A 113,090-nucleotide genomic window follows, 5' to 3' on the forward strand; every position below is an offset into this window, starting at 1 on the left:
GATTATGATTATTTAAAAACAAAGCTTTTCGGTGAAACGAGGATTGAAAAGAACACCAGGGCTAATCAGGCTGTCAACAATTTTCTCCTTTCGCTTATTCCCTTCTATGATGGTATTAAAGATGCGATCGACGGCAATGTTGCCGGCGCAGCTTTTAATATCGGGTTCGATTTTTTAGGGTTTTTTCTCCCTGGGGCAAGTGCCGCGAATAGGGCCTTGAAGCTTGGTAAGTCAGCAGGCAAGGTGCTCAAGCGGTCTTTTTTTGCAGGCGTCGGTGCTTCTGTGGGGGTTACCGATATCGTTGATCTGCCGAAAAACTTTAAACGGGGGATAGTCGCCTTAGGTAAGGATTTAAAGACGGTACGCAAACATTCAGATGAGGTGCTTGCTCGACTGAAAGGGAATTACAGATTTTATGAGGTGACAGGAAATTACAAGGAGGGTGATATTGTCAAGGGCTTCTATCAGGTGGAGTCGGACGGTGTAAGCAGGCCAGTAGTTGCGCTATTTAAAAAGGGCGCTTGGTATGCATACAGTACTGTTACCAATACACCCTTTGGCCCTCAGTTAGCACAGTTTGGAGTGCTGAATGCACTGACGCCTTCGGATAAACCATAATGGTTTTAACGGGCGCGGCTTAGCGAAAAAAGTCGCCGCGCCCGTCTGAGTTGTTAATAAGTTCGCGTTTGGTTGAGTCGTCGGGCTGCGATTTTTAGTATCCGTGCGGCTGACGCACTGTGCCTGTGTGCCTGGATCGTTTTTGCCGACGTTGTTGTAGGTCAGTGGCGAGTGTGTATTTTTTTATAGCCTGGAACTGTATGAGGTATTTGTGTCACCTAATGGCTGAAGGAAATGGATGGCTTTCTAATTAAAACTAATTATTAGGCAGAACGTTATGATATTTGCAAATGCAGTTGAACGGCCATTGGTATGCTCAAGAATTTCGAATTTTTTCAGTGGCGGATGGACCAGAAGCGAGCCGCCTAGCCCTGTAAGAACACCTGATGCTCCCAAGATAGAGGGCGCGGCAGCGGCCAAACCCGCAGACGGTAGCAATAACGGTTTTGATCAGGGGTTCATTGATAAACAAGTGACATCCCTCGAAGGTCCGGGGCACGCCAGTGGCCAACGACAGCCGGGGGAGGCCCCTGATACAAATGCCACTGCTTCGCAAGTGGCTGACTATAGAGAAGCGAACAGGAAAAAGTGGCAAACGCAAAAAGATGCTGAAGCCCGTGACAAGTTGTTCGGTCAGCCCACACCGGGTCGAGTCGATGGGCAAGAGGTTCCACCGTTCTCTTCTCGAGCGCTTGAGGAAAATGCAGCGGATTTAAGCAAAGCCTCAGGGGCGGAGTCCAAGTTTGAGCTGGGTAAGGCATATAAAAATGCACTGGTGACTTCATCGATTACTTTGCCAGTTACGATAGTTGCTTTTGTGACCATCGGAACTATCAATGAAACTATTAAACCTCACCTCAGTGCAACCCCCGCTGCTGAGGGTGCCACCGCTGCTGAGGGTGTCACCGTTGCTGAGGGCGCCCCCGTTGATGAAGGAAAGCTCGTCGATCGTAAGCAGACAAGTGTATTTCAAGTGGCCAATACCTTAGCCAATCTGCGGGGCGAAGGGCATGTTGGGCCATCGGACAAATGGGCAGCGCAAACCGATGAGGAACGTTTGGATTCTCTCGATGCAATACTTGACTATTGCGAGCCCGAACTGGTTAAGGATGCACAAAAGTACGGCGTTAAGTTTCAACCTGCTACCTCGGGCGGTGATAGCGACGATATAAAGACCCGCACAGCTGTCATCGATTCCAGGCTGGCGGCCCTGACGGCACTGTTCGGTGTCTTAAAGGGGAAAGTATCGGGCAGTGCCAACTAGTAGGCCGGCGCGTGTCACGGGTCAGGCGATTGGCGGGAACGAGGTCGACGCTGCGCTGAACGCCTGCACTCTGATTGACCTGCACTCTGATTGAAGAGTGCGGGCTTTTCTTGCGGGTGAAGTAATTTTTTATGGCGTGCTTATGTGAGTGCTTCCGGTTTCTGCTGATCTTGCGCATAGCGCTATCGGCGCTGATTGATTGGCATAGAGAAGTGCTGGGCCGGGATGAACACGTTCATCGCGTACGAAAGTGCGCTGCAGCGCCGGCCTGAGCGGCTGTGCAAGTCTAAAAAGATAGCTCGAACAGCAAGGTAGGTGGGAACGCTTAAAGTGTCGAGTTTAACGCTGTGCTTCATCCGTGAGAGGGCGTTGTCTTACAGGGCGTGTTGGCAGGCTCTGGCTGGAACTGTACTGGGTGGGGTGCCCACTCATTCAGGGCAACTGCTTAGAGTGTTTTCATACAATAACAATCATGCTGGTGAACACTATGAACATTATTCCTTCAATGGCCACTTTCATTGCTTCACACCCTGTATCCGTCGACCAGCCTGCTGCGCAGCTCGAGTCGTATAAAGCTGATCCTGCTGATTGGCCTTTGTCGCAAACCAAGGGGGCCATCGAGAGCAAAAACCTCAAGTGGGGAGGTGGAAGGGGGCCGAGGCCTCCATCTCCACCACCTGCTCCAGCTCCTGTGCCGCCGCCGCTACCACCGCGCCCGCGTCCGCCCGTGCCGCCCAAGCCGAAACCAGATCCTAAACCCGCGCCGCCGAGCAAGCCCGGGCCTGCACCCAAGCCCCAGGGCGGTGGGTTCAAGGACGCGGGGAGCACTGTCATGCAGATCAATAAAATCAAGGCCAATGACGAGTTGATGATGGCCAATTTGCGCAAGCAGGCGCCTATCAGTGTGGCGGAGGCTGCCAAGCGAGTTTTTGATGCCGACAAACTGGTCAAGGCCGGTGTGATTGATACCGGGCCAAGCGCCCTGCGCGTTGCTCGTGATGCGGCTATCAGTGCCGGTATCACCGGGATGGTCAGCGCGCCGATCAACGTAGCAGCCTATGCAGGCTCCGTGGCCGCCGGAGAGCGGATCAAGTCTTCTTACGCCCCTGGTGTATTGCCGCCACCGTTTTTGCCCGGCGCCAGCAGCCCGCCCAAAAAGGGTGACGCTGCCGAGCACATTGATTCGACGCCCGATTCGACAGCCGATTCGTCAGGCACGATTGACCAGCGCCTGGATGATTTCGAGATAAAGCTGTTGGGCATGGGCTCCACCGTCATGATTCTGTTGGGCGAGAACAACCGTGTATTTACCAAGAGTGAAAGTTGGCCAACCGATAACGACGCACGCTTAAGCAACCTGGAAAAGATACTCAGGTTCTCTGAGCAACAATTGAAGAAGATCACTCGGCAGAACGGAATTATTTTTAAACCATATAAACCCGGCGAACCCATACCTGCCGATGCAGAAGGGCGTCTTGACCTGATCGACAAGAAGTTCAAGCGCATGGACGAGGCCTATGAAAACCTGCGTTTGCTCGCTGCTTTGAAAGCCAGTCAGCGCAACACTCAAGCACCCGCCATCGCTTGAGGATGGCACTATCGAGCGAAATGCCAGACGCATTTCGCTCGCCCGCTGACCGTTTAAAAGGTGCGATTTCCTACTCCCTGCGCTAACCTGCCTCGATGTTTACGAGGTCAACTATGCACATTCATATTCTGGGTATCTGCGGCACATTCATGGGTTCGATGGCGGTCCTGGCCAAAGAGTTGGGCCATCACGTTACTGGCTCCGACGCCAACGTTTATCCGCCCATGAGCACGCAGCTTCAGGCCCAGGGTATTGAGCTGACCCAAGGTTACGACCCCTCACAGTTCGACCCGGTCCCGGATCTGGTGGTGATCGGTAACGCCATGTCACGTGGTAACCCGGCGGTCGAATATGTACTCAACAAGGGCTTGCCCTATGTTTCCGGCCCGCAATGGCTGGCCGACCATGTGCTGCAAGGCCGCTGGGTTCTTGCTGTGGCGGGCACCCATGGCAAGACCACCACCAGCAGCATGCTGGCCTGGGTGCTTGAGCATGCGGGCATGAGCCCGGGTTTCCTGATCGGCGGTGTGCCGCAGAACTTCTCGGTGTCGGCGCGTTTGGGCGATACGCCGTTTTTCGTGATTGAGGCCGATGAATACGACAGTGCTTTCTTCGACAAGCGCTCCAAGTTCGTCCATTACCGCCCGCGCACCGCGATCCTCAACAATCTTGAGTTCGACCACGCGGACATTTTCCCTGATCTGGCCGCCATTGAGCGCCAGTTCCATCATTTGGTGCGCACCATCCCCAGCGAAGGCCTGGTGATCCACCCGACCACCGAGCCGGCCCTGCAGCGCGTGATCGACATGGGCTGCTGGACGCCGGTGCAAACCACCGGCGCGGGCGGGCAGTGGCAGGTCAAGTTGCTCAGCGAAGACGGCTCGCGCTTTGAAGTGCTGTTCGAGGGTGAGGCCCAAGGCGTCGTCGAATGGGACATGACCGGTCAACATAACGTCGCCAATGCCTTGGTCACCCTGGCGGCCGCACGGCATGTGGGCGTGGTGCCTTCCATGGGCATCGCCGCCTTGAGCGCGTTCAAGAGCGTGAAACGCCGTATGGAAAAAGTCGCAGATGTGAACGGGATTACCATCTACGACGACTTTGCCCACCACCCAACAGCCATTGCGACCACGCTGGATGGCCTGCGCAAGCGCGTCGGTGATGCCAATATCATTGCCATTATTGAGCCGCGCTCCAATTCCATGAAACTCGGCGCGCACCGCGATGGTTTGCCGGAAAGCGTCAACGACGCCGACCAGGTGGTTTGGTACGCCCCGACTAACCTCGGCTGGGACCTGCCGGCGATTGCGGCGCTGTGCACGGTGCCTTCCATCGTGTGCGACTCCATTGAAGCGATCATCGAACACGTCAAACATCAAGCCAAGCCCGGCACCCATGTGGTGGTCATGAGCAACGGCGGTTTCGGTGGCCTGCACGGCAAGCTGGCCGAGGCGCTCAAATGAGTGGCCCGGAACGCATTACCCTGGCGATGACCGGCGCGTCCGGTGCGCCTTACGGCCTGCGCTTGCTGGACTGCCTGGTGCGCGAAGACCGCGAGGTGCACTTCCTGATTTCCAAGGCCGCGCAACTGGTGCTGGCCACCGAGACGGATGTGCAACTGCCGGCCAAGGTGCAGATGATGCAAGCCTTCCTCACCGAGTACACCGGCGCGGCTGCCGGGCAGATCAAGGTGTACGGTAAAGAAGACTGGATGTCGCCGGTAGCGTCCGGCTCCGGTGCGCCGGCGGCGATGGTGGTAGTGCCGTGCTCCACCGGCACCTTGTCGGCGATTGCCACGGGCGCCTGCAACAATCTGATCGAGCGGGCGGCTGACGTGACCTTGAAGGAGCGCCGCCAGTTGATCCTGGTGCCGCGCGAGGCGCCGTATTCGAGTATTCACCTGGAGCACATGCTCAAGTTGTCGAACATGGGCGTGACCATCTTGCCGGCTTCGCCAGGGTTTTATCACCAGCCGCAAACCATCGATGACCTGGTGGACTTTGTGGTGGCGCGCATTCTCAACCTGCTGAACATTCCCCAGGACATGCTGCCACGTTGGGGCGAGCACCATTTGAGCAGCGATGAATAAGGCGCTGCTGGTAATGTTGGCGCTGCAACTGACAGGCTGCGCCACGGCGCGCACGCTGGATGCCGCGCAACCCGGGGCGCCGGTGGTGTATGCAGGCACGCGGCTGGATGTGTATGCGATCAATGGCGGCTGTTGCGCCAAGGATCGATTTGGCGCTGAGGCGCCGAGCTATCCGCATGTGGATCTGCCGGCCAGCGCGTTGCTCGACACCTTGCTGTTGCCGCTGTCGTTATTGACGGTGTTGGGTGTGGGGTTTAACGCAACAGGCGGGCTTTAGTGTTGCGTTGAGTGTGCGGGCCTCATCGCGGGCAAGCCCGGCTCCCACAGGGGAATGCCTTCCAAAGGTGGGAGCTGGCTTGCCTGCGATGGGGCCCGCACAGGCGCTGCTAGATCATTTGCCGAGCTTGCGCAACTCATCCGACTCCACCACCCGCACGCCATCCTGCTCTTCCAGCGCCAGGCGCCACATGGCGCGGGCCAGTTCGCAGACTTCGATACCGTGGTATTTGCCCGGAATCAACCGCGACAACGGCCCGGCGATTTTCTCGGCCAGGCGCGATTCCAAGCGTTCCCCCAGCAGCAACGAAGGCCGCACGATGGTCAGTTGCGGCCAGTCCTGAGCCTTGAGCGCTTGCTCCATTTCGCCTTTGACGCGGTTGTAGAAAATCGAGGACTTCGGGTCGGCGCCAATCGCGCTGATCACGATCAGGTGCCGAGCGCCCATCTCCCGTGCGCGCTTGGCGAAGGCCACCACCATGTCCAGGTCGACCGCACGGAAGGCTTCTTCTGAACCGGCTTTTTTAATCGTGGTGCCCAGGCAGCAGAAGGCGATATCAACCTGGCCGCTCAGTTGCGGCAGGAACACCGCCGGGTCACCCACCGGGTTTTCCAGGTGTGGGTGTTCGGCCAACGGCTTGCGGCTAGGTGCCAGTACGCGGGTCACCGTGGGTTCGTTGAGCAGGCGGTCGAGCAGGTGTTCGCCGGTCAGGCCGGAGGCGCCGGCGAGCAGGATATGCTGAGGTGTCAGGTACATGGTGTTTCCCCCTTGTTACACGTTACAGCTTAGTTGCCTTTGGCTTCCTTGCTATTCATTGAGACGCTTTCGAGCGCCTTTCGTGCCTGCTGTTTACGTAACAATTGCCAGTGGGCGATCACGCCTTTGGGCGCCCAGATCTGCGGTTCAGAGGCTTCGAAGTTGTCCGCCTGTTCACGCTCGGCCACGTGCAGCTGCGCCAGTTTGAAGGCTTGTTGCAAATCGTCGGTCTGGTTGAAGGCCTGGGCGAACAGGGCGTCGCCGAAGTAGGTGAAGTCCGCTTCCTCGGAGCAACCGAAAGACACGCGATCCGCGCGCGAGGCGGTCATGATCAGCGTGTGCTCGTCCTTCAGGGCCGGGATAAACCCACCGGAGTAGCAGGCGGAAATCACGATGATCTTGTCGCGGTCCTTGAGCGGCGCAAGCACGGCGGCCAGCTCATCGGCGGGCAGGTCGGCCAGCTCCATGCGCGGCTGGTCGAGCACCAGTTCATGTTCGTGGGTGCCGTGGCTGGTCATGTAGATAAACACCAGGTCTTGCGGCCCGGTGCGTTCGGCCAGGGTTTGTACAGCGCGGCGCAGGCTTTCGCGGGTGGCCAGCGGGCGGTCGGCGATGTGGTCGCGGTGGTTGACCAGACGAATCTGCCCGCGCGCACCGAAGCGCGTGGCGAGCATGTTGCTGACGTAATCGGCTTCGCGCAGGAACACGCTTTGTTTGCCATCGCCGGCCAATACCAGGGTGTACAGCTCGACGGCAGGCGTGGAGGGTGGCACGGCGGCAAGGGCGGCATCGAGCAAGCGGCCTTGGGCCAGTATGCCGACCTCCAGTGGGTCGGGCAGCAACTTGCCGTCGGCATCGCGCACGCGCATGCCGTTGACCCAAGTGCCGGCCTGCACGGTGCCGTCGGTGAGTACCAGGGTGCCTTTGCCCTGGTAGCTGTCGCTGTCGAAACCGCCGACATAGAAACTGCCGTCGGTGAGGTTCAGACGGCCTTCGCCGCTGAAGCGCCATTCGCTGAACTGGCCCACGTAGTGGCTGCCGTCCACACCGATCAACTCGCCTTTGCCGCTGAGCGCGCCTTCCTTGAACTGGCCGATCCACACGTCGCCGTCGGCGTTTTCATAACGGCCCTTGCCGTTGAGCTGGTTCTGTTTGAACTGGCCGACATAGATATCGCCGTCGGCACTGTTGAAGGTGCCATTGCCTTCAAGCTGGCCATCGACAAAACGACCACTGAACTGGTTGCCACTGTCGTCGTTGCGCTGGCCTTCGCCATTGGGTTTGCCGTGCACGAACTGGCCCTGGTACTGGCTGCCGTCGGCCAATTCCAGGCGGCCAAGGCCGGAATATTGATCGTTTTTGAATTCGCCGCGATAGGTCATCTGCCCCTCTTTGAGGGTGCCTTCGCCGTTGCGTCGCCCATTCTTGAAACCGCCGACGTAGCTGCTGCCCGCCGTGGTCAGGCTGCCTTGGCCATCGAACAGGCCTTGCTGGAACTGGCCTTTATAGACCTCGCCGTTGCTGCCATGCCATTCGCCCTGGCCGTGCCACTGGCCTTTGTCGAACTGGCCGGCGTACCAACTGCCATTGGGGTAGTCCACGCGGCCCTGGCCTTGCAGCAAACCGTTGACCACATCACCCCGGTAACGGCCGCCGTCGGGCAGGCGCGCATCGGGCGGCAACAGCGATTCGCCGTCTCCGCAAGCGGTGAGCAACAGGGCAAGGGCAAGGGGAGCGAGTGGGCGCATAGCGGGATCCGGATAATTGAGCGCCGAGTATGCCGCAGCTGCGAGATTCATACATAAATTTACATACACTGTGGCAAGGTTTATTGCCTCGCCACAGGCCCGGCCTTACACGAAGCAGAGTGACAGCGACTCGGCGATGTAAGCAGGTTTTTCCTGGCCTTCGATTTCCAGGGTGGCGGTGGCCTTAAATAGCCATTGGCCAGGTTTTTTCTCGGTCACGTCGGTGAGGGTGACGTTCAGGCGGACTTTGGAATTAACCTTTACCGGCTGGATAAAACGCACGCTGTCCAGCCCATAGTTGACCGCCATCTTCAGGCCTTCGGGCATGATCAGGATGTCTTCCATCAGCTTGGGCATCAACGACAGCGACAGGAAACCGTGGGCGATGGTGCTGCCGAACGGGGTCTTGGCGGCCTTGATCGGGTCGACGTGGATGAACTGATGATCGCCGGTGGCTTCTGCGAACAGGTTGATACGCGCCTGGTCGATGGTGAGCCATTCGGAACGTCCCAGTTCCTTGCCGACATAATCTTTGAGCTGCGCTACAGGTACATAGGGCATTGCGACTCTCCTTGGTTCATCGATTCTGTTTTTTATGAGTTACAGAGAACCAATGTAGATCATCATGGGCAACCCACTCGGTCAACCCACCATGCTTTTGGCGAATGCCGAAGCATATGGCGGGCGTGCTTATAATGCGTCCCAGCTTTAGAGGGGGGAGAGAGCGATGCTGTTACGGGGCCTGACCTGGCTGGTGCTGTTTCAATTGATCGGCACCGCGATCAACCATTTGCTGTTGCCGGTGCTGCCGGGGCCGATTATTGGCTTGCTGCTGATGCTGGGTTTTTTGATCTGGCGCGGTGAAGTCGGCGAGCCCCTGAGCCTGGCCGCCAGCAGCCTGTTACGTTACTTGCCGTTGCTGCTGGTGCCGCCGGCGGTGGGCGTGATGGTCTACGCCAAGGACATTGCCGCCGATTTCTGGGCCATCATCGGCGCGCTCGTTTTGTCGCTGGTGATCGCCATGGGTTTTGTCGGCGTGCTGATGCAGCGCATGGTCAAGCGCAAGGAGCGCGATCAATGATCGGCGACTGGCAGGGCGCGTGGGCTGCGGTTATTCATCATCCGTTGTTCGGCATCGGCATCACCCTCGGCGCCTATCAACTGGTGCTGGCGGCATTCGAGAAAACCCGCTGGGTCTTCCTGCAGCCGGTGCTGGTGTCGATGCTGCTGGTGATCGGCGTGCTGCTCAGTTGCGGCCTGACCTACGTCGAGTACCGCAAGAGCACCGAGATCATGGGCATCCTGCTCGGCCCGGCGACGGTGGCTTTGGCGGTGCCGCTGTTCTTGAACCTGCGACGGATTCGTCAATTGTTCTGGCCGATTTTTACTACGCTGGTGATAGGCGGGGTGGTGGCCACCGGCTTGTGTGTGTTGCTGGGCTGGTGGTTCGGCGCCGAACATATGATGCTGATGACCATGGCGCCCAAGTCGGTGACCTCGCCGATTGCCATGCTGGTGGCTGAGCAGATCGGCGGGGTGGCCGCGCTGGCGGCGGTGTTTGTGCTGATCACCGGGGTGATCGGCGCGATGATCGGCCCGGCGTACCTGTCGCGCCTCGGTGTGCACAGCCCCGAGGCGCGTGGCATGGCGCTGGGCATGACCGCCCACGCCGTCGGCACCTCGGTGGCCTTGCAGGAAAGTGAAGAGTGCGGCGCCTTCGCGGCGTTGGCCATGAGTCTGATGGGCGTGGGCACGGCGGTTTTCCTGCCGTTGGCCGTGTCGGTGATCGTTTAAACCAGGTTTAAGGAAACCTTTATGAGTCTGGCGCTGTTCCCGCTCAATACCGTGCTGTTCCCTGGCTGCACCCTCGACTTGCAACTGTTCGAGGCGCGCTACCTGGACATGATCAGCCGCTGCATGAAAAAGGGCGAAAGCTTTGGTGTGGTGTGCATCCTCGACGGCAAGGAAGTCGGCATGGCCCCGGACGGCTACGCGCTGATCGGTTGTGAAGCGCTGATCCGCGATTTTAAACAGCAGGACAACGGCCTGCTGGGGATTCGCGTCGAAGGTGGCCGCCGCTTCCGCGTGCGCGACGCCGGCGTGCAGAAGGATCAGTTGCTGGTGGCCGAGGTGCAATGGCTCGAAGAGCTGCCCGACCAGCCTTTGGAAGAAGAGGACGCCGACCTGCTGGCGTTGCTCCAGGCCCTGGCCGAGCACCCGATGGTGGCTTCGCTGGACATGGACGCGCATGCCGAGGGTCAGCAAGCCTTGGGCAATCAGCTGGCGTATCTGCTGCCGTTCACCGAGGCCGACAAGATCGACCTGCTGCAACTCGATGACCCGCAGCAACGCCTGGATGCGATCCAGATGCTGCTCGACGAGTTGCAGGGCGAACTGTTCACTCAGTAGGCGTAGCGCAACAGGGCGTGGGGTGTGCCGGTGAGGGCGATAAAGCTCAGCACCGCCACCAGCACCGGGAGCAGCAGCCACCAGGTTTTCTGCGGCATGGCCGGCAGCGGGCTTCGATACTGGATGACGGCCAGGCTGAAGGCGCACACCGTCATCGCCAGCAGCGTGCCGGCCAGTATGTCCGTGGGCCAATGCGCGCCCAGGTAAACCCGTGACAGCGCAATAAAAGCGGCGGGAATACAGCCCAGCAACATCCAGGTCAGGCGCAGGCGCGTGGGTTGCCCGCGCCCGGCCAGCACCGCCAGTGCGAGAAAGAACGCAAAGGCGCCGGAGGCGTGGCCGCTGGGCATGCTGAAACTGGTCAGTGGTTCTGTGAGGATTTCCGGGCGGCCACGGGCGAAAAACAGCTTGGTGCCCGTGTTGATCACCGCCGCCCCCGCCAACGTAGCACCGACGAACACGGCATGCCGCCATTGCCGCGCCACCAGTAGCAGGCCAGTGAAAATCGCGCTGGCGATAAACATCTTCCTGAATTCACCCAGTTGGGTAATCCGCACCATCACCTCGTCCAGCCACGGGCTGCGATGCTCCTGGACCAAAGCACTGAGGCCCTGATCGAAGTGATTGAGGTGGGGATAGCCGATAAACAGGGCGATCAACAAAGTCAGGCTGGCGCAACCGACCCACAAGGTGGCACGACGATGGCCGCGCAGGCTGCTGTTCAAGCTCAGCCCCAGCAACACCGCGATACACCCGGCGACAATCCCGGCTTCCAGCCAGAAACCTTCCGGCAGCGGCAGGCGGAAGGCGGCGCCAGTGGCCCAGCCTGGCAGCAGGTAGGCCACCGACCAGCCGGCGGCGGCCACAATGCTTACGGCGGCAAAACGCGGGAACGGCATGTCGCACATGCCCGCCACCATCGGCAGCATGGGGCGCAGCGGGCCGATGAAACGCCCGACCAGCAGGCTGGCGATGCCGTACTTGTGGAAGTAGGTTTCGGCGCCGTTCATCCATTCCGGATGGTGGCGTAAACCGGGCAGGCGGCGGATGTTCTGATGGAAGTGTCGGCCCAGGTAGTAGGAAACGCCGTCGCCCAGCAAGCCGCCGAGAAAGCCCAGCAGCAAGGTTTCACTCAACGACAGCGCACCGCTGCCGGCCAGGGCCGCAATGGCAAACAGCAAGACGGTGCCTGGCACGATCAGACCGGCGATGGCCAGGCATTCAACGCACGCGACGATAAATACCGCCACCGCCAGCCATTCGGGGTTCAGTGTGAGCCAGCCAGTAATGCTATCGAGCCATTGGCCCATAAAACTTCACTCCATTTATGTCGGCAGTGGCGATCAACTGTGGGAGCTGGCAAGCCAGCTCCCACATTCGATCTGCTGGGCTGCTTCTGTCTGTTCAAATCAAAAAATAATCACGGCCTTCGACCTGGCCCCGGCGCAGCGGGTTCCGGGTGCAATACGGTGCATAACCCGCATCCACGAAGCGGTACATCAGGTGTTCATCGCGCCCGCTGGGGATGCCCAGGCGGGTGGTCTGGATGATTTGCGTCGGGGTTTGGCCCACGTCTTCAACAAACAGCAGTTCCTGATCGAAGCGCTTGGCGTCCCACATCGGCACTTTCAAGCCCAGGGCTTTGCACAGCAGCGTTTGGCCGGCGCAGAGTTTTTGCGAGGGGCGTGGGTGGCCATTGGCGTCCGGGTTGTTGAGCAGCATCTGCGCCAGGCTCGCCGGGCCGGACAGCTCATCGACCCACGGATAAGCCGATTTGATCAGCACCGCATTGCCGGGGCCGTGAGCGCTGAAGTTCAGTGAATCGCCGCCACGGGCGTAGTACATGTAGATGTGGCCACCATCCAGAAACAAAGCCTTACGCTTTTCTGTGTAACCGAGTGAGGCATGGCTGCCTTTTTCGGCCACGTAATAGGCTTCGGTTTCGATAATTCGCGCCGAAAGCCAGGTTTCACCGACGCGGTGGCGGATGACTTTGCCGAGCAATTCGCGCGCAAGAATTTGCGCGTCACGGTCGAAGAAGCTATCGGGCAGGGCGCTGGCGGGCAGTTGGGGGGCAAAACTGGACATGGCGGTAGGGTTAATACGGCTAAATGTGACCGAATAATAACAACTCCCACCTTAATTACCGCTGAACCCCAAGTTTTTACAGTTCATTTCGACCATCCGCCCCTCACCGCTGTCAGTCGGGCGGCGTCACAGCTATAATCTGCCGCTTTCCTCTTTGCCAAGACTCCCTGACCATGACTGAGTCCGTTCTTGACTACATGACCCGCCTGGGTCGCGCTGCCCGGCAGGCCTCGCGGTTGATCGCCCGTGCGAGCACTGCGCAGAAGAACCGCGCCTTGCTGGCCGCCGCCGATGCTCTGGATGCTTCGCGCTCCGAGCTGGCCGCCGCCAACGAACTGGACCTGGCCAACGGCCGCGCCAATGGCCTGGAACCGGCCCTGCTGGACCGTCTGGCGCTGACCCCGGCACGTATCGACGACATGATCGAAGGCCTGCGTCAGGTGGCCAAGCTGCCTGACCCCATCGGTGAAATCCGCGATATGCGCTACCTGCCCTCCGGCATTCAGGTCGGCAAGATGCGCGTGCCGCTGGGCGTGATCGGCATCATCTATGAGTCGCGCCCGAACGTGACCATCGACGCCGCGAGCCTGTGCCTCAAGTCGGGCAACGCCACCATCCTGCGTGGCGGTTCCGAGGCCATTCATTCCAACCGCGCCATTGCTGTGTGCATCCAGCAAGGCCTGGCCGTGGCCGAGCTGCCGGCCGAAGTGGTGCAGGTGGTGGAAACCACCGACCGCGCCGCCGTAGGCGCGTTGATCACCATGCCGGAATTCGTCGACGTGATCGTGCCGCGTGGTGGCAAGAGCCTGATCGAACGCGTCAGCCGTGATGCCAAGGTGCCGGTAATCAAGCACCTGGACGGCGTGTGCCATGTGTACATCGACATCGCGGCCGACCTCGACAAGGCGATCCGCATCGCCGACAACGCCAAGACCCACCGCTACGCGCCATGCAACACCATGGAAACCCTGCTGGTACACGCTGGCATTGCCGAGCGCGTGTTGCCGCCGCTGGCTGCCATCTACCGTGACAAGGGCGTGGAACTGCGTGGCTGCGAACGCACCCGTGCACTGCTGGGCGCGGACGTGATCGAAGCGACTGAAGACGACTGGTACACCGAGTACACGGCGCCGATCCTGTCGATCCGCATCGTTGATGGCCTGGACCAGGCCATCGAACACATCAATAAATACGGCTCCAAGCACACCGACGCTATTGTTTCCGAGCATTTCAGCGATGCCCGGCGTTTCCTCACCGAAGTGGATTCCGCCTCGGTGATGATCAACGCCTCGACGCGTTTTGCCGACGGCTTCGAGTATGGCCTGGGGGCGGAGATCGGCATTTCCACCGACAAGCTCCACGCACGCGGCCCGGTTGGCCTGGAAGGCCTGACCAGCGAGAAGTACGTGGTGTTCGGCGACGGTCATGTGCGCACTTGATGGGTAAACGCATCGGGCTGCTCGGTGGCACCTTCGACCCCGTGCACATTGGCCATTTGCGCAGTGCCCTGGAAGTCGCGGATGCCCTCGCGCTGGATGAGTTACGCGTGATGCCTAACGCGCGGCCACCCCATCGCGATATGCCGCAGGTGTCTGCGCAGCAACGCCTGGAGATGGTGCGCCTGGCTGTAGAAGGTATACCGCCGCTGGTGGTGGACGACCGCGAACTCAAACGCGATAAACCGTCCTACACTGTCGACACCCTGGAACTGATGCGCGCCGAGTTGGCCGCAGATGACCAGTTGTTTCTGCTTTTGGGCTGGGACGCATTTTGCGGCCTGCCCTCTTGGCATCGCTGGGAGGAACTCCTCCAGCATTGCCACATCCTGGTTTTGCAACGCCCGGATGCCGACAGCGAACCGCCGGATGCCTTGCGCAACCTGCTGGCCGCGCGGTCGGTAAGTGACCCCTTGGCCCTGACCGGGCCGAACGGGAATATTGCATTCGTCTGGCAGACCCCGCTTGCGGTGTCCGCCACCCAGATCCGTCAACTGCTGGCCAGCGGGAAGTCGGTACGTTTCCTGGTGCCTGACGCGGTCCTGGCCTACATCGATGCGCACGGGCTTTACCGTGCGTCGAACTAAAAGGCGCGCTTGATCGCACGAACATTCGTGCAGCGGGCGCCCGAACATACGAGCAAAACGAGTTTTATATGACGAACAAAGACGTAAGCAAAGTTAAGCGCAAAGGCACTTTCAAAAGCGCCCCGCTGCCAGTAGAAGCGCACACCGGCCCTGAGCTGGCTGGCGAAGAGCTGGTAAAAGTCGCCGTGGCTGCCCTGGAAGACGTTAAAGCCCAGGACATCCAGGTGCTGGACGTGCGCGACAAGCAAAGCATCACCGACTTCATGATCATTGCTACCGGTACTTCCAACCGCCAGATCGGCGCGATGCTCGACAAGGTTCGCGAAGCCGTCAAAGCCCAAGGCGTCAAGCCACTGGGTGAAGAAGGCAAGGGCGACAGCGACTGGGTACTGCTGGACATGGACGACGTGATCGTTCACATGATGACCAGCAACGCCCGCCAGTTCTACGACCTGGAGCGTCTGTGGAAAGGCGCCGAGCAGAGCCGTGCGGCTGATGGCAAGCACCACAGCCCGGAAGTGGGCCATGCGCACTTCGACAAGCTCAACAAAGACCAGGAATAAGGAACGGCTGTGCGCCTGCGTCTGATCGCTGTCGGTTCACGCATGCCCAAGTGGGTGGAAGAAGGCTGGCACGAGTATGCCAAGCGTCTGCCCGCTGAGCTGTCGCTGGAGCTGGTGGAAATACCGCTCAACACCCGGGGCAAGAATGCCGATGTGGCGCGCTTTATCCGTCAGGAAGGCGAAGCCATGCTGGCCAAGGTCGGCCCCAACGAGCGCATCGTCACCCTCGAGGTGCACGGCAAGCCCTGGAGCACCGAGCAGTTGGCGGTGGAGCTGGATCGCTGGCGCCTGGACTCGCGTACCGTCAACTTCATGGTCGGCGGCCCGGAAGGGCTGGCGCCGGAAGTCTGCGCGCGGGCGGACCAGCGCTGGTCGCTGTCGGCACTCACGTTGCCGCACCCGTTGGTAAGGATTCTGATCGGTGAACAGCTGTATCGCGCCTGGACAGTTCTGTCCGGGCACCCTTACCACAAATAATCTGCGCCATTGCCGATGACCCAGCCGATCCGCATCAAGGACCACGAGAAAGACGCACGTCTGGTACGTTCGCGCGTGGTGTTTGGCGCTTTTTTGGTGGTGGGCTTGATTGCGGTGCTGATTGCGCGCCTGTATTACCTGCAGGTGATCCAGTACGACTATCACTCCACGTTGTCGGAAAACAACCGGGTGCATGTGCAGCCGATCCCGCCGACCCGCGGGCTGATTTTCGACCGCAATGGCGTGGTGGTGGCGGACAACCGGCCCAGCTTCAGCCTGAGCATGACCCGCGAGCGTTCCGGCGACTGGCAGCAGGTCCTCGACGTAATCGTCGAGGTACTGCAACTGACGCCGGAAGACCGCGTGATCTTCGAAAAACGCATGAAGCAGGGGCGTCGGCCGTTCGAGCCGGTGCCGATTCTGTTCGAGCTCAACGAAGAGCAGATCGCGCGCATTGCGGTGAACCAGTTCCGTTTGCCAGGTGTGGAAGTGGTGGCGCAGTTGGTGCGGCATTACCCGCAAGGGGCACACTTTGCGCACTCCGTCGGCTACATGGGGCGCATCAACGAGAAAGAGCTGAAAAGCCTCGATCCGGTGAATTACAGCGGCACCCACCATATTGGCAAAACCGGCATCGAGCGCTTCTACGAGCCGGAGCTGCACGGCCAGGTGGGTTACGAAGAAGTTGAGACCAACGCCCGTGGCCGCGTGCTGCGTGTGCTCAAGCGCACCGACCCGATCCCTGGCAAAGACATTGTGCTGAGCCTGGACATCAAATTGCAGGAAGCGGCGGAGATGGCCCTGGGCGGTCGTCGTGGCGCCGTCGTCGCGCTCAACCCGGCCACCGGCGAAGTGCTGGCGATGGTCAGCCAGCCGAGTTTCGACCCGAACCTGTTTGTGACCGGTATCAGCTTCAAGGCCTATGCCGAGTTGCGTGATTCCATCGACCGGCCGTTGTTCAACCGTGTGCTGCGCGGGCTGTACCCGCCGGGTTCGACCATCAAGCCGGCGGTGGCGATTGCCGGTCTGGATTCGGGTGTGGTCACGGCATCGAGCCGCGTGTACGACCCTGGCTACTACATGCTGCCCAACTACGATCACAAATACCGTAACTGGAACCGCACCGGTGACGGCTATGTCGACTTGGACACCGCAATCATGCGCTCCAACGACACCTATTTTTATGACCTGGCCCACAAGCTGGGGATTGATCGGCTGTCTGCCTATATGGGCAAGTTCGGCCTCGGTCAGAAAGTCTCCCTGGATATGTTCGAAGAGTCCCCTGGCTTGATGCCGTCGCGGGAGTGGAAACGCGCGACCCGTCGTCAGGCATGGTTCCCGGGCGAAACCCTGATCCTCGGCATCGGTCAGGGCTACATGCAGGCCACACCGCTGCAACTGGCCCAGGCCACCGCGCTGGTGGCCAACAAAGGCGTGTGGAACCGCCCGCACTTGGCCAAGACCATCGAAGGCCAGAAGCCTGTGGATGAAAACCCGATTCCGGACATCGTGCTGCGCGACCCGTCCGACTGGGCCAAGGTCAACCACGGCATGCAGCAAGTGATGCACGGTGCCCGTGGCACGGCGCGCAAGGCCGCGGCGGGCGCGCAATACCGCATTGCCGGCAAAAGCGGTACGGCCCAAGTGGTCGCGATCAAGCAGGGTGAGAAATACGACCGCTCCAAGGTTCAGGAGCGTCACCGCGACCACGCCTTGTTTGTCGGCTTTGCGCCGGCCGACGACCCGAAAATCGTGGTGGCGGTGATGGTCGAGAACGGCGAGTCCGGCTCTGGCGTCGCGGCGCCTGTGGTGCGTCAGATCATGGACGCTTGGCTGTTGGCCGACGACGGCAGACTCAAATCCGAATATGGTGGCCCCCCTTCAAGCACCGAGGTTACGGCCCGTGAAGAGTAATTTTGACCGCATCCTCTCCAGTGAGGATGTGATGCGTCGGCGTGCGACGTTGCTGCAGCGCCTGCACATTGATGGCCCGTTGCTGATCCTGCTGTTGACCTTGGCGGCCGGCAGCCTGTTCGTGCTGTATTCGGCCAGCGGCAAGAACTGGGACCTGCTGATCAAGCAAGCGTCCTCGTTCGGCCTGGGCCTGCTGTCGATGGTGGTGATCGCCCAGTTGGAGCCGCGGTTCATGGCGCGCTGGGTGCCCTTGGGGTATGTCGCCGGTGTTTTGCTGCTGGTGGTGGTGGACGTAATGGGCCACAACGCCATGGGCGCGACCCGCTGGATCAACATTCCCGGGGTAATTCGCTTCCAGCCGTCGGAATTCATGAAGATCCTGATGCCGGCGACCATCGCCTGGTATTTGTCCAAGCGCACCTTGCCGCCGCAGCTCAAGCACGTGGGCATCAGCCTGATATTGATCGGCGTGCCGTTCATTTTGATTGTGCGCCAGCCCGACCTCGGCACCTCGCTGCTGATCCTGGCGGGCGGGGCGTTCGTGTTGTTCATGGGCGGCCTGCGCTGGCGCTGGATCCTCAGCGTGCTGGCGGCGGCGATCCCGGTGGCGGTGGCCATGTGGTTCTTCTTTATGCATGACTACCAGAAGCAGCGGATCCTGACCTTCCTGGATCCGGAAAGTGACCCGCTGGGCACCGGCTGGAACATCATCCAGTCCAAGGCGGCGATTGGTTCCGGCGGCGTATTTGGCAAAGGTTGGTTGCTGGGCACCCAGTCACATCTGGACTTTTTGCCCGAAAGCCACACCGACTTCATTATTGCGGTAATGGGCGAAGAGTTCGGCCTGGTGGGCATTTGCGCGCTGTTGCTGATCTATTTGCTGCTGATTGGTCGCGGCCTGGTGATTACCGCCCAGGCGCAGACGCTGTTCGGCAAATTGCTCGCCGGCAGCCTGACCATGACTTTTTTTGTTTACGTTTTCGTCAACATCGGTATGGTCAGTGGCCTGTTGCCGGTGGTTGGGGTGCCGTTGCCGTTCATTAGCTACGGCGGAACTTCGCTGGTGACATTGATGTCAGCGTTTGGGGTTTTGATGTCGATTCACACGCATCGCAAGTGGATCGCGCAGGTTTGAATAAGGTGAAGATGTCAATGCAAGTAATGCGCGGCTGGGCGACTCGGCACGCGTCCTGGATGGGCCTGATTGGGCTGCTGGGCGCGACGCAAGAGGTGCAGGCCGGTGACTACGATGGTTCACCCCAGGTCGCCGAATTTGTCGGTGAAATGACCCGCGACTACGGTTTTGCCGGTGAACAACTGATGGGCGTGTTCCGTGAAGCCCAGCGCAAGCAGGCGATCCTCGACGCGATCTCGCGTCCCGCCGAGCGCGTCAAACAGTGGAAAGACTACCGCCCGATGTTCCTCACCGACGCCCGTGTGGCGCGGGGCGTGGACTTCTGGCGCCAGCACGAAGCGGTGCTGGCCCGCGCCGAGCAGGAATACGGCGTGCCGGCCCAGGTGATCGTCGCCATCATCGGCATCGAAACCTTCTACGGGCGCAACACCGGCAGTTACCGGGTGATCGACGCCTTGTCGACCCTGGGCTTCGATTACCCGCCACGTGCCGAGTTTTTCCGCAAGGAGCTGCGTGAGTTCCTGCTGCTGGCCCGTGAAGAACAGGTCGACCCGTTGACCCTCAAGGGCTCCTACGCTGGTGCGATGGGCCTGCCGCAGTTCATGCCGAGCAGTTTCCGGGCGTATGCGGTGGATTTCGACGGCGACGGCCACATCAATATCTGGAGCAACCCGGACGATGCCATCGGCAGCGTGGCCAGCTACTTCAAGCGCCATGGCTGGGTGGCTGGCGAACCGGTGGTGATCCGCGCCGATGTCACCGGCGAGCGCGCCGACGAAGGTTTGACCCAAGGTATTGAGCCGGTCAAGACCGTCGGGGAGTTGCGAGCGCTGGGCTGGTCGAGTCAGAATGCGCCACGCGATGATATGCCGGTGACGGCGTTCCGTCTCGAAGGCGCAAACGGCCCGGAATACTGGATGGGCCTGAAGAATTTTTACGCAATCACGCGTTATAACCGCAGTGTGATGTACGCCATGGCCGTGCATCAGCTGTCAGACATGCTGGTCCAAGCACGGGGCAACAAGTAATGCGGGTATCGCCGTTCCAAAAACCGCTCAAGCTGGTGGCGTTCGCCGCGTTGTCCTTGCTGGTTGTCAGTTGCTCCTCCACCACCAGCCGTGCTCCGGCGCCGAAGGGCGGCGCTGTCGTTCGCGCCCAGCCGGGCCTGGACATCAACCGCGCGCACAAAGACGGCGCGCCGTGGTGGGATGTCGACGTATCAAAGATCCCGGATGCCACGCCGACCCTGCACACCGGGCCTTATAAAGCCAACCCGTATACCGTGCTGGGCAAGAATTACTTCCCGCTGCAGGAATCCAGGACCTACTCGCAAACGGGCACGGCGTCCTGGTACGGCACCAAATTCCATGGCCAGAACACCGCCAACGGCGAAGTGTATGACCTGTACGGCATGAGCGCGGCCCACAAGACTTTGCCGCTGCCCAGCTATGTACGCGTGACCAACCTGGACAACCACCGCACGGTGATCCTGCGGGTCAACGACCGTGGGCCGTTCTATTCGGACCGGATCATCGACTTGTCCTACGCCGCCGCGAAGAAACTCGGTTATGCCGAAACTGGCACCGCGCGTGTGAAAGTCGAAGGTATCGACCCGGCGCAGTATTGGGCTCAGCGTGGCAAACCGGCGCCATTGATGCTCAACGAGCCGCAAACCCCGCAACCGCAAGTGACCGCCTCGGCGGGCAAGATCGAGCAGTGGACACCGCCACCGGCGCAGCACGCACCCGATACGGTCGTGGTGCCGCATGCAGCGCCAGGCGCATCTACAGTCGGCGGCCAGTACCTGCAGGTCGGCGCTTTCGCCAACCCGGATGCGGCAGAACTGTTAAGGTCCAAGCTCAGCGGTATGGTCAGCGCGCCAGTGTTTATCAGCTCCATCGTGCGTAACCAGCAAACTCTGCACCGTGTGCGCATGGGCCCGATTGGTTCGCCAAGTGAAGTGGCGCACGTGCAGAACAGTGTGCGCCTGGCCAACCTGGGGCAACCCAGCGTCGTCACGGCTGAATAAGTAAAAGGATTGATGGTTCAGGTTCGCCTGAACCCAGGTTGTTGGCTCGTGAACAATAAAAACCCAGGGGCAAGGGGTGAGCGGGCAACCGAACACGCGACAGTCTGGCAGCGGGCTGTCTGAATAGTTTTGCCCGCGAGGGCAAGTTTCCATAAGCAATTTCGAGAGACGGATGAACATCACCACCTTAGCCAAACGCACGTGCCTGCTTCTTTCGCTGATTATCACCCCGGCCGCCTGGGCGGTTGAAATGGTGCCAGCTTCCCCGCAATTGGCCGCCAAGGCCTGGGTCCTCATGGATGCCGCCAGCGGCAACGTGCTGGTCGAGAACAACGGTGACCAGCGCCTGCCCCCGGCCAGCCTGACCAAGCTGATGACAGCCTACATCGCGACCCTGGAAATCCGTCGCGGCCAGATCGGCGAGAATGACCCGGTTACCGTCAGCGAAAACGCATGGCGCACCGGCGGTTCGCGGATGTTCATCAAGGTCGGTTCGCAGGTTACCGTCAGCGACCTGCTGCACGGCATCATCATCCAGTCCGGTAACGACGCCAGCGTGGCCCTGTCCGAGCACATCGCCGGCAGCGAAGACGCGTTCGCCGACTTGATGAACAAGACCGCCGGCGACCTGGGCATGACCAACAGCCACTTCATGAACCCGACCGGCCTGCCGAACCCGGAGCACTACTCGTCGGCTCACGACATGGCCGTGCTGGCTCGCGCGATCATCCGTGTCGACCCGGTGCACTACGCGATCTACTCCCAGAAGGAATTCTTCTGGAACAACATCAAGCAGCCTAACCGTAACCTGCTGCTGTGGCGTGACAAGACCGTCGACGGTCTGAAAACCGGCCACACCGACGAAGCCGGCTACTGCATGGTGTCGTCCGCCGTACGTGACGGCCAGCGCCTGATCGCCGTGGTATTCGGCACCAACAGCGAGCAGGCCCGTGCGGCCGAGACGCAAAAACTGCTGACTTACGGCTTCCGCTTCTTCGAAACCCAGACCTTCTACCAGAAGGGTGCCGAGCTGGCCCAAGCCCCGGTATGGAAAGGCGCGACCCACCAAGTCAAGGCCGGCCTGGCCGATGACCTGACCCTGACCATGCCTAAAGGCCAGCTGAAAAAGCTCGCGGCCAGCATGACCATGAACCCGCAATTGGTCGCTCCAATCGCCAAGGGTGACGTGATCGGTAAAGTCGAAGTGAAGCTCGATGACAAGGTGGTGCATAGCGCCGACCTGATCGCGCTGGACGCCGTCGACGAAGGTGGTATCTTCCGCCGCGTGTGGGATAGCATCCGTCTATTCTTCTACGGCTTGTTCAACTGATTGTGCGCACCTGCAAAGCCCCGCGTTGATCCAGCGCGGGGCTTTGCCCGTCGCCACGGCTTAGCGCTTACGAGGCTGTTCTGCCATGACCGATAAAGAAGTAGAAGTAAAGGCGCCAAAGATCGAATTCCCCAACGTGGATTATCCCGTCAAGGTGATCAGCGATACCGGTGTGGGCAACAAAGACAAGATTCTCGAGATCGTGCGTAAACACGCGACGATCAACGACAACCGGGTTGACGAGCGTTTGAGCTCCAACGGTAAGTACACCACGATCCAGTTGCACATCGTGGCAACCGGTCAAGACCAGCTCTACGACATCAACAGTGAACTGCGGGCCACCGGCTTCGTGCACATGGTGTTGTGATGTCACAGGTTTTGGGCTTTCGCGAGCTCGGCCAGATGGCCTATGAGCCGGTCTGGCATGCCATGCAGCGCTTCACCAACGAGCGCGGCACCTCGGCCCCGGATGAAATCTGGCTGGTGGAACACCCGCCGGTCTTCACCCAGGGCCAGGCCGGCAAGGCTGAGCATCTGCTGCTGCCGGGTGATATTCCGGTGGTGCAGGTCGACCGAGGTGGCCAAGTGACTTACCATGGCCCTGGTCAGCTTGTCGCTTATCTATTGCTGGACGTACGCAAGCTGGGCTATGGCGTACGTGACCTGGTAAGCCGCATGGAGGCTTGCCTGATCGAGCTGTTGGCCAGTTACGGCGTGACTGCCGCGGCCAAGCCCGATGCACCCGGTGTATACGTGGACGGCGCGAAAATCGCCTCCCTCGGTTTGCGCATTCGCCATGGTTGTTCCTTTCATGGCCTGGCCCTGAATGTGGACATGGACCTGGCGCCGTTTCGGCGCATCAACCCGTGCGGTTACGCCGGGCTGGCGATGACTCAACTGAGCGACCACGCCACACCGATTAAATTTGCCGAGGTAAGTGCCCGGCTGCGTGCGCAGCTCGTCAAACACCTCGACTATGCTGAGCAGACGACCCTTACGGGCGGAATCGACTGATTATGACTACTGATGCAGTGCAAACCATGATCCCGACGCTGGACATCACCGAGCGTCCGGCCCCGGCCCCGCGTGCCAAGGTCGAAGCCGGCGTCAAGCTGCGCGGCGCCGAGAAGGTTGCACGCATCCCGGTGAAAATCATCCCGACCACCGAACTGCCGAAGAAGCCTGACTGGATCCGCGTGCGCATCCCGGTTTCGCCGGAAGTCGACCGTATCAAGGCCCTGCTGCGCAAGCACAAACTGCACAGCGTGTGCGAAGAAGCTTCCTGCCCGAACCTGGGCGAATGCTTCTCCGGCGGCACCGCCACCTTCATGATCATGGGTGACATCTGCACCCGTCGTTGCCCGTTCTGCGACGTTGGCCACGGCCGGCCGAAGCCATTGGACGTCAACGAGCCGGAAAGCCTGGCCATCGCCATTGCCGACCTGAAACTCAAATACGTGGTCATCACTTCCGTAGACCGCGACGACCTGCGTGACGGCGGTGCCCAGCACTTTGCCGACTGCATCCGCGAGATCCGCAAGCTGTCGCCGAACGTGATGCTCGAAACCCTGGTGCCGGACTACCGTGGCCGCATGGACGTCGCGCTGGAAATCACCGCGGCCGAGCCACCGGATGTGTTCAACCACAACCTGGAAACCGTGCCACGTCTGTACAAAGCTGCGCGCCCAGGTTCGGACTACCAGTGGTCGCTGACCCTGCTGCAAAAATTCAAGCAGATGATGCCGCACATCCCGACCAAATCCGGGCTGATGCTGGGCCTGGGCGAGACCGACGAAGAAGTCATCGAAGTCATGAAGCGCATGCGCGAACACGACATCGACATGCTGACCCTGGGCCAGTACCTGCAGCCGTCGCGCAGCCACTTGCCGGTGCAGCGTTTTGTGCACCCGGACACCTTCGCCTGGTTCGCCGAGGAAGGTTACAAGATGGGCTTCAAGAACGTGGCTTCGGGCCCGCTGGTACGTTCCTCGTACCACGCCGATGAGCAAGCCAAGCTGGTCAAGGCGAGCCTGGTTTCGTAAGCGTTTCCCCTCTGTAGGAGCAGCCGAACTGCTCCTACAGAGTTTCCCTCCTTTTCTCCCTTCTGTTTGCAACCATCACTGGCTAGAGTGCCTGGGTATCCAACCACGGAGAACCATGGATGACGACTCAACTCGCGGCTGCCGTGCCTGCCCTGCGCACCGAAGGCGTAATTGGCCTGATTGCCCCCGCCGGCCCTGCCGCACTGGATGTTGAAAAAGCCGGCCAGTGGATGCGCGCCCGTGGCCATGAGCTGCGCATATTCCCCGGTGTGTATGAGCGCGATGGCTACCTGGCCGGCAGTGACGAGGTGCGCCTGCGCGATTTGCATGCGGCGTTTGCCGATCCCGAAATCGATGCCATCTTCTGCCTGCGTGGCGGCTATGGCACCCCGCGACTATTGGATCGGCTCGATTTTGACCTGATTAGAGCCAACCCCAAGCCATTTGTGGGGTACAGCGACATCACCGCGTTGCACCTGGCCATCAACCGCTACGCGGGTTTTGTGACCTTTCACGGGCCGATGCTTAATGCCGATCTGCTCGGTGACAAGCAGCAGCCCACAGAGTCGTCGTTGTTCAGCATGTTGCGTGGGCAACTGAGCGAGTGCAGCGTGCTGGCACACCCGGTTGCTTACCCACTGACCACGATTGAGCCGGGTGTCGCCTGCGGGCGTTTGCTCGGCGGCAACCTGTCGATGATTGCCGCGGTAATGGGCACGGCGTTTGGGATCGACTCCGAAGGCATCATTCTGTTTATCGAAGACGTCAACGAGCCACTCTACCGAATTGACCGGCTGCTGACGCACTTGCGCCTGGCGGGCAAACTGGCTCAGGTGGCCGGCGTGTTGGTCGGGGATGTATCGGGGGTGGATAAGGCGGCGTTGGAGCGGCTGCTCAAGCAGACCTTCGAGCCGCTGTGCATTCCTGTGTTGTCCGGCTGGCGCAGCGGGCACTGCGATCCGAACCTGACGCTGCCGCTGGGCGCGCTGGTGCGTCTGGATGCGGGGGAGCAGCAGTTGGTGTTGGAGCAGGATGTAGTGTTCAAGCCCTGAGCGTCGATCGTTCCCACGCTCTGCGTGGGAATGCATCCCGTGACGCTCCGCGTCACCCCCTCAAGAGCAGACGCAGAGCGTCCAAGGCGGCATTCCCACGCGGAGCGTGGGAACGATCGTGGTCTCAGCGGCTCTGCAACGACTCCAGCAGCTTCACTGTCGCAAACCCATCCGCCGGCCAACCCAACGACTGCTGCGCCGCCCGGATCGCCTTGCGCGTGTTGGCGCCGATAATCCCGTCCGGGTTGCCCGCGTCATAGCCCTTGGCACTCAGCACCGTCTGCAGGTCGATACGCTGGGAGCGACTCAGCGGCAGTTCATCCTTGGGCCAATCGCCACGAATCACTCCGCCGCCAGCAAACCGCTCCGACAACAGGCCTACGGCCAGCGCGTAGGACGACGAGTTGTTGTACTTGAGGATCGCGCGGAAGTTATCCAGCACCAGGAACGCTGGGCCACGGTAGCCGGCCGGCAGCAGCAGGGCAGCTGACAGGTGCTCGACGTTCGGTGGCATGCTCGCGCCAGGTGGCAGCTGGATACCGAGTCTCATCCACTCGCCAACGGTCTTGCGTATGCCGCCGTCGGCCAGGGCGTAATCGAAGTTCGTCGGCAGTTGTTTCACCTCAAAGCCCCACGGCTGGCCGCGTTGCCAGCCGGAGCTTTGCAGGTAGTGCGCAGTGGAGGCCAGGGCGTCGCCCGGGCTGTTCCAGATATCGCGGCGACCGTCGCCATCGAAATCCACGGCATGGGTGTTGTAGGTGGTCGGGATGAACTGGGTCTGGCCCATGGCCCCGGCCCACGAACCTTTCATCTGGTCGGCAGAGATATCGCCATGCTGGATGATCTGCAACGCCGCCAGCAGTTGCGCCTGGGCGAATGCCGGGCGGCGGCCTTCATAGGCCAGGGTCGCGAGCGAACGGATCACCGAGTTATTGCCCTGGAACTGGCCAAAGTTGCTTTCCATGCCCCACACCGAAACCAGCGCCTGGCGATCAACGCCATAACGCTCTTCGATGCGCTGCAGGATATCGGCGTATTTGATCAGCAACGCTTGGCCATTACGCACGCGTACTGGCGACAGGGCACCATCGAGGTATTCCCACACCGGGCGGGAAAATTCCGGTTGGCTGCGATCGGCGCGAATCACCGCCATATCGGGCGTCACGCCAGCAAAGGCGTTATCGAAGACGGCGGGTGTGATCCCCGCGCTCAGGGCTTGCGCACGAAAGCCAGCCTGCCATTCGGCAAAGGTCTGGGTCGGCTGGATATCAAGATTGTCCACGGCCAAAGGGGGGACCACGGCAGGCGCGACGGCAGGCACGGTCTGGAGCTTTGGCAGGGGTTGCGCGTCCGCGGCGGTGGGTTTTTCGGCGCAGGCGACAAGCAGAATGAGGCTGGAGGCAGCAATCAATTGGCGAAGGTGCCAACGACGGGAAAGGCTAGAGGGCATGCACAGGTCCAGGGATTACAAATCAAGTACAGACCTTATCATGCCGGAGGGGCGCTTGCCTTCAGGCAGCCAGAAAGTAAGAAGCCTCCCAGCTATTAGACTGGAAGGCTTCGCGGCGGTAGCTGCCTTTGCCCTTGCCGGCGCGTTCCTGACGGCTGCGGAACAGTGGCTGGGCGATGATGGATTTGGCCTTGTTGGGGCCATGCTTGGATGGCTTTTTGCTCATGGTCGGTACTCTCTCGAGGTGGGGGGCTTGAGGTGGGGTGAAGCGGTGCAAATCATCTGCCGAAGTGGCGCGGCTGTAAAGCCCGGCGATGTGTAGGTGGTTTCACCTATTCAAGTGGGCACGGTCAATGTGGGAGCTGGCTTGCCTGCGATAGCGGTCCATCAGCAAAAATGTAGTGGCTGACACACCGCTATCGCAGGCAAGCCAGCTCCCACAAGGGGACAGTGGGGTTATTCGGCGGGGAGTGTCAGGCGTTGGCCAGACATCAACAGTGACAAACGGCTCAGGCTCATCCACGGCGAACCTGCCGCTTGGCCTTTGATCTGCGCGTCGATGCGTTGCGCTTCCAACAACAGCTGCGCCCAGCGTTGCGCCGAGTGGCGTTGCAGGGCTTTGCTCATCAGGGGTTTGCGCTTGTCCCACACCGGCGGCCTGGCCTGGCTGAAGCATTTGTCCAGCGGCGTGCCTTGGCTGTATTGCAGGGCAATATTGGCCAGCACTCGCAACTCTCGAGCCAGCGCCCACAGAATCACCGGCGGTTCCACACCTTCACCGCGCAAGCCTTCGAGCATGCGCAGGGCGTGGGCGGGTTCGCCATTGAGAATCGCGTCCACCAACCCGAACACATCAAAGCGCGCGCTATCAGCCACCGCGCCCTGGACGGTTTCGACGGTGATCTGCCCGTCTTCGGCCATCAGCTTGAGCTTTTCGATTTCCTGGGCGGCGGCAAGCAGGTTGCCCTCGACCCTGGCGGCGATGAGCTCGACGGCATCTTGCGTTGCCGACAGCCCTGATTGCGACAGGCGCTGACGTATCCATTGCGGCAACTGGTTGCTGTCTACTGGCCAGATCTGGATGAACTGGGTTTGCGGGCCTTCTACCAGCGCCTTGCCCCACTTGGTTTTCTGCGCGCTGCCATCAAGCTTGGGCAAGCTGATCAGCAGTACCGTGTCCTCAGCGGGGCGTGAGCAGTATTCCATCAACGCCGCCGCGCCCTTGTCACCCGGCTTGCCTGAAGGCAGGCGCAGTTCCAGCAGGCGTTTCTCGGCGAACAACGACATGCTCGCACCGGCTTGCAGCAGCGTGCCCCAGTCGAAACTGGCGTCGGCGCTGAACACCTGGCGTTCATCGAAGCCTTGCTGGCGTGCGGCGGTGCGAATCGCGTCGGCCGCTTCCTGGCACAGCAGCGGGTCATCACCGCTGACGATATAGACAGGCGCAAGGCCACCTTGCAGGTGCTTGGCGAGTTGGGCGGGGGCAAGTTTCATAGGCGGGGCAAACGGGGCGCCAGGGGCGCCCCGTCTGGCTTACTCGACAGGGACTTCGGCAGGCGATTGTTTCGGCGTGTTGTCTTCGTATTCTTGCGCAGCTTTCAGGGCATCGGCGTCAGCCTTGGCCTTGTTGTCGGCGGTCAGTTGCAAGGCGGCCAGTTTCTCTGGCGTCAGCTGTTGCAGACGAATCATCAGACGCTGGATCACCTCACGGCGCATTTCCTTGCGAACCTGGATGATCTCCGAGTCCGAGCCCACCAGGTTGTTACCGTCGTGGCTCACGACTTTCTGCACTTCAACCTTGTCACCCATCAATGGCAGGTGGTCGCGGCCTTGCAGTTCATAGACGACCAGGGTGCTCAGCTCAATGTCCGACGCACGGCCTGCACTGGCGTAGCTGAGGTTACGCTGGGTTTCTTTCTCGTCCACCAGATTCAGTTTGTAAGTCGCGCCGGAACCGACGCGTACACCGCTGCTTTCCAGGGCCTGGCGCAGCTGGGTCACGGTCTCGCCGTAGGCGTTGCGTGCGCTGACGTCCAGTTCCTTGATGCTCAGTTCATTGGTGGCGGTGCCACGCAGCTGGAAGCCGCAAGCGCTCAGCAGCACAGCGAGGCCCATCACCAGCAAATTGCGTTTGATCATTTTGTTGCTCCCCTTGAAACCATGTGGGCCTTATCGAGGCCTTAAAGGTTTAGTTCGGCGCAGGGCTCAAGCCCTGCGCCCGATCCGATTAGCTGGCGACGATGTTGACCAGTTTGCCCGGCACTACGATCACTTTGCGGATCGTCAGGCCTTCGGTAAAGCGCAGCACATTTTCGTTGATGCGCGCTGCGGCTTCCACGTCTTCACGGCTGGCGCTGGCAGGCATGTCGATCTGGCCGCGCAGTTTACCGTTAACCTGGATAACCAGTTGCAATGTGTCCTGTACCAGCGCGCTGTCATCCTGCACCGGCCAGCGCGCATCGATGACCGCGTCGCTGTGGCCCAGGCGGCTCCACAGTTCATGGCTGATGTGCGGCGTGATTGGCGCCAGCAGCAGCACCACAGCTTCCAGGCCTTCCTGTACCAGCGCGCGGTCCTGTTCGGTGGCTTGCGGGGCTTTTTCCAGCACGTTCATCAGTGTCATCACCTGAGCGATGGCGGTGTTGAACTTGTGGTTCTGGCCCACGTCCTGGCTGGCCTGGCGGATGGCCAGGTGGGTGCTGCGGCGAATGGCTTTTTGCTCATCGCTCAACGACGCCACGTCCAGTTTGCCCGGTAAACCCTGGCTGACATGGGCGTGCGCCAGGCGCCAGACGCGCTTGAGGAAGCGGTGCGAGCCTTCAACGCCGGAGTCGGACCATTCGGCGCTCATGTCGGGCGGCGAGGCGAACATCATGAACAGGCGGCAGGTATCGGCGCCGAACTGATCGATCATCGACTGTGGGTCGACGCCGTTGTTCTTGGACTTGGCCATCTTCTCGGTGCCACCGATTTCCACCGGCAGGCCGTCGGATTTCAGCGTGGCGCTGATGACCTTGGCTTTGCTGTCACGCTCAAGCTCGACGTCCGCCGGGTTGAACCAGGTGTAGGCGCCATTGGCTTCGCGGCGATAGTAAGTCTCGGCGATCACCATGCCTTGGGTCAGCAGGTTCTTGAACGGCTCATCGGAGCTCACCAGGCCTTCGTCGCGCATCAGCTTGTGGAAGAAGCGCGCGTAGAGCAGGTGAAGAATCGCGTGTTCGATGCCGCCGATGTATTGATCCACCGGCAACCAGTGGTCGGCTGCGGATTTTTCTACCAGGCCGCCTTCATAGTGTGGCGAGGCGTAGCGGGCGTAGTACCACGAGGACTCGACGAAGGTGTCCATGGTGTCGGTTTCACGCTTGGCAGGTGCGCCGCATTTAGGGCAGGTGCACTCGTAGAACTCAGGCATGCGCGCCAATGGCGAACCGGCGCCATCCGGCACCACGTCTTCGGGCAGTACCACCGGCAACTGGTCTTCCGGCACCGGCACGTCACCGCAGGTTTCGCAGTGGATGATCGGGATCGGGCAGCCCCAGTAGCGCTGGCGGCTGATGCCCCAGTCGCGCAGGCGGAACTGGGTACGCGAGGCACCGAGGTTCTTTTTGATCAAGGCAACTTCGATGGCGTCGAAGGCACCCTGGAAGTCCAGGCCGTCGAACTCTCCGGAGTTGATCAGCGTACCGTGTTCGCCGTAGGCGTCTTGCCACGGGGCCGGGTTGGTATCACCCGAGCTGGTACGCACGACCGACTTGATCGGCAGGCTGTACTTGGTGGCGAACTCGAAATCGCGCTCGTCGTGGGCCGGCACAGCCATGACTGCGCCATCGCCGTAGTGCATCAGCACGTAGTTGGCGACCCACACCGGCAGTTTTTCGCCCGTCAGTGGGTGCTCGACGAACAGGCCGGTTGGCAGGCCTTTTTTCTCTTGGGTGGCAACGTCGGCTTCGGCCACGCTGCCGCCTTTGCATTCAGCGATGAACGCCGAAAGCTCTGGGTTGTTCTGTGCAGCCTGGGTGGCCAGCGGGTGCTCGGCGGCCACGGCGACGTAAGTCGCGCCCATCAGGGTATCGGGGCGGGTGGTGAAGACTTTGAGTGCGCCCGTTTCGCCGATCGAGTCGACGTTGTACGGGAACTGCACTTCCATGCCCTTGGATTTGCCGATCCAGTTGCGCTGCATGGTCTTGACCTGCTCAGGCCAGCCCGGCATGTCATCGAGGCTCGACAAGAGTTCATCGGCGTAGGCCGTGATCTTGAAGTAGTACATCGGGATCTGGCGCTTTTCGATCACCGCGCCGGAGCGCCAGCCGCGACCGTCGATGACCTGCTCGTTGGCCAGTACGGTCTGGTCGATCGGGTCCCAGTTCACGGTGCCGTTTTTACGGTAGATCACGCCTTTTTCGAACAGGCGCGTGAACAGCCACTGTTCCCAGCGGTAGTAATCGGGCTTGCAGGTGGTCACTTCGCGGGACCAGTCCACCGCCAGGCCCAGGCTGCGCAGCTGGGTTTTCATGTAGGCGATGTTTTCGTAGGTCCACTTGGCGGGCGCCACGTTGTTTTTCATCGCGGCGTTTTCCGCCGGCATGCCGAAGGCGTCCCAACCCATAGGTTGCAGGACGTTTTTGCCGAGCATGCGCTGGTAGCGGGAAATTACGTCGCCGATGGTGTAGTTACGCACGTGCCCCATGTGTAGCTTGCCGCTGGGGTAAGGGAACATCGATAGGCAGTAGTAAGTCTCCTTGCCTGGCTGTTCACTGACTTCAAAGGACTTTTGCTCGTCCCAGAAGGTTTGGGCGGCATTTTCTATTTCACGGGGCTGATATTGTTCGTGCATGGCTACTTTTGAACTGAATAGGGGTGGCCTAATCCTCTTCGGTACAACATTCAGGTTGATCGACACCAAAAAGCGGCGCGTCCGTGCCCAAACCCTGCGGGAAGTGGAGTTACAGGAAGCGCCGTAGCATACATGACCCCACTCTATCGAGGGAAACCCTGATTGCGCGGCGAGGGCCGTCTGTCGCGGCGCGAGGCAGGCGCAGCCATGGGGACTACGCTGTTTATTGGGGAGTGAGTCTTATCTTCAATGAGGTGAGGGGATGGTTGAATCGCAGCGAACTTTAATGAAACCGCAATTGTATGAAGGACTGATCGACCGTTTGGGTCGGGCATTGGATGCCGCAAGAACCGCAGGCCGATTGCGTGATGAGCGGCCTCTGGAGCTGGAGTTGCGAGGCTTGAGCCAGGCAGAACTTGAATTGATCAAGTGCTACCTGGAATTGAATCACCACCGTGCCTCTCAGGAACGGGCTGCCCCGCCCGCCCAAGAGCCTTTGCGTTCGGCCAAGGTGATCTGGCTGAAAGATGTGTCTGCTGGTCGCGGTCCCGATAAGCGTCGGGTCGCACGGTAAACGTGGAGCACCGCGTTATCCTTTGAGTCGTTCTCGAAACAGGTTGGTAAAGATTGTCGCTAAACCCCGTTGCATCTAGGCTTCGGGCATCTTTGGAGATGCCCGATGCCTTTTCGTTATTTCATTAAACAATTGCTCTTGCCGCCCGGCCTCTTTTTGCTGCTGCTGGCGCTTGCCTGGTGGTTGCGTAAAAGTCGCCCGCGCCTGGCCGGATGCTGCTTTGCCGTGGGGTTCGGGGGGCTGTGGTTGATCAGCCTGCCGGTGATGGTGCAGTGGGGCGCGCATGCCCTGGAGACCGAGCCGCCGTTGGCCCGTGAAGAATGGGCGACGCTGGCCCAGCGCGCTGACGCGATTGTGGTGCTGGGGTCGGGGCGTGAGCGCGGTGACCCCGCGTGGGGCTCCGATCAACCCACCGGTACTGGGCTTGAGCGCCAGCGTTATGCTGCGCGTCTGGCCAAGGCCTCCGGCTTGCCGGTGCTGACCAGCGGCGGCTTGCACTACGGCACGCCACCCAGTGAGGCTGAGCTGATGGCGGTGTCGATGCAGGATGACTTTGGCGTCACCGTGCGTTGGAAAGAAGAGCGCAGCCGCACCACCTGGGAAAACGCGCAGATGAGCGCCGAAATCCTGTTGCCGCAAGGCATCAAGCGCGTGGTGGTGGTCACCCAGGCCTGGCATATGCCGCGTGCGGTATGGAGCTTCGAGAAGGCCGGTTTTACGGTAGTGCCAGGGCCGGTGGGCTTTTTGGGCGTAGACAATGCGCGACCGCTGGGCGGCTGGATGCCCGAGTTTGTGTCAGTGTGGCGCAGCGGGCAGTTGATCAATGAGGCGGTGGGGCAGGTGGGGTATCGGGTGTTTTACCGATAACGCCGCAATTTCAAATGTGGAAAGCGGTTCATGTGGGGCTTGCTCGCGAAAGCGGTGTGTCAGTTGACGATATGTTGACTGACACACCGCTTTCGCGAGCAAGCCCGCTCCCACACAAGCCAGCTCCCACATTGGTTTTATGCCGTTCGTTAGACGGTTTTCGACATCCGGGCCGCCAGCAGCGCCCAGCCGAACAAGCCCAGGCACACAATGATCAACGGCCACGAGCGCCATTGCAGGTACGGCGTCAGGTTGTGCATCGGCACCACTTCGCCGTAGAGAATCCCACGCTCGAACTGCGGGATCTGCGCGGTAATCTGCCCAAATGGGTTGATCAAACCAGTCACCCCATTGTTAGTGGCGCGGATCATCCAACGGCCAGCCTCCAATGCACGCATCTGCGCCATTTGCAGGTGTTGCAGCGGGCCGATGGAGCGGCCGAACCAGGTGTCGTTGCTGATGGTCAGCAGCAAATCGCTCTGGGCCGACAGGCCTGCGGCGAATTCCGGGTACACCACTTCATAGCAAATGAACGGCGCAATCTGATAGCCCTTGGCCTGCAGCATCGCCTGATCGGACGGGCCGCGGGCGAAGTCCGACATTGGCAAATCGAAGAAGGCGATCAGCCCGCGCAGCATGTCTTGCAACGGCACGTATTCACCAAAAGGCACCAGTTTTTGCTTGAGGTAAGTGCCATCACCTTCACCCACCACCGTGATGCCGTTGAAGTAGCGCTTCTGGTGGTGCACTTCCTGGCGAATCGGTACGCCGGTGATCAGCGCGGAGTGCCGGTCGGCGGCAAACTTGCCCATCATGCCCAGGTAGCCTTCGACTGACTCTTTGAGCACCGGCACCGCGGTTTCCGGCCATACCAGCAGGTCTACCGGCTTGGAGCTGAAACTCATGTCGCGGTACAGCGCCAACTGCGCGTCGATCTGCGCGGGGTCCCATTTCATGCTCTGTTCGACATTACCCTGGATCGCCGCCACCGTCAGTGGGGCGCCCGAGGGCGAGGTCCAGGCATGATGCTTGAGCGCCAGGCCGATGGCCCAGGGTGCAACCAACAACACCAAGCCTGCGCCGATGAAGCCGTTGCGCTTGCTTGCCAGCAGGCGCGGCAGGTTGCACAGCACGGCCGCCGTCAGCGCCAGGGCAAAGGAGATCAGCCACATGCCGCCCAGTGGCGCAAGGCCGGTGAGCGGGCCATCGAGTTGGCTGTAACCGGAGTACAACCAAGGGAAACCGGTCAGGAACCAACCACGGAACGCTTCCTGGCCAACCCACAGCGCCGCAAAGGTCAGCGCATCGGCCAGCGGCGCCTCATTGCGACGCAGCCAGCGTGCCCACAGCCAAGCGGGCAGGGCGAAGAACCAGGCAATCGCGGCGGTAAACAGCAGCATCAAAAAGCCAGCCAGCAACACCGAAGCGCCGCCGAAGTGGTGGATGCTGTAGTAGATCCAACTGGTGCCGGCGCCAAACAGGCCAAAACCGAAAAACCAGCCACGGCCCAGGGCCTGACGTGGCGTCAGCTCGCGCAGTCCCACATAGAACAGCCCGACGGCCAGTAGCGCAAATGGCCACAGATCGAAGGGCGCCAGCGCCAGAGTAGTGATGGCGCCGGCCACCACGGCCAGCAGGTTACCGGGCCAGCCGGGTGCAATCAGACGGCGCATGTAGGGGTGGGTCATCAGCTATTTCCTGTGTCGCGCCGGGCCTGCTGCGGCACAGGGCAAGGCGCGAGGAGTGTGGTTTGGTTTTTCCAAATGAACGACGAGTAACGCAGCCCTGTGCCGCAGCAGGCCCGGCCCTTCGGGTTGCCCCTGAGAGCGGGCCATGCTGCGTTGCAGGCCTTGAAAAGGGAACGCCATTCCCTGCGGCCTGCGCCTTGCCTGGCCCGCTCTCAGGGGCAACGCGACACAGGAAATAGCTGATGCCCCACCCCTTCCTTAGCGGGCAATCGGAGTCAGGCGGATCAAGTGGATACGACGGCTATCCGCATTCAGAATGCGAAAGCGATAAGCGCCAATCTCAGTGGTTTCGTTACGTTTTGGCAGGTGCCCGAACGCACTCATCACCAAACCACCCACGGTGTCGAACTCATCGTCGGAAAATTCGCTGTCGAAGAACTCGTTGAAGTTCTCGATCGGCGTGAGCGCCTTGATCAGGAAATCACCGCTGGGCAGCGGCTTGATGTAGCTGTCTTCTTCGACGTCGTGCTCGTCTTCGATGTCGCCGACGATTTGCTCGAGCACGTCTTCGATGGTCACAAGACCAGCCACGCCGCCGTATTCGTCGATCACAATGGCCATGTGATTGTGGTTGGCGCGGAACTCGCGCAGCAGCACATTCAGGCGCTTGGATTCAGGCACGAAGGTGGCCGGGCGCAGCAGGTCCTTGATGTTGAAGCTGTCGCCGTTCTCCTTGAGGATCAGCGGCAGCAGGTCCTTGGCCAGCAGGACGCCCATGACGTCGTCATGGCTTTCACCGATCACCGGGTAGCGCGAGTGCGCCGAGTCGATCACGGCCGGGAGGAATTCCCGTGGGGTCTGGGTCGCCTTGATGCTGATCATCTGCGAACGCGGGACCATGATGTCCCGAACCTGCAGGTCAGCCACCTGGATGGCGCCTTCGACGATGGCCAGCGCTTCGCTGTCCAGCAACTTGTTCTGATGGGCCTCGCGCAGCAGCTCCAGCAGCTCCTGGCGGTTTTTCGGCTCGTGGGCAAAAGCCTGGGTCAGTTTACCCAGCCATGACTTCTGCCCGTTGCTCGATCGGTCTTCGCTCATAGCGATTACTCTAAATCCTTTGTTGTGTCAGTTATGTGTAGTTTCAGTTTTCGTCGTCTGCATACGGATCAGGGTGACCCAGTTCAGCAAGCAACGTTTGTTCCAGTGTTTCCATTTCGCAGGCTTCGTCATCGTCTATATGGTCGTAACCCAAGAGATGCAAGCAGCCGTGGATGACTAGATGGGCCCAGTGGGCCTCAAGTTCCTTGCCTTGTTCCTTCGCCTCGCGCTCTACCACTTCGACGCAGATCACCAGGTCGCCCAGTAACGGGATATCCAGTAACTCATCCGGCACGTCGGCGGGAAAGGACAGCACGTTGGTCGCGTAATCCTTTTGGCGCCAGGTGTGATTCAGTTCACGGCCTTCGGGCTCGTCCACCAGGCGGATGGTCAGTTCCGAGTCGGCGGTGCGCTGGCGCAGGGCCAGGGCGCACCATTGACGGAACTGCGCTTCGCTGGGGGCGGGCGCTTCGGTGGCCAGTTGCAGGTCTAGCTCAAGCATCGCGGCGCACGTCTTTGGCGGGCGCGTCATCGCGGTGCTCAAAGCGCTCGTAGGCTTCGACAATGCGCTGCACCAACGGGTGGCGAACCACGTCTTTGGGCATGAAATGCGTGAAGCTGATGCCTGGCACGTCCTTGAGCACGTCGATCACCTGGGCCAGGCCGGACTTGGTGCCCTTGGGCAGGTCGACCTGGGTGACGTCGCCGGTGATCACGGCGGTGGAGCCGAAACCGATACGGGTGAGGAACATTTTCATCTGCTCGACGGTGGTGTTCTGGCTCTCGTCGAGGATGATGAAGCTGTTGTTCAAGGTGCGACCACGCATGTAGGCCAGCGGGGCGATCTCGATCACTTGGCGCTCGATCAACTTGGCCACGTATTCAAAGCCGAGCATCTCGTACAGCGCGTCGTAGAGCGGGCGCAGGTACGGGTCGATCTTCTGGGCCAGGTCGCCGGGCAGGAAGCCAAGCTTCTCGCCGGCCTCGACCGCCGGGCGTACCAGCAGGATGCGTCGCACCTGCTCGCGCTCCAGGGCGTCGACCGCGCAGGCCACGGCCAGGTAGGTCTTGCCGGTACCGGCGGGGCCGATGCCGAAGTTGATATCGTTACCGAGGATTTCCTTGACGTAGCGCTGCTGATTCAAGCCGCGAGGGCGAATCATGCCTTTTTTGGTGCGCAGGGCCACGCTGGCTTCGGCCACCGGGTTGTTGGCCAAGTCTTCCACGGCGGATTCCTGCAGATACAGGTGCACGGTCTCCGGCGACAGCTCACTACCCTTGGTTTCGCGGTAGAGGCGGCGCAGCAGGTTTTCTGCAGACGTGGTGTGCTGGGGTTCACCAATAAGCTCGAACTGATTGCCGCGGTTGCGGATCTCGATGCTCAGGCGTTGTTCGATCAGGCGCAGGTGCTCGTCGAACTGTCCGCACAGGTTGGCGAAACGGCGAGCCTCAAACGGCTCGAGGAGAAAACGATGGGGTTCTGCTATGGGTGCGTTCAAGGTTGCTTTTAGCCGCCCTATGGCTGTTTAGGTGAAAGAGAGGATAACGCCAGCGCTCGGCGTGCGAAAGCACTTATATAGGCTGGCTCAATCTCAAGAACCATGAAGATCCACTGTGGGAGCTGGTAAGCCAGCTCCCACATTTGATCCTCATATGTCTTGAGGTCAGTTGATCAGCGACCCACGCAGCGAGTGCGGTTGGGCCGCATCGATGTGCACATCGGCAAACTGGCCGATCAGAGTCGGGTTGTCGCAGCGGAAGTTGACGATCCGGTTGTTCTCGGTACGCCCTTGCAATTCGCCCGGGTCTTTTTTCGAGTAGTCGGTTACCAGGATGCGCTGGATCGAACCGACCATTTGTCGGCTGATCTCGAAACCTTGCTGGTTCAGGCGATGTTGCAGCGCGTTCAAGCGCTCTTTTTTCAGCGATTCCGGCGTGTCATCCGCCAAGTCCGCTGCCGGCGTGCCTGGACGCTGGCTGTAGACGAACGAATACGAGAAGTCGAAGCCGACGTCTTCGATCAGCTTCATGGTCTGCTCGAAATCTTTCTCGGTCTCGCCAGGGAAGCCGACGATGAAGTCCGAACTGATGCAGATGCCCGGCACGGCGGCGCGCAATTTACGCAGCTTGGATTTGTACTCCAGGGCGGTGTGGTTGCGCTTCATCGCCGCCAGAATGCGGTCCGAACCCGACTGCACCGGCAAATGCAGGTGCTTGACCAGCTCCGGCACCTCGGCGTGCGCCTGGATCAGGCTGTCGGAGAACTCCAGCGGGTGCGAGGTGGTGTAGCGAATACGCTCGATGCCGTCCACCGCTGCCACCACGCGGATCAACTCCGCGAGGTCGGCCAGGCGCCCGTCGTGGGTCTGGCCGCGATAGCCGTTGACGTTCTGGCCCAGCAAGGTCACTTCGCGCACGCCGTTTTCGGCCAAGTGGATAATTTCCGACAGCACGTCGTCAAACGGCCGGCTGACTTCTTCGCCACGGGTGTAGGGCACCACGCAGAAGGTGCAGTACTTGCTGCAGCCTTCCATGACCGACACATAGGCACTCGGCCCGTCGATGCGCGGTTCGGGCAAATGGTCGAATTTTTCGATTTCGGGGAACGACACGTCCACCTGCGGCAGCTTGGTGATGCGTGCGGCGTCGATCATTTCCGGCAGGCGGTGCAGGGTTTGCGGGCCGAAAACTACGTCGACATAGGGGGCGCGGTCGCGGATCGCGGCGCCTTCCTGGCTGGCCACGCAGCCGCCGACGGCGATCACCATCTCCGGGTTGGCCAGTTTCAATTCACGCCAGCGGCCCAGCTGGGAGTACACACGGTCCTGGGCACGCTCGCGGATCGAGCAGGTATTGAGCAGGATTACGTCGGCATCTTCGGCGCGGGCGGTGACTTCCAGGGCCTGGTGTTCGCCCAGCAGATCGACCATGCGCGAGCTGTCGTACTCGTTCATCTGGCAACCGTGGGTTTCGATGTAAAGCTTCTTGGCCATGGGAATCGTCAACTGGTGGTAAAGAACCGCGCATTATAGGGGGCATGCCCATTGGTTCCTAGCGCTGTGCATCGGGTGCCATGCTATAGTTCGCGCCCTCTTTTATATCCCCGATGTGTTGTTCGCCCACCATGACCAAACGTGAAGCTCCAATCTACAAGGTGATTTTCCTCAACCAGGGCCAGGTGTTCGAAATGTACGCCAAACAGATCTATCAAAGTGATCTGTGGGGCTTCCTGGAAGTGGAAGAGTTCGTCTTTGGCGAGCGCACCCAATTGGTCGTCGACCCGGGCGAAGAAAAACTCAAGGCGCAGTTTGAAGGCGTGGTGCGCAGCTTTGTGCCGATGCATTCGATTGTGCGCATTGATGAAGTCGAGCGCCTGGGCACGCCGAAGATCAGCGAAGCGCGTGGCACCAGCAATGTGATGCCGTTTCCGATGCCGATGCCTGAGAAGTAAGGCGTTAGACCGAGTCAAGCTATCGCAGGCAAGCCAGCTCCCACATTTGGAATGCATTTCCTTGTGGGAGCTGGCTTGCCTGCGATAGCGATAGGGGGGCTTAGCTGAAATCAGGGCAGGGGCGAAAAGGGCGAACGCCCGTCGGCACTCTGCAATTCCTGCAGGTAATTGCGGAAAATCTGGCCCAGCACCTGGGTGGCCACTTCCAGTTCATCACGCTGCATGTGCTCGGCGACTTCGTCGGCCGTGTCCAGCGCGTCTTCGGCACCGTTGACCGCTGCCATTTTCAGCACGATGTAGGCCTGGACGTTATTGGCCGGTACGCCTTCACCTTTGAAGAACATGTTACCCAGTTGGAATTGCGCCTGGGCGTGGCCCTGCAACGAAGCCTTTTCGAAGTAGCTCAGGGCTTTGTTGAGGTCGCGGGCCGGGTTTTTGTCGTCGTGGAAGTACTCGCCCAACTCGTATTGCGCCTGCGCATCCCCACCGTCGGCCTGTTTCTGGCACGCGCTCAGGGCTTCGGCCTGGCTGTCTGGCTGGGTATTGAGGGTGCAACGACCCATCGCTGGGATTAACAACGAGTTGCCGCCTGCCTGGGCATGTGCCAGCAGCGGCTGAAGGAGCAACAGGCAGCCCAGAACCAGGGTGCGGCCGGTGCGTTTCATGGGAATCGACTTACCTCTGACGGGGCACGCGGACCCTCGGGGGTCCAATAAGCGCGCATTATGAAATAAGCAGGCCCCTGCTTACAAAGTCTTTACTCGTTTTTCTGCTGCGTAGGCAAGTTATCTGCCGGATTGCAGGTGATTTCTCGAAAAATGCAGGAAATCTCTGTAAGCAAAGTAGCAAATCTGACGCTGCGAGGGGCAACGTCAGATGTGTGTGTCCCTTATATCAGGGCTTACTTCAGGGCTGCGAAAGCGCGCTCGGCAGCATCCAGGGTCAGTTTCAACTCCGCTTCGCCATGGGCGATCGAGGTGAACCCGGCTTCGAAAGCGCTCGGTGCCAGGTAAACGCCGCCTTCGAGCATCAAGTGGAAGAAGCGCTTGAACAGGTCGGCATCGCTGCCCATCACGTCATCAAAGGTAACGATATCGTCGGCGCCGCTGAAATACAGGCCGAACATGCCACCTGCTTGTGTGGTCACGAACGGGATACCCGCCGCATCGGCGCGCTGTTGCAGGCCATCGAGCAGGCGTGTGGTGTAGTCGGTCAGCTCGGCGTGGAAACCCGGGCGGCTGATCAGGCGCAGGGTGGTCAGGCCGGCCGCCATGGCCAATGGGTTACCTGACAAGGTACCCGCCTGATACACCGGGCCAAGCGGCGCGATGTGCTGCATGATTTCGCGCTTGCCGCCGAAGCAGCCCACGGGCATGCCGCCACCGATGATCTTGCCGAAGGTGCTCAGGTCCGGCGTGACGCCGTAGTAAGCCTGGGCGCCGCCGAGGGCTACGCGGAAGCCGGTCATCACTTCGTCGAAAATCAGCACCACGCCGTGCTTGTCGCACTGCTCGCGCAAACCTTCCAGAAAACCCGGTGCCGGTGGCACGCAGTTCATGTTGCCGGCTACCGGCTCGACGATGATGCACGCCACGTCCTGGCCGACTTCGCTGAGCATCTGCTCAACGGCAGCGATGTCGTTGAACGGCAGGGTCAGGGTGTGTTTGGCAAACGCGGCCGGCACCCCCGCCGAGCTTGGCACGCCTTGGGTCAGCAGGCCGGAGCCGGCTTTTACCAGCAGGCTGTCGGAGTGGCCGTGGTAGCAGCCTTCGAACTTGATGATGCTGTCGCGGCCGGTGAAACCACGGGCCAGGCGGATTGCGCTCATGGTGGCTTCGGTGCCGGAGCTGACCATGCGCACCATTTCCATCGATGGCACGATTGAGCACACCAGGTCCGCCATCTCGGTTTCCATGGCGGTCGGCGCGCCATAGGACAGGCCGTGTTGCAGCTGCTGACGCACCGCGTCGAGCACGTCCGGGTGGCTGTGGCCGAGGATCATCGGCCCCCAGGAACCTACGTAGTCAACGTAGCGCTTGTCATCTTCGTCGGTGACGTAGGCGCCTTCGGCATGCTTGAAGAACAACGGTGTGCCGCCGACGCTCTTGAACGCACGCACGGGGGAGTTCACTCCGCCGGGGATGTGTTTCTGGGCATTGGCAAACAGAGTTTCGGAACGGGACATGATCGGGCTCTCTACACTTAAACTTTAAGAAGGTCGTTGAAGGCGCGGGCGCGGCGCGTGACTTCCTGGGTGCTGTCGGCACCGAACAGGCCGTGTACCACGGCGAGCAGGTCGGCACCGTGGGCCACCAGGGGGGCGGCGTTCTCCAGGGTGACGCCACCGATCACGCAGATCGGCAACTGCAGACGCGTGCGGGCCTGGGCCAGCATGTCGAGCGTGGCGGCCGGCGCGCCGGGCTTGGTGTTGGAATTGAAAAAGCGGCCGAAGGCGACGTAGCTCGCGCCTTCCTTGGCGGCCTGCTCGGCCAGTTCGATCTGGCTGTGGCAGGTGGCGCCGATGATGGCTTTGGAGCCGAGCAGTGCACGGGCCGGGGTCAGTGGGCCGTCGGTTTGGCCCAGGTGTACGCCGACGCCCAGGCGCGCGGCCAATTCGGCGTCATCGTTGATGATCAACTGGGTCTTGTAGCGTGAGCACAGCTCGCGCAGTTTCTCGGCCTCACGCAGGCGCCGGGCTTCGTCGCTGCTTTTGTCGCGGTACTGCAACAGGGTTACGCCACCGTCCAGTGCTGCTTCGACGTAGGCGAGGAATTTGCCGGCCAACAGTTGGCTGTCGGTAATGGCGTAAAGGCCACGTAGTTTCATCGAGCAGGCCTCTTGTGCGGTTAAGAGCAGAAATCCAGCGGCAGACGGCGCGGCACAAACTGGCCCTGGCCGAGTTGTTCGGCGTCACGCAGGGTGCGCCAAGTGTAGTTGAGCGCCGATTGCACCGCGCTGGCCAAGCCTTCGCCCTGTGCGATCCGGCCGGCCAAGGCGCTGGCAAGCGTGCAACCCGAGCCGTGATAGCTGCCGGGCAGGCGCTGGCAGGTAAAGGTCTGGCGCGTGCCGTCGCGGCTGTACAGGCGGTTGTGCACTTCATGCTCGTCGCCGTGGCCGCCGGTGATCAGCAGATGCTTTACAAACGGCAGCAGCTTCTCGGCGCATTCGTCCGCCGTGCCCTCGGGCAATTCGGCGAGGATGCGCGCTTCCGGCAAGTTCGGCGTAGCGATCAGCGACAGTGGCAACAGCCGCTCACGCATGGCATAACCGACTTCGTCCTTGCCCAGGCTGCCGCCGCCACCGGCGCGCAGCACCGGGTCGCAGACCACCGGCAGGTGCGGGTGCGCCTGCAGCAGTTCGACCACGGTGTCGACCATCGCGGTGGAACCGAGCATACCGAGCTTCACCGCCGCCACTTCGGAGTCGCTCAGCACGGCATTGGCCTGGGCCAGTACCCACTCGCGGTCGAGCACGCGAAAATCGCTGACATTGACAGTGTTCTGCACGGTCAAGGCGGTGACGGCCGGGGCCGCATGACAGCCTTGTGCAAGCAGGGCTTCGATATCTGCCTGCAAGCCGGCGCCACCACTGGGGTCGTGGCCGGAGAGACAGAGGACAACGGGGCGAGAGCTGTAGATATTCATGGTGCGCGAGCTTACCACCAAACGCTTTTGGCGTGGCTGTTGGGCGAGAGGCGAATTTCCCGCTTATGTTTATGGTTTGGCTTGGCTGGTTTTTTCTTCATAAAGCGCTTGAGATGCCCGTTCTAGAGCCTTTCAAAAAATTATTTCAATGGTGTCCAATGGCCTCTAGCGGCTATGCTAGAGTGGATCCAAACAACTTAATGTATCGCCGGTATACGTCTACTCAAAAGGAATGGGGGACTTTTGACATAACCGGACAGGCCACGCTGGGGCTCTATGCGCTATTTGCTGATCTTTTTATTGTGCGGGCTGCCGATGCTCGCCAGCGCCATCGAGTTCAACCCGGATACTCGAAGCCTGCCGCTGGGCCGCGTCATGCAAGTGTTCGAAGACCCAACCGACGCCCTCACCATCGCCGATGTCAGCACTCCCGCCTTCGCCGCCCAGTTCAAACCCCATGACAAAGCCACCCTCAACGCCGGCTATTCACGCTCGGTGTTCTGGCTCAAGGTCGACCTGCATTACACCGCCACTGATCCTCGCGCCCCGCGCACCTGGTTTCTGGAGTTGGCGTACCCGCCGCTTAACCAACTGGACCTGTACCAGCGCGACAGCACCGGCAATTACCGCCTGACTACCCGCACGGGGAGCACCCTGGCGTTTTCCAGCCGTGAAGTGCGCCAGGCCAACTACCTGTTCAAGCTCAATTTCGTGCCTGACCAGCAGCAAACCGTGTACCTGCGCCTGCAAAGCCAAGGCTCGATCCAGGCACCGCTGACGCTATGGTCTGCCACCGCCTACCTGGAGCAGCAGCCACTGCGCCTGTATGTATTGGGGGCTATCTATGGCGTGTTACTGGGGATGCTGGTCTACAACCTGTTCATCTACTTGAGCGTGCGCGACACCAGCTACCTCTTTTACATCCTCTATATTGCTTCGTTCGGCCTCTACCAGCTCTCGGTCAACGGCGTGGCGGTGGAATATTTCTGGCCGAACAATCCATGGTGGGCGAATGCGGCGGTACCTTTCCTGATCGGTTCGGCGGCGTTGTTCGGGAGCTTGTTCGCGCGCAGTTTCCTGCACACCGCGCAGCACAGCCGCTGGCTTGACCGGGTTTTGCTGGCATTGGCAGCGGCTGGCGCGTTGGTCATGGTGCTGGCGCTGCTGACCAGCTACGCCGTGGCCCTGCGTTTGGCCACAGGTTTGGCGCTGGTGTTTACCGTGACCATCTTTGTGGCCGCCATCAAGGCCTGGTATTGCGGCCAGCGCATGGCGCGTTACTTCATCATCGCCTGGTCGGCGTTCCTGCTGGGCGGGGTGGTCAACACCCTGATGGTGTTGGGCTACCTGCCCAATATGTTCCTCACCATGTACGCCAGCCAGCTCGGCTCGGCCATCGAAGTGGCGCTGTTGTCCCTGGCCCTGGCGGACCGCATCAACGGCATGCGTGAGCAGCAGGCGCAGATCCTGTTCGACGCCAGCCAGAAACTTGAAGTGCTCAACCAGCAATTGGCGCGCAGTAACCGCCTCAAAGATGAGTTCCTCGCCACGCTCACCCACGAACTTCGTACCCCAATGAATGGCGTGATCGGCTCGTTGGAGCTGATGCAGACCGTGCCGCTGGATGACGACCTTGCCCAGTACCAGCAAACCGCCGCCGGTTCTGCGCGGGACATGATGCGCATGGTCAACGGCATTCTCACCCTTACCGAATTGCAGGCCGGGCGCCTCACCGCCCATCCCCAGGTCTTCAGCCTGCGCGGCACGCTCGACACCTTGCGCCAGCAATTCACCGCCAGCGCGCACAGCAAAGGCCTGGAGTTTTCTATCGACGTGGCCGATGAACTGCCGGACCGGGTGATTGGCGATGCCGGCAAACTCACCCAATGCCTGGATTGCCTGCTCGACAATGCCTTCAAGTTCACCCACGAAGGTGCGGTGCGCTTGCGCGTGGTGGGTGTGCCGCACAGTGACGGCGAACTGCGCCTGAGCTTCATTGTGACCGACAGCGGCATCGGCTTCGCTTTCCTCGATGAGGCCACGCTGTATCAGCGCTTCTTCCAGGTCGACGGTTCGATGACGCGCGAATACGGCGGCCTGGGCATCGGCCTGGCGATTTGTCGGCAGTTGATCGAACTGCTTGGCGGGCGCCTGACCCATCATTCCGAGCCCCGCAAGGGCAGCCGCTTCCAGTTGGACATGAGCGTCAACCCGGTGCCGCCCGAGCCAAAGCCGGCAACGCACAAACCCCACGCGCAACGAGCGCCCCAGGAATGTACGGTGCTGTTGGTGGACGACAACAGTGTCGGCCAATTGGCGGTACGCGGCATGTTGCTCAAGCTGGGTTATCGGGTGAAAACCGTGGATAACGGCCCGGCCGCCTTGGCGCTTTTTCAGGACCAAACCTTTGATGCGGTGCTGCTGGATATACCCGAGGGCGGCTTCTCGTTGTGCTGTCAGATTCGTGCGCTACCCGGCTGCGGCGAGCTGCCGGTAATTGCCCTGAGCACCTCGCTGCACGCCCCGGATCGAGAGCGTTGTCATGGGGTCGGCATCACCGAACGCCTCAGCAAACCCGTACGTTTCGAGGCGTTGCAAACGGTGCTGGAGCGGCACCTGTTGTGCCCGTTAGAGGGCGAAAGCGCCGAACAATAGGCGGGTATGCCACTTTTTTAAGCCCGATGACGGTGCTTAACTGAAATTCAGGCCTCAACCGCACGTGGCCTATTTTCCAGGAGGCCCGTCATGAACCTGCATCAATTTGCCGAAACCCACGACGTCACCAACCAGCCGCCGTCCCTGGACGGCACCAACCTTTATCGTATCGACCTGCCCCTGCAAGAATGGTCGCGCCGCTTTGGCGCCGGCTGGGCGCAGGCGCGTATTGATGCGTACGGCGCGCTGGCCGGTGGGCCGCTGATGGCGGCCGGGTTCCTGGCGAATCAGAACAAGCCGGTGTTCAACAGCCATGACCGCTACGGCCATCGCATCGACCTGGTGGAATTTCATCCGGCCTATCATGAACTGATGCGCACCGCCGTCGAGCATGGCCTGCCATCGCTGCCGTGGGCGCATCCGCAGCCCGGTGCCCATGTGGCCCGCGCCGCCATGACCTACCTGCACAGCCAGGCCGAAGCCGGCAGCGGTTGCCCGTTGACCATGACCTTCGCCTGCGTCCCGGCCCTGCGCCTGCAACCGGACCTGGCGAAGACCTGGTTGCCGAAAATCCTCAACACCGAATACGACCCACGCAACGTCGGCATCGCCCACAAAGCCGGCGCCACCATCGGCATGGCCATGACCGAAAAGCAAGGCGGCACCGACGTGCGCGCCAACACCACCCGTGCCTATCCCGTGGGCGCCGGCGGCCCCGGCCAAGCCTATGAGCTGGTAGGGCACAAGTGGTTCTGCTCGGCGCCAATGTGCGATGCGTTCCTCACCTTGGCGCAGACTGACAAAGGCCTGACGTGTTTCCTGCTGCCAAGGCATCGCCCGGATGACACCCGCAACCAGTTCTACATCCAGCGCCTGAAAAACAAACTCGGCAATTGCTCCAACGCCTCCAGCGAAGTGGAGTTTCGTGGCGCCCTGGCCTGGATGGTTGGCGAAGAAGGCCGGGGCGTGCCGACCATTATCGAAATGGTCGCCATGACCCGTTTCGACTGCATGGTCGGCTCCAGCGCCTTGATGCGCCAGGCGTTGACCCAGGCCAGCCACCATTGCGCCCATCGCTCAGTCGGCGGCCGCGTGCTCAGTGAACAACCGTTGATGCAAAACGTGCTGGCCGACCTGGCGCTGGAGAGCGAAGCCTCCCTGGCCTTGAGCATGCGCATGGGCCGGGCGCTGGACCATCTGGATAACGAACAGGAAGCCAAATTCGCCCGGCTGGTGACGGCGGTGGGCAAGTATTGGATCTGCAAGCGCGCACCGGCCATGATCAATGAGGCCGCCGAATGCATGGGCGGCGCCGGGTACGTGGAGGACAGCATCCTGCCGCGTCTTTACCGTGAGGCGCCGGTGAATTCGACGTGGGAAGGTTCCGGCAATGTGCAGTGCTTGGACGTGCTGCGGGCATTGTCCAAAGAACCGGGCGTGCTGGAGGCGTTGTTTGTCGAACTGGGCGATGGGCATGGTGACAAGCAGCTGGCGCGGCATATCGAGCAATTGAAGTCGGCGTTTATGGACACTCAGGACATCCAGTACCGCGCGCGGCAGTTGACCGAGGACATTGCCGTGGCGTTGCAGGCCAAGCTGTTGCTGGAGGCCGGGAATGCGCTGGTCAGTGACGGGTTTATCGCCAGCCGCCTGGGGGCATCGTCCGGCCGCGTGTATGGCACTTTGCCGCGCGGGGTGGATGTGGCGGCGATCGTCACGCGCTCAACCCCAACCCCCTGACGACACAGGGTCAAACTGTGGGAGCTGGCTTGCCTGCGATGGCGGTGTCCCAGCCAAGTATTCAGTGACTGACACACCGCCATCGCAGGCAAGCCAGCTCCCACCTTTCAAAGCATTCCAAACCCGGTGTTTCAGTGAGGCCGGGATACAGGCAAGATAAAGGCCTGCAAGTCAGAACACAGGATGCTTACCGTGACCGAAGCTTTTGTTGTCGTTCAAACCGCTGAAGAAGCCGTGGACCGGCTGGCGGCTCTGCATGAGCGTGCCACTGGCGCGCTTAACCAAGCCCTCAAGCAATACCTCAAGGACCGCGTCGAGCCTGACGCCGAACAACGTGCGCAGTTCCGCTACCCGGAACTGCGCCTGACCTACCACTGCCACGGCGAAGTCCCACAGACCACCCGCGCATACGCCAAGGTGCAATTGCCGGGAACCTACAGTGTCACCGTCACCCATCCGGCGGCGTTCCGTAAGTACCTGCTGGAGCAACTGGTGCCATTGATGCACGACTTCACCGTGACGGTGGAAGTCGGCGTCAGCCAGCAGAATATTCCCTACCCGTATGTGGTGGAGCAGGGTGATGAACTGGCTGGCTCAGGTGTCACCGCCGCGACCCTCGCCCGTGTGTTCCCCAGCACCGACTTGTCTGCCGCCACCGACGGCATTGCCGATGGCCTCTACGACTGGGAAAACACCGACCCGCTGCCGCTGGCGTTGTTCGATGCGGCGCGCGTGGACTTTTCCCTGCGCCGGCTGGTGCACTACACCGGCAGCGACTGGCGCCATGTGCAGCCATGGATCCTGCTGACCAACTACCACCGCTATGTTGACCAGTTCATCCTGCATGGCCTGGAGCAACTGCGCAGCGACCCGCGGTTTATTCGCATGGTGCTGCCGGGTAACGTGATCATCGACAAGAGCATGGACCACGGTGAAGCGTCGGCCATTGCCGCAGGCGTGGTCTGGCATCGCTACCAGATGCCGGCCTATCACTTGCAGGCCGCCGACGGCCACGGTGTGACGCTGGTGAACATCGGCGTCGGCCCGTCCAACGCCAAAAACATCACCGACCACCTGGCCGTGCTGCGCCCGCATTGCTGGCTGATGATCGGCCACTGCGGCGGCCTGCGCCAATCCCAGACCATCGGCGACTACGTATTGGCTCACGCCTATATGCGCCGCGACGGGATTCTCGACCGCGTAGTCCCGCCAAACATCCCGATCCCGGCCCTGGCCGAAGTGCAGATGGCCTTGCAGCAAGCCGCTGCCAACGTCACCGGCGAAAAAGGCGAAGAGCTGAAAAAACGCCTGCGCACCGGCACCGTGCTGACCTACGACGACCGCAACTGGGAACTGCGCTGGGCGCAAGAGCGCCCACTGATCAACCTGTCCCGCGCTGTGGCGGTGGACATGGAAAGCGGCACCATCGCGGCCCAAGGCTACCGTTTGCGGGTTCCGTACGGCACTTTGCTGTGCGTGTCGGACAAGCCGCTGCACAGCGAGATCAAGCTGCCGGGTTCGGCCAACGCGTTTTATGAGCGTGCGGTCAGCCAGCACTTGAAAATCGGCATCGAGGCGGTGGATTTGTTGCGCACCGAACTCAACTCGCTGCACTCGCGCAAACTGCGCAGTTTCGACGAGCCGCCGTTCCGCTAAGCGGTTGGGATGGTCATTTAGCGGTCAGGCCACTAGCATTGTCGGTCCTGACCGTTAGATGTTCCTTTGCCATGTCCCGTCCTGCCCGCCCCGATTCGCGCCGCCCTGGCGTGAAACCCCCGTACTCCGCAACGCGGCGTGTCGCCAAGGCGCCACCGGCCGAGCCGAAGTTGATCCTGTTCAACAAGCCCTTCGATGTGCTGACCCAGTTCAGCGACGAAGGCGGGCGCGCGACCCTCAAGGACTTTATCGATATCCCCGGCATCTACCCGGCCGGTCGCCTGGACCGTGACAGTGAGGGGCTGTTGCTGCTGACCAACGATGGCCAGTTACAGGCGCGCATTGCCGACCCCAAGCACAAGCTGGCGAAAACCTACTGGGTGCAAGTTGAAGGCGAGCCCACCGAAGAGCAGTTGCAACGCCTGCGTGACGGTGTAGAGCTTAATGACGGCATGACCTTGCCCGCCGAAGCGCGGCAGTTGGACGAGCCTGAACTGTGGCCGCGCAACCCGCCGGTGCGCTTTCGCAAAAGCGTGCCGACGCACTGGCTGGAGCTGGTCATTCGTGAGGGGCGTAACCGCCAGGTGCGGCGCATGACCGCTGCGGTGGGCTTGCCCACCTTGCGCCTGGTGCGCGTGCGTATTGGTGACTGGTCGATTGATGGCCTGGACCAGGGCCAATGGAAGGCAGTGCCGGCGCGTTTATAAAGCGCCGGACTCGATCAGACCGATCACCACGCTCTTGATGATGAACGCGGCCACGCCCAGGCCCAGCACAAAAAACAGGATGAACGACCCAAAGCGTCCGGCCTTGGATTTTTTCGCCAGGTCCCAGACGATAAAGCCCATGAAGATGATCAGGATGGTGACTAGGCCGGTCATCATCCATTCTTCAAAGAGGGCGGGGTCGATGTTGTTCATGGGGATTTTTTCCGACAGGGCAGGCGGGAAGTATAAAGCAGGGCTTCAGGCACAACATTGACCTGCGTCGTAACGCGGTCAATGTGGGAGCTGGCTTGCCTGCGATAGCGATGTGTCAGCTAAGGATATGCCACTGATCCACCGCTATCGCAGGCAAGCCAGCTCCCACAGGGGATCACCAGTGTGCTTGAGGTCAGGTACGCAGGTGCGTCAACGGCAGCTCGGTGCTGTTGAGCACCTGGTTGAGCACAAAGCTCGACCTTACGCTGGTTACGCCTTCAATCCGGGTCAAATGCCCCAGCAGCAATTTCTGGTAGTGGTCCATGTCCGGCACCACCACTTTCAACTGATAGTCCGCATCCATCCCGGTGACTAAACTGCATTCCAGCACTTGCGGCAGGGTGCGGATCGCTGCTTCGAAATTCTCGAAACGCTCCGGCGTGTGACGGTCCATGCCGATCAGCACATAGGCTGTAAGGCTCAGGCCCAGCATCTTGCGGTCGAGCAGTGCAACCTGGCGTGAGATGTAGCCGTCGTCTTCCAACTGCTTGACCCGGCGTGAGCACGGCGACGGCGACAGGCCGATGCGTTCGGCCAACTCCTGGTTGGAGATCCTCGCGTCGCGCTGCAATTCAGCCAAAATACTCAGGTCGTATCGGTCAAGCTTGCTCATTGGGTTGGCCTTTGTCGTAACTATTGCGGTGAATTATCTATGAAGGGTTAAAAATTGCGCAAGCACTGTTTATTGACGCAATCTTCGCAATCATCTGTCGGACGTTGGCCTGTATCTTTATCAACAGAATCACCGCCTGGACAACAGTCCACTGCAGTTGGCCCAATCAGGCCTGCTGCGGCCGCCGCCCCAGCAGGGTTGAGCCGGCCTCCAGGCTGCACACTGTCCACAAGACGGCGTGAGGTGAGCCAACGTCAAAAGCGTTGAGCCAGGACGAAATTCTCAAGGGGCGGCCGACGGGTCGCCCCTTTTTCTTTGTCTGCGCTTTTAGCTCAAAAAATACTTCTCGTGACTGATAACCTGTCTCAGAACCGGGTGAGGCTTTTCCAGTCTCATGCAGTAAGGCCGGACATTCCAGGCCCTAATCCGCAGTGAGGAATAGCATGAAGCGCATCTGGCGTATGGCAGGTGTAGGTTTGCTGATGGTGAGCGTCGGCACACAAGTAATGGCCGATGACCCGCGCTATGAAGGCGGTGGTCAGCATGAAAGAGGCCCGGAAGGCGGGCGCGGCAATGAACAGGCGCGACCGCAAAATAATCAACCGCGCCCACAGAACACTCAACCGCGTCCGGAAAACAACCAGCCGCGCCCACAGAACCCGCATGTTGATCGCGCCGAGCAACAGCAGCACGGCGGTGGGCAGTGGCAAGGCCGCCCGCAAAATGCCGAGCAACCGCGGCCGGCACCGCAGCCTGCGAACAACCTGCCGATCCAGGGCCGCCCTGACACCGTGCGCCAAACCCAGGAACCCCGCCAGGGCTACTATCAGGACATCCCGCGCCGTAACGATGGCAACCAGCACTGGCAGACCGGCAATGGCCCAGGCCCGCGTCCGGGCGGCGGCTTCAATAATGGTCACCCGAACGACAACCGCTGGCCGGGTCGCCCCAATGGGCATGGCAACGGCTGGGGGCCAGGCCCGCAATATCGTCCCGGTTACACCGTCGACCGCTTCCCGGACCGCAATTACCGTGTGCCTTACCGTGGCCAGGATTACTTCTTCTCCGGCGGCTACTGGTATCGCCCGCAAGGCCCGCGCTATGTGGTGGTGACGCCGCCCTACGGGATCCGTGTGCAATACCTGCCGGACTACGCCCGTGAAGTGTGGGTGGGCAGCGCGCTGTTCTTCCTCGCGGCGGGTTCCTACTACACCTATGAAAACGCTACCCAGCAATACGTCGTGGTGCAGCCGCCTACCGAAGTACCGGCGCCGCAACCCGCGCCGCAGGGCAACGGTTATGACGTAGTGGCCTACCCGGCCAACGGCCAGTCACCGGCCCAGGTACAGCAGGACGGCTACGACTGTTATCGCTGGGCAGTGCAGCAAAGCGGTTTCGACCCACGCACCGTCACCTATGCCCCGGACCCGGCGGTGGTGCAAACCTACCGCCAGGCCCAGGGCAACTGCCTGACCAGTCGCGGCTATCAGGTGCAGTACTAGGCCTTGTTGCCCGTGACCACTTCCCGCGGGTCGGCGTGCACCAGCACTTCGGCGCGTGGGTAAGCCTTGTGAATGGCATCGGCGGCCTGGTCGCTGATGCCGTGGGCCACTGACAGGGTCAATTCCCCCGGCAACTCCAGGTGCAACTGCACAAACCAGTGGCTGCCGGAAATGCGCGTGCGCAAATCATGCGCGCCCAGCACGCCCGGCACACTGCGCGCCAATTCCAGCATGTGCTGGCTGACATCCGGCGGCAGTTCTTCATCCATCAACACGGCAAAGCTCTCGCGGGCGATCTGGATCGCGCTCCACAGGATATACGCGGCAATGCCGAGGCCGAACCACGCATCCACCTGATGAAAGCCGAACCCTGCCAACACCAGTGCCACCAGAATGCTGCCGTTGAGCATCAAGTCGGAGCGATAGTGCAGTGAGTCGGCGCGCACGGCATTGGAGCCGGTTTCGCGGATCACCCGGTGTTGCAGCATCAGCAGCGCCACGGTCATCAGCAGCGAAAACACGATGACGCCAATGCTCAGCCACGGCGCGCCGACCGGTTCCGGGTGCTGCAAACGCTGGTACGCCTGGAAGGCGATCAACACGGCACTGCCGGCGATAAACAACGCCTGGGCCATGCCCGACAGCGATTCGGCCTTGCCATGCCCATAACGGTGATCGTCATCGGCCGGGCGCAGTGCGTAATGCACCGCCAGCAAGTTCAGCAGCGACGTAATGCCATCGAGCAGCGAGTCGGTCAACCCGGCGAGCATGCTCACCGAGCCACTGAACCACCAGGCGATGGCCTTGGTGATAATCAGCGCACAGGCCACGCCCACCGAGGCGCGGGTGGCCAGGCGCAGGAGCCTGGCGTGTTCGGGGCTGCTGGTCATACGAATCCTTAAGCGGCGGGTTGCAGGCCCAGGGACGCGAGCTGTTGCACGCTGCCCTTGAACTGGATCATGCGCGGATCGTCCAGCGGCAGCTTGCGGCCGGTTTCTTTCTCAATGATGGATTGCAGCTTGGCGTTGTCGACTTTGCCGTCGGCGCCGATGGCTTCATGCAGCTTCTCGGGTGCGACTTGGGCGGTCTTGCCCGGCTCGAAGTAGATGGCGCCGGTGGCGAAGTCCACGCCAAAGGCGATCAGGCCCGGGATTACATAAAACAGCAGGCCCACGGCGTCGAGCACGGCAATGGCCGGGTCGATCTTGCCGTCGATCTGGCCACGACGGTCCGGGTAGAAAATCGAGCCGCAGGCCGTCAGCTGGCTGAGCAGGGTTGCGGCGAGGACACCGCCGATAACACGGGAAGCGATACGCATAAAATGCTCCTGAACACGGTTGATACGAAACTATATGACAATTCTGTCGAGCCACGCCGCTCTAATGTGGGAGCTGGCTTGCCTGCGATAGCGGTGTATCAGGGCTACATGGGCAGGCTGACCCACCGCTATCGCAGGCAAGCCAGCTCCCACATTTGCCTGCATTCCAATTAAGGACGAACGTTCGCCGTTATACTCGCCGCTCTGCTTTGGAGCCAGTATGAATTCGTTGCCGATTGATGATGTTTTACCCGCCCTGCGTGACGCCTTGGCGAATCGCCATGAGGCCGTGCTGGAAGCGCCGCCCGGTGCCGGTAAAACCACCCGCGTGCCCTTGGCTTTATTGAATGAGCCTTGGCTGGCCGGGCAAACCATCCTGATGCTCGAACCTCGGCGCCTCGCCGCGCGTGCGGCTGCCGAACGCCTGGCCAGTGAGCTGGGTGAAAAAGTCGGTGAAACCGTCGGCTACCGCATCCGGCTCGACAGCAAAGTCGGCCCCAACACCCGCATCGAAGTAGTCACCGAAGGCATTCTCACGCGCCGCCTGCAAGACGACCCGGCACTGGACGGCGTGGGTTTGCTGATTTTTGACGAGTTCCACGAACGCAGCCTCGACGCCGACCTGGCACTGGCCCTGAGCCTCAACGGCCGCGAGCTGTTTCGCGACGAGCAACCGCTGAAAATCCTGCTGATGTCCGCCACCCTCGAAGGCGAGCGCCTGGCCGGCTTGCTGAACGATGCGCCGATCCTGCGCAGCGAAGGGCGCATGTTCCCGGTGCAGATGCGCTGGGGGCGGCCGTACCAGGCCGGTGAATTTATCGAGCCGCGCGTGGTGCAGACCGTCCTCGACGCGGTGCAGGACCAAACGGGCAGTATTCTGGTGTTTCTGCCGGGGCAGGCCGAGATTCGCCGGGTCAATCAACAGCTGGCCGACGCCTTGGGTGATCGCCCTGATGTGCTGCTGTGCCCGCTGCATGGCGAACTCGACCTCAACGCCCAGCGCGCCGCCATCGACCCGGCGCCCGCCGGCAAGCGCAAAGTGGTGCTGGCCACCAACATTGCCGAGACCAGCCTGACCATCAATGGCGTGCGCGTGGTGATCGACGCCGGGCTGGCGCGGGTGCCGCGTTTCGACCCCGGCAGCGGCATGACCCGCCTCGACACCCAACGCATCTCCCGCGCCAGTGCCACCCAGCGAGCCGGGCGGGCAGGGCGCCTGGAGCCGGGCGTGTGTTATCGCCTGTGGTCCGAAGACCAGCACGAAGGTTTGGCCGCCTATGGCAGCGCGGAAATTCTCGCCGCCGACCTGGCGGGCCTCGCCTTGCAACTCTCGCGCTGGGGCGTGACGCCCACGCAACTGGTGTGGCTGGATGTGCCGCCGACCGCCGCATATGCTCAGGCCCAGGATTTGCTGGTGCGCCTCGGCGCGTTAAACGACGACACACTCACTGCCCATGGCCAGAAAATGGCGGAGTTGCCCGCGCACCCGCGTATCGCCCACTTGTTGCTGCGCGGCCAGGACCTGGGGCTGGCCGCGACCGCTTGTGATGTGGCGGCCTTATTGGGGGAGCGCGATATCTTGCGCGGCGGCGGCGCGGATTTGCACAGCCGCCTGGCATTGATGTCGGGCGAAGAACGCGCGCGTGGCACCCAGGGCGGCGTGCAGCGGGCCAAGCAACTGGCCCGTCAGTACCGGGGCTATTTGCGCGGCCAGCCGACTCAAGCTGTGGCCGACCCTGACCACCCGCGTTGGCTCGGCGCCTTGTTGGCGTTGGCTTATCCGGACCGCGTCGCTCAGCAACGCCGCCCCGGTGGCGCCGAATATCGCCTGGCCAATGGCCGCGCCGCGCTGTTCGCCGAGGCCGACAGCCTGATGAAACAACCTTGGCTGGTGATCGCCGACCTTGGCAGCCGCCAGGGCCAGCGCGAAGAGCGCATCTACCTCGCGGCGGATTTTGACCCGGCGCTGTTCGACAGCGTGCTGGCCGAGCAAGTGCGCAACGTCGACCAACTGGACTGGGATGAACGCGAAGGCGTATTGCGGGCCGAACGCCAGCGCAAAGTCGGTGAGCTGGTACTAAGCCGTGAACCGCTGACCGGCCTAGATGAGTCCGCGCGCAGCCAGGCACTGGTCAACCTGGTGCGCCGCAAAGGCCTGGAGCTGCTGCCGTGGACGCCCGAACTGCGCCAGTGGCAGGCGCGCGTCATGCTGCTGCGCCAGCTGGATGCGGGTAAAACCAGCGAATGGCCGGATATCAGCGACAAAGCCTTGCTGGCCGATTTGGAACATTGGCTGATGCCTTATCTGGGCAAAGTCTCGCGCCTGAGCCATTTTTCTAATTTGGATATTTCCAGCTTCCTGCACAACCTGCTGCCCTGGCCGCTGCCCCAGCGCCTGGACGAGCTGGCGCCACAACATGTGAAAGTGCCATCGGGTTCGTCGGTGCGCTTGGACTACAGCGAACAGCCGCCGATTCTGGCGGTGCGCCTGCAGGAATTGTTCGGGCTGGCGGACACACCGCGCATTGCCGGTGGGCACCAAGTGGTCAAGCTGCACCTGCTGTCCCCGGCACGCCGGCCGGTGCAGGTGACGCAGGATCTGGCGAACTTCTGGCGCAGTACCTATGCCGAAGTGAAGAAGGATTTGAAAGGAAGATACCCCAAGCATTACTGGCCGGATGACCCCTTGGTGGCCGAACCCACCGCCCGGATCAAACCCCGAAAGTAGGTGATGTGAAGATCCAATGTGGGAGCTGGCTTGCCTGCGATACAGACGACTCGGTCTGTCCCTTTCACCGAGGCGATGCTATCGCAGGCAAGCCAGCTCCCACAAAAACCAGCTCCCGCAGGGGAATTGTGGGTTATTGCGCGGCCGGCAGCAGGAACCGGGCGATCACTGGCAGGTGGTTGGAGATGCGCAGTGTGTCGTCTTGGCGCACTTTGGCCTCCACCCGCTTGATCCTTGGGCTGTAGAACAAATAATCCAAGGTCCTATCCGGCCCATCCACACTCGGGTCATTGGGGAAGTGCGTCAGCCACTTCGCCCGGTCAATCCCACTGGATTCGCTGTTACTCGGGATCATCGGGTACTTATCCCACAACAAATGCAGCTCACTGTCCGGCGAATACTGCCCGCGCTTGCCCGCATCCAGGCGCAGGAATTGCCCCAGCGGCAGCAAATTGAAATCCCCGCCAATCAACCATGGCGTGCCACGGCCTTCGAACTTGTCCAGCAGTTTTACCGTGGCTTTTACCTGCTCCTGCACGGCGGAACGCCCAGGCTTATCGCCATCCAGGCGCGTATTCAGCACGGCCAGTTGGCCGCCATCGCTCAACGGCAGATAGGTCAGCAACAACGCAGGTTTCGGCTGGAACTGGCGGCTGATGAAGTTGGCCGGGGACACCGGCAATTGCAGGCGTTCGGCGTGTTCGATCTGGTAGCGGCTCAGCGTGACGAGCTTGCGGCCGACGCTGCCGAAGATGTGCAGGTTGGGCACAAAGTCGGCTTTCCAGTCGAACGCCTGGGCGCTGCAGGGGTAAAGGTCGACCAGGCGCTCCTGGAGCAACGCCACCTGGTCCTGATAGTGAGAGGACTTGGCGCCTTCATCGAGTTCCTGCAGCAACAGGATGTCGGGCTGTTCGTCGCGAATCACGCGAGCCACTTCGTCCAGGCTGAAGGCCATGTCTTCCACGGTAGGGCGATCGTCCGGGCCTTTGCCGTCGGGGCTGTCGTACCAGAACACATAGTTCTTGCCGGCCAGGTATTGCACGTTCCAGGTCATGACCTTGAGCGCCTGCCCCGGCAGCAGGGTCGGCGCACGTGGCGCGACGCAGCTGACGGGCAGGGTCTGCTTGTCGACGGGGCGCCAGGTCAGGCTATAGATCAGGGCCGCGAGCAGGCCCGCGATGATCAACAGGCTCAGCAGTGTGATGCGCAATAAACGGGTCATTGGCTCGGCTTATAGCGTTATCAGAGGTGGCACGGAGCATATCACCGTGCGTCGGCATCGCCACCGATCAGCATAAACAAACGGAAAAGTACCACGCTGGTAAACAGTTGCAGGAAGCTGTGGGCGCTGTCGATCAGCAAGCCCAGCAGCGGCGCGGGGTTGGGGTACACCGCCACGCTCGCGCCTTTGAGCAGCCACAACGGCGTCATTACGCACAGCAGGCACACCAGGATTCGCCAGAAATGCCCACGGGTCAGGCGGAAACTTTCCTTCATCGCCTCCAGCGCCGACATGCCGCGCAACACCAGCAGGTACTCGGCAAACGCCAGCACCACCATCAGCCACAGGCCCGGCAGGAAGTACAGCGACAGCCCCAGCAAAATCAGCAAGGTGCTGACCGCCGTCAGCAGGGCGAAACGCGGCCACATGGCCAGGGCCATGGCCCACACATCTTTAGTGCTGGGCGACTCACCACGGGTGCGCGCATCCAGAAACAGGATCAAGGCGCCGGTGTACAGCGGGTACACCAACAACCCGACGACCACGCTGTAACCGGGGAACGCATCCGGGCCCAGTGTGTGGTCGAGCACCTGTTGCAGCAGGGCTTCGAGGATCACCAACGGCAGGCACAGCTGGACGATGGCGCCCAGGTTGCGTTGGGTAAAACGGAGGGAGTCGCGCAATACGTCTAACGGATTCATCAGGTTCATCACAGCCCTAAAAGCAAGGCCAACACTTTAACCGATCATGACGAGAGGTAAGCAAACGTAAACCTTGCGTAAAGACCATTGAAACGTCTGGTAACACCCCCATAACTACGCTGTAGCTCACCTGATCACAGGCGGGCCCATGATTTCTACCGGCAATCTAACGAGGTCGCCATGAACAGCGAAGAGCAAACCCTGATCGATGGACTGTTTTCACGGTTGCAACAAGCCGAAACGGACTCAGCCCCCCGCGACGCCCTGGCCGAAGCGCGGATCAAGGAGCACATGACTCGCCAACCGGCCGCCGGGTACTACATGACCCAGTCGATCCTGGTGCAAGAGCACGCGATCAAGAGCCTCGACGCGCAGAACAAGCAGCAGGCGCAGCAGATCCAGCAATTGCAGGATGAGCTGCAACAGGCCCGCGCGCAGTCGGCGCAACCGGCACCGAGCAGTGGTGGCTTCCTGTCGAGTATCTTCGGCGGTGGCGCCTCCCGTGACACGCAGCCTGCACAGAGCGCACCGCCTTCTTCCGGCGGCGGCTGGCGTGAACCGGCGCGGCCATCGTTCGGCCAGCCTGCACCGCAACAGAACTACGGTGCCCCGCAGCAAAACTATCAACAGCCACAGCAAGCACCGGCCGCGCCTATCGGCAGTGGTTTCCTCGGTGGCGCGTTGAAAACCGCCGCCGGTGTGGCCGGTGGTGTGATGTTGGCCGAAGGCATCAGCAGCCTGTTCAGCCACAACTCGCAGCAGCCGCAGGTGGTGGAAGAAATCATCCGCGAAGAACCGGCACCGGCCAGCGACAACGGCAACTGGGGCAATGACGACCAGAAGTTTGCCGGCAATGACAGCTGGGGCAATGACAACTCATCCGACAGCTTCGCAGACAGCGACTACTCCGACGATTCCTCCTCCTTCGGCGACGACGACTCCTTCGTCTGACCCACCTTCAACCGGGGCGCTTCGTCGCCCCGGGCTGATTTTTCGCTGAAACTTTCCCATGGCTGGCATACTGGCAGCCTTTCCGGGCCTTGGCGCCTGGCTGTCATGAGGAAGTGCGGTGAAAAAAATTGCAGTGTTCGCCGATGTACAAAACCTCTACTACACCGTGCGCCAGGCGTATGGCTGCCACTTCAACTATGCGGCGCTGTGGGCTGATATCAGTTCACGCGGGCAGATCGTCGAGGCCTACGCCTACGCCATCGACCGTGGCGACAGCAAGCAGCAGCAATTCCAGCAGATCCTGCGCAACCTGGGCTTTACGGTAAAACTCAAACCCTACATCCAGCGCGCCGACGGCTCGGCCAAGGGCGACTGGGACGTGGGCATCACCCTGGACATCATGGACGCCGCCGACCACGTTGACGAAGTGGTACTGGCTTCCGGCGACGGTGATTTCGACATGCTGCTCGAACGCATCATCCAAAAGCACGGCGTTGAAGCCGTGGCCTACGGCGTGCCGGGGCTGACGGCCAACTCGCTGATACGCGCCGCCAGCCGCTACGTGCCCATCGAAGGCGCGCTGCTGCTTAAGTAAGCGCTCAGGCTTAATCAATAGTTAGACGGAGTTGGAACAGGTTTGGAACGTATAGCGGTCATCGACTTTGAAACCACCGGCATCACCCCGAGCAGCCACTGCCGGGCCACGGAAATCGCGGTGGTTATCCTCGAGCGCGGCCAAATCGTGGACCGCTACCAGAGCCTGATGAATGCCGGCGTACGCGTGCCGGGTTTTATCGAGCAACTCACCGGCATCAGCAACGCCATGCTGCGCAGCGCGCCACCGGCTGAGCGGGTGATGAATGAAGTGAATGAATTTGTCGGCACCACGCCACTGCTGGCGCACAACGCCGCGTTCGACCAGAGGTTCTGGGACTTTGAACTGGGCCTGATCCGCCGCACCCGCCTGCAAAAATTCGCCTGCTCGCTGCTACTGGCCCGCCGCCTGATGCCGTCGGCACCCAATCACAAGCTCGGCACGCTGAACGCGCTCGCCCAACTGCCCCACACCGGCAAGGCTCACCGAGCGATGGCGGATGCGGAGATGGCCGCCAACCTCACCGCGCACCTGGCCCAGGAACTGCGCGGCACCCACGGCTTGCGCGAACTGTCCCACGATTTGCTGTGCACCTTGCAGAAAGTGCCTGCGGCGAAGATCAACGAACACCTGAAAAAACACCGCGGGTTCTAACTCAAGCGCAGATGATCGTTCCCACGCTCCGCGTGGGAATGCCTCCTGTGACGCTCCGCGTCACGACGTCAAGAGCGGACGCAGAGCGTCCTGGGCTGCATTCCCACGCAGAGCGTGGGAACGATCGGGGAGCTGCGCGGCACCCACGGCTTGCGCGAACTGTCCCACGATTTGCTGTGCACCTTGCAGAAAGTGCCCGCAGCGAAGATCAACGAACACCTCAAAAAGCACCGCGGGTTCTAACCCTTACGACGATCGTTCCCACGCTCCGCGTGGGAATGCCTCCGGTGACGCTCTGCGTCACGACTTCAAGAGCGGACGCGGAGCGTCCTGGGCTGCATTCCCACGCAGAGCGTGGGAACGATCGGCGGCTGGCTATCGAGGCTGCACACACTCCAACGCCCGATCCACAACACCTTTGGCCATCCCCACCAAATGCATCACCGCCCGCTGCTGGGTGCTGAGCGTCTCACCCGACACATTCACCGTCTCCACCGCGCAATGCAGCAAGTCGGCCGCATGGGCGAGGGCGTCTTCGAAGCTCAGGTTGTCATTGAGTACAAAATTGGGCGCGTCCGGGGCGGATGCTTTGAGGTAGTAGTCGATGGCTCGGCGGTTGAGGAGGGCGTCTTCGCTGAGGAAGTCTGGCTTGGAGCTGGGTGGATCGGGGGTTACTTTGACCATGATGTAGCTTCTCCGTCAGTTAAGAAGCTGCAACCGTTCGCTCGCACACGAATTAGGGTGGCAGCAGTACGCGGGTGTGCAAGACCGTGACGGAGTCCGGTAGATCCGAAGATCTCCCGCGTACAACTGCCATAACGAATCAATGCCTGAAATACAGACGTTGAGAGTTAAGGCTGATGCGTATTACCGTCGTCGGACTTGCACGTCCAGTCACCGAACATTCGATGACAGAGCGAGACTAGCTACCTGAACCGACGGAAACAAGGCCGTGGAATTCTCTAGGAAACGTCCCGCAAATGAAAGGGATCGGTCCTGCTGGCCACCAAAACATCAGCTGTTTTTAGGGCTTTCTTCATTCTTTCTGAATGGTAAGTAGGGGAAGCCCTATTGCGTCGTCGGACCTTTCTGGTTTTTCCCTTCGCCCGCCAATCGCTCCGGTTTGCGACTTAACATCTCGCCTGCTATTTACGTAAAGGGACTACGTCATGCAGGAAAGCGACCTCTACACAGCAATCATGCGAAGCCAGTCTGAACTCCAGCGCAATGGCGTCGATTTCGGCTCGACGTCCAGCATGACGTTTCATTTGGGAAACATGATGACAAGCTGCCCGGCAGTCATGGTTTTACCTAACTCGTCAGGATGGACTCATGGTGCCAGTTACACGTTGCTCCGGCCCATTCAGGCGGAATCAACGGCGCCTGACACCACTGTTGACGACCTCTGGAAATGCACGCAGCAACACTACGGCCTGACGGCGGCAACGGTTCTCACTGGCGCGGCAGGCATACCGATCAGCAAAATCGCCGTGGGGACTTGGGTCCACGTCGGCTCAAGCAAAACGACAAATTTGGCTAGCCTCATTGGAATGCGCTTTTTCCCTAGAACATTGATCCGGCAACCGACAGCGGCCAAGATGGCAAAAGCAACGTTCGGCACCGTTCGAGTATTTGGCATTATTGGGCGGGGCATTCCCTTCGTTGCTGCAGGGTTGGCTATTTTTGACCTGATCAGTATTGGTAAGTGTGCCTATGAGGCGAGAAATGGAAGGTAGGCTGACCCGAGCCGAGATCAGCGAAAAAGTGATTCAGCTGTTCGTCGATATCATCGGCTTTATCGACCGAAGCCAAGTGACCGAGCAAACGGATTTCATCCATGACTTCAAGATCATTGATGACGACCTGACCTGCTTCGTTATGCAGATTAAGTGGCAGTTCAACCTGCAAGCGACTCAGGAAGACTGGGATCACATCACGACCATTAAGCAGATTGTCGATCTGATTGTTCAGCGCTCAAGCCTTCGGTGAAGCAACTGACGCCATCGCAGGCAAGCCAGCTCCCACAGTAGATCGCATCCAGCCCTGGCGACTCGGTCAAATGTGGGAGCTGGCTTGCCTGCGATGGCGGTATATCAGCCACCACTTTTTGCTCGTTCCCACGCTCCGCGTGGGAATGCCTCCGGTGACGCTCTGCGTCACGACTTCAAGAGCGGACGCAGAGCGTCCTGGGCTGCATTTCCACGCAGAGCGTGGGAGCGATCGGTGTCAGGTGGTTTTTCCCTCCAACTGCCCCAACGGCACCCGCCGTTCTATCGCACTCGACAAAATAATCGAGGTCTTGCTGAACCCGAACTTCGCCACGCGGTTAATCAAATTCTCCAGCTCCGGCATCGAACCCACCGCCGCTTGCATGATCACGCATGGGTCGCCCGTGACCCGATGGCATTCAGTCAGTTCGGGGATTTCAGCGAGGGCGTCGTAGACCTTCTGGCTGCCGTTGTTGGTCAAGCGCAATTCGATCGTGCATTGGATGGGTAAGCCGATTTTGGACAGGTCTACCTTGGCCTGATACCCGGTGATCACGCCGCTGGCCTCAAGTTTGGCCACGCGCTCGGCCACGGCGGGCGCGGAGAGGTTAACGGTGCGGGCCAATTGCGCGTAGGACGCGCGGCCGTCTTCGAGCAGGGCGCTGAGGAGCATGCGGTCGTATTTGTCCATGATAAGGCTCCAGTAACGCGTGGCTTTCGAAAGCACGGTTTATAGCCTTCACAACCATGCTTTGAAAAGTGTATGGGCGCTTTAAACAGGTTTTGTAACTTATGTTTAGCGTGCTGCCTTTTTAGAATAAGCCTCCCCTCTCCTGCCATAGAGCCGCCCAATGCCTGGCCCACGTCGCTTTCCGTTACCGCTGATCGCCGCTTTTTTTGCGCTGTATGTGATTTGGGGTTCCACCTACCTGGTGATTCGAATCGGCGTTGAATACTGGCCGCCGCTGATGCTCGGCGGGATTCGCTTTTTGGTGGCGGGTTTGGTGATGTATGGTTTTTTGCGCTGGCGCGGGGCACCTGCGCCGACGTGGGTGCAGTGGAAGGCTGCGGCCAAGATCGGCATTTTGCTGCTGACCTTCGGCAATGGCGCGGTGTCGGTGGCTGAGCACACGGGGGTTACTTCAGGTGTGGCTGCATTGGCGGTGGCGACGGTGCCATTGTTCACGTTGCTGTGCGGCTATTTCTGGGGCGCGCGTAATACCCGCCTGGAATGGGCCGGGGTGGTGCTGGGGATTATCGGCATTGCCATGCTCAATATGGGTTCCAACCTGCAGTCGAGCCCGACCGGGGCGATGTTGTTGCTGTTCGCCGCTGCCTCCTGGGCTTTTGGCTCGGTGTGGAGCAGGCACTTGCCGTTACCTGCCGGCGCGATGGCCAGTGCGGCGGAAATGATCGTCGCCGGTGCCTTGCTGTTGGTGGGCAGTGCGCTCTCCGGCGAACGGCTGCAGGCTGTGCCGCCGATTGAAGGCTGGCTGGCGTTGGCGTACTTGGCCGTGTTCGGCTCGATCATCGCCTTCAATGCCTATATGTACCTGCTCAAGCACGTGCGCCCGGCGGCGGCGACCAGCTATGCCTATGTGAACCCGGCAGTCGCGGTGTTGTTGGGCATTGTGTTCGTCGGTGAGACCATCGGCATGGAAGAAGCCCTGGCGATGCTGGTGATCATCAGCGCGGTGCTATTGATCAGCCTGCCCCAGTGGCGCAAGCCTAGGCCGGAAATAAGGTAAACTGCGGCGCATTACGGCTTTTTTTACCCGCTTATGGCGCTGAACTTTCCCTACGGTAAACACATGACTTTCGCCACACTTGGCCTGATCGAACCCTTGCTGCGCGCCCTTGAGACGCTTGGCTACCAGACCCCGACGCCGGTGCAGGCGCAAGCCATTCCGGCGGTGTTGGCCGGTCGCGACCTGATGGCCGCGGCCCAGACCGGCACCGGCAAAACCGCGGGTTTCGCCCTGCCGCTCCTGCAATTGCTGACCATGGAAGGGCCGAAAGTCGCCGCCAACTCGGCGCGTGCGCTGATCCTGTGCCCGACCCGCGAGCTGGCCGAGCAGGTTCACGCCAGCGTCGCCGAGTACGCGCAGCACCTGCCGCTGACCACTTACGCGGTGTACGGCGGCGTGAGCATCAACCCGCAGATGATGAAACTGCGCAAGGGCGTCGACATCCTGGTCGCCACGCCTGGCCGCCTGATCGACCTGTTCCGCCAGAACGCGCTGAAGCTCAACCAGCTGCAAACCCTGGTATTGGATGAAGCCGATCGCATGCTCGACCTGGGCTTCTCCGAAGAACTGGCGAACATTTATCGCATGCTGCCGAAAAAGCGCCAGACGTTGCTGTTCTCCGCGACCTTCTCCGATGAAATCCGCCAACTGGCCGGGCAGATGCTCAATGACCCGCTGAGCATTGAAGTGAGCCCGCGCAACGTCGCCGCCAACACCGTGAAGCAGTGGGTGGTGCCGGTGGACAAGAAGCGCAAGCCGGAGCTGTTTGTGCACCTGATGCGCAAAGGCCGTTGGAAGCAGGTGCTGGTGTTTGCCAAGACTCGTAACGGCGTGGATGCGCTGGTGGACAAGTTGCAGGGCCTGGGCATCAATGCCGACGGTATCCATGGCGACAAACCCCAAGCCACCCGCCAACGCGCGCTGGACCGGTTCAAGTCCAGCGATGTGCAAATTCTGGTAGCCACCGACGTGGCGGCCCGTGGTCTGGACATTGAAGACCTGCCGCTGGTGGTCAACTTTGACCTGCCGATCGTGGCTGAAGACTACATCCACCGTATCGGCCGTACTGGCCGGGCGGGCAACACCGGTGAGGCGATTTCGCTGGTGTGTGCCGATGAAGTGAACATGCTGTCGGCCATCGAGATGCTCACGCGTCAGACCCTGACCCGCCAGATGGAGCCGGATTTCGAACCGGAGCACCGCGTGCCGGACACCGATGCTAGCGGGCAGGTGGTGAAGAAGCCGAAAAAGCCGAAGAAACCTAAGACTTCGGGCGGCGGTGGCGGCAAGCGTAATTTGGGTAAGTGGGTGGACAGTGGTGATGTGGCGCCGGCTGAGCCGTCGATCAAGCCAGTGCGTAAAGTGCCGGTGTTCAACACTGGGCCGCGCAAGAAGAAGTAAGTCTGTCAGGGCCTCATCGCAGGCAAGCCAGCTCCCACATTTGACGGTGTTCACCGCTCAAAATGTGGGAGCTGGCTTGCCTGCGATAGCGGACTTGAACTCAGCGCTTAAGCCACTCCAGCACACCACGCCCAGCCGCTCGCCCACTGGCAAAACACCCCGTCAGCAAATACCCGCCGGTCGGCGCTTCCCAATCCAGCATCTCCCCCGCACAGAACACGCCTGGCAATTGCTTGAGCATCAGCCGCTCATCCAGCGCTTCAAACGGCACGCCGCCCGCCGTGCTGATCGCCTCATCCATCGGCCGTGTCTTTACCAGTGTCAGTGGCAACGCCTTGATATCCACCGCCAATTGCGCCGGATCATGGAAGTGCTCAGCTGGCGCCAGTTCACGCAACAGCGCCGCCTTCACGCCATCAAGCCCCAACTGACTGTGCAAATGCTTGCTCATCGACCGCGAGCCACGGGGCTTGGCCAAGGCGGCTTGCACCTTGTCCAGCGGCTTGCTCGGCAACAGGTCAATATGCACAGTGGCTGAGCCGTCACGGTTGATCGCTTCGCGAATCGGCGCCGACAGCGCGTAGATCAAACTGCCCTCGATGCCCATGGCGGTGACGACGCATTCGCCCAGTCGAGGCTTGTCCTCCCCAAGGCCGATGGCGACGTTCTTCAGCGGCGCGCCCGCGAATTTGCTGACCATCAACTCGCTCCAGCCCGACACTTCGAAGCCGCAATTGCTCGGTTGTAGCGCGGCGTAGGGCACGCCTTTATCTTCCAGCAACTTGAGCCAGGCACCGTCGGAGCCCAAACGCGACCAGCTGCCGCCACCCAAGGCCAGCAACACCGCGTCGCTGTGGACAGTTTTATCGCCGTCCGGGCTGTGGATAAGTAAACCGCCGTCGTCGGTCCAGCCCAGCCAGCGATGCCGGGTGTGGATAACCACGCCCTGGTCGCGCAGGCGCTTGAGCCAGGCGCGCAGCAGTGGGGCGGCTTTCATGTCGGTGGGGAATACACGGCCGGAGGTGCCGACAAAGGTCTCGATACCCAGGCCATGAATCCACTCGCACAAAGCCTCTGCGCCAAACGCGCGCAACAACGGCGCCATGTGCGGCGCGCGTTCGGCGTAACGCGACAGGAACGCCGGGTACGCCTCGGAGTGGGTGATGTTCATGCCGCCCACGCCGGCCAGCAGGAACTTGCGCCCCACTGAAGGCATGCCGTCGTACACGTCTACCCGCACGCCCGCCTGGCTCAAGACTTCCGCGGCCATCAACCCGGCAGGGCCGCCGCCGATAATAGTGACGTGTTGGGAAGGGGTCTGGGGCATGGGCAGGGCTACGGTCGCTTGAATAGGCCGAGCATTCTACCCGACGACGGCGTAGCTGCCTGATCAAAAAACGTACACTTTCCTACACGCCATACGGCTGCTGGCTTTCAGACCCTTACGCTCAAGTTATCCACAGGCCGTTCCACAGGCATTGTGGGTAACGCCCACAACTCAATGACAACCTGATGACGCCCACACCCGTTGTGCGCTGTGGTGCAGGATGCCGTGGCGGCGGGCCAGGGCCGGGCGGTCTTTGCTGTAGCCGCCGCCGATCACGCCCATCACTGGAATGTCGCGGCCCAGGCAATGGCGCATCACGCTTTCATCGCGGGCGGCCACGCCTGCGTCTGTCAGTTTGAGGTAACCGAGGGCGTCGTCCTTGTGCACGTCCACCCCGGCGTCGTACAGCACCAGGTCGGGCTGGTACAGCGGCAACAGGTAGTTGAGCGCGTCGTCGACCACCTTGAGGTAGTCGGCATCGCCCATGCCCATGGGCAGCGGGATGTCCCAGTCGCTCTGGGCCTTGCGCGCCGGGAAGTTCTTTTCGCAGTGCAGCGACACGGTGATGGCGTCCGGTGTGTCATGGAGGATGCGCGCAGTGCCGTCGCCCTGATGCACGTCGCAGTCGAAGATCAGCACGCGGTTGACCCGCCCGCTGGCCAGCAGGTAATGGCTGATCACCGCCAGGTCATTGAAGATGCAAAAGCCCGCCGGGTAGTCGTAATGGGCGTGGTGCGTGCCGCCCGCCAGGTGGCAGGCCAGGCCGTGTTCCAGGGCTTTTTCTGCTGCGAGAATTGAGCCGCCAACTGCACGCACGGTGCGCCGCGCCAGGGCTTCGTTCCAGGGCAGGCCGAGGCGGCGTTGGTCTTCGCGGGACAGCTCACCGCTCATGTAGCGCTCGATATACCCAGGTTCATGGGCCAGGGCCAGAATCTCGGCGGGGCAGACCTCGGGTCGCAGCAAGTGGCTGTCCTGGGTCAGGCCGCTGCTCACCAGGTGGTCACGCAACAGGCGGAACTTGTCCATGGGGAACCGGTGGTCCGCCGGGAACTCAGGGCTGTAGTCATCGTGGTAGATCAATGGCAAAGGCATGGGATTTTCTGACGGGAACCTGCGACGGATCTTACCAGCGCTGTACACTCACGCACATGGCAAGGGAGGGGGACCCATGGAGCCGATACTGGAATTGGAAAGCGCACGGCTGGTGCTGCGCCAATGGCGTGACAGCGACCTGACGGAATTTGCACGCATGTGCGCCGACCCGCAGGTAATGCGCTATTTCCCGGCCAAGCTGAGCCACCTGGAAAGCGCCGCGCTGATCGGCCGTATTCGCGGGCATTTTGCCGAATATGGCTTTGGCCTTTGGGCCTTGCAGCGTAAGGATACCGGCGAGTTTATCGGCCTGACCGGGCTGCTAAACGTCAACTTCGAGGCCAACTTTACCCCAGCGGTAGAAATTGGCTGGCGCCTGGCCCACGAGCATTGGGGCCTGGGTTATGCCAGTGAAGCGGCGTGGACCGCGCTGCGCTGTGGTTTCGACCGGCTGCAGCTGGACGAAATCCTCGCCTTCACCACCGAATCCAATCTGCCATCACAAAAAGTCATGCAGGCCATCGGTATGCATTACGATCCGCAGGCAGATTTTGAACACCCCAAGGTCGCAGCCGATGACCCGCTGCGCCATCATGTGTTGTACCGCATCACCCGCGCCCAATGGTTGGACACGCTGCACGGATAAGCAGCCCGGAATGCCCTATTGATTGTAGGAGTTGCTCTATGAGCCAAGTATTGGAAGATCTGGTGGACTTGCTGACCCTGGAACCGATCGAGGAAAATCTCTTTCGCGGCCGCAGCCAGGACCTGGGCTTTCGCCAACTGTTCGGCGGCCAAGTGCTGGGCCAGTCGCTGTCGGCCGCCAGCCAGACCGTAGAAGAAGCGCGTCACGTGCATTCCCTGCATGGCTATTTCCTGCGCCCTGGCGATGCTGCACTGCCAGTGGTGTATTCGGTGGACCGCGTGCGCGATGGCGGCAGTTTCAGCACGCGCCGCGTCACGGCGATCCAGAAGGGCAACCCGATTTTCACCTGCACCACCTCGTTCCAGTATGACGAAGAAGGCTTCGAGCACCAGACCACCATGCCCGTGGTCGTCGGCCCGGAAAACCTGCCGTCGGAGCTGGAGCTGACCAAGCAACGCGCGCACCTGATTCCCGAGCACATGCGCGACAAGCTGCTGTGCCCCAAGCCGATCGAAGTGCGCCCGGTGACCGAAAAAGACCCGTTCAACCCGCAGCCGTCCGACCCGGTCAAGTACGTGTGGTTTCGTGCTGACGGCGCATTGGCCGATTCGCCGGCGCTGCATAAATACCTGCTGGCCTATGCTTCGGATTTCGGCTTGCTGACGACCTCGCTGCTGCCCCACGGCAAGACGGTTTGGCAGAAAGACATGCAGGTCGCCAGCCTTGACCATGCGCTGTGGTTCCACGCCGACCTGCGCGCCGATGACTGGCTTTTGTATGCAATGGACAGCCCGTGGGCCGGTAACTCACGGGGTTTCTCCCGTGGCAGCGTGTACAACCGCGCCGGGCAACTGGTGGCTTCGGTGACCCAGGAAGGGCTGATTCGCCATCGCAAGGATTGGGCATGAGCCTGTCGGACGTTAAGCACTGGGTTTTTGACATGGACGGCACCCTCACGGTGGCCGTGCATGATTTTGTGGCGATTCGCGTGGCGCTCGATATTCCACCTGAAGACGACATTCTCACGCACCTGGCGGCATTGCCTGTGGATGTGGCGGCGGCCAAGCATGCCTGGTTGCTTGAGCACGAGCGCGAGCTGGCTGTGGGGTCGGTTGCTGCTGTTGGCGCGGTGCAGCTGGTGCGCGAGCTGGCCGGGCGGGGCTATCGCCTGGGCATCCTGACGCGCAATGCGCGCGAGTTGGCGCATATCACCCTTGAAGCGATTGGCCTGGCGGACTGCTTCGCCGTCGAGGATGTGCTGGGGCGTGATGATGCGCCGCCCAAGCCGGATCCGGGTGGGTTGCTGAAACTGGCGACTGCCTGGAAGGTAGCGCCGAGCGCGATGGTGATGGTTGGGGATTACCGCTTTGATCTGGTTTGTGGCCGGGCGGCGGGGACCAGGACGGTATTGGTTAATCTGCCCGAGAACCCGTGGCCGGAACTGGCGGATTGGCATGCTGAGGATTGCGCGGCGTTGCGCCGAATGCTCTAACCCAGGCACCTTGGTCGGGCTTGTGTGGCAGTTGAGCTTGTGTGGGAGCTGGCTTGCCTGCGATAGCATCACCTCGCTATGCCTGTTAGACCGAGGTGTCTGCGTCGCAGGCAAGCCAGCTCCCACACAAGCCAGCTCCCGCATGTTTGATCCTATTTCCCGAACAGCACCTGCTCACCCTCAGGCGACGTAAACATCTTATCGCCGTCGTGCCCAACCCCAGGCACTTCCACCAGCTTCTGCGTCAGTTGCGGATGGCGCTGCTTGAGGTAGTCGAAATAGTTGTGCCCGCGAATCAGGCGATACGCGCCCTGGGTTTCGGCTTCGCAGCTTTTATCCAGCGCCGGGTGGTTGGGGTCGGTGTCTTGCTGGCCCAGCAGGTAGGTGATGTTGCGTGACGCGTAAACCTGCTCCAGCTGCTGCGCGCTCTGGCCTTTGGCGTAATCCGGCAGGTTCTGCATGCCGTACTTCCAGTCGTTGAAGCCTGGGCAACTGGCCACATCAAACTTCACCGGGCGTTGCGGGCTGAAGTAGGCGTAGGACGACGGGTTAGCCACCACATAACGCAGGCTGATACCTTCGGTTTGCAACATCGGGTGGTCGTGGCTGGTGAGGGCGAAACGCTGCACCACCTGGCCGCCGCCGGAATGGCCGGCGACCACGATTTCTTTCAAGGCCGGGAACAGCTTGCGGTTGCCCAGGTGTTTGATGATCTGGTCGAGGGCGCCGTAGGAGCTGATGTGGCCTGGGCCGGTCGACGGGTCGCCGGCCATCCAGTCGTTGTGGTTCCAGCGCAGCACCTGATTGTCGAGGTGGTTGCGCTGGGTATCCAACTCATTCAAAAACTGCGGCGCGATCACCAGGGTATTGGCGGCAAGGCCTGCGTGCTGGGCGGCATCTTCGCCGCTTTGCAGGTAGGTCTGCGCATTGCGCAGGCGACCGTGCACGATGATCAATGCGCGAGTGACGTTGGGCAGCGGCTGGCGCCAGTCCTGGCTCAAGCCCAGGCTCAAGGCGCCGGCCTCCAGTTGGAAACGATCGGGGCTGACCACCTTGACGCCATGTTCTTTCTCGGCGGCCCAGGTGGTGGTGGAACACATCGCTAATGCGCTAAGCAGCAACCCCAATCGTTTATTCATTTAAAGACTCTTGGCTGTAAAGGTGTCGCATTGAGAGATCTGGCCCTCTGCGAAGCCGGTCTTGAACCAGCGAACCCGCTGTGCCGAGGTGCCGTGGGTAAACGAGTCCGGCACTACGCGCCCTTGACCCTGTTGCTGCAAACGGTCATCGCCGATGGCGTTGGCCGCATTCAGTGCGGCTTCAATATCGCCGGGCTCCAGCCAGTTCAGGCGTTTTTGCGCGCGGTTGGCCCACACGCCGGCGAAACAGTCGGCTTGCAGTTCCTGGCGTACCAGTAAACCGCCGTCACCTTCCATCTGCCGGCCTTGCTGGCGTGCGGCCTGGATCTTGGCCGAGATGCCCAGCAGCGTTTGCACGTGGTGCCCGACTTCGTGGGCGATCACATATGCCTGGGCGAACTCGCCCGAAGCCTTGAAGCGTTGCGACATCTCCCGGAAGAAATCCAGGTCCAGATACACTTGCTGGTCGGCCGGGCAGTAGAACGGGCCGCTGGCCGAGGTGGCGCCACCGCAGGCGGAGTTGACCCGGCCACGGAACAGAATCAGTTTCGGGTTCTTGTAGGCCAACCCGTTTTCCTTGAACACCTGGCCCCAGGTGTCTTCCGTGTCGCCCAGCACGGCGCGCACGAAATCGGCCTGTTGATCATTGGCCGGCGGCGCCTGGCGCGCCTGCGTACTCGCCGGGGGCGCTTGCTCCATTTGGCCGCTTAGCTGGCCGAGGATCTGCATCGGGTCCTGGCCGGTCAGCCAGCCGATGCCGACGATCAGCACGATCGCCGTGAGGCTCAGGCCTTTGCCGCCGCCAAAGCGCATGCCGCCACCGCCGCCGCCACCACTGTCATCGCGGGCGTCCACCACGTTGTCGCTGCGTCGGCCTTTTTTCCATAGCATGGGTGCAGTCCTCTCGTTAAGCCTGCGCTCTTTATTTTAAGAGCAGTGTTGTTGGTGCAGGGGCATGGCGCCAGCCCGGCTGTCTGACAAGCAACGAGAGCTGCCTAGTATCGCTGCTGTCAGGCCGTGTCGGCAGGGGCGCCAGATGAAAGTTATGTCAGGTTTGCCGCCTCAGTCGCGGCAGTAGCCTTCGCCGGTGTCGACGATCAGGCAGTCTTTTTTATCTGCCAGCCATTTAAGGCCCGTGGCTTCACCGTCGCCGGCGCTCAACTGTTGCGGGCCGTCCGGGCGGGTGAAACTGATGCCGTCTTCATTGGCTTCGCCTTTGAAGGTGCCGGCGTCGTCGGCATCAAGGCCGTATTTCATGGTCAGCAGGTAGTGCCCACGGCCGATGCTGTCGTCCTTGGCAATGGTCAGGTTCAGGCCTTCGACGCCGATCCATTTGCCGACCCATTTATCGGTCGGTGGGTTTGCCGGCACCAGCGTGGCTTGCACGGAAGCGGGGGCGGGTTTTGGGGCTTCCTTGGGTTCCTTGTTGCACGCGGTGAGCAGGGCAAGGGCAGAAAGAACAAAGAGTGTTTTTTTCATAGCGACATGGCCTTGGTTGAAAAATGTGCAACACGACGGTGAACGTGCAGCGTTGGACTCGAAACCCGTGATTTAGTGCGCTGTTCGCACGGTGTTTGGTTATGCTCTTGGGGCAGACGCAAGCCCGGCTGCTAGATTACCGGGTTAAGTGCAAATGCGTTCAGCCCGCCATGCAAGAGAATTCAATGACTGTCAGCACACCGCTTTCCGGCGTCAACCATCCTTTCAAAGGCATCCTGCTGATTGTGCTGGCGACGTTTCTGTTCTCCAGCCACGACGCCTTGTCCAAATACCTGGCCGGGTTCTACCCGATTGTGATGGTGGTGTGGGCGCGCTACCTGGTGCACACCTTGCTGATGGCCGGGATTTTCCTGCCGCAATCCGGCTTGCGGGTGCTGCGCAGCAAGCGGCCGGGCATGCAGGTGGTGAGGGCGTTGTGCCTGCTGGGCACGAGTCTGTTTTTTACCGCGGCGCTGCATTACATCCCGTTGGCGGAAGCCACGGCGGTGAACTTCCTGGCGCCGATCCTGGTGACGGCGCTGTCGGTGCCCTTGCTCGGCGAGCACGTCACGCGTGGCCAATGGCTGGCGGTGATCTGCGGGTTTGTCGGTGTGCTGATCATCATCCACCCCGGTGGCGAGTTGTTCACGCCTGCGGTGTTGCTGCCGCTGTGTTCGGCGATGTTCTTCTGTTTCTACCAATTGCTCACGCGCATCCTCAGCCAATACGACACACCGACCACCAGCAACTTCTTCGCCGGGCTGTGCAATACCTTGGTGATGAGCGCGCTGGTGCCGTTCTTCTGGCAGGTCCCGACGCTGTGGCATGCCTGTTTGATGCTGGCGCTGGGCACTTGCGGCATGACCGCGCACTTGATGCTGACCCAGGCGTTCCGCTTCGCGGCGCCAGCCTTGCTGGCACCGTTTGGCTATTGCCAGATCGTGTTTGCGGGATTGTTGGGTTGGTTGGTGTTCAGCCATACCCCCGACGTGACCACGGTGGTCGGCATCGGGGTGATCTGCATGAGCGGGCTGGCCGCTGCCTGGCAGCAGCGGCGGCGGTGAGTTACACGTCGACTGTGGGAATCTTGCGCGGCGCCATGAAGTACATCCAGGTCAGCGCAATGAAATACATCGCCGGGATCAGGGTGAACAACACGGTGTAGTTGTTGTTGGTCACGGTAAGGATGTGCCCGACGACCTGGGTCATGAACATGCCGCCGATGGCCGCGCACATGCCGCCGAAACCGAACACCGTGCTCATCATGTGCTTGGGCGTGTAGTCCATCACCAGGCTCCAGATATTGGCAGTCCAGGCCTGATGCGCGCCGATCGCCAGGGAAATGGCGAACACTGCAACCCACAGTTGGCTGGAACCGGCAGCCATGATCACGCCAACGATGCAGCAGGCAAACAGCAGCATCGACAACAGCCGCGCCTTGATCGCATTCATCCCGCGGCCGATCAGGAATGACGACAGGATCCCGCCGCCCACACTGCCGAAGTCGGCGGTGAGGTAAATGATGATCAGCGGGATGCCCATCTGGGTCACGTTGATGCCCAGGTTGTATTGCTGGTTCAGGAACGGCGGCAGCCAATACAGGTAGAACCAGAACACCGGCGCGGTCATGGCGTAGGCGAGGGCGAAGGCCCAGGTGCCGCGCATGCGCAGGATGCGGCTGAACGGCACGCTTGGTTGCTCGGGTTCGGCTTCCTGTTGCACGTAGTCCAATTCGGATTGTTTGGCGGTCGGGTGGTCTTCCGGGTTGTAGTACTTCAACCCCCAGAACACCAGCCAGATCGCGCCGAGTGCCGACATGCACAGGAACGCCGCCTGCCAGCCCCACACGTGCAGGATCAGCGGCAGCAGCATTGGGGTCATCATCGCGCCGACGTTGGTGCCGGCGTTGAAGATGCCAGTGGCCACTGCGCGTTCACCGGCCGGGAACCACAAACGCGTGGTCTTGACGCAGGCCGGGTAGTTGGCGGCTTCGGTCAGGCCGAGGATAAAGCGGCAGACCATAAAGCCCACCGCCGAGGTGGCCAGGCCGTGGGCGCCGGTGGCCAGGCTCCACAGCAGCACGGCGCAGAAGAACACGCGCTTCACGCCCACACGGTCAATCAGCCGGCCTTGCAGCACAAAACCGATGGCATAACCGACCTGGAACCAGAAGTTGATGTTGGCGTAGTCCATCGCCGTCCAGCTCATCTCTTTGGCCAGGATCGGTTGCATCACGCCCAGGGCGGCGCGGTCGATGTAGTTCAGGGTGGTGGCGAAGAACACCAGGGCCAGCATGCCCCAGCGCGTTTTACCCACGGCCATGGCGCCACGGATCTTGTCGCCGATGCCGGCGTGCGGGTTGCCCGGGCGCGCGGCCAGAGCGGAGTTTTGCGAAGGCATGAGGTCGTACCCGTTTTTGAAATTTTTATGGTGTGTTCTGGGTCTTGGTGCAGGTTCGATGGTGCGCAGTGGTTAAAAAGTCGTCAATTCGCCAACAGGGCATAGTGTTCGGTAATCGCACGAAAAACTAACCGGTTCGTACATTTTAATTGCTGGGTGTAGGCTAGGGGCCAATAATTTGCTGCAAATAAAAACTGCCGGGAGTCGCCCATGCAACGTTCCATTGCCACTGTTTCCTTGAGCGGCACCCTGCCGGAGAAGCTCGAAGCCATCGCCGCTGCCGGGTTCGACGGGGTTGAGATCTTCGAGAACGACCTGTTGTATTACGACGGCAGCCCGCGGGAAGTTAGGCAGATGTGCGCCGATCTGGGCATTGCCATCACCTTGTTCCAGCCGTTTCGCGACTTTGAAGGATGCCGCCGCGACCGGCTGGCGCGCAACCTGGAACGCGCCGAACGCAAGTTCGATTTGATGCAGGAGCTGGGCACCGACCTGGTGCTGGTGTGCAGCAATGCTTCGGCGGATTGCGTGGGCGATGAGCGCATTTTGCTCGATGACCTCAGCTTGCTGGCCGAGCACGCCGGTCGCCGTGGTTTGCGTATCGGCTATGAAGCGCTGGCCTGGGGCAAACATGTGAACACCTGGCAGCAGGTGTGGAACCTGGTGCGCCAGGTCGATCATCCAAACCTGGGCGTGTTGCTCGACAGCTTCCACACGCTGTCGCTCAAGGGCGACCCGAGCGGCATTGCCGACATTCCCGGCGACAAGATCTTCTTTGTGCAAATGGCCGACGCGCCGGTTCTGGCCATGGATGTGCTGGAGTGGAGCCGGCATTTCCGCTGTTTTCCGGGGCAGGGCGAATTTGACCTGGCAGGTTTTCTCGCGCCGATCATCAAAAGTGGCTACACCGGGCCGTTGTCCCTGGAGATTTTCAACGACGGTTTCCGCGCCGCACCCACCCGCGCGAATGCGGCGGATGGCTTGCGTTCGCTGCTGTACCTGGAAGAGAAAACCCGTGAACGCCTCAAGCAGGAGGCGCCGGCTCAGCCCGTCGAGATTCTGTTTGATACCCCGGCAGCCAGCGAATACAACGGCATCGAATTCCTCGAGTTTGCCGTGGACGAAAGCCTCGGCGCCAAGCTGACCCACTGGCTGGAGCGCCTGGGGTTCGTCAAGGCGGGCCAGCACCGCTCCAAGAGCGTGAGCCTGCTGCGTCAGGGTGATATCAACCTGATCCTCAACTGTGAACCCTATTCGTTTGCCCACAACTTTTTCGAAGCCCACGGCCCGTCGTTGTGCGCCACGGCGATTCGGGTCAAGGACAGCGCCAAGGCGCTGGAGCGGGCCGTGGCCTACAAAGGCCAGCCGTATCGCGGGCTGGTCGGGCCTAACGAGCTGGAGCTGGCGGCGGTACGTGCGCCAGATGGCAGCCTGATTTATCTGGTCGACCCTGCCGAGGGTGCGCTGTACGACACCGACTTCAACTTGCAGGCGGCAACGGCGTCCAGCGGCGGTTTGCTGCGTATCGACCATATGGCCATGGCCTTGCCGGCCGACAGCCTCGACAGTTGGGTGCTGTTCTACAAGAGCCTGCTGGATTTTGAAGCCGATGACGAAGTGGTGCTGCCCGACCCTTATGGCCTGGTGAAAAGCCGAGCGTTGCGCAGCCGTTGCAGCTCGATCCGCTTGCCGCTGAATATTTCCGAGAACCGCAACACGGCAATTTCCCACGCGCTGTCGAGTTATCGTGGTTCGGGCGTGCACCACATTGCTTTTGACTGCGCGGATATTTTCGCAGAGGTCAGTCGCGCCAAAGCGGCCGGCGTGCCGTTACTGGATATCCCGCTCAACTACTACGACGACCTGGCCGCACGGTTTGATTTCGACGATGAGTTCCTCAGCGAACTGGCGTACTACAACGTGTTGTACGACCGTGACGCCCAGGGCGGTGAGTTGTTTCATGTGTACACCGAGGCTTTTGAGGGGCGGTTTTTCTTCGAGATTATCCAGCGCAAAAACGGCTATGCCGGGTATGGCGCGGCCAACGTGGCGGTGCGCCTGGCGGCGATGGCCAAATCGCGCAGCGGCGCGGCACGTCAGGCGCGTTTATAACGGCCGGGCCAGGTGCTTCCTTCGGGAAGCGCCTCGGCCCATAATCGCCGCCTGCACAACAAAAATGGCCGTGAGCGCACCATGACCCTGACCCCCGACCTCTCCGCCGTGCCAGACACACCGCGCAAGAGTCGCAAGAACAACCCGGAAAAGACCCGCGAAAACATCCTGCAGGAAGCCATCGTCGAGTTTGTTCAGCAGGGCCTGTCCGGCGCGCGCGTGGATGCGATCGCCGAGCGTATCCACACCTCCAAACGCATGATCTATTACTACTTCGGCAGCAAGGAGCAGTTGTACGTCGAGGTGCTGGAAAAACTCTACGGCGATATCCGCAACACCGAAACCCGCATGAACCTCACGGCCCTGGAGCCGCGTGAGGCGATCCGTCGTCTGGTGGAATTCACCTTTGATCACCACGACCAGAACGTGGATTTCGTGCGCATCGTCAGCATCGAAAATATTCACAACGCGGAATACGTGAAGCGCTCGGATTCGATCAAGGCGATGAACAGCAACATCCTCGAAGCACTGGGCGCCACATTGCGGCGGGGTGCCGAGATGGGGGTGTTTCGCGAAGGGCTGGAGCCGCTGGATGTGCACCTGCTGATCAACTCATTCAGCTTTTACCGGGTGTCCAACCGCCATACGTTCAGTGAGATTTTTCAGATCGAGCTGTCGGACGAAGCGATTAAACAGCGGCATCGGGAGATGATTTGTGAGTCGGTGATGCGGTACTTGCAGGCTTGAATTCACTCGATTCCCAATCTGGAATGCAACCAGTGTGGGAGCTGGTTTGTTGTGGCGAGGGAGCTTGCTCCCGCTGACTGCGCAGCAGTCTCCGGCTTTTTTGGGGCACTTCGCACCCCAGCGCAAGCAAGCTTGCTCGCCACAACAAGCCAGCTCCCACATTTTTTGATTCAGTTTCGGCAGTCAGCTATTCATATTCTGAAAGTGCGCCAGCATTCGCTGCGCATCCGGCGTTTGGCCACTGAACAACTCAAACGCCTTCACCGCCTGAAACACCGCCATATTGCCGCCGTCCAGCGTTCGGCAACCCAGGGCGCGGGCGTTGCGCAGCAATTCGGTTTCCAGCGGGAAATACACGATTTCCGCGACCCACAATTGGGCTCGCAACAGCGCAGGCGGTACCGGCGTGCCGGGCAGCTTGGCCATGCCCATGGGCGTGGTGTTCACCAAGCCATCCGCTTCGGCCATAGCGTTTTCCAGGTGGGTGCCGACCTGGGCACGACCGGCACCAAAACGCTGCGCAAGGTTATCCACCAGGTCGCGGGCGCGGGCCATGTCCACGTCAAAAATACTCAAGTGCTGCACGCCTTCTGCCAGCAATGCATGGGCCACCGCCGCGCCTGCACCGCCGGCGCCCATCTGTACCACCCGTTCTCGCGCGACGTCATGCAAGTTGCGCCGGAAACCTTCGGCAAACCCCAGGCAATCCGTGTTGTGGCCAATGCGCTTACCGTCCTTGAACACCACGGTGTTGACGGCGCCAATGCCTCGCGCCTCGTCAGACAATTCATCGAGCAATGCCAGCACTGCCTGCTTGCATGGGTAGGTAATGTTCAAGCCGGTAAAACGCATCAATTCAGCGGCGTCCAGCAGGTCGGGCAGGGCGTTGATGTTCAGTTGCAGCGCGTCCAGATCGATCAACTGATACAGGTAGCGCAAGCCTTGGGCGTCGCCTTCCTGTTCATGCAGGGCGGGCGTGCGGGAGGCTTGGATGCCGGCGCCGATCAGGCCGGCGAGGATGCGCGGTTTCATCGGGCGGATCCTTTGAGGGTGTGGCTGAAGTGTTCCAGCGCCAGGTGATAACCATGGCTGCCGAAGCCTGCGAGCACCGCCTTGGCAATGGGCGACACAAACGAGTGATGCCTGAACGCCTCGCGCGCATGCACGTTGGATAAATGCACTTCGATCACCGGCACTTCACTGGCCACCAGTGCGTCGCGAATCGCTACGGAGGTATGGGTCCAGGCCGCCGGGTTGATCACGATACCGGCGCAACGGGCGCGGGCGCCGTGGATCCAGTCGAGCAGTTCACCTTCGTGGTTGGTCTGGCGAAATTCGATTTTCAACCCCAGGTTTTCCGCGCTGCGACCGCACAGTGCGGCGATGTCGGCCAGGGTTTCATGCCCGTAGGTAGCAGGCTCGCGGGTGCCGAGCAGGTTGAGGTTGGGGCCGTTGAGCACCAGCACGATGGGCGGCATAAAGGTCTCTCCACACTTATTATTGGTTGTGCGGATAAAATGTACTGGATGGTTAATTTGGTCAATTGAAGGCGGCTGATGTGTTCGATTATCGAACGCTTATTCTGAGGCATACCGGCACAGCATCAGATTAGATATCAATTGAAAATCAACCTCGATGCCGGACTGGGCGAGCGCACGGCATGCGTATTTGCTGGCGCGGATTCAGTTGAAGTATTACGCGGGGTTGCTGAGCGAGCAGGACTTGCGGGCGTTGGCAGGGTAGTCCCAACCCTCGGCATGAGTGGTTACAACCCCGCATTCGCGAGGTTGTTCGTCGTTACTAATCTGTGAAACAGCTTCGCAAGGATGGAGCCGGTTGTCGGGTGCCACGGAAAATTGTTACCTGACGGAAAATAACCTAACGGATGGGTTACGATGAAAGTAGGTGCTTACAAGGGATATGTGATTTCAGTGCTTCTGCGGGATGAACACTGCCCGCCCCACGTTCATGTCAGGGGCAAGGCATGGGATGCGCGTTTTCGTTTCAGCTTCCTGGATGGGGATGTGGAGTTGTGGGATGTAGAGCCTGATCGCAGGCGGCCGCCTACTGCGCTCCTGAAGGAATTACGCGAGGCGATCATGCAGCGGCACTACCTGGCGCGTGCACGCCGGATCTGGTGGGAGAAACTGCAAACGGTTTGCCTGGAGAACCATTCCTGGGATTGGGACGCTGGTGAATTGGTTCAAGGGTTGGTTATTCGACGTGGTGTCTATGTCATCGCAAGCGCCCGGCACGATGTCGTAGAGCAAAGAACAATTTTGAATCTGGTCAGAGCGCCAGATTGCGTGGGGATTAATTTATGAAAATCGTAAAAGCCAAAGTCGTACCCTATAAGCCGCTCACTGACGCCGATGTCGACAAGGCCATCACCCGTGGGCGCAAGCTCAAACGTCTGTACGCCAATGCCAGCAATGTGCGCTATGAACACGAGTGCATTTCCATCGGTTTCAGCGACGGCAGCCGCGTCATGTTGCCTGTAGCCGGGTTGCCGGAGTTCGAAGGGTTTTCCCTGGAGGACTTTCAGCAACTGGAGGTCGGCTTTGGCGGCAAGGCGCTGTGCTGTGAGGCGCAGGATCTGGACGTTTCGATCACCGGGCTCATCGCCACCAGCCAGCCCTTGATGGACCTGGCGACAAGCCTGGTAGCGTCGCGCAACGGTCGCAAGAGCAGCGCCGCCAAAACCGCCGCCGCCCGAGCCAATGGCAAGAAGGGCGGTCGGCCACGCAAGGAGCCGTTGGATAACGGTGATTCAACAGATGCATGAAAACCCAGTGTGGGAGCTGGCTTGCCTGCGATAGCGGTGTATCAGTTGACCGATGCAGGGCAGGCCTACCGCCATCGCAGGCAAGCCAGCTCCCACAGTTTACCGCCGGGTCAATAACACCCCGGATTCCATATGGTGCGTCCATGGGAACTGGTCAAACATCGCACACTGGGTAATCCGGTGCGTGTCATGCAGTTGCGCAATGTTCGCCGCCAACGTCTCCGGGTTGCAGGAGATGTACAGGATGTTGTCGAAGCGACGGGTCAGTTCGCAGGTGTCCGGGTCCATGCCGGCGCGCGGTGGGTCGACGAAGACGCTACCGAATTCGTAGCTCTTCAGGTCGATGCCGTGCAGGCGGCGGAACGGGCGAACTTCGTTAAGTGCCTCGGTGAGCTCTTCGGCAGACAGGCGCACCAGCGTGACGTTATCCACTGTATTTTCATCGAGGTTGCTTAAGGCAGCATTCACCGAGGTCTTGCTGATTTCGGTGGCCAGTACCTTACGCACGCGGGTCGCCAGTGGCAGGGTGAAGTTGCCGTTGCCACAGTACAACTCCAGTAAATCATCCGGGCGATCGCCCAGGGCTTCATAGGCCCAGTTGAGCATCTTCTGGTTCACGGTGCCGTTGGGCTGGGTGAACGCGCCCTCGGGTTGACGGTAGCTGAAGGTGCGCCCACCGACGTCGAGTTTTTCCACCACGTAGTCGTGGCCGATCACATCGCGCTTGCCCTTGGAGCGGCCGATGATGCTGACATTCAAGTCCGCCGCCAGCTTGTTCGCAGCCGTGTGCCAATGTTCGTCCAGCGGGCGGTGATAGCACAGGGTAATCATCGCGTCGCCGGCCAGTGTGGTCAGGAACTCCACCTGGAACAGCTTGTGGCTGAGGGCCGCGCTGGCTTGCCAGGCGGCTTTGAGTTGCGGCATCAGCTGGTTGATGCGCTGGCTTGCGATGGGGAACTCTTCGATCAGGATCGGCGTGCGCTTGTCGTCCTGGGAGAACATTGCGTAGTGGCGCTCACCGCCCTCGCGCCACAGGCGGAACTCCGCGCGCAGGCGGAAGTTCTGCAGCGGCGAATCGAAGACCTGCGGTTCGGGGGCGTCGAACGGTGCCAACAGGTCACGCAGGCGCGTGACCTTGTCTTGCAGTTGAACGGTGTAGCTTGCGGCGTCAAAAGTCATGCGTTGAACCAGCCCAGCTTGATCACAAACAGAATCGACAGGATCACCAGTGCCGGGTTCAGCTCACGGTAGCGGCCCGAAAGCAGCTTGATGGCGGTCCAGGCGATGAAACCGAAGGCGATGCCGTTGGCAATGGAGTAAGTGAAAGGCATCGCCAGGGCGGTGACCACCACGGGCGCTGCAACGGTAATGTCATCCCAGTCGATTTCGGCCAGGCCCTGGGTCATCAGCACGGCCACGAACAGCAGCGCCGGCGCGGTGGCAAACGCTGGAACACTGGCGGCCAGTGGCGAGAAGAACAGCGCCAGCAGGAACAGGATGGCGACCACGATGGCGGTCAAACCGGTACGGCCCCCGGCACTCACACCCGCAGCCGACTCGATGTAGCTGGTGGTGGTTGACGTACCCAGCAGCGAACCGGCCATGGCGGCGGTACTGTCGGCGATCAGTGCACGGCCCATTTTCGGCATGTGGCCGTCCTTGCCCATCAGGCCGGCGCGCTTGGCCACGCCGATCAGGGTGCCGGAGTTGTCGAACAGGTCAACGAACAGGAAGGCGAAGATCACGCTGACCAGGCCGATATCCAGCGCGCCTTTGATATCCAGTTGCAGGAAGGTCGGGGCCAGGGACGGTGGCATCGAGGTTACGCCGCCGAACGGGGTGAACCCCATCGCGATAGACACGATGGTCACCGCCAGGATGCCGATCAGCACCGCACCGCGCACCGCCAGGGCTTCCAGCGCCACGATCAGCGCGAAACCCAAGGTAGCGAGGATCGGCGCCGGTTGTTTCAGGTCGCCCAGGCCGACCATGGTGGCCGGGTTGCTGACCACGATGCCGGCGTTGTGCAGGGCGATCAGTGCCAGGAACAGGCCGATACCGGCGGCAATCGCCGAGCGCAGCGGCAGCGGGATGCTGTTGATGATCCACTCACGGATGCGGAAGATCGACAGCAGGAAGAACAACACCGCCGAAATGAATACCGCGCCCAGCGCGACTTGCCAGGTGTGGCCCATGTGCAGGACCACGGTGTAGGTGAAGAAGGCGTTGAGGCCCATGCCCGGTGCCAGCGCGATCGGGTAGTTGGCGATCAGGCCCATCACGGTCGAACCGATGGCGGCGGCCAGGCAGGTGGCGACAAACACCGCGCCCTTGTCCATGCCGGTCTCGCCGAGGATGCTCGGGTTCACGAACAGAATGTAGGCCATGGCCAGAAAGGTCGTGATACCCGCGAGAATCTCGGTGCGCACGTTGGTGTTGTGTGCTTTGAGTTGAAACAGCTTTTCCAGCATGCCGGCTCCCTGTGACGCTATTTTGCGTCGTTATTTGTTGACCTCTAAGTCAAAGCACAAACTGCGCCAAGCGCCTGTGGTTTCAGAGAGGATCGGAAAAAGCGGCGCATGATACCAGCAGCCGACGCGATGTGGCGGATAGGCTGCGTATTCTCGAATCTGGCCTTGAGGCATACTGCGCCGACGTTAAATACAGGGTCGTTCTCAGCATGAAAAAAGCCAACGCCAGCAGTCTAGCTCTGTTCGCCGCAATCGGCCTGGGGCTTGTGGCACCGGTGTGGGGCGCGGCTGCACCGCCGTTGAGCGAGGTGCGGGTGTTCAAGGTCGAGTCGGCGCGTTGCACGGAAACCATCCCCACAGATGTGACGACCACCCAGATGTGTACTCATCGTGGGCCGACCAAGGTCTCGGTGATGGAGGTCGGCCTGGGCAAAAGCCCGATGGGGCGCTTCAATGGCGCCGAATTGAATGGGCAACGCACGCCGGTCTGTCAGGTGGGCAACATCAGCGAAGTCTGTAACGGCGCAGGCACTGTGATGGGCTACATCTATGTGTTTGACTTGAATGTCCAGGCCCAAGGCTGGTTTGAATTCAGCAATATCTCGATCAATGGCCCGCAAAACACGTTGAAGCTCTTGTTCAACATCCTCTGATCAATCCCCTTGAACGCTCACTACCTCGGGAAGTCGTAGCCCTTAGACGGCGACTTTCCTGAACGCCGCGGAAGTGCACCAACCCGTGAGGTGTTTATGAGCGCGACCCCCAATGGCGCGACGACCAAACCGTTCGTCAGCCACCCGATACGCCTGACCCTGAATGGCCAAGACCGCCAGCTGCAGGTGTTGCCCTGGACCACCTTGCTGGACCTGCTGCGCGAACAGCTGGATCTGGTGGGTAGCAAAAAAGGCTGCGACCACGGCCAGTGCGGCGCCTGCACGGTGTTGCGCGATGGCAAACGCATCAACGCCTGCCTGACCCTGGCGGTGATGTGCGACGGTGCCGAGGTGACCACCATCGAAGGCCTGGCCGACGGCGACCAGTTGCACCCGATGCAGCAGGCTTTTATCCAGCGTGACGCGTTCCAGTGCGGCTACTGCACGCCGGGGCAGATTTGCTCCGCCGTCGGCCTGGCCAATGAAGGCCGCGCCCACAACACCGCGCAAATTCAGGAACTGATGAGCGGCAATCTGTGCCGCTGCGGGGCCTACAGCAATATTCGCGATGCCATTGAAGACGTTGTGCTGAGAGGTGACCAATGAACCCCTTCCAGTACAGCAAGCCGGCCGATGTGGATGAAGCCGTGCACCTGAGCAGCGCGACGTCGCGGTTTATCGCCGGCGGCACCAACCTGTTGGACCTGATGAAAGAAAACATCAGCCGCCCCGAACACCTCATCGACATTACCGGCTTGGCGCTGCATGGCGTAGAAGCGACTGCCGACGGCGGGGTGATGATCGGCGCGTTGGTCAGCAATGCCGACCTGGCCTGGCACCCGCTGATCGAGACACGCTACCCATTGCTGTCCCAGGCCATTCTGGCGGGCGCCTCGCCGCAACTGCGCAATATGGCCAGTACCGGCGGTAACTTGTTGCAACGTACCCGTTGCTACTATTTCTACGATGCCAGCGTGCCATGCAACAAGCGTGAACCTGGCAGCGGCTGCCCGGCGCGCACCGGGTTGAACCGCATTCATGCGATCCTCGGTGCCAGCGAACATTGTGTGGCTACCCATCCCTCGGACATGTGCGTCGCCCTCGCAGCGCTGCAGGCGCGGGTGCATGTAGAAGGGCGTGGCGGCGCGCGGGTGATCGAGTTTGCCGACTTTCATCGATTGCCCGGCGATACGCCTGAGCGCGACAACCTGCTGGCCGACGATGAGCTGATCACCGCCATCGAACTGCCGCCTGATCATCTCGCCAGCCATAGCCACTACCTGAAGATTCGTGACCGTGCGTCCTACGCCTTCGCGCTGGTCTCCGTTGCCGCCGCGCTGGAGCTTGCGGGCGACACCATCGTCGATGCGCGCCTGGCCCTTGGCGGTGTGGCCCACAAACCTTGGCGCGATCGCGCGGTGGAAGCCGCGCTGATCGGGCAAGCGGTCAGCCGCGAGACCTTCAGCCAGGCCGCTGACGCCTTGCTGCAAGACGCCGAACCCTTGGAACACAACAGTTTCAAAATCAAGCTGGCACGCCGCGCAATCATCCGTGCCCTGAGCGACGCCGCTGTCGCAGGAGAACGCTCATGACCGCCGTCGGCAAACCCCTGGACCGCGTTGACGGTCTGCTCAAGGTCACCGGCCAGGCGCGTTATGCCGGTGAGTTTCCAGGCAACGACCTGCTGCATGGCAGTGTCGTCTCAAGCACGATTGCCAAGGGCCGGGTAATCCGGATCGACGCGTCCAAAGCCCTGGCGCTGCCGGGCGTGGTCAGGGTGCTTGATCATCTGAACCGGCCCAAACTCGCCAGCTACGATGAGGCTTTCGCCGATGCCGATGCAGCCGACGGCTCGCCGTTTCGCCCGCTGTATAACGACCGCGTGCTTTATAACGGCCAACCCCTGGCCCTGGTGATCGCCGACAACCTTGAACTGGCGCGACACGCTGCTTCGCTGGTCGAGATCGAATACGCGAGCGAGGCTTTTGCCACTGACCTCGCGGCCCTGCAGGAACAGGCGCACCCATCGCCGCAAACGCCGCCCAAGCCACGCGGTAACTTCCAGGCCGAGTGGGCTGCTGCCGCTGTCAGCCTGGATATGCACTACAGCACGCCCATCGAGCACCACAACCCGATGGAACCCCACGCCAGCACCGTGCTGTATCAGCCGGACGGCACCCTGCATATCCACGACAAGACCCAAGGCCCGCAGAACTGCCAGGCGTATGTGCAAAAAGTCTTCGGCCTGGATAAAAGCCAGGTAAGGATCTTCGCTGCGTTCGTCGGCGGTGCCTTTGGCTCGGGCCTGCGCCCGCAGTATCAACTGCCTCTGTCGGTGATGGCAGCGCTGGCGCTCAAGCGTTCGGTGCGCGTCACCCTGACCCGGCAACAGATGTTCACGTTCGGCTACCGCCCGCGCACCCTGCAGCGTTTGCAACTGGGCGCTGCTGCCAATGGCCGCCTGTTGGCGTTGGGCCACACAGCGATTGGCCAGACCTCGCGTTTCGAGGATTTCAGCGAACATGTGGTGGAGTGGAGCGGCATGCTCTACCACTGCGACAACGTGCAATTGACCTACAAACTGGTTCCCCTGGACGTGTCCACGCCGATGGACATGCGCGCGCCGGGCGCCGCGCTGGGCGTGATCGGCCTGGAATGTGCGATGGATGAACTGGCCTGCGCCCTGGGGAAGGACCCTGTGCAACTGCGCCTGATCAACTACGCCGAGCGCAACCAGAACGAAGACAAACCCTGGTCGAGCAAAGCCCTGCGCGAGTGTTACCGCGAAGGTGCCGAGCGCTTCGGCTGGAGCCAGCGCAACCCCGAGCCGCGCAGCATGCGTGATGGCAACCAGTTGATCGGTTGGGGTATGGCCGGTGGTGTATGGGAGGCCCTGCAGATGAAGGCCAGCGCCAAGGCGCAGTTGGATGCCCAAGGCCAATTGACCGTCAGCAGCGCCACCACCGATATCGGCACGGGCACGTATACGGTAATGACGCAGATTGCCGCGCAAACCAGCGGTGTGGCGATGGCCGATGTGCGTTTTCTGCTCGGCGATTCGTCGTTACCCACGGCACCGTTGCAGGGCGGCTCGTTTACCGTGTCGTCTGTCGGCACTGCCGTGCAGCAGGCCTGCGAAGCGCTGAACGCCAAGCTGCTGGCGGTTGCCCGGCAGACTTACCCGGTGTTCAAAGCGGCAGAAACGGTGCGCTTTGAAGACGGCCAGTTGCACACCGGTGATGTGAGTGTGTCCTTGGCACAACTGGTCAAGGACAGTGGCGAAGAAGTGCTCGCTGTTCAGGTTGACAGCCAACCGGACAAAAAGCGTGAAGGCTATGCGACGGCGACCCATTCGGCAGTGTTTGTCGAGGTTCAGGTAGATGAAGACCTGGGCACCATCAAGGTGCGTCGGGTGGTCAGCGCTATTGCGGCCGGGCGGGTGGTCAACCCGAAGATGGCCCGCAGCCAGATCCTCGGCGGCGTGGTCTGGGGCATCGGCATGGCCCTGCATGAAGAAACCCAGGTCGACCATCAACTGGGGCGCTACATGAACCACAGCCTGGCCGAGTACCACATCCCGGTGAATGCCGACATCGGCGACATAGAGGTGATTTTTGTCGACGAACACGACGAAATCGTCAACGCCCTGGGCTCCAAGGGTGTGGGTGAAATCGGCATTGTCGGGGTGGCGGCAGCGGTGGCGAATGCGATCTACCATGCCACTGGCAAGCGGGTGCGGGAGTTTCCTGTCACGCTGGATAAGGTGCTGTAACCCGGTCTTCGAACCACAGAAGATCAAAATGTGGGAGCTGGCTTGCCTGCGATAGCTATCTGTCAGCCAATCATATGTTGGCTGAGACACCGCCATCGCAGGCAAGCCAGCTCCCACATTGCCTGTTTTTCAACCGGCTTATAGCTTGGCTTCCTCCACCGGCACATGCATCCGATCGCGGTTGGCCAGGGTCGGAAACAGCTTTATCCACACCCCCGTCACCAACAGCGTACCAATCCCGCCCATGACCACGGCGGGCACGGTGCCGAACCAGTGGGCGGTAATCCCCGATTCAAACTCGCCCAGTTGGTTGGATGCGCCGATAAACAGGCCGTTGACCGCACTGACCCGCCCGCGCATTTCATCCGGTGTTTCCAGTTGTACGAACGATGCGCGGATCACCATGCTGATCATGTCCGCCGCGCCCAGCACCACCAGTACCGCCAGGGAGAACCAGAACGACGTCGACAGGCCGAACGCAATGGTTGCCACGCCAAACACACCGACGGCGGTAAACATCACGCGCCCGACATGCCGGTCTACCGAGAACCTCGCCAGCCACAGCGACATCAACAACGCGCCCACCGCTGGCGCCGAACGTAACAGACCCAGGCCCCAGGCGCCGGTCAGCAGGATGTCCTTGGCGAACACCGGCAGCAACGCTGTGGCGCCGCCCAGCAGTACGGCAAACAGGTCCAGCGAAATGGCGCCGAGAATGTCCGGGCGGCTGCGAATAAAGCGGATCCCGGCCAGCAGCGAATCCATCGTGGCCTTGGCTTTATTGATCGGTGTCTGGCGCGCGGGCAGGTTGAGGGTCAGCCCGCAGGCGATCAGGTACAGCACCACGGTTGGGCCATACACCCACACGCTGCCAAACGCATAGAGCAAGCCGCCCAACGCTGGCGCGACGATGGTGGCCAGTTGCTGCGCCGATTGCGACGAGGCCACGGCACGCGGGAACAGCGCGCTCGGCACGATGCTCGGCAGCAGCGCCTGGGTGGTGGGCATCTCAAACGAGCGTGCGGCGCCGAGCAGGAACGCGAGGATAAAGATCATCTCGCGGGTCACATTGCCGGTCAGGCCGCCGATGGCCAGGGACAAGGCAATCAATGCCTGCACGGTCTGGCAGATGGCGGCGACTTTGCGCCGCTCATAGCGATCGGCCACGTGGCCTGTGTGCAACATGAACAGAACGCGCGGAATGAACTCCACCAGGCCTACCAGGCCCAGGTCCAGCACATTGCCAGTCAGTTGATAGAGGTTCCAGCCGATGGCCACGGTAAGCATCTGGAAACCGCTGGCGGTAAAGATCCGGGCCAGCCAGAACGCGATGAAAGGGCGGTGGTGGCGCAACAGCAATGCGGGTTCAATGGGCATCGGGAAGTCAGGTCTGGAGCAGAGGGTGCAGGCAGATTAGCATCAAGCTGTAACAAATAGTTGCAAGAACTGAGCTGAGACAACCTGTCACGCGTCAATGAACCACACGGCTTTCGTCCGAAAATGGGACTACTCTTTGAGCAATGCTTGATCCAGATCAAAACCGGCCCCGGGATTGATCTGGCGGCCGCAAGGCCAGGATCCCTACGTGATGGGTAAAAAAAGAAACGAATTGAAATTCGCCACACTCCATATCCGTGGGGGCAGTGGGTGCAGGCTCCCGCCAGCAGCCGGTATTACCTGACAGAGGAAGACTTATGTTCGGTTTGGAGGCGCTAGATCTCGCCCGAATTCAATTCGCGTTCACCATCTCGTTTCACATCCTGTTCCCGGCGATCACCATCGGCCTGGCCAGTTATCTTGCGGTGCTGGAAGGCTTGTGGCTCAAGACTCACAACGACACCTACCGTGACCTCTACCATTTCTGGTCGAAGATCTTTGCCGTCAACTTCGGCATGGGGGTGGTTTCGGGCTTGGTCATGGCTTACCAGTTTGGTACCAACTGGAGCCGTTTCTCGGACTTCGCCGGCGCCGTCACCGGACCGCTTCTGACCTACGAAGTGCTCACGGCCTTCTTCCTTGAGGCGGGTTTCCTCGGGGTGATGCTGTTCGGCTGGAACAAAGTGGGGCGCAAGCTGCACTTCTTTGCCACGGTGATGGTGGCCGTCGGTACGCTGATCTCGACCTTCTGGATTCTGGCCTCCAACAGCTGGATGCAGACACCACAAGGCTTTGAAATCATCGACGGCCGTGTGATTCCCACCGACTGGCTGGCGGTGATCTTCAACCCCTCGTTCCCCTATCGCCTGATGCACATGGCCACGGCAGCCTTTGTGGCCACGGCGTTCTTCGTCGGCTCTTCGGCGGCCTGGCACTTGTTGCGCGGCAAGGACAACCCGGCGATCCGCACCATGCTGTCGATGGCGATGTGGATGGCCCTGATTGTGGCGCCTATCCAGGCGGTGATCGGTGACTTCCATGGCCTCAACACCTTGAAGCACCAACCGGCGAAAATTGCCGCGATTGAAGGCCACTGGGAAAATATCGGCAATGAGCCGACGCCGCTGATCCTGTTCGGCTGGCCCGACATGAAGGCCGAGAAAACCAAATACGCGGTCGAAATTCCGTACCTCGGCAGCCTGATCCTGACCCACTCCCTGGACAAGCAGGTGCCGGCGCTCAAGGAGTTCCCGCCTGAAGATCGCCCCAATTCGACCATTGTGTTCTGGTCGTTCCGGGTCATGGTCGGCCTGGGCTTCCTGATGATCTTCACCGGTCTGTTCAGCCTGTGGCTGCGCCGGGGCGACAAGATGTACACGTCCAAGCCGTTCCTGTACCTGGCGTTGTGGATGGGCCCGTCCGGCCTGATCGCGATTCTTGCCGGTTGGTTTACCACCGAAATCGGCCGACAGCCGTGGGTGGTCTACGGGTTGATGCGCACGGCGGATGCTTCCTCCGGGCATAGCCTGGCGCAGATGACCATTACGCTGGTGCTGTTTGTGGTGGTGTACTTCGCGCTGTTCGGCGCCGGGTTGGGCTACATGATGCGCCTGGTGCGCAAAGGCCCGCAGACCCACGAAGGCAGCGAGCCAACCCATGGTGGCCCTGGCCAGAAACGTACACCGGCCCGTCCGTTGTCCGCCGCCGATGATGGCAGCGACGACGACCACACCCACATCCAGCACAAGGGGAATTGAGATGGGTATTGATCTTCCGCTGATCTGGGCCGTGATCATCATCTTCGGCATCATGATGTACGTGGTGATGGACGGTTTCGACCTGGGCATCGGCATCCTCTTTCCGTTTATCCCCGGCAAAGTCGACCGCGATGTGATGATGAACACCGTCGCGCCGGTATGGGACGGCAACGAAACCTGGCTGGTACTCGGCGGCGCGGCGCTGTTCGGCGCGTTCCCGCTGGCCTATTCGGTGGTGTTGTCGGCGTTGTACCTGCCGCTGATCCTGATGCTGATCGGGCTGATCTTCCGGGGCGTGGCCTTCGAGTTCCGCTTCAAGGCCAAGGACGACAAGCGTCACCTCTGGGACAAGGCGTTTATCGGTGGCTCCATCGCCGCGACGTTCTTCCAGGGGGTGGCGCTGGGGGCGTTTATCGATGGCATTCCGGTGGTGAATCGCCAGTTTACCGGCGGTTCGCTGGATTGGCTTACGCCATTCACCCTGTTCTGTGGCGTTGCACTGGTGGTCGCCTATGCCTTGCTCGGCTGCACCTGGCTGATCATGAAAACCGAAGGCAAGTTGCAGGAGCAGATGCACAACCTGGCGCGGCCATTGGCGTTTGTGGTGCTGGCAGTGATCGGTATCGTCAGTGTGTGGACGCCGCTGGCGCATCCGGAAATCGCTTCACGCTGGTTCACCCTGCCGAACCTGTTCTGGTTCCTGCCGGTGCCGATTCTGGTGCTGGTGACCATGTACGGGTTGATCCGCGCCGTGGCGCGTAATGCCCACTACACGCCGTTCCTGCTGACGCTGGTGCTGATCTTCCTCGGCTACAGCGGCTTGGGCATCAGCCTGTGGCCGAACATCATTCCGCCTTCCGTGTCGATCTGGGACGCCGCTGCTCCACCGCAGAGCCAGGGCTTCATGCTGGTGGGCACGTTGTTCATCATCCCGTTTATCCTGGGCTACACCTTCTGGAGCTACTACGTGTTCCGCGGCAAGGTCACCCACGAAGACGGCTACCACTAGGAGGGTCGTTGTATGTCCGGCAAACCTTCGTTACACGAGATTGAACAGGCCGAGAAACAGCCGTTATGGCGGCGCCTGGGGTGGCTGGCGATGATCTGGACCGGCAGCGTGCTGGCCCTGTTCGTCGTGGCCAGCCTGATGCGCATGTTCATGAATGCGGCCGGCCTGACCACTCACTGATATCCCGATCCGGGCTTTGCGGCCCGGTTTTCCAGCCCTCGCTACGAGGGCTTTTTTATTTGCGGGCTTTGAGAATGACGAACTTCGGCGTGGCGGCTACTTGTTCAACGCCACGGAACAAACGCGCCAATTTGCTGTGATAACCCAGGTGGCGGTTGCCGACGATATAAAGGGCACCGCCCACTACCAGGGCTTCGCGCGCCTGCTGGAACATGCGCCAGGCCAGGAAGTCGCCGACCACCTGCTGCTGGTGGAACGGCGGGTTGCACAGCACCACGTCCAGTGACTGGGCTTCCTGGCCGGCGAGGCCATCGGCGGCGCGTACGCTTACATCGCGCGTACCGAAGGCCGCCTGCCAGTTTTCGGCCGCCGACTGCACGGCCATGTAGGACTCATCCACCAGAGTGTACTGCGCGTCGGGGTTTTGCAGGGCACTGGCGATTGCCAACACGCCGTTTCCGCAGCCCAGGTCCGCCACGCGGGCGCTGCCGAGATTGTTTGGCAGGTGCGGGAGGAAGGCACGGGTGCCGATGTCCAGGCCTTCGCGGCAGAACACGTTGGCGTGGTTCAACAGCTCGATGGCCGGTGCGTCCAGGGTGTAGCGGGTAGGGTAGGGCGAGACGGCGGCCGGGCGGGCGTCCACCGTGGCGATCAGCAAACGGGCTTTTTTCAGGGCAAGGGACGCGTGCATCGGGCCGATATAGCGCTCCAGCAACTCGCCCGCCGCCCGTGGCAGGTGCTTGACCATCGCGCCGGCAATCACCTGGGCGCCTGGCGCCAGTTGCCCTTGCAGGCGGATCAACTGCTCCTCCAAAAGGGCCAGGGTCTTTGGCACGCGGATCAGCACGCGGTCGAACGGCCCGGTCGGGACCTGGCTGGCGGGGACGAATGCTACGGCATCAAAAGCTTTGCCATTGCGCACCAGGTTTTTCTCCAGACCCTGGGCTGCCAGAAACGAGTCACCGCTGGACGTCACGTGCACCCGGCCTTCGAGGCTGGCCGCCAAGGCGCCGAAGCTGTCGTTGAGCACCAGCACGCAGGTAGCGGCGCCGGGCTGCTGCTCGGCCAGGTAGCTGAGCAGGTACTCATCGGCAGCATCAAAGGCCTGCAACGGGTCATTGTGTTGCTCAGGCTGGCGAATCAGGTCGAGCTGGGCGAAGGGGCTGTCAAGCAGGGGCATGGCGGGGAAGCTCTGGGTCATCGATGGGGCGGCAGCGGGCATGGGCAACCGGCGCAACCATCTGAGTGAACAACGAAGCGGCATCAATGCGCCGTATCAACACTCAGAATTGGCCGTAAATGTTACTTTTTTTTCGATGGGATTACATGCGGTGTTTCTTCAGCGGTTAAAACAACCCTGCTTTGGAAGCACACAGTACGGCGGCAATCTTGTTATTGACCCCCAGTTTTCTCAAGCAACTGCTGATATGAAAGCCCACGGTGCGCTCCGACAGGCACAGGATCGTGGCAATGTCCGAAGCCGTCTTGCCCAGGGCCGACCACCTGAGGATTTCCGTTTCTCGTGGGGTCAATTTGCAAGGCGCTGTGACGCTCGGCTTTTCGGCATAATTTTGTGCCACCGCAGCATGCATCACATGACAAAGCCAGAGCACCTGGCCGGCTTTCTCGTAAAGCTCCTGTGGGCTGACTTCGCCGTTGCTTCTGCCCAGGGTCAGCATGCTGAACACACCCTGGAAATCGTGCACGGCTTGGGTCCATCCAAAATGCACACCAAACGACTGGGCCAACGACCAGAGGTGGGGTGCGGCGCTGAAGGTTTTTTCATCCCACACGATAGGCAGCACGCTACGTTTGCAGTGGGCGACTACCGGATCGATGTCAAAAAAATGCGCTTGTTTGTAAACGGCATTCCATTCATTGGGGTAGTTATTAAAGTGAATCGGTTTAGTTTGGGTAGCTTGTTGTTGCGAACTCATCGTAAATGAGCAGTATTCGAATCCTAGCTCATAGGTGTGATTGACGACCATCTCATAAATAGTGGTGATCTTGTTCTCACCTTCCAGTTTGGGGAGTCGTGTATTGCGCCAGTTGACCATTTGTAACTCTCCATGGGTGTTGTTGCCTGGGCACGTCCCGGATCCCAGCGAGGTACGGAAATCAGTGTAGGACAAAGCCTACACATCGTAATGTGAAAAAATTTTACTGAATGCCCGTATTTTGTTTGTTTATTACTTATACAATGAGTGATCGTTTGTACATATAGTGCTTTATGTTCGGGTTATTCCTATAAGTTCAATGGGTTGGTGGTGATATTAAATTGGCATTTGTTTAGTTGCACTGCGACATCTAATGGCCTGTTAGAAGGGGAGAAATAGCTAAATAATTAGTTGGGACTGGATAGCTCCGATCCGAGCGCTTGCGCTGTAACAGCATAGCTGTTGCTCGCACTGGCAATGCCAGTACAAACCACTGGTGTTTCCCTGCGCGACTTTGAGAGACACTAGGGCACCTGTTCAACGGAGCCCCCCATGACGGCCAGCGCTGAGAAATTTACCCGCCAGACCCTGCTCGAAGTGCAATCGCTGACGCCCAGCCTGTTTACCCTGCGCACCAGCCGTGACCCGGGCTTTCGGTTTACCGCCGGCCAGTTTGTGCGCTTGGGCGTGACCAAGGCGGACGGCAGCACGGTGTGGCGCGCCTATTCCATTGTGTCCTCGCCATTTGATGAACACTTGGACTTCTTCTCTATCGTCGTTCCGGGGGGCGAGTTCACCAGTGAATTAAGCCGTCTGCAGGTGGGCGATACCTTGATGGTTGAGCGTCAGGCCACAGGCTATCTGACCTTGAATCGTTTTGTGGACGGGCGTGATCTGTGGCTGCTGGGCACCGGCACGGGGGTGGCACCGTTTCTGTCGATCCTGCAGGACTTCGAGGTCTGGGAAAAATTCGAGCGCATCGTACTGGTGTACAGCGCCCGAGAGGCCAAGGAGCTGGCGTATCAGTCGCTGATTAACACGCTCGGCGAGCGTGAGTACCTGGCCGAGTACGCGCATAAACTCACCTACATTCCCATCGTCACCCGTGAGCAGCACCCTGGGGCACTGAACGGGCGCATCACCACGCTGATCGAGAATGGCGAGTTGGAGCGCGCTGCTGGTGTAGAACTGACCCCGGAGCACTCCCGCGTGCTGATTTGCGGCAACCCGCAGATGGTCGATGACACGCGCCAATTGCTCAAGCAGCGCGACCTGCAACTGAGCCTGAGCCGGCGCCCAGGGCAAGTGGCGGTGGAAAATTACTGGTAATAAAAAAGGCGCCTGAAACAGGCGCCTCTTCCAGGCAAACGCGGGTTAAAGCGGTTTGTCGTTTTGTGCTTTGAGCAGATCACGAATCTCACCCAGCAGCAGCTCTTCCTTGGTCGGCGTCGGCGGCAGGCTTGGGGCCACAGCTTCTTCGCGCTTCAGGCGGTTGATGGCTTTCACGCCCATAAAGATGGCGAAGGCGACGATCACGAAGTCGATGATGCTCTGGATGAACTTGCCATAGGCCAGGACCACAGCGGGCACATCACCCTGCGCGGCCTTGAGGGTTATCGCCAGGTCAGCGAAGTCCACACCACCGATCAACAGACCAATAGGTGGCATCACCACGTCGCCTACAAACGAGGAAACGATTTTACCGAAGGCGGCGCCGATGATGATACCGACGGCCATATCGACCACATTACCTTTGACCGCGAAGGCCTTGAACTCACTGATCACGCCCATAGGTTATTCCTTGTTACAGTTGAGGAGGGTGGAGGTCAGTGTAAGTCAGTCGTAGCCCGCTTGCTCGACACAACCGTTAACACTGTCAATTTTTATCGACCCATTAAATCGCAAATAGTTTGCAAAGTGCCACCAATCGCGCGCGAAATACGCGCTACTTCAGGGGCTTGCCACACTTTTTTCTTAATCAGCCCGGTGGTGTTTTTCTATTTATCTTCTGACTCGCAGGTCACTAGCCTCTGGCAAGCACAACTGAATGTGCACTAAAAAAGCCAGAGGAAACCCCGATGAACACGTCAATGAGCCGCAGGCCTGTTTCCGCGCGATATGCGCTGGGATTGGTCACTGCCAGTCTGCTGTCCCTTTCCGTACAAGCCGCCAACCTGACCCGCGATAACGGCGCCGCCGTGGGGGACAATCAGAATTCACAAACCGCCGGGGCCAATGGCCCGGTGCTGCTGCAAGACGTGCAGCTCATTCAAAAACTGCAGCGCTTTGACCGTGAACGCATCCCGGAGCGCGTGGTCCACGCCCGTGGCACCGGCGCCCATGGCACCTTTACCGTCACCGATAACCTCAGCGACCTGACCAAAGCCAAAGTCTTCGCAGCCGGTGAAGCCACCCCTGTATTCGTGCGTTTCTCTGCCGTGGTGCACGGCAACCATTCCCCGGAAACCCTGCGTGACCCACGCGGTTTCGCCACCAAGTTCTACACCAGCGAAGGTAACTGGGACCTGGTGGGCAATAACTTCCCGACGTTCTTTATCCGCGACGCCATCAAGTTTCCGGACATGGTCCATGCGTTCAAACCGGACCCGCGTACTAACCTTGACGACGACTCGCGTCGTTTTGACTTCTTCTCCCATGTTCCAGAGTCCACCCGCACGCTCACCGAGTTGTATTCCGACTCCGGCACGCCAGCCAGTTATCGCGAAATGGACGGCAACGGCGTACATGCCTACAAGTTGATCAACGCCAAGGGCGAAGTGCATTACGTCAAGTTCCACTGGAAGAGCCTGCAGGGCATCAAGAACCTTGACCCCAAGCAAGTTACCGACGTGCAGGGGCGTGACTACAGTCATATGACTAACGACTTGGTCACTCACATCAACAAGGGCGATTTCCCCAAGTGGGACCTTTACGTGCAAGTGCTGAAACCTGAGGATTTGGCCAAGTTTGATTTCGACCCGCTGGACGCCACCAAGATCTGGCCGAATGTACCGGAACGCAAAGTCGGGCAAATGGTGCTGAACCGCAACCCGGCCAACGTCTTCCAGGAAACCGAGCAAGTGGCCATGGCCCCGGCCAACCTGGTGCCGGGCATCGAGCCGTCGGAAGACCGCCTGCTGCAAGGTCGAGTGTTCTCCTACGCCGACACGCAGATGTACCGCCTGGGGCCGAACGCCCTGCAACTGCCGATCAACGCACCGCGTGTCACCGTCAACAACGGTAACCAGGATGGCGCAATGAACGCCGGCAAGACCACCACGGGCGTGAACTACCAACCAAGCCGCCTGCTGCCACGTGACGAACCACAAGCCGCGCGTTACAGCCAGTCGGCGCTGTCGGGCAGCACCCAGCAGGCGAAGATCCAGCGCGAGCAGAACTTCAAGCAGGCCGGTGACTTGTACCGCTCCTATAGCCAGAAAGAGCGTCAGGACTTGATCGAAAACTTCGGCGGCTCCCTGGCCACCACCGATGACGAGAGCAAGCACATCATCCTGTCGTTCCTCTATAAGGCTGACCCTGAGTACGGCACTGGCGTGACCAAGGTTGCCAAAGGCGACCTGGCGCGCGTCAAGGCGCTGGCAGAAAAACTGACTGACTGACGTTGGTTACGGTCGGCGCCCGCTGATAGGCGTCGACCCCGAGTTGGAGAAAACTCATGCGAATTTCTATCGGTTTACTGATGGCCATGCTGGCCTTTGTCGCCCATGCCGAGTCACCCGACCCGGTCGCGCTCAAGGCTCAGTTGCAGGACTACTATTTCGATGCTGCCCGTCGTGGCGATATCGAGATGCTCAACACCTTCATAGAATCCGGCTACAGCCTCAACACCCAGGACGACAAGGGTTACACCGCGCTGATCCTTGCCGCCTACCACGGCCAGGCTCCATTCGTGGAACGCCTGCTCAACGCCGGCGCCGACGCCTGTGTGCAGGACAAGCGCGGTAACACCGCATTAATGGGCGCGATCTTCAAAGGCGAGCTGAAAATCGCCCAGCGACTGCTCGCCACCGACTGCAACCCCGACCAGCGCAACGGCGCCGGGCAGACCGCCGCCATGTACGCCGGGCTGTTCAAGCGCGTTGAATTGCTGGATGAGTTAAAGGCCAAAGGCGCCGACCTAAACGCCGAAGACCCGATCGGCAACAGCGCTTCACGTTTGGCCAGTGGTGAAATCCGGACCCCGGCGCCGCGCTGAGCTATCATCGCGGTTTTTCGGTTGGAGGTTCTCAAATGGCAAAGGCCAAGCGCATGTACGGCTGCACCGAGTGCGGCGCGACCTTTCCCAAGTGGGCCGGCCAGTGCACCGAGTGCGGTGCATGGAACACCCTGACGGAAACCATGATCGAAAGCGGCGGCGCCGCAGCCCCCACCGGCCGCGCCGGCTGGACCGGGCAACAGGCGCAGATCAAGACGTTGGCTGAAGTCAGCGTCGAGGAAATCCCACGTTTCTCCACGGCGTCCGGCGAGCTGGACCGCGTGCTCGGCGGCGGGCTGGTGGACGGTTCGGTGGTGCTGATCGGCGGCGACCCCGGCATCGGCAAATCGACCATCCTGCTGCAAACCCTGTGCAGCATTGCCAGCCGCATGCCGGCGCTGTACGTCACGGGTGAGGAGTCCCAGCAGCAAGTGGCCATGCGCGCCCGTCGCCTGGGCTTGCCCCAGGATCAACTGCGGGTCATGACCGAAACCTGCATCGAAAGCATCATCGCCACGGCCCGTATCGAAAAACCCAAGGTCATGGTGATCGACTCGATCCAGACGATTTTCACCGAGCAGCTGCAATCGGCGCCCGGCGGCGTGTCCCAGGTGCGCGAAAGTGCGGCGCTGCTGGTGCGGTATGCCAAGCAGAGCGGTACGGCGATTTTTCTGGTGGGCCACGTGACCAAAGAGGGCGCCTTGGCCGGGCCGCGAGTGCTTGAGCATATGGTCGACACCGTGCTGTATTTCGAAGGCGAATCCGATGGCCGTTTGCGTTTGCTGCGGGCGGTGAAGAACCGTTTCGGCGCGGTCAACGAATTGGGCGTGTTCGCCATGACCGACCGGGGGTTGAAAGAAGTCTCCAACCCCTCGGCGATTTTTCTCACCCGTGCCCAGGAAGAAGTGCCGGGAAGTGTGGTGATGGCGACGTGGGAAGGTACCCGGCCAATGTTGGTGGAAGTGCAGGCGCTGGTGGATGACAGCCACTTGGCCAACCCGCGCCGGGTCACCCTCGGCCTGGATCAGAACCGCCTGGCGATGTTGCTCGCTGTGCTGCACCGTCACGGCGGTATTCCCACCCATGACCAGGACGTATTCCTCAACGTGGTCGGCGGGGTCAAGGTGCTGGAAACCGCCTCCGACCTGGCGTTGATGGCGGCGGTGATGTCGAGCCTGCGCAATCGCCCGCTGCCCCATGACTTGCTGGTATTCGGCGAAGTCGGCCTGTCGGGCGAGGTACGCCCGGTGCCGAGTGGCCAGGAGCGCCTGAAAGAAGCGGCCAAGCACGGCTTCAAGCGCGCGATCGTGCCCAAAGGCAATATGCCGAAGGAATCGCCGCCGGGAATCAAGATTATTGGCGTCACGCGCCTGGAACAGGCGCTGGATGCACTGTTCGAATAACCGTGAAGCAATCAGGGATGAACGCAATGCAACAGACCCATCGTTGGGGGGTATGTGCCCTGTTCGTGGCCTTGCTCGGGTTGCCGGGCATTGCCTTGGCTGAGTCGGCCCCACTGCCGGCCGGTTACCGCCTGGCCCAGAAACTGGCGACAGCAGACGGCAGTGTGCTGCAGGTGCTGGAAGACCAGCGCATCAGCGCGCAGTTGCACAAAGACAGCTGGGGCAATGGCCTGGATGAGGACTCATTTGACGAGCCCGGCGATCTGGCGGAAAACCCGTTGCTCAATGCCCAGGTACGTTTGCTGTCGGCGTCCGGCGCTGTGCTTGCGCACGACGATCTTGGCTACCCCTTGGCCAAGGTCAAGAAGGCCCCGCTTAAAGGCCTGCCGGACACGGTGTACTTTTTGAGCGTCGACCAGACGGCGCCGATGGGCAGTTACAGCGGCCCGGCGACTCAGTTGCTGATGCCGGCCAAACAGCAACTCAAACCAATGCGCTATAAGGGCGCGGCCGGCAAGGTCGAGCCGCTGACCCTGGCCCAGACCGGCAAAGCCGCCTGGCAGATCGCCACGCCAGCCGCCGGCGGTACGGATGAGTTACTGCAGGTCTCGTCCTTTATGGACGGTGACGGCGACGATGATTTCGCAACCCGCTACACGACCTATCGTTTTATCGATGGGCAATGGCAGGCCGTGTCGCGTCAGAAGGCGGGTTATTGGGACACGGAAAGCGAATTCCCCCCGAGTGCCGCGTTTCCCTGAGTGTCGCTTTTCCGTGAGAGCGTCACTACCAGAAGATCATTTTCAACGCCAAGGCAATCACGACTACGTTGAAAGCGCTTTCCATCCACTTATCGCCTTTCTGAAGAGCAAACTTGGCGCCCGCATTGGCGCCAAATAGCGTGCCTATGATCAGGCAACACCCGTACTGCCAATTAATAATTCCGCTGACACCGAATATTATTAACGAGCCGACTGAGAGGATGAGGCCACCCACCTTACGTGTGCCAATTGACTCACTGATCGTTTTTTTAAAAAATATAATATACAAATAAGTTGATAGCTTGGCCTGCCCGCCGAACAGGCCGCCGATCATGCCGACGGGAATAAACAGGATATACCCGCAAAAGCGCCTGAGCGAAGAAGGGGCCGTCTTCGGCGAGTGAGGCTTCCTGATGAGTGAAAGCCCCACCAGTAGCAGTGTCAGACCGCCAATGATTTTATGCAGCAGCGCCGGATCTATTTGCACGAGCAGACTTGCACCGACCAAGGCGCCAGCCAACCCAAGTGCGGCTGCGGGGGCCGCTAACCTGTAATCCACTTTTCCATTGTTATGAAAGTGTCTTAATCCGGCAAACATCGTCCCTACCGATGCCAGGCGGGCTGTCGCTATCGACGCCTGTGGGGATATTCCGAGCCAGATCATCACCGGCACTGTTAGAAATACACTGCCGCCGGTATTGGTGCCGATAAAACCCGTCATAACACCCAGTACGACCAACCCTGCGCCTATCAGCCACTCATGCTCAATCATATTGAAAGACCTGCATCCCTGATGACGTGCATTAATTGTTATTCGTTCAAGTAGAGGGGGTCTACCCAATGGTTGCAATTGCGGTCCCTACTATTAGCGGTTAGGTGCAGTTTTGCGGTGTGCACAAAGCTATATTCACCAATGATCGGACGACGGCGATCAAAGGTGTCGCCCATCGCTTTTGAAACAAGACTACTGAGTTTTAATACCTTTTGGCTTTTGCCGCTGCACAATATTGAATTGAAATGAAGATTTGTAATCAGTAGACATGTCTCAGTGATACCGCAGCGCCCGTCGCTACATTACGCTTTACTTGCGCTATGGCGGAGGCAAATGGCAAACTTCGACTGACGGTATAGCTGAGGTTGTATGCACCGCCCAACAAGTTGCAGACTGGAATGTTAAGCACTTTGCCCGCGAGGTCTAACAGAGCATGATCAATCGCACACTTGGCAAATAGATGCCCTTTGATCAGCGTGTCGAGTTGGCTCATGATAACTTCGAATGCGCAAGGGTCTTTTCCAATGATTGCCGGGCATAGATAACTTTCAAGGACGGCCAACATGGTTTCGGGAGTATCACCTTGAGCAGGATAGCGTCTTGAGATAGTTCCGGACTCTCCCCAACCTACCAAGCCAGTATCGGTGGTTAACTTTAATACTATATGCCGCCCCTTCGGGGTTATGTTGGTAGCGGTTTGGTAGGGGTTTTTATAGGGGATTTCGGTCAAGAAGATTTCGGCTTTGGCAATAAGCATGCTTTAACATCCTGTTAGAGGGCCGGGCTGGAAGGGCAGGTGAAATGTAGTTTATTAACTGTGTTTTTATCAAGCGCGCGAACCGTATCGTCTTAATGATCGATCATGAAAATAATTTCATTATTGGAAGTGTTGCTTTTTTTGAAAGGAGCGGCGTTGCATATTTTTCCCACCGAATTCAATGTGGATTGAGTTGTTACAGTTTTAATTAAAATGACGTATGTCGTTTTTGTGAAGGGTTTATATGTTTCCAGGTGGTCGTGCAGGCGGGGTTGTTATGATGATTTGATCTAAAGGTATGACTTTTATTGATGAGGATGTAGCGGAGGCTGGCGGGTGAGTGGATCTATTCAGACACCCGTAGCCTCTGCGGTTTAGAGGGTTTTCAAATCTCTAACAAGGCGCCCAGCTCACGCTCCAGTTCTTCATGATCGCCCACATTCAGCTCAATCAACCGCCGCAAATGGCCGATCGACTCCAGGTCTATGTGCTCACACACAAACCCCAACTGCCCATGATCATCGTGGGCCAGTCTGACCTGCATCTTTATATGCGCCTGCGGATCCAGACGGATATCCACATCAAACGGCTGAGCGCGATTGCCCTGCCAGTCATCAGGGCGCTGCACCAACAAACCTTTGAGCGACAGGTCCACCAATTGCACCGGCCAATTCCAGCGGTCTTGCGCAATGGTCGTTCGGGCATCAAAGGCAATACGCCGAAAACGGCGCCGATCTGACGGTTGCTCGCTCATGGTCAAACCCTCTGGAGATAAGGGGATTGTAGCCCTGCGCCATCATCGGGCCTTTATTTCTGCTTTTTTTACGGTTGCAAGGCTCTAGACCAACGTAGGGGGGTGGCCTTTAAGGCCAACAGCGCTAAACTCGGGCTGGCTGTCTTTCTGTCCACCCTGGCTGGAATATAAAAATGAAAAATAATAATAGCCTGCTACGCCACCTACCCTGGCTGGTGCTGGCAATCGTAGGAGCGTGCGCCTTGGGCGTAGTGGCCTTGCGCCGCGGCGAGGCGATCAACGCCTTGTGGATTGTGGTTGCTGCTGTCGCCATCTACCTGGTTGCGTACCGTTACTACAGTCTGTTCATCGCTAACAATGTGATGCAGCTCGATCCACGGCGGGCCACCCCCGCAGTGCTCAACAATGACGGCCTGGACTATGTGCCGACCAACAAACACATCCTCTTTGGGCACCACTTTGCGGCGATTGCCGGCGCAGGTCCGCTGGTCGGCCCAGTATTGGCGGCGCAAATGGGCTACCTGCCCGGCACGCTTTGGCTGATTGCCGGTGTGGTGCTGGCCGGTGCGGTGCAGGACTTCATGGTGCTGTTCCTGTCCACTCGTCGCAACGGCCGTTCCCTGGGGGACATGGTTCGCGAAGAGATGGGCCGCATTCCGGGGACCATCGCGCTGTTCGGCTGCTTCCTGATCATGATCATCATCCTCGCGGTGCTGGCGCTGATCGTGGTCAAGGCCCTGGCCGAGAGCCCGTGGGGCATCTTCACGGTGATGGCGACCATCCCGATCGCGATGTTCATGGGCGTGTACATGCGCTACATCCGTCCGGGCCGCATTGGCGAAATTTCGGTCATCGGCGTGCTGTTGCTGCTGGGTTCGATCTGGCTGGGCGGGCAGATTGCCGCTGACCCGGTGTGGGCCAAGGCTTTCTCGTTCACCGGTATCCAGATCACCTGGATGCTGATCGGCTACGGTTTCGTGGCGGCGGTATTGCCGGTGTGGCTGATTTTGGCACCGCGTGACTACCTCTCCACCTTCCTTAAAATCGGCACCATCATCGCTCTGGCGATCGGCATTCTGGTCACCATGCCAGAGCTGAAAATGCCGGCCCTCACCCAATTCATCGACGGCACTGGCCCGGTGTGGAAGGGCGGCCTGTTCCCGTTCCTGTTCATTACCATTGCCTGTGGCGCGGTCTCGGGTTTCCACGCGCTGATTTCCTCGGGCACCACGCCCAAGCTGCTGGATAACGAAGTCAACTCGCGCTACATCGGTTACGGCGCGATGCTGATGGAGTCGTTCGTGGCCATCATGGCCATGGTCGCCGCCTCGGTGATCGAGCCCGGCGTGTATTTCGCCATGAACAGCCCGGCTGCGGTGGTCGGTGGTGATGTGGTGACTGTGGCGCAAACCGTCAGCAGCTGGGGCTTTGCAATTACCCCGGAAGCCTTGACGGCCGTGGCCCATGACATCGGCGAAACCACCATCCTGGCGCGTGCCGGCGGTGCGCCGACCCTGGCGGTGGGTATCGCGCAGATCCTGCACAGTGTGCTGCCGGGTGAAAACACCATGGCGTTCTGGTACCACTTTGCGATCCTGTTCGAAGCATTGTTCATCCTGACCGCAGTCGACGCCGGCACCCGTGCGGGGCGCTTCATGCTCCAGGATTTGCTCGGCTCCTTCGTACCGTCGCTCAAGCGTACCGAGTCCTGGACCGCTAACTTGATTGCTACGGCAGGTTGCGTGGCGATGTGGGGTTACCTGCTGTACCAAGGCGTGATCGACCCGCTGGGCGGCATCAATACCTTGTGGCCGCTGTTCGGTATCTCCAACCAGATGCTCGCCGGTATCGCGCTGATGCTCGCCACCGTTGTGCTGATCAAAATGAAGCGCCAGCGCTACATTTGGGTGACCATGCTGCCGGCAGTCTGGCTGCTGATCTGCACCACCACCGCAGGCTTCATCAAGCTGTTCGACGCTAACCCGGCGATTGGCTTCCTGTCGCTGGCCAAGAAGTACAGCGATGCCCTGGCCAACGGCCAGATCCTCGCACCGGCCAAGAACATCGACCAGATGCAGCACGTGATCTGGAACGCTTACACCAACGCAACGCTGACGGCGCTGTTCCTGTTCGTGGTCTTCAGCATCCTGTTCTATGCGCTCAAGGTCGGCGTTGCCGCCTGGGGCAACAAAGAGCGCACGGACAAAGAAGCCCCGTTCCAGGCTGTACCGGACGCGTAAACGAGGATTGCAACCATGTTCAATGACATCAGTCGCCTCGGTAAATACCTCGGTCAGGCCGCGCGCCTGATGGTCGGCATGCCCGACTACGACACCTACGTCGAGCATATGCAAACCAAGCACCCGGACAAACCGGTGATGGACTACAAGGCGTTCTTCCGCGAACGCCAGGAAGCCCGTTACGGTGGCAAGGGTGGGCCTAAGTGCTGCTGACCCGGTATTCGGGTTAGCGCTTCTCCCTGTGGGAGCAAGGCTTTATGTGGGAGCTGGCTTGCCTGCGATAGCATCACCTCGGTCTGCCTGATAGACCGAGTTGCTTGCATCGCAGGCAAGCCAGCTCCCACATGGGTCTGCTCCCACATTTGTTTCTGTGTTTCTTCAAGGAGAATTTTTTGTCCTCTCCCATCCCTGTCACCATCCTCAGCGGCTTCCTCGGCGCCGGCAAAACCACCTTGCTGCGCCACCTGCTCAAAGCCGAGCACGGCCTTAAAATCGCCGTGATCGAAAACGAATTCAGTGATGCCGGCATCGACACCCAACTGTTGGGCGCCGAGCCTGTACAAGTCATGACCCTGTCCAACGGTTGCGTGTGCTGCACCATCCACACCGACCTGACCAAAGCCCTGTACCTGCTGCTCGAACGTCTGGACAGCGGCGAGATCGCCTTCGACCGCCTGGTGATCGAGTGCACCGGCCTGGCCGACCCTGCGCCCGTGGCCCAGACCTTTTTCATCGACGAGGAGCTGCGCGAGCGCTACATCCTCGACGGCATCATCACCTTGGTGGACGCGGCCCATGCTGAGCACCACCTGACCCAGACCATCGCCCAGGCTCAGATCGGTTTTGCCGACCGCCTGCTGGTGAGCAAGCGTGATCTGGTGGATGAGGCATCCTTCGACGCCCTCAGCCAGCGCTTGACCCGCATCAACCGCCGTGCGCCGATTCGCGTGGTCGACCACGGCAAAATCGACCTGGCCGAACTGCTCGACGTGCGCGGCTTTAATCTCAACGCGGGCATGACCCTGCGCCCGGTCAGTGCCGCGCCGTCCATCGACCGTATTTCCAGCCTGGTGCTGCGCACCGACCAGCCGCTGGATATCGACCGGCTCAGCGAGTTTATGAACGAACTGCTGGAGGACCATGGCAAACAACTGCTGCGCTACAAAGGCGTACTGAATATTGCCGGGGAAGACCGGCGCATGGTGTTCCAGGGCGTGCTCAAGCTTTACGGTTTCGATTGGGACACCGAATGGGCCGAGGGTGAGGCGCGCGAAAGTGTGATTGTGTTTATTGCTGATGAGTTGCCGGAAGCCAAAATTCGCGAGGGCTTTGCCCGGGTCTACCAACCCTGACTCGAAATGCATTCAAAATGTGGGAGCTGGCTTGCCTGCGATGGCGGTGGGTCAGCTAATGATGTGCCAACTGACAGGCCGCTATCGCAGGCAAGCCAGCTCCCACATTGAACCGTATTTCAATTTGAGAACGGCCATAAAAAAGCCCGGCTCAAGAGCCGGGCTTTTTATTCAAGCAACTGCAATCAAGCGCCGTACACCGGCAGTTTTTTGCAGATGGCCTTGACCTTCTCACGGACCGCGTCAATCACGGCTTCGTTGTTCAGGTCAGCCAGGATGTCGCAGATCCAGCCGGCCAGTTCCTTGCACTCTGCTTCTTTAAAGCCACGAGTGGTCACAGCCGGGGTGCCGAAGCGCAGGCCGGAGGTGACGAACGGCGAACGTGGGTCGTTCGGCACGGAGTTTTTGTTCACGGTGATGAAGGCTTTGCCCAGTGCGGCGTCAGCGTCTTTACCGGAGATGTCCTGCTTGATCAGCGACAGCAGGAACAGGTGGTTTTCAGTACCGCCGGACACCACGTCAAAGCCGCGCTCGATAAACACGCTGGCCATGGTCTGGGCGTTCTTCACCACTTGCTGCTGGTAAGTCTTGAACTCAGGCTGCAGGGCTTCTTTGAAGCAGATCGCTTTAGCGGCGATCACGTGCTCCAGCGGGCCACCTTGGGCGCCTGGGAATACGGCAGAGTTCAGCTTCTTCTCGATCTCGGCGTTGGCGCGAGCCAGGATCAGGCCGCCACGTGGACCGCGCAGGGTCTTGTGCGTGGTGGTGGTCACGACGTCAGCGAAAGGCACCGGGTTCGGGTAGACGCCAGCGGCGACCAGACCGGCTACGTGAGCCATATCAACGAAGAGATATGCGCCGACTTTGTCAGCGATAGCGCGGAAACGTGGGAAATCCAGGATCTGCGAGTAGGCAGAGAAACCGGCCACGATCATTTTTGGCTTGTGCTCAACGGCCAGGCGCTCGACTTCGTCGTAGTCGATCAGGCCGTTGGCATCGATACCGTATTGAACGGCGTTGTACAGCTTGCCGGAGGAGGAAACGCTGGCGCCGTGGGTCAGGTGACCGCCGTGGGCCAGGCTCATGCCCAGGATGGTGTCGCCGCCTTGCAGCAGGGCCAGGTACACGGCGCTGTTGGCTTGGGAACCGGCGTGTGGCTGAACGTTGGCGTAATCGGCGCCGAACAGTTCCTTGGCACGGTCGATTGCCAGTTGCTCAACCACGTCGACGTACTCGCAACCACCGTAGTAGCGCTTGCCTGGGTAGCCTTCGGCGTATTTGTTGGTCAGAACCGAACCTTGAGCCTCCATCACCGCAGGGCTGGTGTAGTTTTCCGAAGCGATCAGCTCAATGTGCTCTTCCTGGCGCACGGCTTCTTGCTCCATGGCGGCGAAGAGATCGGCGTCGTACTTGGCAATAGTCAAATCACGGCTGAACATGGCGGTCCTCAAGGATCGGGGGCAGAAAAGGAAGGCATTCTAACCCAATGGGTTTTAGATGGCATATGAAAGGACATCATGTCGCGGACAAGTGGGGCTCATCCAGGGATGGGCGGTGCCTGTACTGGCCCTATCGCAGGCAAGCCAGCTCCCACACCTGAAGGTATTCACAATTCAAAATGTGGGAGCTGGCTTGCCTGCGATAGGGCCATCAGCCCCACCACAAGGCTTCAGTCGAACATGAACAGCGCATCATTGCTGAACTGCGCTTCAAACCGATTTGCCGGCATTGGCCGCCCAAACAGATAACCCTGCACCTCATCACAGCCATGTTCACGCAGGAAATCCAGCTGCTCATGGGTTTCCACGCCCTCGGCGATCACCGCCAGGTTGAGGCTGTGGGCCATGGCGATAATCGCGCGGGCAATTTGCGCGTCCTGCTCGCCGGACGGCAGGCCGTCGACGAAAGTTCGGTCGATCTTCAACACATCGATGGGGAATTGCTTGAGGTAGTTGAGCGACGAATAACCGGTGCCGAAGTCGTCCACCGCAATGCTCAGGCCCAGGTTTTTCAGGCTGGCGAGGATCTGCATGGCCTCGTTGACTTCGCGCATCAGGATACTTTCGGTCAGCTCCAGCTCCAGGCACGCCGGCGGCAGGCCGGTGTCCTTGAGAATAGTGGCGATGCGTTCGCCCAACTGCCCATCGGAGAATTGACGCGCCGAGATGTTCACCGAGACTTTCGGCACGCGCACCTTGTTCTGGTGCCAGGTCTTGAGCTGGCGGCAGGCTTCCGCGATCACCCAGTCGCCCACGTCCACCACCAGCCCCAATTCCTCCAGTACCGGGATGAAATCCCCCGGCGGCACCAGCCCTCGGCGTGGGTGACGCCAGCGCAGCAGGGCTTCGGCGCCGGTCAGGCGCTTGCCGTCGCCGCTGAACTGCGGTTGGTAATACAGCACGAATTCGTTCTGGTCCAAGGCATGGCGCAGGTCGCTCTCCAGCTCCAGGCGCTCCAGGGCGCTGGCATTCATGTCCGCCTGGTAGAACTGAAAGTTGTTCTTGCCGCGCTCTTTGGCGTGGTACATCGCCGTGTCGGCGTTTTTCATCAGTTGGCTCAGTTCGTTGCCGTCCTGCGGGCTTAAGGCGATGCCGATACTGGCGGTCACAAAGAACTCGCGGCCCTCCAGTACAAATGGCTTCACCAGGCTCGCCAGGATCTGCTCGGCCACGGTAATTGCGCGGTTCAACGCCATTTCACGGCTGACCCGCGGTTGCAGCAGCAAGGTGAACTCGTCGCCGCCCATACGTGCCACGGTGTCGTCTTCGGCCACGCAGCCCAGCAGGCGGGTGGCCATTTCCTTGAGCATGCGGTCGCCGGCGGCGTGGCCCAGGGAGTCGTTGATCGGTTTGAAACGGTCGAGGTCGAGGAACATCAGTACCACCCACGACTTTTGCCGTTCGGCCGACTGCAGCGCGGTGTGCAGGCGGTCCTGGAACAGTGTGCGGTTGGGCAGGTGGGTCAGGGCGTCGTAATACGCCAGGCGGTGGATGCGCTGCTCGCTGGCCTTGCGCTCGCTGATATCACTGAAGAAACACACGTAGCTGGCCAGGTCGCCTTCATCGTCGAATACGGCGGTAATGCCGACCCAGGCCGGGTAATGCTCGCCATTGCGACGCTTGAGCCACACTTCACCTTCCCAGGTGCTGTGCTGATGCAACTGCTTGAGCACGTAACGCAGGTGCGCCTCCTGCTGTTCATCCACCGTGAGCATGTTCGGCAATTGATCCAGCACATCTGCCACTGCATAGCCGCTGACCCGGCTGAACGCCTCGTTGGCCTGCACGATATAACCGGCCGGGTCGGTGATCAGGATCGCCGAGGTTGAGTGCTCGAATACCGTGGCCGCCATGCGCAGGTCTTTTTCGGCGCGGCGTTGCTGGCTGATATCGCGGCCCACACCCAGGATGCCTTCAAACGCGCCGTGTTCGTCCCAAACCAGCACCAGGCGCAACTCGATCGGCACCTTGCGGCCGTCGGCGCGCAGGCAGTCGAACAGGAACAGTTGGGTGTGGATATCATCACGCAGTCTGTTCAGCGCCTCGGGGTCGCCGAGCGCACGGCTGACCTGTTCCACCAAACTGTAGATGCCGGTCAGTTGCTGCGGGTTGGCGATGATCGACTGCCAGCCGTTCTTGAACACCCAGTCCACGTCATAACCCAGCACGGCGTTGACTGATGGGCTGATGTAATTGAGGGCAAGCTGGCTGTCGGTGGAGCAGATCACGTCGCTGATGCTTTCGGCCAGCATGCGGTAGCGCTGCTCGCTGTCACGCAGGGATTCACTGGCTTCGATCTGGTCGGTGATGTCCTTGGCCACGCCGATGATGCGTGTGACTACCGCGGTTTTATCCCGCGCCAGCGCTTGCTCACGGATATCAAAGCGCCGCCACTGGTTATTGCGATGGCGAAAGCGCAGCTGGCATTGCAGTTGGGTGGTGTAGCCGACCTCGCGCTGTTGCAGGCGCAAGTCGTGGTAATACTCGGCATCCTCGGGGTGCAGCAGGATTTCCCAGAAGTACTCGCCCATTTGCTGCAGTTCGGCCTTGTTGTAGCCGAGGGTATGGCCCAAATGGTGGTTGCTGAAAATCATGCGCTGGCTGATCACGTCCTGCACATACAGGTGATCAGGCACGGTGCGCACCACGTCCGACCAGAAACTCTCACGCTCCACCAGCGACAGTTCGATCAGCTTGCGACTGGTGATATCGCTGATGCTGAGAATCACGGCCTTGAAGTCGTCCTGCTGCTCCGGCAGGCGCATCACCAGCCACAGATATTGGTCATTGCCGGCCACGTCATTGAGCTGGATTTCCAGCTCCAGCTGTTTTTGCTGGGTCAGAACGGCTTCGAGCACTTGATAGCCGATGGCGGTGGCATTGCTTGGGCAATCATCGATCAGGCGTTCCCAGGCTTGCTCGCATGAGCCGACATTCAGCAGGCGCACGGCCACCTGGTTGACCTCGGTAATGCGCAGTTCCTTGAGCAGTTGCTGGCGCTCGGCGGTGTTGTTGAGCAACCAGACCTGCAATTGCTCACGGGTCTGCACGTGGGTCTTGTCAAAAAACGCCTTGAGCCCCGACAGATCCAACACGCACAGGGCCACGCCGGTGCCTTCGAAAATATCCTGATAACGCCGGCGGCCTTCATGCACCTGGCGCTGGCGGCGGCGCATGTTCAGCAGCACGATCAGCGGGATCAGCGAGAACGCCAGGCCCAGCAGGCATTTGCCGATAAACGCCGGCAGCAGTTGCTCCAGCACCGCGCTGCGGTCAAACAGGCCGCGCAATTGCCAATCGCTTTTACTCAGGGGCGTAACCAGCACGCTTTTGTTCAATTCATCCGGCGTCAGCGCCGCGGCCCATTGCGCAGGCATGCCACTGTCGCGGCTGACCACGCGGTGGTTCAGGCGGTTCTCGATGGCCCACATCGGGCGCTGGCCCTGGCCGTCCTGGCGGGTGAGGTTGCTCAGGTAGCTGGGCGCCAGGCGCAAGGCCCAGTACATTTTCGAGCCGCCGCTGGGCTGCTGAAGCAACAGATAGATCAGGGTGCCGTCGGGGCTGTTGCTCAAGTAATAAGGTTGCGAGTGGCTGCGCTGCACCAGCTCTTCAAGCCAGGCGCGGTCCTGGCTGCCTTTGGCGCTGTCGCTGATCAGCGCGCCGCTGGGGGCGAGCAGGGCGAAACTGCGCAGCTCCGGCAACGAGCGTTGCAAGGTGCGCATCAGCGCCTGTTGTTGCTCGTCGTTGCGCGGCGGCTCGACCATCGGCAGCAGGTTCAAGGCGATTTTCGCGCTCAGGGCCATGTTCAGGCTGATCTGTTCAGCCAGGTCGGCGCTGTAATCGATGGTGTATTGCTGTTGGTTTTTCTGGTTTTGCTGCAGTTGGTCCAACAGCTGCCAGAACAATAACGCCAGCAGCACCAGCACCAGCATCGCCAGTGCGCCTTTTAAAGTGCCGTGCAGGGGCGCGCCCGGCGCTATATGAGCGGCGCGCAAGGGCGTGGGCGGCGTGACTTTGGACAAGCTGTGATCCTGCGGTTTGGCTGGACTGGCGCGCGACGTGCACTATAAGCCGGACGCCCGGAGGGCGGCTAGCATGCCTTGCCTTGTGGCAAAGTGCCAGCCCCGCTTGGCTGGACTGCCCAAGCGCATTCAGGTAGCTTTGCCGGTTACGCGGGGGCGTTCCAGCCCCAGACATTCAGGCTTTTTCCGCTCGCAGGCATTGATGATAGTCAACGGCCCGCGCGGCGCATGGCCTGCACGGGCTTCGCCCGCTTAATTCATCAGTCACTGACGCTAGGTTCACCATGGCTCAATACGTCTTCACCATGCATCGGCTGGGAAAAGTTGTTCCGCCGAAGCGGGAAATCCTGAAAAATATTTCGCTGTCCTTCTTCCCCGGCGCCAAGATCGGCGTGCTCGGCCTCAACGGTTCGGGTAAGTCCACGCTGCTGAAAATCATGGCCGGCGTCGACACCGAGTTCGAAGGCGAAGCGCGCCCGATGCCCGAACTGAACATCGGCTACCTGCCGCAAGAGCCGATCCTGGACCCGACCAAGACCGTGCGTGAAGTGGTCGAGGAAGCGGTGGCCGTGATCAAGAACGCCCAGGCCCGCCTGGACGAGGTCTACGCCGCCTACGCCGAAGAAGATGCCGACTTCGACAAGCTGGCCGCTGAACAGGCCAAGCTCGAAGCCATCCTGCAGGCTGGCGACGGCCACAACCTGGAGCGCCAGCTGGAAGTCGCCGCCGACGCGCTGCGTTTGCCGGCGTGGGATGCCAAGGTCGAATTCCTCTCCGGCGGTGAAAAACGCCGTGTGGCCCTGTGCCGCCTGCTGCTGTCGGCTCCCGACATGCTGCTGCTCGACGAACCGACCAACCACTTGGACGCCGATTCCGTCGCCTGGCTGGAGCACTTCCTGCACGATTTCCCGGGCACCGTGGTAGCGATCACGCACGACCGCTACTTCCTGGACAACGTCGCCGGCTGGATCCTCGAGCTCGACCGTGGCGCCGGTATCCCTTACGAGGGCAACTACTCCGGTTGGCTGGAAGCCAAGTCCGACCGTCTGGCCGCCGAATCCAAGCAGCAATCGGCCCACGAAAAAGCCATGAAGGAAGAACTGGAGTGGGTGCGCAAAGGCGCCAAGGCCCGCCAGTCCAAATCCAAGGCACGTCTGCAACGCTTTGAAGAAATGCAGTCGCAGGAATTCCAGAAGCGCAGCGAAACCAACGAGATCTACATCCCGGCCGGCCCGCGCCTGGGTGACAAGGTCATCGAATTCAAGAACGTCTGCAAAGGCTATGGCGACCGCGTGTTGATCGACAACCTGTCGTTCTCCATGCCAAAAGGCGCGATCGTCGGCGTTATCGGTGGTAACGGTGCGGGTAAATCCACACTGTTCCGCATGCTGATGGGCAAGGAAACCCCGGATTCGGGCA

Annotated in this window: 108 protein-coding genes and 1 pseudogene (2 of these 109 cut by a window edge); 63 read left to right on the top strand and 46 right to left on the bottom strand. The window is 60.5% G+C overall.

Features of this window, described 5'->3' with window-relative positions:
• The 6 genes from AOA62_RS00735 to AOA62_RS00760 form a co-directional block, all read left to right on the top strand.
• Window positions 1–618, top strand: partial view of a hypothetical protein gene (locus AOA62_RS00735; protein ID WP_143521705.1) — the end only. It extends 2,589 nt beyond the left edge of the window; 618 of the gene's 3,207 nt are visible here — the last part of the coding sequence; its start codon lies off the left edge, out of view; the stop codon is at window positions 616–618.
• A gap of 277 nt (window positions 619–895) precedes the next feature.
• Entirely contained in the window at window positions 896–1,882 is a 987-nt protein-coding gene (locus AOA62_RS00740) for a hypothetical protein (RefSeq protein ID WP_143521707.1), read from the top strand.
• Between the two features lie 487 nt (window positions 1,883–2,369).
• Window positions 2,370–3,470, top strand: a complete 1,101-nt coding sequence (locus tag AOA62_RS00745; protein ID WP_256592222.1) for a hypothetical protein — start codon at window positions 2,370–2,372, stop codon at window positions 3,468–3,470.
• A 113-nt stretch (window positions 3,471–3,583) separates the two neighbouring features.
• Complete coding sequence (gene mpl / locus AOA62_RS00750) at window positions 3,584–4,933, top strand: UDP-N-acetylmuramate:L-alanyl-gamma-D-glutamyl-meso-diaminopimelate ligase (protein ID WP_017136037.1); 1,350 nt, start codon at window positions 3,584–3,586, stop codon at window positions 4,931–4,933.
• Window positions 4,930–5,559: a flavin prenyltransferase UbiX gene (gene ubiX, locus AOA62_RS00755; RefSeq protein WP_017136038.1), complete on the top strand. Its 630-nt coding sequence runs from the start codon at window positions 4,930–4,932 to the stop codon at window positions 5,557–5,559. Before mpl ends, ubiX begins: the two co-directional genes overlap by 4 nt.
• A complete protein-coding gene (locus AOA62_RS00760) occupies window positions 5,552–5,836 on the top strand; it encodes a YceK/YidQ family lipoprotein (RefSeq protein WP_099547584.1) in 285 nt (94 codons plus the stop codon). Before ubiX ends, AOA62_RS00760 begins: the two co-directional genes overlap by 8 nt.
• Window positions 5,837–5,950: 114 nt before the next feature.
• Here AOA62_RS00760 and AOA62_RS00765 read toward each other — a convergent pair whose 3' ends face one another.
• From AOA62_RS00765 to AOA62_RS00775, 3 genes are all read right to left on the bottom strand, one after another.
• The gene (locus tag AOA62_RS00765) at window positions 5,951–6,592 is read right to left on the bottom strand and encodes an oxidoreductase (protein ID WP_017136040.1); all 642 of its coding nucleotides are present in this window, start codon (window positions 6,590–6,592) and stop codon (window positions 5,951–5,953) included.
• A gap of 29 nt (window positions 6,593–6,621) precedes the next feature.
• Window positions 6,622–8,340, bottom strand: a complete 1,719-nt coding sequence (locus tag AOA62_RS00770) for a C13 family peptidase (RefSeq protein WP_017136041.1) — start codon at window positions 8,338–8,340, stop codon at window positions 6,622–6,624.
• 105 nt (window positions 8,341–8,445) lie between these two features.
• On the bottom strand, window positions 8,446–8,901 hold the full coding sequence (locus tag AOA62_RS00775; RefSeq protein ID WP_099547585.1) for a MaoC family dehydratase: 456 nt from the start codon (window positions 8,899–8,901) through the stop codon (window positions 8,446–8,448).
• A gap of 166 nt (window positions 8,902–9,067) precedes the next feature.
• Between AOA62_RS00775 and AOA62_RS00780 the strand changes: the two genes are divergently transcribed.
• The 3 genes from AOA62_RS00780 to AOA62_RS00790 are packed head-to-tail and all read left to right on the top strand — an operon-like array spanning window position 9,068 to window position 10,749.
• Window positions 9,068–9,421, top strand: coding sequence for a CidA/LrgA family protein (locus AOA62_RS00780; RefSeq protein ID WP_017136042.1), 354 nt, complete (start codon window positions 9,068–9,070; stop codon window positions 9,419–9,421).
• On the top strand, window positions 9,418–10,134 hold the full coding sequence (locus tag AOA62_RS00785) for an LrgB family protein (protein WP_017136043.1): 717 nt from the start codon (window positions 9,418–9,420) through the stop codon (window positions 10,132–10,134). The genes AOA62_RS00780 and AOA62_RS00785 overlap by 4 nt, the downstream gene beginning before the upstream one ends.
• Window positions 10,135–10,155: 21 nt before the next feature.
• Window positions 10,156–10,749, top strand: coding sequence for an LON peptidase substrate-binding domain-containing protein (locus AOA62_RS00790; protein WP_017136044.1), 594 nt, complete (start codon window positions 10,156–10,158; stop codon window positions 10,747–10,749).
• Here the strand turns inward: AOA62_RS00790 and AOA62_RS00795 are convergent.
• Window positions 10,743–12,059, bottom strand: coding sequence for a bifunctional DedA family/phosphatase PAP2 family protein (locus AOA62_RS00795; RefSeq protein WP_017136045.1), 1,317 nt, complete (start codon window positions 12,057–12,059; stop codon window positions 10,743–10,745). The two genes, AOA62_RS00790 and AOA62_RS00795, sit on opposite strands and share 7 nt — an antisense overlap.
• Window positions 12,060–12,153: 94 nt before the next feature.
• A complete protein-coding gene (locus AOA62_RS00800) occupies window positions 12,154–12,837 on the bottom strand; it encodes a DNA-3-methyladenine glycosylase (protein ID WP_099547586.1) in 684 nt (227 codons plus the stop codon).
• 173 nt (window positions 12,838–13,010) lie between these two features.
• Here AOA62_RS00800 and AOA62_RS00805 point away from each other — a divergent pair, with 173 nt between their 5' ends.
• From AOA62_RS00805 to AOA62_RS00865, 13 genes are all read left to right on the top strand, one after another.
• Window positions 13,011–14,276 (top strand): glutamate-5-semialdehyde dehydrogenase, encoded by a 1,266-nt coding sequence (locus tag AOA62_RS00805; protein ID WP_099547587.1) that lies wholly within the window; start codon window positions 13,011–13,013, stop codon window positions 14,274–14,276.
• Window positions 14,276–14,920 carry a nicotinate-nucleotide adenylyltransferase gene (gene nadD, locus AOA62_RS00810; RefSeq protein WP_017136048.1) on the top strand — a complete coding sequence of 215 codons (645 nt, stop codon included), beginning with the start codon at window positions 14,276–14,278 and terminating at the stop codon, window positions 14,918–14,920. Before AOA62_RS00805 ends, nadD begins: the two co-directional genes overlap by 1 nt.
• 68 nt (window positions 14,921–14,988) lie before the next feature.
• Window positions 14,989–15,483, top strand: coding sequence for a ribosome silencing factor (gene rsfS / locus AOA62_RS00815; protein WP_003215432.1), 495 nt, complete (start codon window positions 14,989–14,991; stop codon window positions 15,481–15,483).
• A 9-nt stretch (window positions 15,484–15,492) separates the two neighbouring features.
• Entirely contained in the window at window positions 15,493–15,960 is a 468-nt protein-coding gene (gene rlmH, locus AOA62_RS00820) for a 23S rRNA (pseudouridine(1915)-N(3))-methyltransferase RlmH (protein ID WP_003176297.1), read from the top strand.
• 15 nt (window positions 15,961–15,975) lie between these two features.
• The gene (gene mrdA, locus AOA62_RS00825; RefSeq protein ID WP_017136049.1) at window positions 15,976–17,874 is read left to right on the top strand and encodes a penicillin-binding protein 2; all 1,899 of its coding nucleotides are present in this window, start codon (window positions 15,976–15,978) and stop codon (window positions 17,872–17,874) included.
• A gap of 31 nt (window positions 17,875–17,905) precedes the next feature.
• Complete coding sequence (gene rodA / locus AOA62_RS00830) at window positions 17,906–19,009, top strand: rod shape-determining protein RodA (RefSeq protein ID WP_050547734.1); 1,104 nt, start codon at window positions 17,906–17,908, stop codon at window positions 19,007–19,009.
• Window positions 19,010–19,026: 17 nt separating this feature from the next.
• Window positions 19,027–20,037, top strand: a complete 1,011-nt coding sequence (gene mltB / locus AOA62_RS00835; protein WP_017136051.1) for a lytic murein transglycosylase B — start codon at window positions 19,027–19,029, stop codon at window positions 20,035–20,037.
• Window positions 20,037–21,038 carry a septal ring lytic transglycosylase RlpA family protein gene (locus AOA62_RS00840; RefSeq protein WP_099547588.1) on the top strand — a complete coding sequence of 334 codons (1,002 nt, stop codon included), beginning with the start codon at window positions 20,037–20,039 and terminating at the stop codon, window positions 21,036–21,038. Before mltB ends, AOA62_RS00840 begins: the two co-directional genes overlap by 1 nt.
• A gap of 172 nt (window positions 21,039–21,210) precedes the next feature.
• On the top strand, window positions 21,211–22,368 hold the full coding sequence (locus AOA62_RS00845; protein WP_017136053.1) for a D-alanyl-D-alanine carboxypeptidase family protein: 1,158 nt from the start codon (window positions 21,211–21,213) through the stop codon (window positions 22,366–22,368).
• An 85-nt stretch (window positions 22,369–22,453) separates the two neighbouring features.
• On the top strand, window positions 22,454–22,735 hold the full coding sequence (locus tag AOA62_RS00850; RefSeq protein ID WP_017136054.1) for a DUF493 domain-containing protein: 282 nt from the start codon (window positions 22,454–22,456) through the stop codon (window positions 22,733–22,735).
• Complete coding sequence (lipB, locus tag AOA62_RS00855; protein ID WP_056861968.1) at window positions 22,735–23,382, top strand: lipoyl(octanoyl) transferase LipB; 648 nt, start codon at window positions 22,735–22,737, stop codon at window positions 23,380–23,382. Before AOA62_RS00850 ends, lipB begins: the two co-directional genes overlap by 1 nt.
• A 26-nt stretch (window positions 23,383–23,408) precedes the next feature.
• The gene (gene lipA / locus AOA62_RS00860; RefSeq protein WP_057444888.1) at window positions 23,409–24,410 is read left to right on the top strand and encodes a lipoyl synthase; all 1,002 of its coding nucleotides are present in this window, start codon (window positions 23,409–23,411) and stop codon (window positions 24,408–24,410) included.
• Between the two features lie 119 nt (window positions 24,411–24,529).
• Entirely contained in the window at window positions 24,530–25,462 is a 933-nt protein-coding gene (locus tag AOA62_RS00865; RefSeq protein WP_099547589.1) for an LD-carboxypeptidase, read from the top strand.
• 124 nt (window positions 25,463–25,586) lie between these two features.
• Here AOA62_RS00865 and AOA62_RS00870 read toward each other — a convergent pair whose 3' ends face one another.
• The 5 genes from AOA62_RS00870 to leuS form a co-directional block, all read right to left on the bottom strand.
• On the bottom strand, window positions 25,587–26,912 hold the full coding sequence (locus AOA62_RS00870) for a lytic murein transglycosylase (protein WP_099547590.1): 1,326 nt from the start codon (window positions 26,910–26,912) through the stop codon (window positions 25,587–25,589).
• Between the two features lie 61 nt (window positions 26,913–26,973).
• The gene (gene arfA, locus AOA62_RS00875) at window positions 26,974–27,138 is read right to left on the bottom strand and encodes an alternative ribosome rescue factor ArfA (protein ID WP_003176285.1); all 165 of its coding nucleotides are present in this window, start codon (window positions 27,136–27,138) and stop codon (window positions 26,974–26,976) included.
• A gap of 230 nt (window positions 27,139–27,368) precedes the next feature.
• Window positions 27,369–28,406, bottom strand: a complete 1,038-nt coding sequence (holA, locus tag AOA62_RS00880; protein ID WP_017136058.1) for a DNA polymerase III subunit delta — start codon at window positions 28,404–28,406, stop codon at window positions 27,369–27,371.
• Window positions 28,407–28,445: 39 nt separating this feature from the next.
• Complete coding sequence (gene lptE / locus AOA62_RS00885; protein WP_099547591.1) at window positions 28,446–29,051, bottom strand: LPS assembly lipoprotein LptE; 606 nt, start codon at window positions 29,049–29,051, stop codon at window positions 28,446–28,448.
• An 88-nt stretch (window positions 29,052–29,139) separates the two neighbouring features.
• On the bottom strand, window positions 29,140–31,746 hold the full coding sequence (gene leuS / locus AOA62_RS00890) for a leucine--tRNA ligase (protein WP_017136060.1): 2,607 nt from the start codon (window positions 31,744–31,746) through the stop codon (window positions 29,140–29,142).
• A gap of 262 nt (window positions 31,747–32,008) precedes the next feature.
• Here leuS and AOA62_RS00895 point away from each other — a divergent pair, with 262 nt between their 5' ends.
• Together AOA62_RS00895 and AOA62_RS00900 are read left to right on the top strand one after the other, a co-directional pair.
• Window positions 32,009–32,320, top strand: a complete 312-nt coding sequence (locus AOA62_RS00895) for a hypothetical protein (RefSeq protein ID WP_017136061.1) — start codon at window positions 32,009–32,011, stop codon at window positions 32,318–32,320.
• Between the two features lie 105 nt (window positions 32,321–32,425).
• Window positions 32,426–33,187 carry a YdcF family protein gene (locus AOA62_RS00900; protein ID WP_099547592.1) on the top strand — a complete coding sequence of 254 codons (762 nt, stop codon included), beginning with the start codon at window positions 32,426–32,428 and terminating at the stop codon, window positions 33,185–33,187.
• A 149-nt stretch (window positions 33,188–33,336) separates the two neighbouring features.
• On the opposite strand, the gene lnt is transcribed toward AOA62_RS00900, so the two are convergent.
• The 5 genes from lnt to miaB form a co-directional block, all read right to left on the bottom strand.
• A complete protein-coding gene (gene lnt / locus AOA62_RS00905) occupies window positions 33,337–34,860 on the bottom strand; it encodes an apolipoprotein N-acyltransferase (protein WP_099547654.1) in 1,524 nt (507 codons plus the stop codon).
• Between the two features lie 273 nt (window positions 34,861–35,133).
• The gene (locus AOA62_RS00910) at window positions 35,134–35,973 is read right to left on the bottom strand and encodes an HlyC/CorC family transporter (RefSeq protein WP_010206772.1); all 840 of its coding nucleotides are present in this window, start codon (window positions 35,971–35,973) and stop codon (window positions 35,134–35,136) included.
• Window positions 35,974–36,016: 43 nt separating this feature from the next.
• Window positions 36,017–36,475: an rRNA maturation RNase YbeY gene (ybeY, locus tag AOA62_RS00915; RefSeq protein WP_056861975.1), complete on the bottom strand. Its 459-nt coding sequence runs from the start codon at window positions 36,473–36,475 to the stop codon at window positions 36,017–36,019.
• A complete protein-coding gene (locus AOA62_RS00920) occupies window positions 36,468–37,472 on the bottom strand; it encodes a PhoH family protein (RefSeq protein WP_017136065.1) in 1,005 nt (334 codons plus the stop codon). Before AOA62_RS00920 ends, ybeY begins: the two co-directional genes overlap by 8 nt.
• A gap of 165 nt (window positions 37,473–37,637) precedes the next feature.
• Entirely contained in the window at window positions 37,638–38,966 is a 1,329-nt protein-coding gene (gene miaB, locus AOA62_RS00925; RefSeq protein ID WP_099547593.1) for a tRNA (N6-isopentenyl adenosine(37)-C2)-methylthiotransferase MiaB, read from the bottom strand.
• 131 nt (window positions 38,967–39,097) lie between these two features.
• Here miaB and AOA62_RS00930 point away from each other — a divergent pair, with 131 nt between their 5' ends.
• Window positions 39,098–39,424, top strand: a complete 327-nt coding sequence (locus AOA62_RS00930) for a DUF1820 family protein (protein WP_003194436.1) — start codon at window positions 39,098–39,100, stop codon at window positions 39,422–39,424.
• A 110-nt stretch (window positions 39,425–39,534) separates the two neighbouring features.
• Here the strand turns inward: AOA62_RS00930 and AOA62_RS00935 are convergent, their stop codons facing one another.
• From AOA62_RS00935 to AOA62_RS00950, 4 genes are all read right to left on the bottom strand, one after another.
• A complete protein-coding gene (locus AOA62_RS00935) occupies window positions 39,535–40,089 on the bottom strand; it encodes a tetratricopeptide repeat protein (protein ID WP_017136068.1) in 555 nt (184 codons plus the stop codon).
• Between the two features lie 236 nt (window positions 40,090–40,325).
• Window positions 40,326–41,609, bottom strand: a complete 1,284-nt coding sequence (hemL, locus tag AOA62_RS00940) for a glutamate-1-semialdehyde 2,1-aminomutase (protein WP_017136069.1) — start codon at window positions 41,607–41,609, stop codon at window positions 40,326–40,328.
• Between the two features lie 17 nt (window positions 41,610–41,626).
• Window positions 41,627–42,250, bottom strand: a complete 624-nt coding sequence (gene thiE, locus AOA62_RS00945) for a thiamine phosphate synthase (protein WP_017136070.1) — start codon at window positions 42,248–42,250, stop codon at window positions 41,627–41,629.
• A gap of 20 nt (window positions 42,251–42,270) precedes the next feature.
• Window positions 42,271–43,068, bottom strand: a complete 798-nt coding sequence (locus AOA62_RS00950) for a hydroxymethylpyrimidine/phosphomethylpyrimidine kinase (RefSeq protein ID WP_056861986.1) — start codon at window positions 43,066–43,068, stop codon at window positions 42,271–42,273.
• A 276-nt stretch (window positions 43,069–43,344) separates the two neighbouring features.
• Between AOA62_RS00950 and AOA62_RS00955 the strand changes: the two genes are divergently transcribed.
• The 4 genes from AOA62_RS00955 to AOA62_RS00970 all read left to right on the top strand — a co-directional run bounded on the left by AOA62_RS00955 (window position 43,345) and on the right by AOA62_RS00970 (window position 49,826).
• Window positions 43,345–45,723 (top strand): hybrid sensor histidine kinase/response regulator, encoded by a 2,379-nt coding sequence (locus tag AOA62_RS00955; protein WP_017136072.1) that lies wholly within the window; start codon window positions 43,345–43,347, stop codon window positions 45,721–45,723.
• A 90-nt stretch (window positions 45,724–45,813) separates the two neighbouring features.
• Window positions 45,814–47,463 (top strand): acyl-CoA dehydrogenase family protein, encoded by a 1,650-nt coding sequence (locus AOA62_RS00960; RefSeq protein ID WP_099547594.1) that lies wholly within the window; start codon window positions 45,814–45,816, stop codon window positions 47,461–47,463.
• Between the two features lie 183 nt (window positions 47,464–47,646).
• Window positions 47,647–49,119, top strand: a complete 1,473-nt coding sequence (gene amn, locus AOA62_RS00965) for an AMP nucleosidase (protein ID WP_169987367.1) — start codon at window positions 47,647–47,649, stop codon at window positions 49,117–49,119.
• 71 nt (window positions 49,120–49,190) lie between these two features.
• Window positions 49,191–49,826 (top strand): pseudouridine synthase, encoded by a 636-nt coding sequence (locus AOA62_RS00970; protein ID WP_017139357.1) that lies wholly within the window; start codon window positions 49,191–49,193, stop codon window positions 49,824–49,826.
• On the opposite strand, the gene AOA62_RS00975 is transcribed toward AOA62_RS00970, so the two are convergent.
• Window positions 49,821–50,030, bottom strand: a complete 210-nt coding sequence (locus AOA62_RS00975) for a DUF2788 domain-containing protein (protein ID WP_025999909.1) — start codon at window positions 50,028–50,030, stop codon at window positions 49,821–49,823. The two genes, AOA62_RS00970 and AOA62_RS00975, sit on opposite strands and share 6 nt — an antisense overlap.
• Before the next feature lie 202 nt (window positions 50,031–50,232).
• The gene (locus AOA62_RS00980; RefSeq protein WP_003176264.1) at window positions 50,233–50,712 is read right to left on the bottom strand and encodes an Lrp/AsnC family transcriptional regulator; all 480 of its coding nucleotides are present in this window, start codon (window positions 50,710–50,712) and stop codon (window positions 50,233–50,235) included.
• 443 nt (window positions 50,713–51,155) lie between these two features.
• Here AOA62_RS00980 and AOA62_RS00985 point away from each other — a divergent pair, with 443 nt between their 5' ends.
• Window positions 51,156–52,214 (top strand): DUF6515 family protein, encoded by a 1,059-nt coding sequence (locus tag AOA62_RS00985; protein ID WP_017139356.1) that lies wholly within the window; start codon window positions 51,156–51,158, stop codon window positions 52,212–52,214.
• Here AOA62_RS00985 and AOA62_RS00990 read toward each other — a convergent pair.
• Together AOA62_RS00990 and AOA62_RS00995 are read right to left on the bottom strand one after the other, a co-directional pair.
• Complete coding sequence (locus AOA62_RS00990) at window positions 52,211–53,104, bottom strand: cation diffusion facilitator family transporter (protein WP_099547595.1); 894 nt, start codon at window positions 53,102–53,104, stop codon at window positions 52,211–52,213. The two genes, AOA62_RS00985 and AOA62_RS00990, sit on opposite strands and share 4 nt — an antisense overlap.
• A gap of 8 nt (window positions 53,105–53,112) precedes the next feature.
• Entirely contained in the window at window positions 53,113–53,532 is a 420-nt protein-coding gene (locus AOA62_RS00995) for a polyribonucleotide nucleotidyltransferase (RefSeq protein ID WP_099547596.1), read from the bottom strand.
• Window positions 53,533–53,752: 220 nt separating this feature from the next.
• Here AOA62_RS00995 and hrpB point away from each other — a divergent pair, with 220 nt between their 5' ends.
• Window positions 53,753–56,260: an ATP-dependent helicase HrpB gene (gene hrpB / locus AOA62_RS01000; protein WP_099547597.1), complete on the top strand. Its 2,508-nt coding sequence runs from the start codon at window positions 53,753–53,755 to the stop codon at window positions 56,258–56,260.
• Window positions 56,261–56,393: 133 nt separating this feature from the next.
• On the opposite strand, the gene AOA62_RS01010 is transcribed toward hrpB, so the two are convergent.
• Together AOA62_RS01010 and AOA62_RS01015 are read right to left on the bottom strand one after the other, a co-directional pair.
• A complete protein-coding gene (locus AOA62_RS01010; protein WP_017139352.1) occupies window positions 56,394–57,482 on the bottom strand; it encodes an endonuclease/exonuclease/phosphatase family protein in 1,089 nt (362 codons plus the stop codon).
• Window positions 57,483–57,523: 41 nt separating this feature from the next.
• The gene (locus AOA62_RS01015) at window positions 57,524–58,183 is read right to left on the bottom strand and encodes a YciC family protein (protein ID WP_026013864.1); all 660 of its coding nucleotides are present in this window, start codon (window positions 58,181–58,183) and stop codon (window positions 57,524–57,526) included.
• A gap of 180 nt (window positions 58,184–58,363) precedes the next feature.
• Between AOA62_RS01015 and AOA62_RS01020 the strand changes: the two genes are divergently transcribed.
• The 4 genes and pseudogenes from AOA62_RS01020 to AOA62_RS01035 form a co-directional block, all read left to right on the top strand.
• Window positions 58,364–59,134 carry a DUF2076 domain-containing protein gene (locus AOA62_RS01020; protein WP_099547599.1) on the top strand — a complete coding sequence of 257 codons (771 nt, stop codon included), beginning with the start codon at window positions 58,364–58,366 and terminating at the stop codon, window positions 59,132–59,134.
• A gap of 118 nt (window positions 59,135–59,252) precedes the next feature.
• Entirely contained in the window at window positions 59,253–59,729 is a 477-nt protein-coding gene (locus tag AOA62_RS01025) for an NYN domain-containing protein (protein ID WP_017139349.1), read from the top strand.
• A 42-nt stretch (window positions 59,730–59,771) separates the two neighbouring features.
• Window positions 59,772–60,383 carry a PolC-type DNA polymerase III gene (locus AOA62_RS01030; protein WP_099547600.1) on the top strand — a complete coding sequence of 204 codons (612 nt, stop codon included), beginning with the start codon at window positions 59,772–59,774 and terminating at the stop codon, window positions 60,381–60,383.
• Between the two features lie 129 nt (window positions 60,384–60,512).
• A pseudogene (locus AOA62_RS01035) lies at window positions 60,513–60,626 on the top strand (3'-5' exonuclease); the annotation flags it as partial.
• Between the two features lie 132 nt (window positions 60,627–60,758).
• Here the strand turns inward: AOA62_RS01035 and AOA62_RS01040 are convergent.
• Window positions 60,759–61,067, bottom strand: a complete 309-nt coding sequence (locus AOA62_RS01040; protein ID WP_017139347.1) for a DUF3077 domain-containing protein — start codon at window positions 61,065–61,067, stop codon at window positions 60,759–60,761.
• A 485-nt stretch (window positions 61,068–61,552) separates the two neighbouring features.
• On the opposite strand from AOA62_RS01040, the gene AOA62_RS01045 reads away from it, so the two are divergent.
• Together AOA62_RS01045 and AOA62_RS01050 are read left to right on the top strand one after the other, a co-directional pair.
• Entirely contained in the window at window positions 61,553–62,119 is a 567-nt protein-coding gene (locus AOA62_RS01045; protein ID WP_099547602.1) for a hypothetical protein, read from the top strand.
• On the top strand, window positions 62,109–62,372 hold the full coding sequence (locus AOA62_RS01050) for an acyl carrier protein (protein WP_099547603.1): 264 nt from the start codon (window positions 62,109–62,111) through the stop codon (window positions 62,370–62,372). Before AOA62_RS01045 ends, AOA62_RS01050 begins: the two co-directional genes overlap by 11 nt.
• Before the next feature lie 237 nt (window positions 62,373–62,609).
• Here the strand turns inward: AOA62_RS01050 and AOA62_RS01055 are convergent, their stop codons facing one another.
• A complete protein-coding gene (locus tag AOA62_RS01055; RefSeq protein ID WP_017139344.1) occupies window positions 62,610–63,062 on the bottom strand; it encodes an Lrp/AsnC family transcriptional regulator in 453 nt (150 codons plus the stop codon).
• Between the two features lie 160 nt (window positions 63,063–63,222).
• Here AOA62_RS01055 and yedA point away from each other — a divergent pair, with 160 nt between their 5' ends.
• Window positions 63,223–64,119 (top strand): drug/metabolite exporter YedA, encoded by an 897-nt coding sequence (gene yedA, locus AOA62_RS01060; protein WP_099547604.1) that lies wholly within the window; start codon window positions 63,223–63,225, stop codon window positions 64,117–64,119.
• Window positions 64,120–64,182: 63 nt separating this feature from the next.
• Window positions 64,183–65,520 (top strand): DEAD/DEAH box helicase, encoded by a 1,338-nt coding sequence (locus tag AOA62_RS01065; RefSeq protein ID WP_099547655.1) that lies wholly within the window; start codon window positions 64,183–64,185, stop codon window positions 65,518–65,520.
• A 100-nt stretch (window positions 65,521–65,620) separates the two neighbouring features.
• Here the strand turns inward: AOA62_RS01065 and AOA62_RS01070 are convergent, their stop codons facing one another.
• Both AOA62_RS01070 and AOA62_RS01075 read right to left on the bottom strand, forming a co-directional pair.
• Window positions 65,621–66,847: a TIGR03862 family flavoprotein gene (locus tag AOA62_RS01070; protein ID WP_017139341.1), complete on the bottom strand. Its 1,227-nt coding sequence runs from the start codon at window positions 66,845–66,847 to the stop codon at window positions 65,621–65,623.
• Window positions 66,848–67,018: 171 nt separating this feature from the next.
• Complete coding sequence (locus AOA62_RS01075) at window positions 67,019–67,939, bottom strand: histone deacetylase (protein ID WP_099547605.1); 921 nt, start codon at window positions 67,937–67,939, stop codon at window positions 67,019–67,021.
• Between the two features lie 76 nt (window positions 67,940–68,015).
• Between AOA62_RS01075 and AOA62_RS01080 the strand changes: the two genes are divergently transcribed.
• From AOA62_RS01080 to AOA62_RS01090, 3 genes are read left to right on the top strand one after another with little or no spacing between them, the layout of a single operon-like run.
• On the top strand, window positions 68,016–68,585 hold the full coding sequence (locus AOA62_RS01080) for a GNAT family N-acetyltransferase (protein ID WP_017139339.1): 570 nt from the start codon (window positions 68,016–68,018) through the stop codon (window positions 68,583–68,585).
• Between the two features lie 38 nt (window positions 68,586–68,623).
• A complete protein-coding gene (gene tesB, locus AOA62_RS01085; protein ID WP_017139338.1) occupies window positions 68,624–69,493 on the top strand; it encodes an acyl-CoA thioesterase II in 870 nt (289 codons plus the stop codon).
• Window positions 69,490–70,077, top strand: a complete 588-nt coding sequence (locus tag AOA62_RS01090; RefSeq protein ID WP_099547606.1) for an HAD family hydrolase — start codon at window positions 69,490–69,492, stop codon at window positions 70,075–70,077. Before tesB ends, AOA62_RS01090 begins: the two co-directional genes overlap by 4 nt.
• A 152-nt stretch (window positions 70,078–70,229) precedes the next feature.
• On the opposite strand, the gene AOA62_RS01095 is transcribed toward AOA62_RS01090, so the two are convergent.
• From AOA62_RS01095 to AOA62_RS01105, 3 genes are all read right to left on the bottom strand, one after another.
• Entirely contained in the window at window positions 70,230–71,216 is a 987-nt protein-coding gene (locus AOA62_RS01095) for an alpha/beta fold hydrolase (RefSeq protein ID WP_026013862.1), read from the bottom strand.
• Window positions 71,217–72,107 carry a neutral zinc metallopeptidase gene (locus AOA62_RS01100; RefSeq protein WP_099547607.1) on the bottom strand — a complete coding sequence of 297 codons (891 nt, stop codon included), beginning with the start codon at window positions 72,105–72,107 and terminating at the stop codon, window positions 71,217–71,219.
• 171 nt (window positions 72,108–72,278) lie between these two features.
• Window positions 72,279–72,695, bottom strand: a complete 417-nt coding sequence (locus AOA62_RS01105; protein WP_017139334.1) for a membrane lipoprotein lipid attachment site-containing protein — start codon at window positions 72,693–72,695, stop codon at window positions 72,279–72,281.
• A gap of 185 nt (window positions 72,696–72,880) precedes the next feature.
• Between AOA62_RS01105 and AOA62_RS01110 the strand changes: the two genes are divergently transcribed.
• A complete protein-coding gene (locus tag AOA62_RS01110; protein ID WP_017139333.1) occupies window positions 72,881–73,759 on the top strand; it encodes a DMT family transporter in 879 nt (292 codons plus the stop codon).
• Between the two features lies 1 nt (window position 73,760).
• On the opposite strand, the gene AOA62_RS01115 is transcribed toward AOA62_RS01110, so the two are convergent.
• Window positions 73,761–75,095, bottom strand: coding sequence for an MFS transporter (locus AOA62_RS01115; RefSeq protein ID WP_017139332.1), 1,335 nt, complete (start codon window positions 75,093–75,095; stop codon window positions 73,761–73,763).
• A 210-nt stretch (window positions 75,096–75,305) separates the two neighbouring features.
• On the opposite strand from AOA62_RS01115, the gene quiC reads away from it, so the two are divergent.
• Window positions 75,306–77,207, top strand: a complete 1,902-nt coding sequence (gene quiC / locus AOA62_RS01120; protein WP_099547608.1) for a 3-dehydroshikimate dehydratase QuiC — start codon at window positions 75,306–75,308, stop codon at window positions 77,205–77,207.
• Between the two features lie 81 nt (window positions 77,208–77,288).
• Window positions 77,289–77,954, top strand: a complete 666-nt coding sequence (locus AOA62_RS01125; protein ID WP_026013861.1) for a TetR/AcrR family transcriptional regulator — start codon at window positions 77,289–77,291, stop codon at window positions 77,952–77,954.
• Between the two features lie 183 nt (window positions 77,955–78,137).
• On the opposite strand, the gene AOA62_RS01130 is transcribed toward AOA62_RS01125, so the two are convergent.
• Together AOA62_RS01130 and aroQ are read right to left on the bottom strand one after the other, a co-directional pair.
• Entirely contained in the window at window positions 78,138–78,986 is an 849-nt protein-coding gene (locus tag AOA62_RS01130; protein WP_099547609.1) for a shikimate dehydrogenase, read from the bottom strand.
• Complete coding sequence (gene aroQ, locus AOA62_RS01135) at window positions 78,983–79,432, bottom strand: type II 3-dehydroquinate dehydratase (protein ID WP_017139328.1); 450 nt, start codon at window positions 79,430–79,432, stop codon at window positions 78,983–78,985. The genes AOA62_RS01130 and aroQ overlap by 4 nt, the downstream gene beginning before the upstream one ends.
• Window positions 79,433–79,849: 417 nt before the next feature.
• Here aroQ and AOA62_RS01140 point away from each other — a divergent pair, with 417 nt between their 5' ends.
• Window positions 79,850–80,278, top strand: a complete 429-nt coding sequence (locus tag AOA62_RS01140) for a DUF4160 domain-containing protein (RefSeq protein WP_099547610.1) — start codon at window positions 79,850–79,852, stop codon at window positions 80,276–80,278.
• The gene (locus tag AOA62_RS01145; RefSeq protein WP_099547611.1) at window positions 80,275–80,739 is read left to right on the top strand and encodes a DUF2442 domain-containing protein; all 465 of its coding nucleotides are present in this window, start codon (window positions 80,275–80,277) and stop codon (window positions 80,737–80,739) included. Before AOA62_RS01140 ends, AOA62_RS01145 begins: the two co-directional genes overlap by 4 nt.
• A 99-nt stretch (window positions 80,740–80,838) precedes the next feature.
• Here AOA62_RS01145 and trmA read toward each other — a convergent pair whose 3' ends face one another.
• Window positions 80,839–81,918 carry a tRNA (uridine(54)-C5)-methyltransferase TrmA gene (gene trmA / locus AOA62_RS01150; protein ID WP_017139324.1) on the bottom strand — a complete coding sequence of 360 codons (1,080 nt, stop codon included), beginning with the start codon at window positions 81,916–81,918 and terminating at the stop codon, window positions 80,839–80,841.
• Window positions 81,915–83,210 (bottom strand): NCS2 family permease, encoded by a 1,296-nt coding sequence (locus AOA62_RS01155; protein ID WP_017139323.1) that lies wholly within the window; start codon window positions 83,208–83,210, stop codon window positions 81,915–81,917. Before AOA62_RS01155 ends, trmA begins: the two co-directional genes overlap by 4 nt.
• A 209-nt stretch (window positions 83,211–83,419) precedes the next feature.
• Between AOA62_RS01155 and AOA62_RS01160 the strand changes: the two genes are divergently transcribed.
• From AOA62_RS01160 to AOA62_RS01175, 4 genes are all read left to right on the top strand, one after another.
• Complete coding sequence (locus tag AOA62_RS01160) at window positions 83,420–83,863, top strand: DUF4879 domain-containing protein (protein ID WP_017139322.1); 444 nt, start codon at window positions 83,420–83,422, stop codon at window positions 83,861–83,863.
• A gap of 96 nt (window positions 83,864–83,959) precedes the next feature.
• Window positions 83,960–84,469, top strand: a complete 510-nt coding sequence (locus AOA62_RS01165) for a (2Fe-2S)-binding protein (protein ID WP_099547612.1) — start codon at window positions 83,960–83,962, stop codon at window positions 84,467–84,469.
• On the top strand, window positions 84,466–85,455 hold the full coding sequence (locus tag AOA62_RS01170) for a xanthine dehydrogenase family protein subunit M (protein ID WP_099547613.1): 990 nt from the start codon (window positions 84,466–84,468) through the stop codon (window positions 85,453–85,455). The genes AOA62_RS01165 and AOA62_RS01170 overlap by 4 nt, the downstream gene beginning before the upstream one ends.
• On the top strand, window positions 85,452–87,635 hold the full coding sequence (locus AOA62_RS01175; RefSeq protein WP_099547614.1) for a xanthine dehydrogenase family protein molybdopterin-binding subunit: 2,184 nt from the start codon (window positions 85,452–85,454) through the stop codon (window positions 87,633–87,635). Before AOA62_RS01170 ends, AOA62_RS01175 begins: the two co-directional genes overlap by 4 nt.
• Before the next feature lie 138 nt (window positions 87,636–87,773).
• Here AOA62_RS01175 and AOA62_RS01180 read toward each other — a convergent pair whose 3' ends face one another.
• A complete protein-coding gene (locus AOA62_RS01180; protein ID WP_099547615.1) occupies window positions 87,774–89,012 on the bottom strand; it encodes an MFS transporter in 1,239 nt (412 codons plus the stop codon).
• A gap of 317 nt (window positions 89,013–89,329) precedes the next feature.
• On the opposite strand from AOA62_RS01180, the gene AOA62_RS01185 reads away from it, so the two are divergent.
• The 3 genes from AOA62_RS01185 to AOA62_RS01195 are packed head-to-tail and all read left to right on the top strand — an operon-like array spanning window position 89,330 to window position 91,958.
• Window positions 89,330–90,769, top strand: coding sequence for a cytochrome ubiquinol oxidase subunit I (locus AOA62_RS01185; RefSeq protein ID WP_017139317.1), 1,440 nt, complete (start codon window positions 89,330–89,332; stop codon window positions 90,767–90,769).
• Window position 90,770: 1 nt separating this feature from the next.
• Entirely contained in the window at window positions 90,771–91,778 is a 1,008-nt protein-coding gene (gene cydB, locus AOA62_RS01190) for a cytochrome d ubiquinol oxidase subunit II (RefSeq protein WP_017139316.1), read from the top strand.
• Between the two features lie 12 nt (window positions 91,779–91,790).
• Window positions 91,791–91,958, top strand: coding sequence for a DUF2474 domain-containing protein (locus AOA62_RS01195; RefSeq protein WP_010206690.1), 168 nt, complete (start codon window positions 91,791–91,793; stop codon window positions 91,956–91,958).
• Window positions 91,959–92,013: 55 nt separating this feature from the next.
• Here the strand turns inward: AOA62_RS01195 and AOA62_RS01200 are convergent, their stop codons facing one another.
• Window positions 92,014–93,138 (bottom strand): methyltransferase, encoded by a 1,125-nt coding sequence (locus AOA62_RS01200; RefSeq protein WP_099547616.1) that lies wholly within the window; start codon window positions 93,136–93,138, stop codon window positions 92,014–92,016.
• Window positions 93,139–93,304: 166 nt separating this feature from the next.
• Entirely contained in the window at window positions 93,305–94,015 is a 711-nt protein-coding gene (locus AOA62_RS01205; protein WP_017139313.1) for a LuxR family transcriptional regulator, read from the bottom strand.
• A 432-nt stretch (window positions 94,016–94,447) separates the two neighbouring features.
• Between AOA62_RS01205 and AOA62_RS01210 the strand changes: the two genes are divergently transcribed.
• Window positions 94,448–95,224, top strand: coding sequence for a ferredoxin--NADP reductase (locus AOA62_RS01210; RefSeq protein WP_099547617.1), 777 nt, complete (start codon window positions 94,448–94,450; stop codon window positions 95,222–95,224).
• Window positions 95,225–95,269: 45 nt separating this feature from the next.
• Here AOA62_RS01210 and mscL read toward each other — a convergent pair whose 3' ends face one another.
• Window positions 95,270–95,686: a large-conductance mechanosensitive channel protein MscL gene (gene mscL, locus AOA62_RS01215; protein WP_017139311.1), complete on the bottom strand. Its 417-nt coding sequence runs from the start codon at window positions 95,684–95,686 to the stop codon at window positions 95,270–95,272.
• 287 nt (window positions 95,687–95,973) lie between these two features.
• Between mscL and AOA62_RS01220 the strand changes: the two genes are divergently transcribed.
• From AOA62_RS01220 to AOA62_RS01235, 4 genes are read left to right on the top strand one after another with little or no spacing between them, the layout of a single operon-like run.
• Window positions 95,974–97,515: a catalase gene (locus AOA62_RS01220; protein WP_017139310.1), complete on the top strand. Its 1,542-nt coding sequence runs from the start codon at window positions 95,974–95,976 to the stop codon at window positions 97,513–97,515.
• Window positions 97,516–97,571: 56 nt separating this feature from the next.
• On the top strand, window positions 97,572–98,111 hold the full coding sequence (locus tag AOA62_RS01225) for an ankyrin repeat domain-containing protein (protein WP_017139309.1): 540 nt from the start codon (window positions 97,572–97,574) through the stop codon (window positions 98,109–98,111).
• A gap of 35 nt (window positions 98,112–98,146) precedes the next feature.
• Window positions 98,147–99,514 (top strand): DNA repair protein RadA, encoded by a 1,368-nt coding sequence (radA, locus tag AOA62_RS01230; RefSeq protein ID WP_099547618.1) that lies wholly within the window; start codon window positions 98,147–98,149, stop codon window positions 99,512–99,514.
• Window positions 99,515–99,540: 26 nt separating this feature from the next.
• Window positions 99,541–100,275 (top strand): hypothetical protein, encoded by a 735-nt coding sequence (locus AOA62_RS01235; protein ID WP_099547619.1) that lies wholly within the window; start codon window positions 99,541–99,543, stop codon window positions 100,273–100,275.
• Window positions 100,276–100,300: 25 nt separating this feature from the next.
• Here AOA62_RS01235 and AOA62_RS01240 read toward each other — a convergent pair whose 3' ends face one another.
• From AOA62_RS01240 to AOA62_RS01250, 3 genes are all read right to left on the bottom strand, one after another.
• Complete coding sequence (locus tag AOA62_RS01240; RefSeq protein WP_017139306.1) at window positions 100,301–101,047, bottom strand: sulfite exporter TauE/SafE family protein; 747 nt, start codon at window positions 101,045–101,047, stop codon at window positions 100,301–100,303.
• Window positions 101,048–101,306: 259 nt separating this feature from the next.
• Complete coding sequence (locus AOA62_RS01245; protein WP_017139305.1) at window positions 101,307–101,804, bottom strand: hypothetical protein; 498 nt, start codon at window positions 101,802–101,804, stop codon at window positions 101,307–101,309.
• A gap of 385 nt (window positions 101,805–102,189) precedes the next feature.
• Entirely contained in the window at window positions 102,190–102,558 is a 369-nt protein-coding gene (locus AOA62_RS01250; protein ID WP_017139304.1) for a PilZ domain-containing protein, read from the bottom strand.
• A 173-nt stretch (window positions 102,559–102,731) separates the two neighbouring features.
• Between AOA62_RS01250 and AOA62_RS01255 the strand changes: the two genes are divergently transcribed.
• The 3 genes from AOA62_RS01255 to yjiA all read left to right on the top strand — a co-directional run bounded on the left by AOA62_RS01255 (window position 102,732) and on the right by yjiA (window position 106,150).
• Window positions 102,732–104,798, top strand: a complete 2,067-nt coding sequence (locus AOA62_RS01255) for a carbon starvation CstA family protein (RefSeq protein ID WP_017139303.1) — start codon at window positions 102,732–102,734, stop codon at window positions 104,796–104,798.
• Between the two features lie 15 nt (window positions 104,799–104,813).
• Window positions 104,814–105,011: a YbdD/YjiX family protein gene (locus tag AOA62_RS01260; protein WP_003194308.1), complete on the top strand. Its 198-nt coding sequence runs from the start codon at window positions 104,814–104,816 to the stop codon at window positions 105,009–105,011.
• Between the two features lie 131 nt (window positions 105,012–105,142).
• The gene (gene yjiA, locus AOA62_RS01265) at window positions 105,143–106,150 is read left to right on the top strand and encodes a GTPase (protein WP_169987333.1); all 1,008 of its coding nucleotides are present in this window, start codon (window positions 105,143–105,145) and stop codon (window positions 106,148–106,150) included.
• A gap of 185 nt (window positions 106,151–106,335) precedes the next feature.
• On the opposite strand, the gene glyA is transcribed toward yjiA, so the two are convergent.
• Window positions 106,336–107,589 carry a serine hydroxymethyltransferase gene (gene glyA / locus AOA62_RS01270; RefSeq protein WP_053137906.1) on the bottom strand — a complete coding sequence of 418 codons (1,254 nt, stop codon included), beginning with the start codon at window positions 107,587–107,589 and terminating at the stop codon, window positions 106,336–106,338.
• 230 nt (window positions 107,590–107,819) lie between these two features.
• Window positions 107,820–111,671: a bifunctional diguanylate cyclase/phosphodiesterase gene (locus AOA62_RS01275; RefSeq protein ID WP_099547620.1), complete on the bottom strand. Its 3,852-nt coding sequence runs from the start codon at window positions 111,669–111,671 to the stop codon at window positions 107,820–107,822.
• Window positions 111,672–111,955: 284 nt separating this feature from the next.
• On the opposite strand from AOA62_RS01275, the gene ettA reads away from it, so the two are divergent.
• A protein-coding gene (gene ettA, locus AOA62_RS01280; RefSeq protein ID WP_056858231.1) for an energy-dependent translational throttle protein EttA crosses the window boundary here: on the top strand, window positions 111,956–113,090 show its 5' portion. Its footprint extends 530 nt past the window's final position; 1,135 of the gene's 1,665 nt are visible here — the first part of the coding sequence; it begins with the start codon at window positions 111,956–111,958; the stop codon falls past the right edge of the window.

It is taken from the genome of Pseudomonas sp. 2995-3 (assembly GCF_002742565.1).
Taxonomy (GTDB): domain Bacteria; phylum Pseudomonadota; class Gammaproteobacteria; order Pseudomonadales; family Pseudomonadaceae; genus Aquipseudomonas; species Aquipseudomonas edaphica.

Coding starts and splice junctions, on each gene's coding strand:
- AOA62_RS00740 (WP_143521707.1), top strand. CDS start 896: ATGATATTTGCAAATGCAGTTGAACGGCCATTGGTATGCTCAAGAATT.
- AOA62_RS00745 (WP_256592222.1), top strand. CDS start 2,370: ATGAACATTATTCCTTCAATGGCCACTTTCATTGCTTCACACCCTGTA.
- mpl (WP_017136037.1), top strand. CDS start 3,584: ATGCACATTCATATTCTGGGTATCTGCGGCACATTCATGGGTTCGATG.
- ubiX (WP_017136038.1), top strand. CDS start 4,930: ATGAGTGGCCCGGAACGCATTACCCTGGCGATGACCGGCGCGTCCGGT.
- AOA62_RS00760 (WP_099547584.1), top strand. CDS start 5,552: ATGAATAAGGCGCTGCTGGTAATGTTGGCGCTGCAACTGACAGGCTGC.
- AOA62_RS00765 (WP_017136040.1), bottom strand. CDS start 6,592: ATGTACCTGACACCTCAGCATATCCTGCTCGCCGGCGCCTCCGGCCTG.
- AOA62_RS00770 (WP_017136041.1), bottom strand. CDS start 8,340: ATGCGCCCACTCGCTCCCCTTGCCCTTGCCCTGTTGCTCACCGCTTGC.
- AOA62_RS00775 (WP_099547585.1), bottom strand. CDS start 8,901: ATGCCCTATGTACCTGTAGCGCAGCTCAAAGATTATGTCGGCAAGGAA.
- AOA62_RS00780 (WP_017136042.1), top strand. CDS start 9,068: ATGCTGTTACGGGGCCTGACCTGGCTGGTGCTGTTTCAATTGATCGGC.
- AOA62_RS00785 (WP_017136043.1), top strand. CDS start 9,418: ATGATCGGCGACTGGCAGGGCGCGTGGGCTGCGGTTATTCATCATCCG.
- AOA62_RS00790 (WP_017136044.1), top strand. CDS start 10,156: ATGAGTCTGGCGCTGTTCCCGCTCAATACCGTGCTGTTCCCTGGCTGC.
- AOA62_RS00795 (WP_017136045.1), bottom strand. CDS start 12,059: ATGGGCCAATGGCTCGATAGCATTACTGGCTGGCTCACACTGAACCCC.
- AOA62_RS00800 (WP_099547586.1), bottom strand. CDS start 12,837: ATGTCCAGTTTTGCCCCCCAACTGCCCGCCAGCGCCCTGCCCGATAGC.
- AOA62_RS00805 (WP_099547587.1), top strand. CDS start 13,011: ATGACTGAGTCCGTTCTTGACTACATGACCCGCCTGGGTCGCGCTGCC.
- nadD (WP_017136048.1), top strand. CDS start 14,276: ATGGGTAAACGCATCGGGCTGCTCGGTGGCACCTTCGACCCCGTGCAC.
- rsfS (WP_003215432.1), top strand. CDS start 14,989: ATGACGAACAAAGACGTAAGCAAAGTTAAGCGCAAAGGCACTTTCAAA.
- mrdA (WP_017136049.1), top strand. CDS start 15,976: ATGACCCAGCCGATCCGCATCAAGGACCACGAGAAAGACGCACGTCTG.
- rodA (WP_050547734.1), top strand. CDS start 17,906: ATGCGTCGGCGTGCGACGTTGCTGCAGCGCCTGCACATTGATGGCCCG.
- mltB (WP_017136051.1), top strand. CDS start 19,027: ATGCAAGTAATGCGCGGCTGGGCGACTCGGCACGCGTCCTGGATGGGC.
- AOA62_RS00840 (WP_099547588.1), top strand. CDS start 20,037: ATGCGGGTATCGCCGTTCCAAAAACCGCTCAAGCTGGTGGCGTTCGCC.
- AOA62_RS00845 (WP_017136053.1), top strand. CDS start 21,211: ATGAACATCACCACCTTAGCCAAACGCACGTGCCTGCTTCTTTCGCTG.
- AOA62_RS00850 (WP_017136054.1), top strand. CDS start 22,454: ATGACCGATAAAGAAGTAGAAGTAAAGGCGCCAAAGATCGAATTCCCC.
- lipB (WP_056861968.1), top strand. CDS start 22,735: ATGTCACAGGTTTTGGGCTTTCGCGAGCTCGGCCAGATGGCCTATGAG.
- lipA (WP_057444888.1), top strand. CDS start 23,409: ATGATCCCGACGCTGGACATCACCGAGCGTCCGGCCCCGGCCCCGCGT.
- AOA62_RS00865 (WP_099547589.1), top strand. CDS start 24,530: ATGACGACTCAACTCGCGGCTGCCGTGCCTGCCCTGCGCACCGAAGGC.
- AOA62_RS00870 (WP_099547590.1), bottom strand. CDS start 26,912: ATGCCCTCTAGCCTTTCCCGTCGTTGGCACCTTCGCCAATTGATTGCT.
- arfA (WP_003176285.1), bottom strand. CDS start 27,138: ATGAGCAAAAAGCCATCCAAGCATGGCCCCAACAAGGCCAAATCCATC.
- holA (WP_017136058.1), bottom strand. CDS start 28,406: ATGAAACTTGCCCCCGCCCAACTCGCCAAGCACCTGCAAGGTGGCCTT.
- lptE (WP_099547591.1), bottom strand. CDS start 29,051: ATGATCAAACGCAATTTGCTGGTGATGGGCCTCGCTGTGCTGCTGAGC.
- leuS (WP_017136060.1), bottom strand. CDS start 31,746: ATGCACGAACAATATCAGCCCCGTGAAATAGAAAATGCCGCCCAAACC.
- AOA62_RS00895 (WP_017136061.1), top strand. CDS start 32,009: ATGGTTGAATCGCAGCGAACTTTAATGAAACCGCAATTGTATGAAGGA.
- AOA62_RS00900 (WP_099547592.1), top strand. CDS start 32,426: ATGCCTTTTCGTTATTTCATTAAACAATTGCTCTTGCCGCCCGGCCTC.
- lnt (WP_099547654.1), bottom strand. CDS start 34,860: ATGCGCCGTCTGATTGCACCCGGCTGGCCCGGTAACCTGCTGGCCGTG.
- AOA62_RS00910 (WP_010206772.1), bottom strand. CDS start 35,973: ATGAGCGAAGACCGATCGAGCAACGGGCAGAAGTCATGGCTGGGTAAA.
- ybeY (WP_056861975.1), bottom strand. CDS start 36,475: ATGCTTGAGCTAGACCTGCAACTGGCCACCGAAGCGCCCGCCCCCAGC.
- miaB (WP_099547593.1), bottom strand. CDS start 38,966: ATGGCCAAGAAGCTTTACATCGAAACCCACGGTTGCCAGATGAACGAG.
- AOA62_RS00930 (WP_003194436.1), top strand. CDS start 39,098: ATGACCAAACGTGAAGCTCCAATCTACAAGGTGATTTTCCTCAACCAG.
- AOA62_RS00935 (WP_017136068.1), bottom strand. CDS start 40,089: ATGAAACGCACCGGCCGCACCCTGGTTCTGGGCTGCCTGTTGCTCCTT.
- hemL (WP_017136069.1), bottom strand. CDS start 41,609: ATGTCCCGTTCCGAAACTCTGTTTGCCAATGCCCAGAAACACATCCCC.
- thiE (WP_017136070.1), bottom strand. CDS start 42,250: ATGAAACTACGTGGCCTTTACGCCATTACCGACAGCCAACTGTTGGCC.
- AOA62_RS00950 (WP_056861986.1), bottom strand. CDS start 43,068: ATGAATATCTACAGCTCTCGCCCCGTTGTCCTCTGTCTCTCCGGCCAC.
- AOA62_RS00955 (WP_017136072.1), top strand. CDS start 43,345: ATGCGCTATTTGCTGATCTTTTTATTGTGCGGGCTGCCGATGCTCGCC.
- AOA62_RS00960 (WP_099547594.1), top strand. CDS start 45,814: ATGAACCTGCATCAATTTGCCGAAACCCACGACGTCACCAACCAGCCG.
- amn (WP_169987367.1), top strand. CDS start 47,647: ATGCTTACCGTGACCGAAGCTTTTGTTGTCGTTCAAACCGCTGAAGAA.
- AOA62_RS00970 (WP_017139357.1), top strand. CDS start 49,191: ATGTCCCGTCCTGCCCGCCCCGATTCGCGCCGCCCTGGCGTGAAACCC.
- AOA62_RS00980 (WP_003176264.1), bottom strand. CDS start 50,712: ATGAGCAAGCTTGACCGATACGACCTGAGTATTTTGGCTGAATTGCAG.
- AOA62_RS00985 (WP_017139356.1), top strand. CDS start 51,156: ATGAAGCGCATCTGGCGTATGGCAGGTGTAGGTTTGCTGATGGTGAGC.
- AOA62_RS00990 (WP_099547595.1), bottom strand. CDS start 53,104: ATGACCAGCAGCCCCGAACACGCCAGGCTCCTGCGCCTGGCCACCCGC.
- AOA62_RS00995 (WP_099547596.1), bottom strand. CDS start 53,532: ATGCGTATCGCTTCCCGTGTTATCGGCGGTGTCCTCGCCGCAACCCTG.
- hrpB (WP_099547597.1), top strand. CDS start 53,753: ATGAATTCGTTGCCGATTGATGATGTTTTACCCGCCCTGCGTGACGCC.
- AOA62_RS01010 (WP_017139352.1), bottom strand. CDS start 57,482: ATGACCCGTTTATTGCGCATCACACTGCTGAGCCTGTTGATCATCGCG.
- AOA62_RS01015 (WP_026013864.1), bottom strand. CDS start 58,183: ATGAATCCGTTAGACGTATTGCGCGACTCCCTCCGTTTTACCCAACGC.
- AOA62_RS01020 (WP_099547599.1), top strand. CDS start 58,364: ATGAACAGCGAAGAGCAAACCCTGATCGATGGACTGTTTTCACGGTTG.
- AOA62_RS01040 (WP_017139347.1), bottom strand. CDS start 61,067: ATGGTCAAAGTAACCCCCGATCCACCCAGCTCCAAGCCAGACTTCCTC.
- AOA62_RS01045 (WP_099547602.1), top strand. CDS start 61,553: ATGCAGGAAAGCGACCTCTACACAGCAATCATGCGAAGCCAGTCTGAA.
- AOA62_RS01050 (WP_099547603.1), top strand. CDS start 62,109: ATGGAAGGTAGGCTGACCCGAGCCGAGATCAGCGAAAAAGTGATTCAG.
- AOA62_RS01055 (WP_017139344.1), bottom strand. CDS start 63,062: ATGGACAAATACGACCGCATGCTCCTCAGCGCCCTGCTCGAAGACGGC.
- yedA (WP_099547604.1), top strand. CDS start 63,223: ATGCCTGGCCCACGTCGCTTTCCGTTACCGCTGATCGCCGCTTTTTTT.
- AOA62_RS01065 (WP_099547655.1), top strand. CDS start 64,183: ATGACTTTCGCCACACTTGGCCTGATCGAACCCTTGCTGCGCGCCCTT.
- AOA62_RS01070 (WP_017139341.1), bottom strand. CDS start 66,847: ATGCCCCAGACCCCTTCCCAACACGTCACTATTATCGGCGGCGGCCCT.
- AOA62_RS01075 (WP_099547605.1), bottom strand. CDS start 67,939: ATGCCTTTGCCATTGATCTACCACGATGACTACAGCCCTGAGTTCCCG.
- AOA62_RS01080 (WP_017139339.1), top strand. CDS start 68,016: ATGGAGCCGATACTGGAATTGGAAAGCGCACGGCTGGTGCTGCGCCAA.
- tesB (WP_017139338.1), top strand. CDS start 68,624: ATGAGCCAAGTATTGGAAGATCTGGTGGACTTGCTGACCCTGGAACCG.
- AOA62_RS01090 (WP_099547606.1), top strand. CDS start 69,490: ATGAGCCTGTCGGACGTTAAGCACTGGGTTTTTGACATGGACGGCACC.
- AOA62_RS01095 (WP_026013862.1), bottom strand. CDS start 71,216: ATGAATAAACGATTGGGGTTGCTGCTTAGCGCATTAGCGATGTGTTCC.
- AOA62_RS01100 (WP_099547607.1), bottom strand. CDS start 72,107: ATGCTATGGAAAAAAGGCCGACGCAGCGACAACGTGGTGGACGCCCGC.
- AOA62_RS01105 (WP_017139334.1), bottom strand. CDS start 72,695: ATGAAAAAAACACTCTTTGTTCTTTCTGCCCTTGCCCTGCTCACCGCG.
- AOA62_RS01110 (WP_017139333.1), top strand. CDS start 72,881: ATGACTGTCAGCACACCGCTTTCCGGCGTCAACCATCCTTTCAAAGGC.
- AOA62_RS01115 (WP_017139332.1), bottom strand. CDS start 75,095: ATGCCTTCGCAAAACTCCGCTCTGGCCGCGCGCCCGGGCAACCCGCAC.
- quiC (WP_099547608.1), top strand. CDS start 75,306: ATGCAACGTTCCATTGCCACTGTTTCCTTGAGCGGCACCCTGCCGGAG.
- AOA62_RS01125 (WP_026013861.1), top strand. CDS start 77,289: ATGACCCTGACCCCCGACCTCTCCGCCGTGCCAGACACACCGCGCAAG.
- AOA62_RS01130 (WP_099547609.1), bottom strand. CDS start 78,986: ATGAAACCGCGCATCCTCGCCGGCCTGATCGGCGCCGGCATCCAAGCC.
- aroQ (WP_017139328.1), bottom strand. CDS start 79,432: ATGCCGCCCATCGTGCTGGTGCTCAACGGCCCCAACCTCAACCTGCTC.
- AOA62_RS01140 (WP_099547610.1), top strand. CDS start 79,850: ATGAAAGTAGGTGCTTACAAGGGATATGTGATTTCAGTGCTTCTGCGG.
- AOA62_RS01145 (WP_099547611.1), top strand. CDS start 80,275: ATGAAAATCGTAAAAGCCAAAGTCGTACCCTATAAGCCGCTCACTGAC.
- trmA (WP_017139324.1), bottom strand. CDS start 81,918: ATGACTTTTGACGCCGCAAGCTACACCGTTCAACTGCAAGACAAGGTC.
- AOA62_RS01155 (WP_017139323.1), bottom strand. CDS start 83,210: ATGCTGGAAAAGCTGTTTCAACTCAAAGCACACAACACCAACGTGCGC.
- AOA62_RS01160 (WP_017139322.1), top strand. CDS start 83,420: ATGAAAAAAGCCAACGCCAGCAGTCTAGCTCTGTTCGCCGCAATCGGC.
- AOA62_RS01165 (WP_099547612.1), top strand. CDS start 83,960: ATGAGCGCGACCCCCAATGGCGCGACGACCAAACCGTTCGTCAGCCAC.
- AOA62_RS01170 (WP_099547613.1), top strand. CDS start 84,466: ATGAACCCCTTCCAGTACAGCAAGCCGGCCGATGTGGATGAAGCCGTG.
- AOA62_RS01175 (WP_099547614.1), top strand. CDS start 85,452: ATGACCGCCGTCGGCAAACCCCTGGACCGCGTTGACGGTCTGCTCAAG.
- AOA62_RS01180 (WP_099547615.1), bottom strand. CDS start 89,012: ATGCCCATTGAACCCGCATTGCTGTTGCGCCACCACCGCCCTTTCATC.
- AOA62_RS01185 (WP_017139317.1), top strand. CDS start 89,330: ATGTTCGGTTTGGAGGCGCTAGATCTCGCCCGAATTCAATTCGCGTTC.
- cydB (WP_017139316.1), top strand. CDS start 90,771: ATGGGTATTGATCTTCCGCTGATCTGGGCCGTGATCATCATCTTCGGC.
- AOA62_RS01195 (WP_010206690.1), top strand. CDS start 91,791: ATGTCCGGCAAACCTTCGTTACACGAGATTGAACAGGCCGAGAAACAG.
- AOA62_RS01200 (WP_099547616.1), bottom strand. CDS start 93,138: ATGCCCCTGCTTGACAGCCCCTTCGCCCAGCTCGACCTGATTCGCCAG.
- AOA62_RS01205 (WP_017139313.1), bottom strand. CDS start 94,015: ATGGTCAACTGGCGCAATACACGACTCCCCAAACTGGAAGGTGAGAAC.
- AOA62_RS01210 (WP_099547617.1), top strand. CDS start 94,448: ATGACGGCCAGCGCTGAGAAATTTACCCGCCAGACCCTGCTCGAAGTG.
- mscL (WP_017139311.1), bottom strand. CDS start 95,686: ATGGGCGTGATCAGTGAGTTCAAGGCCTTCGCGGTCAAAGGTAATGTG.
- AOA62_RS01220 (WP_017139310.1), top strand. CDS start 95,974: ATGAACACGTCAATGAGCCGCAGGCCTGTTTCCGCGCGATATGCGCTG.
- AOA62_RS01225 (WP_017139309.1), top strand. CDS start 97,572: ATGCGAATTTCTATCGGTTTACTGATGGCCATGCTGGCCTTTGTCGCC.
- radA (WP_099547618.1), top strand. CDS start 98,147: ATGGCAAAGGCCAAGCGCATGTACGGCTGCACCGAGTGCGGCGCGACC.
- AOA62_RS01235 (WP_099547619.1), top strand. CDS start 99,541: ATGCAACAGACCCATCGTTGGGGGGTATGTGCCCTGTTCGTGGCCTTG.
- AOA62_RS01240 (WP_017139306.1), bottom strand. CDS start 101,047: ATGATTGAGCATGAGTGGCTGATAGGCGCAGGGTTGGTCGTACTGGGT.
- AOA62_RS01245 (WP_017139305.1), bottom strand. CDS start 101,804: ATGCTTATTGCCAAAGCCGAAATCTTCTTGACCGAAATCCCCTATAAA.
- AOA62_RS01250 (WP_017139304.1), bottom strand. CDS start 102,558: ATGAGCGAGCAACCGTCAGATCGGCGCCGTTTTCGGCGTATTGCCTTT.
- AOA62_RS01255 (WP_017139303.1), top strand. CDS start 102,732: ATGAAAAATAATAATAGCCTGCTACGCCACCTACCCTGGCTGGTGCTG.
- AOA62_RS01260 (WP_003194308.1), top strand. CDS start 104,814: ATGTTCAATGACATCAGTCGCCTCGGTAAATACCTCGGTCAGGCCGCG.
- yjiA (WP_169987333.1), top strand. CDS start 105,143: ATGGGTCTGCTCCCACATTTGTTTCTGTGTTTCTTCAAGGAGAATTTT.
- glyA (WP_053137906.1), bottom strand. CDS start 107,589: ATGTTCAGCCGTGATTTGACTATTGCCAAGTACGACGCCGATCTCTTC.